This window comes from Bifidobacterium sp. W8103, from assembly GCF_016100775.1.
Classification (GTDB): Bacteria; Actinomycetota; Actinomycetes; order Actinomycetales; family Bifidobacteriaceae; genus Bombiscardovia; species Bombiscardovia choladohabitans.
On sequence record NZ_JACFRV010000001.1, the window covers coordinates 563,677 to 679,019 of the forward strand.

Genomic DNA, 115,343 nt, shown 5'->3' on the forward strand with positions numbered 1-115,343 from the left:
TCAGCGCATCCCCGACTGTGACCACACCCAGAGCCTTGAGAGCGCTCACCCTACGCCTATTGGCCACCAGCGAGGCCACGGTGCTGTGCAGACCAACACGAGCCACTGCCGACATACCCGATCACCTCCCGCAAGCGCCGACCATCATCCCCCGGGATGACAAGAACCCCCGGAGCTTTGCCCCCGGGGGTCCCAATACGACCGACGAACCGCACTCAGGCGGCGACGCGCTGCACCTTGCCGGCCTTGAGGCACTTGACACAGACGCGCAGACGCACGTTCTGGCCATCAACGGTGGTGTGCACCGACTGCAGGTTGGGGCGGAAGATGCGCTTGTTCCGGATATGCGAATGAGAAACACTGTAACCGGTCTGCGGGCCCTTGCCGCACACCGCGCAACGAGCTGCCATGATGACTTCCTTTACGTTGTTTTCCAAGTCGTCCCAGGTGTTCCGGCCCGCAGCACAAGGCCACGGATGAACACACAACTTTGTTAGACTACTACATTCCACCAGGGAAGGCAAATCAACAGTCTCAGGCACGAGGAGGCTTGCGGAAGATGCCGATCAGAGACTGGAGCACCCCGCAGAACACCCCGCCGATGATCCAGATGGCCCAGAATGGGATGCGCCAACCGAAGAGGTTGTCGTAATTGCCCGAGAAGAGCATGGTCAGGGCCACCAGCGTGCAAAGGCCCATGATGGTTCCGCTGATGGCATTGCTTACCCGGTGCTCGTAACGATAGGTATCCCAGCGACCGTCATCGACGGAATCAACCTGCCTGTTGTAGGCACGGAGGTTCATCATCCTATGGCTTGTTCCAGCGTGGACCAGTAGGAAGACCCCCAGAGCCAGAAGAAGGAAGAAGACAAACCCTCTGACCTGATCGGACCAGCCCCAGATCAGGTATCCGGCAGAGTTGATACCCACATCCAGGAGCACGACAGCCAGACCGCAGACCAACTCCCAGGTAGTCTGCCGATAAACTCGCGAGCGCTCCTCATCGGTATAGAAATCCGCCACATAGGGATGCCTGCGGCGAAAGTCCTTCCTGGTGGAAATCGCCGGTATGAGACAGGCCAGGCCCAGGACGATGCCGATCATCAGAGCAAGGAAGGCCAGACCATTCTGTGCGTCGGTCGGCTGGCTGACTGCGGCGAAGAGACCACCGAAAGCCAGTCCCAGCATGATAAGGGCGATGCCGAAAGCCATCCGCAGGCTGTAGGCATTGCTGAAGGAGGCGTAGCCGGTAACGTCTTCCATAGCAGACGGGACAGGCGGCATAGTCGCATGGATTGACGGAGTCGCCTGGGTGGTTTCCTGATGGTCCGGCCTGGATGCACGCTGCCCGGAACCCGGGTGCCGAACATCACCCAGGACCAGGTCATCAAGGGTGCAGCCGAAAAGGTCACAGATGGCCAGAAGCTTGTCCATCTCAGGATAGGCCTTGTCCGACTCCCACTTGGACACCGCCTGACGGGATACCCCCACCAGCATGGCCAGCTGCTCCTGAGTCATGTTGCGCTGCGAACGCAGATATTGCACATTGGTTCTGAAACTCATAATGTTCTTTCTCCAGATCGGCAGATTGCCGATTCAACCAGCAACGAGACCATGATGAAACGTGCAGGGCTCCGACCGCCACCAGCTTTGGGTTGCGCCCGGCAAAGACACCGATATTTTCCGTCAACCGACGGTTGCATCCTTGCTATTCCAAGGAAGCAACCAGCCACTTCACCCCAGCCAGCCTGATGACGGCCCACCATCGATCCCCCTTCCGACAAGAAATACACCCTCTATCCGTTCACGATACATACCCTTCGGGTAGGAATACGATCCTGCTCCCCCACCCTGAATCATCCCCGATTCGACCCTGAAAACACCCTGACAGGAGCTCTTGCCATGGTCTCATGGAGGTAAAGACCAGGCAGGCGACGACCGAAAGGAAGGCAAGGATGCGGCATCAGGCGGCAAAGGATCCATACGCGCAGACCCCACTCATTCTGGACAAGATCTACTACGACTACGGAAGGCGACAGAAGCAGGGCGCCCGAGTGCTAGACGAGATCAGCCTGGAATGCCAGGCGGGGACCTGGACGGCCATCATGGGTCCTTCAGGCGCCGGCAAATCGACCCTCCTCTATTGCGCCGCGGGCCTGCTCCAGGTCAGACAGGGCAGAGTGGCCATCGCCGGGGAGGACCTGACGCGAATGAAAGAGAAGGAGCTGACCCGACTCCGGCGCGACCATATCGGCTTCGTCTTCCAGGACTACAACCTGGTCAACGCCTTCACCTGTTTGCAGAACACCATGCTGTCCAGCCTCTTCGGCGGCAGGAAAATCTCCACCCAAGCGGCCCTGTCTGCCCTGTCCAACGTTGGATTGGAGGGATATGCCAACACCTATCCGGCAGACATGAGCGGTGGCCAGCAGCAGCGCGTGGCCATCGCCCGGTCCCTGGCCGCCAGCCCGGAGATCATCATGGCCGACGAGCCCACCGGCGCCTTGGACACCCATAGCTCGCGGGAGGTCATGGACCTCTTCGACCTGGCCGTCCGCAGCGGTCAGACCATCCTCATGGTGACCCACGACCCCAACGTCGCCGCCCGCGCCCACCGGGTCATCTTCCTCCAGGACGGGCGCATTCAGGCTGCTTGCCCGGGCGGAGACCCACAGACCATAGCCCAGCAGCTGGCCAGCATGGATGCTGCGCCAAACCAGGAGGCCTTCAGCCCACCTCTGGCAGTTCCATCCGATCAGCCTCGGTGATGGTACGAATTACCCGGCAGGGCACACCCACGGCCAGGGAGTCAGGTGCGATGTCATGGGTGACCACGGATCCGGCCCCGATGACCGCACCATCGCCGATGGTCACTCCCCCGGCCACAGTCACGTTTGATGCCAGCCAGCAGTTGGAGCCTATGGTGATCGGAGCGCCCAACTCGAAATCGTAAAGGGAGCCATCCTTATGGCGCCTCAGATTCCGCTCCTGCCACCGCAGGGGATGCAGAGGGGTGGCCAGTGTGACATTGGGGCCGATCATCACATCATCGCCGATCAGTACAGGGCAGGTATCCAGAACAGTGAAGTTGAAATTGGCGAAAATGCGCGAGCCCAGCTTGGTAAAGCATCCGTAGTCGAAGTAGATGGGCCCCATACAGTCGACATCCTGACCGTGTTCGGGCACCAGCTCGTCCAGAAGCCGGCTGCGCAGGTCCCGCTCCTGCTCAGAAGATGCGTTGAAAAGACGGCAAAGTTCGTGGGCCTTGACCCGCAGCTGGCTCAATTCAAGATCCGAGGCATCATAGAGCTCGCCAGATAGCATCCGCTCCCGCTGCGAGCGCCGATTCCCTTTAGCGGCTCCGGCAGTCGCACCTGTCAGTTTCGAGTCCTTGTCCATGGCCATCCCATCGTTCCCGCGTCACTTCAGTGTCATTGCTGCAAGCCCGCACTGCTTGCAGAGTCCTCATCCATGTAATCGTCTGGGTCAGACAGCCGACAGTCGCAGGGACCGTTCGTCGTCCGGTTGCGGACATCCGTTCATTCCGAGGGTCAAGCTTGGTAGATTGGAGACAGCGGAGGACCGTGGCGAGGAGGAATCATGCGGTATGAGGTGAGCGAGGCCATTCCCGAGGATGCCAAGGCCATCCGTAAGGCCGTATTCGTGGAAGAGCAGGGCTTTCACAACGAGTTCGACCGAACCGACGATGCCAGCCTCCATATCGTGGCCTATGACGGGGATGAACCCGCCGGGGTATGCCGAGTCTTCCCCGACCAGGGCGAGACTTGGACCCTTGGCCGCTTGGCCGTTCTGAGGCCCTACCGCGGTCAGCATCTGGGCGCCAATTTGGTAACCAAGGCTGAGGAAACCGCCCGGAGCCACGGGGCAGACCAGCTTACGCTTCACGCCCAGGAGCGGGTGGCGGGCTTTTATAAGTCTTTAGGTTATAGGGACATGGGCATTCACGACCAGGACGAGGGATGCCCGCACATGTGGATGGACAAGCCCCTGACGGACAGCACCGGAAACGAGCCGGAGGACCAGGCCTCATGAATCCGACCGTCGATTTTGCCAGCACGAGCATCGCAAGCGTCAATCCGGACAAGGATCCCATGGGAAGGTCCGAACAGGCCATCTCCAGCTTCAGCGATGCCGTCATCTACTGGTTCCGCCAGAATTTCGGAAAGATCGTCCTTCTGATCGTCGTGGCTGTCTGCGCTGCCTTGATCTCCAAGATCGTAGCGGCGGCCATGCGACGTGCCCTGGAGCGGACCAACCTGCCCAGTGCCTCCATCTTCGTCAACATTGTCCGCGCCCTGATCTGGATCTTCGCCGCTGCCACAGTCCTGCAACCCGTCTTCGGGATCAACCCATCCACAGTGGTCGCCGCCCTGGGCGTCAGCGGCCTGGCGCTCTCCTTCGGATTGAAGGATACAATCGCCAATATCGTCGGCGGCTTCGGACTGATGGTCAGCAAGGTGGTCCAGCCCGGCGACATCATCACCATCCAGGGCACCACCGGAACCGTCCGCGATGTGACCTGGCGCCATACCATCGTCATCGACAGGACCGGCAACCAGCTGCTGATCCCCAACTCCATCCTCAATACCACGGCGCTCGAGAAAATCACCGAGGCCGGTGAGGCCGCCACCACGGTTCCCTTCACTCTGCGAGGGGATGCCGATATGGCCAAGTCCTCCCATTCCATTGCACAGGTGGTGGCCCAGGCGACCAGGAATATGGCCATGCCATCCAACCCGCCCATTGTCCAGTTCCAGGGCTTCACCCCTTACGGCATCAAGGGCCAGGTGGTCATGTTCGCCAAGCAGGGCGTCATCGCCGCCGACATGCAGGATGCCGCCACCCGCGCACTGGCCGGCCAGGACTACCTGGTTCAGGAGGCCGAGCTCCAATCGGGGAAAGGTGTAGACCAAGCCAACTGATTGCTGTAGGTTTTCGTCTTGAATGACTAGCGGACGTACTGGCTGACGCTTTTCATCTTGAGCAAAGCGTCAGCCAGCCAACGATAGATATCATCCCATTGGTCTTGTTTGTAATCAGTATGCCTCGTCAGAGTCAGGTGGCGTGACTTCTTGTCTGCATCCTTTTCATCCCAGTCCAAATCACCCTCCTGGCCCGACAGGTCGCTCTCGACCTGAGACTTTTGCTCAAGGAAGTCCGCATATTGCGCAGGATCATGAAAGAGGAATTCAACGGTGGCGTACCCGTCCCTGATGCCGATGAGGCCTGCCAGATTGCAGCCGGACACGGGCGAGCCAAAACTCAGCAGGTACCTCGTATGGTCCGCTCTGGTAAAGGCCGAGCCGAAAGCAGCCATGAAGTCATTCCTGGCTTTGCAGAAGTCAACGAACCCATCCCAGAACATGGCTCTTACCTTCGAGCGGTCCAAAGACTCCATATTACCTTGCGAAACCTGGTAACGAGAACGAAAATCGTCAAGGCTGACGCCCCCATGTCCCCAGAACTTCCAGCCATTGATTGAGCCACTACTAGCCCCAGCCAATTTGAGAACATGCGAAGCCGCTGACGAGGGACTCTCAAATTCACGCCCGTCCGAGACCCTAATCATCATCTCTCCAGTAATGAGGGCACTGGCCTCATACTTGCGGGAAAGACTTTCCAGTCGATCGCCAGGCTTCAGCAGGCCACTGGCACCCAACATATGTAAAGAAACCGTCTTTGTCGGAATCTTCGCCTGCTTATCAGCCTGGTACTTGTCAATAGTCACACGATCAATCTTCGGCATAGACCAGACTTCCAAAGCCTTGTCAGCTAGTCGACGCGTCCTGGCCTCGATGGACTCAGCGTTCCAAGTCTCCGCATCACGCAACTCACGCGAAATAGACAGGTATTCATCCTGATATCCACCGACAATTCGATCCCTCTTCTGCTTAAACAGTCCATCCGAGAGTTCCGAGTTATAAGCGGTCAGAGTTAAATTACCCAGCTTGTTGACATGCTCCGCAAAAACCCGTTCGCAATCAGTACCCAACATTCGCCGCCACTGCTCATGAGCGAGTGCATTCTGGGGGAGAATATGCTCAATGGTGTAATTCCTGGAGGAGAAGTCAATCGGGTTCTTAGGATGGTACGCATTCTCCAGTGTTGTCAACATGTAAGAACAACGCGAAAAGGGATAGAAGTCGCGCGAAAGAAGGGTCTGACGAAATTCATTGTCATCAGGCATCCGATGGCTTGTTCCAGCACCGCCCAGCAGGGCTGCCTCAAAAGCCTGCCTATAGCCGGGTGACCCATCTTCCTTTACCTGTCTGAGACGTGCTATGACCGAAAGCGAAAACCGGTTCAGCCCGTTGTTGGACATCTGGCAGGCAATGCGGCGGAAGAGATAACTCTCCAACAGCTTCAACATGGATACAAAATCACTCCGACTGAAGAGGTCGTCCCCCTCCTGGTAATCATCCAAAAGGATCATGAGCAAGGGGTTGATGACAGACATATTCAAAGCACGAATACGATCAAACAATCGATCTATTTCAGGATCATCCCCCGAGCTCGAAGTAATGCGCGAATAATACCCGGCAAACTTGCTCATCTGATCAAGAAGCCCGACTATTTGACCATGGTTATCGTAGCCATTGCTGGTCACGTAGTCTTTAAAGAACCGGTATACGTCTCGTGTAGGCACTGGTCTGGGTGCATTGATGATGGCAAGCCAATCATAGAGAAAATCATCAAAAACGTCATCATAGACATCCACGCCAAGTGTTATTTCAATTCTTCTCCAATGATCTTCATACAACTGTCCCTGCATCTCCAGGGGCTGCCGCATAAGCACATAATTACGAACCAGATCTGCAGTCGAAAGGTCCTTACCGGTTGAGTTCATGGACTCAAAGATGGCCTGTGGATCATCCTGACCCTGCGTCAAGGAGATCGACACTACCTCCAAGCGCCTGAGCCCAGCCCACACGCTGTTCGGATCCCTCATCTCCTTCAATTGACCACTGAACCATTGGAAGTTATCGATGATTCTATGGGACTCACTTGTAATCGGGGCCCTAGGATCCTCCAAATGGTGAATGACAGACTCGTATTGGTCATGATCACCCTGCGAGAGGCATAAACGATAATGCCCTTCGCCTTCTCGACAGGAATCAATCAGATATTCATCTATGATTTCATTGCGTGAAAACTGCAATTCATCGGCCTGGTTTGGGTGGCTGTCTGCATAGGCAGCAAGTGCTGCTAAGAGAAGATTTACGGTCGTGATTCTCTGCTGACCGTCGATAATGAGAGCCGGTGTTACCCCATCGGCGCCCATGGTGCCCTCTTGAACCCATACCACTGAACCCATGAAATGGGCGCTTTCGTGTAAATGCCCGATGTGAAGCACATCGTCCCAAAGCTGCTCGCATTGTTCCTCATCCCAAGAATAAGGGCGCTGATACACAGGGACGATAAAACGCTTGCCCTTATCGGCAATCAGACTCAGCAGCTTAACGGGACCAGCATCCATAGGGAACCTTGCCTTACCAGCGAGTACAAGAGCGGACGCTTCTATTATAGGAAGCACTCGCTGCCGCAGTCAGGCCGATACACCCTCAATCAGATCGGTGATCAGATCGGTGTAGGTGATCCCCGTGGCTTCCCAAGCCTTGGCATACATGGAGATGGGCGTAAAGCCAGGCATGGTGTTGATCTCGTTGACAATGACCCTGCCCTCGGGTGTCACAAAGCAGTCGACACGGCTCAGACCGGCACCATCCACGGTTCTGAAAGCCTTGGCAGCCAGGTCGCGAACCTTCTGAAGAGTCTCCTCCGGCAGATCCGCGGGAACCTCCACGTGGGAGGCGGAGGAGTCTACATACTTGCTGTCGAAGTCATAGAAGGCCTCGTCCTGATCAGCCTTGTCCAGCACCACCTCGCCAGGCCAGGCAGTACGGGGCTTTCTGTCCTTGTTTGAGGCGAGCACGGCGCACTCAATCTCCCGCCCCTCAATGCCCTCCTCTATCAGGACCCGCCAGTCATGCTTTGCAGCCTCGACGACCGCAGCAGCCAGGGCTTCGGCTTGAGGCTCTTCCACCTTGACCACACCAAAGCTGGATCCTGCGCGGGAGGGCTTGACGAAGAGCGGGTAATGCAGCTCCGCCTTCTCCACAGCGGCCAACAGGTCTACTCCGGATTGCTGTTCACGGGAGTCAATGGTGATGCCGGGAGCCACGGGTATGCCGGCTTGGCTGAGCAGAATCTTGGTATAGTGCTTGTCCATGCACGCGGCAGAGGCGAAGACCCCGCACCCGACGTAGGGCAGGCCCATCATTTCAAGCAGGCCCTGCAGGGTGCCGTCCTCACCGTAAGGGCCGTGGAGCACCGGGAAAACCGCGTCCACATGCCCCAAAGGCTCCAGGGAACCGAAGGCCTTGGAGGGTTCAACTCCAGAGACCAGGTTGTCATGGTCGCCGATCAGAAACCCATCCCTGCCACGGGCCATGTCGAGGATGATCGGACGGCTGCCTTCGGTTATCTGCACGGTTGGCAGACTGGCATCGCCCAGACCCCACTGCCTGGGATCCTGGCCGCCGATGGTCCATCGGCCATCCTTGGTGATGCCGATGGGGATGGGCTCATATCGGTCGGTATCGATGGCATTGAGCACACCGGCCGCCGACACGCAGGATATGGAATGTTCGTCGGCACGTCCGCCATAGAGCACCACAACACGTTTCCTGACCATCATCCCTCGGCTTTCCTCATCCTGGACATGATTTTCAACCTCATGCACCTGCCCGGGCAGATACATCATTCAAGACAGCAGAATATCCCCTTGCCAGGCGGCAAGGCCCGGACACAGTCGCTCATCCACAAGCTTGGCACGAACAGGCATAACAGGGCCGATACAGCAGTCAGACAAGCCAGGCGCACATCCTGATCCGGAAACCATTCATCGCCGATCAAAAGGTTGATGGCGCACGCTTCACAGCCTTCGTACACCCTCCATAACCCTCAGGATTTTCTGATGGACACCATTCTGATGGTCGTCAGACTCATTCTGCGGTGATCTGCCCACCGAACAGCTCGTCGATCATGCCCCGGCAGCTCAGACCCTGATCCAGTACATGGCTCATGGCCGTAGCCAGCGGGGTCGCCACCTGGTAGCGCTTGCCCAGAGCGACGACAGCATCGGTGGTGGGTACGCCTTCGGCGACACCCTTGCTGACTCGGGTGGCTTCCTCAATGCTCTTGCCCTGGCCCAGATTGAAGCCAAAAGTATAGTTCCTACTCAGGGACGACCCGCAGGTGGCCACCAGGTCGCCGACCCCGGCAAGACCGGCGAAGGTCTTGGACTTGGCACCGCAAGCCTCCCCCAAGGCAGTGAGCTCAGCCAGACCCCTGGCCTGGATCATGGCGGCCGTGTTCTCCCCGAACCCAGCCCCCCGTGACATCCCGACGGCCAGCGCAGTGACGTTCTTCAGCGACCCGCACATTTCCAGGCCAATCACATCGTCCGAGACGAAGGCCTTGAAATAGTCGGTCGTGCAGGCACGGGCTACTTTCATGGCGGTATCAGCATCCGCGCTGGCGACCACAGTGGCGCTCGGTTCGCGGGCAGCCACCTCCTTGCTCAGATTGGGGCCGGAAACGGCCGCAAATCTGACAGGGTCCAGATCAAGCGTCTGACAAACCACCTGATCCATCCGCCTGTCGGTGGCCCGTTCAATCCCCTTCATCAGGGAAACTGCGATGGCATCATGACCCAGCAGACCCTTGAATTGCGTCAAGGCCTCACAGGCGTGCTGAGCGGCTATGGCAACGACCACGATTTCCGCCCCCGAGACGGCCCCGGCCCGGTCACCCTCAGCGATGATGGCGTCAGGCAGCCTCTTCACGTTCGGCAGACGGCGAGTATTCGAATGTTGACTGTTGATTTCGTCCACGACATCAGGGTCGATGTCCCACATGACCACCTGATTGCCTGCGTCAGCCAGTACCTGGGCAAAAGCGGTTCCCCATGCGCCTGCTCCCAATACCGCGATCTTCGTCATCATTCTCCTTTGCATAATGCCGTGCGCACGGGAACGCCGACCAGCAGCCTCATTCTTGTCTCTACCATCCTATGACACCACCGCCAGGCAGCAGGAATTAGGGGCGGGTTCCGGCCTTATTGCTCGCTTCTGGGCCGACGGGTCATGGTCACGTAATCGAAATATCCAGCCTTCGGGGGCTCCTCGCCACGAATCTCGGCCATGACCTCTTCCATCCGATTGCGCAGGCGGACGCAGAAGGCATGTACGGATTGCTTGGGAGGTTCCGCACCCCACTGATCCATATCTTCCAGAAGGTCGGAATAGTCAAGGAGCCGGTCATAACACATGACCACGTTCTTGCGAGGCCAGGGCCACTTATGGTTGATCGAAGCAGCCCCCCAGGTGATGCTGGGATAGAGTGGGACCATACGACCCAGCTGCCGCGACGCCTCCAAGGCGATGAAACCGACCCCGGGCTTGAGCGACATGGGCCACTTCAGCGGGTCACGGGTCACGGTCCCCTCGGGCCAGATGGTCAGCGGCCTGCCCGAGGTGATGATGCTGATCGACTCCTCCTCAATCGACCTGGCCTTGCCGGACTTGCGCTCCACCGGCTGCATGCCCACCATGCGGAACCAGCTGCCGATCAGGGGCCAATGGGCCATCTCGGCCTTGGCCATATAGCGGGGCCGACGACCCAGGTGGAAGAGGGCCATCATGGGAATGAAAACGTCGAACTGGGTCACATGGGTGGCTGCGGTGATAAAGGGCCCGGTCTCCGGAACCTGCTCCAACCCCCAGGCATAGACCCGGCAGGAGTCACGCACAACCTGGGAGACCCCGCGCAATAGGCGGGTGGTCCCCACGGGGTGCTGGCCGTCTATCTCGTCCAGGGCCGGTGTGCGATGTCCAGTGGGATAGTAGCGGGTTGGATCCACCAACCTGTGCCGTTGGGCCAGCAGGGCCACCTGCTGGTCGGACAGGGCAGGCACCGCAGACCGGGGGGAGGGTTTGCCTTTGGAAGCCATCTATGTCCGCCGGATCAGTCGATCTGCGCGTCCAGAGCCAGCAGCTTGTCGCGGAAGTCCTCGTAACCGCGGTCGATCAGGGAGATGCCGTGGACGGTGGAGGGGCCGGAAGCTGTCAGTGCGGCAATCAGGTGGCTGAAGCCGCCACGCAGGTCGGGCACATCGATGTCCTGGCCGGTCAGCGGGGTGGGCCCGAAGATGACCGCCGAGTGGTTGAAGTTGCGCTGCTGGAAGCGGCAGGGCAGGGATCCCAGGCACTCCTTGTAGAGCTGGATGGTGGCGCCCATCTGAATAAGCGGCTTGGTGAAGCCGAAGCGATTCTCATAGACGGTCTCGTGAACGATGGAAAGACCCTTGGCCTGGGTGAGGGCCACCACCAGGGGCTGCTGCCAGTCTGTCATGAATCCGGGGTGCACGTCGGTCTCGATGGCCACGGGCCGCAGGTCGCCGCCCGGATGCCAGAAGCGGATGCCGTCGTCGCGCACGTCGAACTGGCCGCCGATCTTGCGGAAGACGTTCAGGTAGGTCATCATGTCGGGTTGGTGGGCGCCCTTGACCATGATGTCGCCATGGGTGGCCAGGGCGGCGGAGGCCCAGGAGGCGGCTTCGATCCGGTCGGGCAGGGAGGTATGGGTGAACCCCTTCAGGGAGGGCACACCCTCGATGCGGATGGTCCTGTCCACGTCCACGGAGATTTGCGCGCCCATCTTCTGCAGAACCGCCACCAGGTCCATGATTTCGGGCTCGGTAGCCGCGCCTGACAGCTCGGTACGCCCCTCGGCCAGGACTGCCGCCAACAGGGTCTGCTCCGTCGCGCCCACCGAGGGGTAGGGCAGGTGGATCTTGGCCCCATGCAGGCCGTCCGGCGCTGTGATGTGGATGCCGGACTCATGCTCCTTGTCGACATTGGCCCCCAGTTTGCGCAGGGTCTCCAGATGGAAATCGATGGGCCTGCTGCCGATGCGGCAGCCACCAAGAACGGGGATGAACGCCTCTCCCATCCGGTGCAGGAGCGGTCCGGAGAAGAGGATGGGTATGCGGGAAGAACCCGACAAGGTATCCACATCGGCCACATCAGCCAGCTCCACATGGCTGGCATCGATGGTGACCACGCCCTCCTGAGGACGAACGTCCACCTTGACACCGTGAAGCCTCAGCAGGTCCGAGACCACCTGGACATCGCGGATTACAGGCACATTCTTGAGTACCGAGACACCCGGAGCCAAAAGGGCGGCCACCATGGCCTTGCTGACGAAGTTCTTGGCCCCACGGACCTGTATGGTGCCATGCAGGGGCCTGCCGCCCACCACATGCAGCACATCATCCTGAGTATTCACCTTGGGCATTTATCGGCTTCTTTCTCGTATCCGCTCAGAGCCGGGCTTTGGCACATCATCGGCCCTTATTGCAAGTCTGCCACAGGGGGTGTGGGGACACCGTGAATTGTCGCCTCAGGCATAGAGCGTCCACCCTGTCAGATACTGGTCAGGCGCCGGCTGAAACGAAGGGGGTCAGCATGGTGAAGCCCATGATCAGCAGCAGCATGATGAAGAATGGGCAGGCCCAGGCGCCATAGACGTTCGTGTAGGTGCGGTTTTCATGCAGAAAAGCGGCAATCCGATGACGGCCCAGGTAAAGCACCAGAACGGCCGCCATCATGCCTGCCAGCATCATGAGCACGTTTATGTAGGAGGACATGTTGTCGCTCATGAACCCGAGAAGGACTTCCAACCCGTCGCTGACGACCAGGTTGTTGAACACGTGCAGGGCCATGGACCAGAAGATGGAGTATTCGCAGGCCAGATAGCCCAGGAGCAGACCCATGATGAAAGCGAAGAACCCCTGGCCAAGGTCGCCATGGAAGAAGCCGAACATAACGGCGGAGGTGACGATGGCGAAGACGTACCCATAGGGCTTCAACGCGTTCAGGATGGCCCCTCTGAAGACCAGCTCCTCGATGACGGGGGCCAGCAGGCTGACGTATATAAACATGGGAATGGTACCCGAGGCCTGCTGGATTTGCTGGGTCGTGGTCCAGGACTGCTGCACTCCCAACCGCGCCGCAGTCCAGTCCATGCCCGACTGATACCAGTCAGCCAGGGTCTGCCCGGTCAGCGTCAGCGCAAAGCATCCCAGCAGAACCTGCCAGGTCATGGGGTGCAGATCCGTATGGAAAATGCCCGAGGGACCGGAGTCGCAGATCTGCCGACGTCGTGTGAAAACCAGGAAGCAGAGGCCTGTGCAGGCGGCGATCAGATTGATGATGCCCCCATACTCCTTGTCGGCATGGCTCATCACATATATAAATCCCGAGTGGGCAGGCACCGGATCGAACACGGCATTCCACTCCATCTGAGCCAGAACACCGAACAGAAGGCCGACGCTGTTGATGATAAGCAGGTAGACCAGCAACAGGGCGGCCTGGCGGTTGAGCATGCCCCTGGCCGCACTCATCCATGCGCGATCCGCCGTGCCTCGTCTGGGCTTCTGAGTCTGCCCAGTCCCTGACGCATCGGCTTCCGTCGCTGTCTGCCCCATGTCACCATGCCCTTTCATGATCCTCTGCAGGTTTGGCCGTTCAGCACCGACCTCCAGCTGGTCCAAGTCTACGCCAACACCGGCGGCACCCATACGTCATGCTCTAGAGCAGGCCGGGCACGAACTTGAAGATTGCCAGCAGCAGGCAGAGCAGCAAATAGAGCAGGAACCAGGGCTGCCTCCAGGACACATAGGTTCCCTTAGGTGCTCGATAGCGCCGCCGGTAATCCAAGAGGCTGGCGCGGTGCAGGAAGAACATGAGCAACCCAGCCAGAACCAAGACCAGAGCCACTGCCAAAACCGACAGACGGGCGGTTCGCGGAGCGTTCATCAGATAGCGGTTGGGCAGGCCGGTGAAGAGCAGATCGCCGACCACACGGGCTCCGATGGCCCAGATCAGACCATACTCCAGGGAGCAGTATCCCAATGCCAACCCCAGCAGGAAAATCCAAAGCCCAGAGACAGGATCACACTGGAGCAGGGCGCAGAGCAGGGATGCGGTCAGGATGGCAAAAACTCGGCCAAACCGACGCAGTCCGTTGAGGATGATGCCACGGAACACCAGCTCCTCAGCCAGGGGAACCGCCAGGAGGGCGTACAGGGCCATCATCGGCGAGGAAGCGCCTGTGACCAGCAGGCTGCGCGAGGCCAGGGAGGGGATGTGCAGAAGCAGGCAGAAGTGGTTGAGGAATTTGTTCAGTTCATGGACCATCCCCTGGCCCAGCAGGAGCACCGCTACAAGGGCCAGCAGAGCCGCCAGCGTCATTCTTCTGTCTGTGCGCCAATGAACGGCGTCCTGTCCTCGCTGATCCTCACCTCGAATAACGCTCCACTCTGAAATGCAGGCATAAGTCAGCGCCAGCAGGACCGACAGGAGGGTAATCCCATCGGATAGGAAGGCGATGGATCTGGGGTCCTTGACCTGCTCCATGATGACAGGCAGGATCATCCCCGAACCGACCATGAGCACCAGAACGGATATGGCCAGGTAGACGAAAGCGAAGGCGGCCTGGCCGTTGACGGCGTGGAGAACCCCCGAACTGGCCGTGTAGGCGATGGACTTTTTGGCAGCGGGCTGGGCCGCAACTGCAACGGCTGGCGTGGCAGTATCAAGTTCACTTGGAACGACAATCGGCTGCGAACTGACGGGTGCCGGTCGGCTTGCTCCCGGGACGGATTCTGCCGAAACATTGGAAACGACCCTGGGGGCTGCCGACTCGACTGAAAGACGGGTGCGGTTACGAGCAGATCGCCGCTTGGACGACCGACGTGCTCCCCCACTCCTTTCATGGCCTCTGGCGGAAAGGCCGAGATGAAGACCCCCGAAACGCTTGCGAAGACCATGCGAAGAGCCGGACGGCTTGGTTGCATCCGTCGCGGTATCCTCGGTTCCGGCGGACTCGGCCTTGGCAGCCACAGCAGCTGCAGCAGCCTCGGCAGCCTTGGCGGCGAGAGCCACCGAAGCACCTGGAGAGGATACGGATGTCGGCGAAGACGCAAACTGAACGACCGACTGCCTGCCTGGAGCTGCATTCCCAGACACGGAAGATTCAGAGGGGGCAGGCTGAACGGCAATGCCTCCTTGGCCGGTCTGCGCGGGCTGACCGGCATAATCCCTGTGCGCGAGCGCCGTCCCCTGTCCGTCGACAGCCTTTGACGAAACGACCCGACCACCGGTGCCGTCACCGGCGACTGCGGCAGGCTGAGCGACTAACCGTGGAGTCGAACAGACCCGACGCCCCTGATGATCGGCTCCGCTGGCCACGGATCGTGCAGCAGCACCGTTCTCCGCTGGAGCCGGGGAACCAGTGACCAGGGAATCCCAGTCCGCAACCGAACGACGGACAACGACCGGTCGGTCGGCGAATACCACGGGTGTCGCAGGCGCACCAGCAGAAGCTGCGGGCGCAGAGACCTCCGAATTCGTTTTCGCGGACATCGGATCCCCAGATCCGGAAGCCGAGGGCGCCCCGGCCGTAGTCATCGACTTGGGTTCGGCTGTTTCGACTGCGGAAGGAACGGGAGCGGAAGCTTTTGATGACTCCTGCTCGACCTTGGAAGGTACCGAGACAGCGGAGTCGACAGCATTGGCAGACGGTGCGGAAGCTGCAGGTTTGCCTGCACGGGTGCTTGTGGACGGCTTTCGACGCTTGGGCATATTCCAGGAGAAGACCGGGCCTTTGTTCGTCTCGGGCTTGGTCCAGGACCAGACGACCTTGACTGCAGGCTTCTCAGGCTGTGCCGAAATCTCTGTGGCCGTCCCGGTGGCCTTGGAAGCCTCCGGCTCTCGGCGCACCACCACACGCCGCGGGGATGGCTCTTGGCCGGAATCCTTTCCACTTTGCCCGTCAACTGGCAGGTCTTCCGGGGGAAATGTGGGAACCTCCGGTTGACTGGCCATGGTGACCGAGTTCAAAAAATCATAGGACCCGGGAAGCACCGAGGGTCGTTCACCGACCGGCATGGCGCCCTTGCGCCCTTTGCCACCAGCTCCGTCATCACCCAGAAGAGCAGTCTTCCTATGGGCTATCCGCCCCGGGTAGGCCAAGCCATCATCCACGGCCTCCCCCGGCAGGCTCAAGGGTGGCAGGCTGATGGACCCTTCCTCATAGTCCCAGTGGCGTGCGTAGTCCTTGCTGGCACTGTGGCTTGCAGTCATGAGGGCAATAGAGGAGCGAGACACCTTCAAGCGCCCCTGATCGCTTTGGGCATCGGCAGACTCACTGCCGCTGTCGCGATCCTCATCATCCCTCATCCGTCGATGATCCTTCCCCTTCATGCACTACCGTACGACCGTCAAGGGCGTCCAGCGACACGAACCTTTCCCCATGTTCATATCAACACTACATACCCGAGTCTAGCCCGACCCCGCCCTTCCCTCGACGGAATCCCGACAATGGGCCAGCGCCATCGACCGTCTGCTCAGGCCAGCCCCGGCACGAATTCGCTCAGGGCCATCAGCAGGCATGCCAGGCAGAAGAGCAGGAACCAAGGCGCCCTCCAGGAAGCGTATATCCCCTTGGGAGCGCGATTGCTCCGGCAGTAATCACGGAGAGTCCTCAGCTTGAACAGCAGTCCGACGACTCCGGTCAGCAGCACCAGGATCATGAGCAGACCCAGGCCGATGCGAACCACCTCGGGTGCCAGTGGCATGTACTTGGCCAGCAGACCCGAAGAGAAGGCATTGTTGAGCATGTGCACCAACAGGGACCAGACCAACCCGTACTCCATGGCCAGGTAGCCCAGAACCAGGCCGGAAATGAAACCGAACAGGCCCTGGACCAGGGAACCATGCATGAAGCCGAAAAGCAGAGAAGAGGTAATAATGGCGAAGACCCGGCCAAAGCGGCGCAAGCCGTTCATGATGACCCCTCGGAAGACCAGCTCCTCGGCAAAGGGCCCCAGAAGAATGCCATAGAAGAGCATGATCGGCGTTTCCATGCCGCCGTCGTCAGATGCGGTCGGCGGATGCAGACCAGTACCGGACAGAATGGCGCTCAGACCAGAGTTGGCCGCACCGGCCACCAGCTGACTGAGGAAGAAGCAGGCCAGGGCGATGATCAACGCCAGCAGGCTGAATCGGCGCGCAGTGACCCAACGCACCTGGTCCTGGCCATGTCGCTCATGGCCTACGATGACCGGCCATTGACTGATCAAGGCAAACAACAGGGCCAGCACCACGGAGATAACCACTGTCCAGTCCGACAAAGGACCGTTGTATTGCTCCTTGGAGGCGTGTGGGAAGAGCGCAGGCAGAACCACCTTGCCTCCCAAAAGACCCGCCAGGGTCTCAATGGCCACATAGATGAAAGCAAAAGCACTTAGGGCATTCACTGCCTGTCGAACGCCCCAGTTGTGCACATCGCCGCTGCTGTGCCTCATGATAATCGCCCCTCTTTGCTTGCCAACCGGTCACAGTCGACCAATGACTGTCACATTCCATGGTAGGCGAAGAAGGGGCGAATGACTTTCATATCAGGGCACACGGCCCGTCGGTCAGATGATGCCGCGGTCAGCCAGGGGCCCAGGCCAGTCGATTTGACCCTCCCTGGCTGAAGTGACCGGCTCTTCGGGCATGTGCCGGGCCGGCAGGGTACGCGGCTTGAAGGGGAAGCGCTCGGCCCTTATGCGCTCATAGGCACGGATGTCATCCTCGTGCTGCAGGGTCAGATCGATGTCGTCGTACCCGTTCATGAGCCGCCATCGCACATAGTCGTCCACCTGGAAGGGCAGGGTCACATCCGCGCAGGTGACCGTGCGAGCGCCCAGGTCCACGGTCATCTCGGTGCCGGGGTCCTCCTCCAGGATCTTCCAGAGCAACTCCACTGATTCCTGGGGCATGATGGCGGCCAGTACCCCGTTCTTGGCTGTGTTCCCATAGAAGATGTCAGCGAAGCGGGGGGCGATGACCACGCGGAAGCCGTAGTCCCGCAGAGCCCAGACCGCATGTTCGCGCGAGGAGCCGATGCCGAAGTCCGGCCCGGCCACCAGGATGCGGGCACCCGAATATTCGGGCCGGTTGAGTACGAAATTCGGATCCCTTCGCCAGGCGTAGAAGAGCGCATCCTCGAAGCCTGTCTTCTTCACCCGCTTCAGGAATACGGCGGGGATGATTTGGTCAGTGTCGACGTTGGAGCGGCGCAAGGGCACCCCGACCCCGGTTACAACGGAAAGTGGCTCCATGATGACCTCCTGCCTGCTGGATGGCGATGATGATGACGAATGATTGATGGGCTTACAGATCGGCAGGGGAGCAGATGGTTCCCTTGATGGCCGTCGCAGCAGCCACCTCTGGCGAGGCCAGATGCGTCCTGCCGCCCTTGCCCTGACGACCCTGGAAGTTGCGGTTGGATGTGGAAATGGAACGCTCCCCCGGCACCAGCTGGTCGGGATTCATCCCCAGGCACATGGAGCAGCCGGCGTTGCGCCATTCGGCTCCGAAGTCCTCGAAGATGCGATCCAGCCCCTCCTTCTCGGCCTGAATACGAACGCGCGAAGAAGCCGGAACCACCAGGACGCGATGCAGGTTCTTGGCCTTGTGATGCCCCTTCATGATGGCCGCTGCCGCGCGCAGATCCTCGATGCGCCCATTGGTGCAGGAGCCGATGAACACGGTGTCCACGGCGATGTCGCGGATGGGCATCCCCGGCTTCAGACCCATATAGTCGATGGCCTCCTGGGCTGCCTGGCGCTTGGCCGGATCGGCGATCTTTTCGGGCACAGGCACATCAGCAGCTATGGGCAGGCCCTGTCCGGGATTGGTGCCCCAGGTCACGTAGGGGGTCAGCTGGTCGGCATCCAGGATGACCTCCTTGTCGAAGACCGCATCCGGATCGGTGGGGAGGGTCCGCCAGTAGTCCAGCGCCTGATCCCACATGGCCCCCTTGGGGGCATGCGGCCGGCCCTCCAGGTAGGCGAAGGTGGTCTCGTCCGGCGCAATCATCCCGGCCCTGGCCCCTGCCTCGATGGACATGTTGCAGATGGTCATGCGTGCGTCCATGGACATCCGCCGAATGGCCTCGCCCCGGTACTCCAGAACGTGCCCTTGGCCGCCGCCCGTGCCGATTTTGGCGATGACAGCCAGGATGACGTCCTTGGCGCCTACGCCCGGCTTGAGCTGCCCGCGGACGGTGATGGCCATGGTCTTGAAAGGCTTCAGGCTCAGAGTCTGGGTGGCCAGGACATGCTCCACCTCGGAGGTGCCGATGCCGAAAGCCAGGGCCCCGAAGGCCCCGTGGGTCGAGGTATGCGAATCGCCGCAGACGATGGTCATGCCGGGCTGGGTCAGCCCCAGGACGGGTGCAAAAGCATGCACGATGCCCTGGTCGGCATTCCCCAATGGAAGCAGACGGACGCCGAACTCACGGCAGTTGCGCTCCAGGGTGGAGATCTGCAGGGCCGAAACCTTGTCGGCGATGGGCCGATCGATGTCGATGGTGGGGGTGTTGTGATCCTCGGTGGCGATGACCTGGTCCACGTGACGAATCTTCCGGCCTGCCAGGCGCAGACCCTCGAAAGCCTGTGGACTGGTCACCTCGTGCATGAGCTGCAGATCGATGTAGATCAGATCGGGCTCGCCGCCTTGGCCCTTTCTGACCAAATGATCGGTCCAGACCTTTTCCGCCATTGTGCGTCCCATATCGCCTCCTGAAAGCCTACGACCGGCCAGGGCACCAATCTCATCGGCACCCCCGCCGGCCTCTTACCACCGAGTATGGAACTGCCCAACCGTTATGAACTTTTGCATTTCATATACTGAGATGGCATAATTCAACCATGGACACACCTTCTATGAACGACGACGACAGATATCCCTCCGTAAACGATCCAAACATGCATCAGGAGGAGATTCATTCGGGCGTCGGCGTTCTGGACAAGACGGTGCGAATTCTGGACACCCTGGAGACCGGACCCATGACCCTGGGCCAGCTGGTCAACGCCACCGGGTTGGCCCGACCCACAGCCCACCGGTTGGCCATCGCCTTGGAGCGCCACCGCTTCGTGCTGCGGGACGCGCATGGCCGCTTCGTCCTGGGTTCCCGCTTCGCCGAACTGGCCGCCGCCGCCGGCGAGGATCGACTGCTGACCGCCTCGGGGCCCATCCTGCATACACTGCTCAACCGTTCGGGCGAGTCGGCCCAGATTTTCCGCCGCCAGGGCGAGGTCCGGGTCTGCATCGCCGCGGTGGAACGCGCCTCGGGCCTGCGTGACTCCATCCCCGTAGGCGCCCTGCTGTCCATGGAGGCCGGGTCAGCGGCACAGATTCTGCTGGCCTGGGAGGAACCTGAGCGCCTCCATCAGGGTCTGCGACACGCCAAGTTCAATGCAGCGACCCTGGCTACGGTCCGCAAGCGCGGCTGGGCCGAGTCCATCAACGAGCGGGAAGAGGGTGTCTGTTCCATCTCGGCCCCCATCCGCAACGGATCCGGGCAGGTCATGGCCGCCATATCCATCTCCGGACCGGTCAACCGCATGTCCACCACGCCGGGAAGGCGCTACGCCCCCCTGGTCATGGCCGCCGGCAAATACCTGACCGAAGCCCTGCTACGAGCCTCTTCTCCCGCCCGTCGTAGGGCCTGAGCGGGAATTCCTAACCCCTTGGTCCTGATTGCCGCTTGGTGGAACCCCAGGAGGCGATCAGCCCTGCCAGGGCCGTCAGGCCGCCCGCCAGAAATCCGGGCCGACGCAAGAGGTTGACAGCGTCCCCGGTAGAGGTGGGCACATGGCTCATGGCGAAGGTGTAGACCTTATGGGATCCCGGCCGCCCCACCAATTGCCCGAACTCCAGGAGCTGGGTACGCGGATGATGCGGATGGCGGATGTCGAACTCGAAGAGCCGTGCCGCCCGCTTGCTGGGCACCGGACCGTAGGAGCCGAATCCGCACGTGGGCGTGGCCCCCAGCGTCAGATCCCCGCTGCGTCCGACGAAGCCATTGCGATGGTCATGCCCGGCGAAGAGGGCGAAGTAGCCCCGGTTCCGGGTCAGCAGATCATACTCGCCGCTGTCCTCGTCAGGACAGGAGACGCCCTCGCCCAGGTATGAGCCCGGGCAGGTGCGCGATTCGTCCAGGATGTAGCAACGGGAATCGAAGCTTCGATAGCCTTGGACCGCATAGGCTGTGGTGGCTGGCACCGGCTTGAGCAGATCATAGAACTGGGGAATGGGCATGTGCTGGAAGATTATGGACCGGTTGCCCAGAAGGTCGGGAGCAGCCGCCAGAAAGTCCAGGGCCTGGTCCGAAGGTGAACCGTAGCCGCCTGCTCGGGCATAGTCGCCAGAGTCCAGCAGGACCAGTCCCATGACCACCCCGTTTCCGTCGCAATCCGCCACAGGCAGGGCGAAGGTACCCGGGGCGCAGACGAAGGCCGTCTGGGAGGGCAAGGCCGACCCGATCAGCGCATGGACCCGATCAGGATGGGCGACCGTAGCCTCCGGGTTCAGACAGCCAGGCACCTCCCGATAGATGGCATCCATCTGATCGGTATCCAGACCGCACTGAAAGTCGTGGTTGCCATAGGTGGCGACGAAAGGAATCCCGCGTTCGACCAACGGGCCGGTGATCAGACCAACGGTTCTGCGGACCAGATCCTCGGTGTGCTTGATGTTCTGCTGACGTACACGCTCGGCATCCCTGCGGTCCGGTTCCCGACGGTCCGCGGCTGCTTGATCCTCCCGGGGCTTGGAGGATCGTTTCAGGGAGGCTCCCCCAAGTCCCAGTGCGCCGCCCATGCTCAGACCAGCCGAATAGATGCCGTCCAGAGGGGTGCTCCAACGTCTCTTACGGAAGGTGCGCTCGTATGCCGTGTCGTAACCGGCCACCTGGTTGCCCGAGAAGACCACCAGATCGGGCTTTGCCGCATCGCAAGCCGCGCCTATCAGCCTGATTGTGTCCGGAGAGACCTTGGGGCCCTCCTGGACGTCGGCCAGCTGCAGAAGTCTGAACTTGCCCGAGTAATGGAACTGAAGTCGCCCCAGCCGGGCCGAAACGGACAGCGGTCGATCGTGCTCTCCCTCGCCGCCTTGTGGGGAGACCTGATCCGCTTGGTAATGCTGACTCATACACCTAGCCTACTTCACCCGGCTTCGCTCCCAGGCCGATCTATGCAGCCCCCTTACGAATCGGGTTCAGGCCTCGGCGTCACAGCAGCAGGCTGGCACGTTGGATGTTAGCTTGACCACAGTGATTACGACGACAGCCAGGACCGGGCCGACAATCTTCAGGGCTGGCCCCGGTCTTGGTATATTGGATACGTTGCGGTTCTTAACGAGATAGAGGGAGCGTACCTCCATGGCAGAAGGACAAGAGCTCCTGTTGCGCAAGGATCTTGAGCGGGTCGTTGACCGCCTGCACCAGGAACGTACCCATGTGGCCCCCTATCAGGAGGATTACCGTCGACTGCTGGACAACCACGGCAAGATGATTCGCGCCGCCATGGTGGTCCTCTTTGCCCGGTCCGGATCAGGGACCGGAGGGCAGCTGAACGACACCGTCATCACCGGCGCCGCCGCCATCGAGATGCTTCATCTGGCTACCTTGGTCCACGACGACGTTCTGGACAACGCCCCCATCCGCCGCAACAAGCCCACGGTCCACATCATGCGGGGCAACAAGGCCGCCATCTATCTGGGAGACCTGATCCTCTCCCGCTACATGGAGATCATGGCCTCCATCGCCCCTGACACAGCCTTTATCCGTGAGCAGGCCGGTACGGTCTGCGAAATTGTCGGCGGTGAGCTCTACCAAGAGTCCGACCGTCACCACACCCAGATCACCATCGACGATTACAACCGAGCCATCTCGGGAAAAACCGCAGCCCTCTTCCGCCTGGCCTGCCTGACCGGGATCCGCCTTGATGGCCAGCCAACTGACCCGGCCTTGGAACGGACCGCCAGAGACTTCGGCGGCAATCTTGGCATGGCCTTCCAGATCATCGACGACATCAACGATTTCGATCTGAATCGTGACACAGGCAAGCCCAAGCTGGAGGACATTCGCGACGGAATCTACACTCTGCCGGTTCTACTGGGATTCCAGGAGGATGAGAACTTCAGAACTTTGGTCCAACAGGATGATCCCGACCTGGTGGTCGACTACCTCAGAGCCCACCCCCAGTTGATGGAGAGCAGTCGGCGAATCGCCAAGGACTATCTGCAACGAGCTGCGGGCGGTCTCGACGATTCCCCCATGTCTGAGGGCGTACGCAACTTGCTGCAGCGAATTGTGGCCAGGCTGTCCGCCCAGGTCTGACCGAATCGACGCGTCGGAACCAGCGCAACTTAACGAGAGCGAGTGATGCCAGCCTGGTATCAGCCACGAACCGAACATCCGTCACATCTGCCACTTCATGCTCGTCATTACTCTCTGTTCTTAAACCTCACCGCCGTTGGCTGCTGCTGGCGGCACCCCCCCCCCCCCATGACAGCAAATCCCCCGTTCCGAACCATGCGGTCCGGAGCGGGGGATCTACCGAAGGGGAAGGAAGGGTTTGAGATCAGCCGACCATCAGGCCAAGGCTACCCGAGCCGGTGCGCCATGAACCTTGGCAGGCTGCGGCCCGTTGCCGTCATCCGGCTTGTAGAAGGGTCCTTGGTGCAGGGTCCTCCTGGTGTAGAAGACCATGACTCCGCCCAGGACCAGGAAGAGCAGGAAGTAGACAATGCAAGTGAAGAGCAGGTTCGGCACTGTACTGGTGGGTGAAACTCCATCGGCGATGGTCTGGAAACCATAGACCAGCCACGGATAGCGCCCAAGCTCAGTCACCAGCCAGCCGCTGGTCGTCGCAGCGAAGGGGGCGAAGGTGAAGATGCCCATGATCCAGAGCTTCCAGCGCGTGGTGAACAGCGTATTCTTCTTCTTGCGTGTGAACCAGAGCACCAATGCCGATATCAGGGCAAAGGCAAACCCGATCCCGACCATCAGGCGGAAGACCCAGAACAGGGTGGTGACCGGCACGTAGTAGTTCATGTCCTTGCCGTACTTGGCATCGTACTTCTCGTGCAGCTCCTTGTTGACGGTGTTCATGCCCTTGACGGCACCAGTTTTCTTGCCGTAAGCCAGCTGCGACATGGCGCCGGGAATCTCGACGGAGCCCTCAAGCTTATGGTCCTTCTCATTGATCAGAGCCACGGCGTTCCAAGGGGCGGGATCGCCGGTATCGTCGTAGATGCCCTCGGTGGCGGCCAGCTTCATAGGCTGATCAGTCACGATGTACTTGCCCTGCAAATCACCGTAGGTGATCACGCAGATGGAGCCGATAAGCCCAAGCAGAGCAGCCAGGCGGATGGACTTGGTGAACAGGTTGACCTTGGCCTGCTTCTCGGAGTCGGCCTCGACAGCGGCCACGGCCTTGTCCTTGTTCCCCATATGCATCCTCAGCAGGCTGAAAGCACTGCAGCCCATGACCACGAAGGCACCTGTGCAGACGGCGGCGAAGAAGACGTGGGGGAACTCGATCCACAGCTGAGGATTGGACATAACGTCGCCAAAGCTGCGCAGTCGCACATGGCCGGTGGCCTGGTTGATCTCGAAGCCGACCGGATGCTGCATGAAGCTGTTGGCAGCCAGAATCCAGATTGCCGACATGGAGGAACCCAGGAAGGTCAGCCAGATGAAGACCGCATGCACGGCCGGCTTGAACCTATTCCAGGTGAACATCCACACACCGATGAAAGTTGATTCCAGGAAGAATGCCAGCAGGGCCTCGATGGCCAGGGGGGCGCCGAAGATGTCACCCATGAACCTGGAGTAGTTGGACCAGTTCATGCCGAACTGGAACTCCTGGATGATGCCCGTGACCACGCCGACCGCGAAGGAGAGCAGGAAGATCTTGGACCAGAACATGGTCATCTTCTTGTAGACATCCTTCTTGGTCACCACATAGGTGGTCTCCATGATGGCGACCGCCAGGGCCAGACCGATGGTCATAGGGACATAGAAGAAGTGGAATATCGTCGTCATGGCGAACTGGAATCTAGACAATCCCAATACAGTGAACATCGTTCCTCCCAATCTCTGCAGGGTTCGTCGGGCGCGGGTACACGGGTCGAATCCGGACGGATTCAGATATGACCAGGCTTGTGCCCACAAGAACCTTTCAGCTCTCCCCGACTTCGCGACCGGGTCGCTTCCACGGGCTCCGGTTTCCTTACCGTCCAGTCCATGAACCGACGGCGCACGGTGACCCGCCGGGAAGCCATCCGCCAGGATCGGCAACCCGACAACCGTGCAAAATTCATTGCTCGGGAAACAGCCTGATGGTCATTCAACAGGGTTCCGTCCATCTGAATCTGACTGCTTCTTTAAGTATATCCCTTGACAGGCACCCTTGTCCACGTCAGAGACATCCATGCGATAAAGTTCACGGAAACGTGCGTTTTCATGGTACAGGTCAACAGGCCGACCCTGCATGGCTATATGACCATCCTGCATGAAAATGACCTGATCGGCCTCCTCCAGCCCTTGCAGGTGGTGGGTCACCCAAAGAAGGGTGCGATCCTGGCTGACCTTGAAGATCATGGCCATGAGCCGCCGCTCGGTTATGGGATCCAGACCGATGGTGGGTTCGTCCAGAAGGATAATCGGAGTGCGCTTGAGCACGATCCTGGCCAGGGCCAGACGCTGACGCTGTCCGCCTGAGAGACGGCCGCCGGCCTCATCCACCGGCGTGTCGATTCCCTGTGGCATGTCATCCACGACCTGATTCAGCTGTACAGCCTTCAAGGCCTGGCGAACCTGATCGTCATCGGCCTGGGGAGCGCCCAGTCGCACGTTGGAGGCGATGGTGGTGTTGAAGAGGAAGGCCTGCTGGTTCAGATAGCCAAAGAGTTGAGGACGCTGATCCTGTAAGGCATCGACCGGTATTCCATTGATCAGGATGCGGCCACTGGTAGGACGCAGGTCGCCCAGGAGCAGCTGAAGGACCGTCGTCTTGCCCTCGCCGCTGGGACCGAGCAGGGCCACCCGCTGCCCGCCTTCGATTCGCAGGCTGAAGTCGTCCAGCAGCAGGGGGTCATCGGGGCCGTAGGAGAAGCTGACATGGTCGAAGACGATTGACTTGATCGGCCCCTCCAACCTGGTCTGTGCACTCGGCTCGATTCGCCGGGACTCGACGCGCTCGGTCAGACCGTTCAGATGGTCCAGCGAGTCCGTGTAGAGGGGGACCTCAGCCACAGCCTGGGAAACCACGATGAAGCAATCGACCAGGGGGAAAACCGCCAGGACCACGGCTGCCGCAAAGTCAGCAATGGAGGTGGAGCTGGTCATACGCAGATCGGCTCCAACGATCAGAGCCACCACCATGAGGGCGAAAATCATCTGGATGCCGCAGTTGCGCCAGCGTTCGAAGCGCTTCTGCTCTCTACGGCCGGAGGCAATGTCGTTGAAATCACGGGACGCCGTGTCGACGAAACGCCGCCGACGGCGGGTGATTACCCAATCCCCCAGGCCCATGTAGCTCTCGGTCACTGCGGTGTACTGGTCCTGCCGCCGTGCCTTCTCCATGTCGTAACGCCCGTCTGAATAAGCCAGCGAGACCAGCGGGACCAGAATCAGGATCAGGGCGAAAAGCAGGAAGAGCAGGAGCGAGGTCAGCCAGGAGAAGACACCCACGGCGATGGTGACCACCACCCACATCATGTAGGCCACGACCGTGGGGAAGATGGTGCGCAGGTAGAAGTTCTCCAAATGGTCCAGGTCGTCCGAGAGCATGCCCAGGACCGTGCCTGTACGCTCATGCTCGTTCAGGAAGGCCGCGTCCTGCGAGAGGGTGCGGTAGAGCTGAACACGTAACTTGGAAACCACTCGGAGCACCCAGTCATGGCTCTTGATGCGCTCCAGGTACTTGAATGTGGGCCGTCCAATACCGAAAGCCCTGGTCAGGACCACTGGCACATAAACGGCGAAGATGTTGAAGGGGTGGCGGGCCGACCTACTGATCAGGAAGCCCGAGGTGAACATCAGCCCGGCCGCGCATACGAAGGTGATGGTCCCCAGGAAGAAGATAAGGGCAAGCAGACCCTTGTCCTGACGCAGATAGGGCCAGAACCAATGGTCGCGGTGCCAGATATGCATATAGCCCGACAGTCCGCGGCCGCGGCGGGAGGCTTTGGACGATCCCATGCCGTCTCTTTCGGCGGTTTCAGTCCTACTGGTAGTCGGCAATCTGGTTCCCTCCCATCTCATCGATCAGCGCATCCAAGGGACCGCCCTGTCCAATCAGCTCATGCGGATCGCCCTGGGCCACAATTCGTCCATGTTCCAACATGATCACCCAGTCCATATTGGCCAGCCAGTGCAGCCGGTGGGTGGCCAGGACGACCAGATGTCCATCCATGATGGGCAGCAGGGTCTGTTTCAGGTCATATTCGGTCTCGATGTCCAGGTGAGCGGTGGGCTCGTCAAAGAACAGAATCTCGCGCGAAGGGTCCAGGATGCCCCTGGCCAGGGCGATTCGTTGGGCCTGACCGCCGCTGATGCCGCGGTTGCCCTCTCCGATTTGGGTGCCCAGACCGTCGGGCAATGTTTTCAGCCAGTCGGTCAGTCCAGCCCGATCGGCTGCACGGGCCACTTGGGCATCGTCTGCATCTTGGTTATAAAAACGGATGTTGTCGGATACGGTGCCATGGAAGATGAAGGGGTTCTGGGGAATGTAGCTGATGTGCCGCTGCCAGGCAGCCACATTGCAGTGCTCCAGCCGATGACCATCCAGGTCGATGGTGCCTGCCCTGGGCTGGTCAAAACCGGCCAGTAGATCCATCAGCGTGGACTTGCCGGCTCCCGAGCGACCGACAATGGCCACCTTGGAAAAACCGTGCAGGTTGAAGTCCAGACCACTCAGAGCCAGAGGCTGCTCCTCCGTAGTACCGTCGGACCCACTGATCTGTGAATCTACAGCAGCACCAACTACAGTCCCTTGCGACGTTTTGGAACCGGACTCAGCCGAAACCGATTTCTCATTGCCGTCATGAGCCTCGGATGCCTTGGACTTGCGGCTCTTCTTGCTGGTCTTTTGGCTCTCGGACTTGGCCATGGCATCCATCTGCGCCCCGGCTGAAGCATTGCTCTCCACCGGCTTGGGGCCAGGATAGGCGAAGTCGATTCCTTCCAGGCGCAGGTGACTGTCTTCCTTCCACCCGGACCAGTCCAGTTCCTCCAAGCGCTTGGGCTCTGGCTGGGCCAGCATGTCCGCGATGTCATCGAGGGCGTTCTTGCCGTTCAGCGTGGCGTGGAAATCATCGCCGAACTGGCGGATGGGCATGAAGTACTCAGGAGCAAGAATCAGGGCCAAGAGGGCTGGGAAGAGCTCCACCTTGGCATTGATCAGATTGTTGCCCAAAAAGACGGCCATGATGGCGATGGCCAAGGTGGCGAAGAAGTCCAAAGCAAAGGTGGAGGTCATGGCCACCCTGATAACGCTCATGGTCCTCTTGCGGAAGCGGTCCGAGACCGAATAGATCTCGTCCTCGTATTCCTTGTCAATGCCCAGCATCTTTAGGGTCGGAAGGCCCAGGACCGTATCCATGAACCTGGTGTTGAGCTTACGGAACTGAGCGTACTGCCGACTGGAGCGATCCCTGGCCGCCAGACCCAGAATGACCATGAAGAAGATGAGCAGGGGCAACATGAGCAGGAGGATGAGCCCGGAACCTGCATCCTGGGTCCAGACCACTACCAGGACAATCAGGGGAATGAAGATGAGGTCCATCATCTTTGGCAGGACCGTCAGCACGTAGGTGCGTACCTGATCAAGTCCATCCACCAACATGGTGACGGCAGAGCCCGTGCCACGTCGAGCCAGAGCCGAGGGCCCCAATGAGAAGACCTTGTCCTGAATACTGGGCCGCAGCTCAGCCACAATGGCATCGGCACGATCGGTGGCAATACGATCCTTGGCCACGTCGCAGAGCTGCCGGCAGGTGTAGGCGGCCAGAAAGATCAGCACCGGCACCACCAGCACCCCGAGGTGCTTAAGGCGCCAGATGCGCACCAGGGCCAGGGTCAACCCATAGGCCTGAACCACCACGCCTATTCCCTGGACCAGGGACAGTGCAGCCAGCAGGCCCAAGGTGGACCGGACTCCGTCGAAACGGAATAGATTTTTGTCAATCAATGCATTATCCTCCGGATGCGCTCCGGTCCTGTCAGCACTGCCCCCCTGCCTCCTTGAATTTTCAGACGGTCTCAGCCACGGTGACCGAAGGTGCCACAGGCGAGGTCAGGTGGGCACCATCGGTGTCCAGCCGCTTACGCTGGATGAAGTAACTCCAGATGAAGTAGGCCAGCATGATGGGCAGGAAGATGCAAAGCACCACGGTCATGATCTTCATGGTCAGCGGTGATGCCGATGCATCCTGGATCAGCAGGTTGTGTGCCGGATCATCAGCGATCATCACCCGCGGGAAGAGCCCGTTGAAGATAAAGGCGATGATAGCCATCAGGGTGATGCCCGAGCAGGTGAAGGCGTAGCCGCCGCGCTTCTTGAAGACGGCAACGTGGCCTCCGATGACCGACGCCAGGATGATTACGGTAATCAGCCAAGTGGACAGCGGACGTGCCTTGTAGAAGTCGGTGTTGAAGATGGCCAGGAGCACGAAGACGATCAGGGCCGGATAGGCGATCCAGTAGGCCTTCTCGCTGACGTTGAGCATCCGACGGGAATCCATGACACCCATTTTCAGGCTCAGGAAGTGCAGGCCATGAACGAAGCTGAAGAAGACGACAGCAATGCCGCCGACCACGGACAGCCAGTTGAACACGTCGAAGAACCCGGGCCAGGCATCGCCGTTCTTATCCATGGGGATGCCCTGGATCAGGCTGGTCAGCATCATGCCCAGGAAGAATGGCGCAAAGAGGGAACCGATGAAGTTGGCCCACTGCCAGACACCGCGCTCACGGCTGGTCAGCGCGTGGGAGGCGAACTCGAATGAGACGCCACGCAGAATCAGGGAAACCAGTACCAGGAAGAGCAGGAGGTAATACCCCGAGAAGAGGGAGGCGTACCAGAGCGGGAAAGCGGCGAACATAGCGCCGCCGGCAGTGATCAGCCAGACCTCGTTGCCATCCCAGTGGGGGCCGATGGCCCTCATGAAAGTGGCGCGCTCATCACCGTCGCGGGCCACGAACCTGGTAGCCATGCCAACGCCGAAGTCGAAGCCTTCAAGCAGAAGGAAGCCCGCGAAAAGCAGGCCGATGACAAAGAACCACAAACCTTGTAGAAAACTCATGCTAATGCCACTCTCCTCTCGCTCCTGCCGATCCGCGAACGGGCACGGGGGCCTCCACCATCCCGGCGGAGGCCGCAGTCAGCCATGGTTTCCGCCGGAATGAGGAGGAGCAGGAGGTAGTCAATGATGTCGATGAACGCAGGGCCGATGGCCACCGTCGCCCAGAACGATCCGATCCGAGGTTGAAAGGAGACGAACATGTGCCGCATCCTCATGGCCTGAATCATGTTCGTCCTCCTCTCCCTCGTCGTCTAGCCCCTTGCGTCCCTTGAGACGCTGGTTCAGTTGCTCTCCAACATGGTACGCACGTCGGCCAATTCCAGGACCGACCGCTCGTTTACGATCCACTTCAGGACCGAGACCGCCTTGCCCTTGAGCTTCAGCGTGCCCATACGGTCGATTTCGGCAACCCCGGCATGAGGACCGAGAGAGCACACGGTCCCTAGGCTTCGGAAGGTGAACCGCTGGGGCTCCTGCCCCCGCATTCTGGCGAGGACATTCGCGGCCGCGGTATCAGCCTGGGCCATCGAAATCTGCGCAGTGGTCGGGTAGAGCCGACCCGATTGGGGGTCGGGAACGGCACTGACATCACCCACCAGGAACTCCTCTGGATGCTGCTCGACCGACAGGTCATCCCTGACCACTACACGGTTACGCTTCTGATTATACCCGGAATCGGCAATAACGTGGCTACCACGCACACCCGTTGTCCAAATGATCGTATGGGCCTTGAACTCCTGATCATTGGAGACCACGGCATCCTGCCTGACCTCGGTAATGGGGGTGGAGGTGTGGAAGTTGACTCCGCGCTTGCGCAGGTAATCCACAGCCCAGTCGACCAGGTCCTTGCTGAACATGGGCAGGATCTTGGGCGAGGCCTCAATGCAATCCACCTTGACCTGATCCATGGGGAAGCCCAGGCGCTTCGAGAGCTGAGGCAGACGGTAGACCAGTTCGCCCAGGTACTCGATGCTGGTGAAGCCGGCGCCGCAGACAACGATGCTCAGATCCAAGGGATCATGGCTGGTCTGGTAGCGGGCCAGCGTCTCTTCCAGCTTCTTGCGTGCCGCCAAGGCGGTGTCCACGTCGACGAGCGGCCATCCATACTCATCGGCACCCTTGATGCCGAAGGTTTCGGACTCGAAGCCAAGGGCGTTGATCAGGTAATCATAGGACAGAGGATCGTGATGCTCCAGGCTGACCCGGCGGTTGTCCTGATCGATGCCGACCACCTTGTCGACAATCAGCTCCACCGAATCGGGCAGAGACTTGCGCAGGTCGAAGACCACGTCCGCCGGCTCCTTGGTTCCCGCCGCCACCTGGTGCAGCTGAGTGGACTCATAGTGGTACTCGTTCTTATTGACCAGGACTATATGGGCATCAGTCTTTGCATGAGCCAGCTTCTTGACCACGCGAAGACCCGCGTAACCAGCTCCCAACACCATGATTGTCGTCATAATCACACACCTTTACCGAAAAAATCGTACAATGATTCATATACCGGGTGATGTTGCCCGATCAGCCGATGATTGGGTTCATCACTCAAGCTTCTATGCTCAACGTATCAGATTCCATCATCGGAAACTCTGACATAACAGTCTGCCGGGCCTCCTCTTTTTGTTTGCTTGCTCACACCGTGAACAACTCTCGTGGACACCTCCGTCCGCCGCTTTGCAGGACAGAAGCATTCCTGTAATCCATGGTAATGCGTAAACAAGAAGAGCGGAACACCGTGTCGGCATTCCGCTCCTTGAGACCTTATGTCCCTACCGCTGGGGTACCTGGACTCGAACCAAGAATGGATGAACCAGAATCACCTGTGTTGCCAATTACACCATACCCCAATTGGCTGTGCGACAACCGCTTGGACAGTTGCCACATGTCGTACCCCCGACCGGATTTGGACCGGTGTTGGCGCCGTGAGAGGGCGTAGTCCTAGACCGCTAGACGACGGGGGCTTCACTTTTCGCCGCGTACGAACCCGGTTCAACAGGTCAGTAGCACAACAAAAAAGAAATATACCCGCTTAGAGGTTTTGGCGCAAGTTGGCCATCCTTCGGAGTGTTGTACCCTTGCCCAGAATCTCCAGGGACTCGAACAGGGGCGGCGAGACGCGCCTTCCCGAGACCGCCACCCTGACCGGACCGAAGGCCAGTCGGGGCTTATAGCCTCCCTCATCCACCAGCGCCTGAGTGAGCAGGTCGTGCAGGTGATCGGTCTTCCAGTCCTGGTCTGACACATCCTGCAGGGCGGCAATAGCCAGGTCCAGGACCTGCCCAGCCGAGTCCTTGAGCTGTTTGCGGGCGTCCGGCTCGGGTTCCAGGTACTCATCCTGGCTGAGCAGACTCCCCACCATGCCGGAGACCTCGCCCAACAGACGCACACGAGGCTGGACCAGGGGGGCGGCAGCGCTCAGAATCCGCTGCTCCCTATCGCTCAGGTCCTGCCAGCGCTCGGCACTCACCAGCCCGTCACGATTGAGGTAGGGCAGGGAGCGATTCAGGAAGTCCTGCGGCTCCAGCATGCGGATGTGCTCGGCGTTGATGGCCACGGCCTTGTCGATATCGAAGTGGGCGGGATTGGCCTTGACATCGCGGATGTCGAAGTGCTCAACCATCTCATCCATGGAGAAGACATCCCGGTCCGGGCCGATGGACCAGCCCAGCAGGGCCAGATAGTTGAGCAGGCCCTCGGGAATAAAGCCGTGCTCCCGGTGCAGGAAGAGGTTGGACTCCGGGTCACGTTTGGACAGCTTCTTCTTGCCCTGGCCCATGACGTAGGGCAGGTGCCCGAACAGGGGCATGGCCCGGGCTATGCCCAGCTTCATCAGGCACCGATAGAGGACGATCTGCCGGGGGGTGGAGCTGAGCAGATCCTCACCGCGCAGGACCACGTTGATGCGCATCAGGGCATCATCCACCGGGTTGGTCAGAGTGTAAAGGGGATCGCCGTTGGGGCGCACGATCACATAGTCGGGCACGGACCCGGCCTTGAACTCGATATGCCCGCGAATCAGGTCGTCAAAGGCGATGTCCTCGTCGGGCATGCGGATGCGCAGGGCTGGACGGCGGCCCTGATCACGGAAGGCCTGACGCTGTTCGTCACTCAGGTCGCGGTCGTAGCCGTCATAGCCGAAAGCGGCAGGACGGCCGGCGGCCAGGTTGCGCTCCTTGATCTCCTCAGCGGTGGAGTAGGACTCATAGGCGTAGCCGGCATCCAGAAGCTGCCGGGCCACATCGCGGTAGATATCGCCGCGCTCGGACTGCCGGTAGGGGCCGTCAGGGCCGCCGACCTCCACACCCTCATCCCAGTCCAGCCCCAGCCACTTGAGGGCCTCCAGAATCTGCTGGTAGCTCTCCTCGCTGTCGCGCTGGGCATCGGTGTCCTCGATGCGGAAGACGAAGGTACCATGCGAGTGCCGGGCCTGGGCCCAGTTGAAGAGTGCGGTTCGAACCATGCCCACATGCGGGGTGCCGGTCGGCGAAGGGCAGAAACGGACCCTCAGGTCCTTAGGCAGGTCGGGTTTGGCGTCGTGATCATGCTCATCAGTCATGACACCCATTGTGCCCCGGCAAGGCGACGTAGACCAATTCAGAGCTGGAGCCGGTATCAGCCCCGCTGCTGCTCCTGCTGACGGTCCTTGCTGTAGGTCTCCGGAATGAACCTGGTCTGGTCGTGCAACTTGGACCAGATGACCACCTGGCCCTGCTCCAGGGAACGCGGCACATCGATGATCCGCTGGTTGTCCGAGCCTCGGAACTGGAGCAGGCTGTTCTTCCGATTCTCCAAGTAGCGTCCGTCCACCAGCACGTCAAGGTAGGAGATCAGCTGGGCCTTGTCCGGGGTCTCCCCCGGCCGGTTCAGCTCCTCCCAGGTGTAGCCGGTCCAGCACCAGATATCCTTCTCGTGGCCGAACTCGCGCCGGATTCGCGCTGAAAGGCCGAGCAACATGGGGGTGTTGAGCAGAGGCTCCCCGCCCAGGTAGGTGATGCCCTGCACGTAGGACAGCGACAGGTCCTTGATGATGCGGTCCTCAAGCTGCTGGGTATAGGGGTGCCCGGCGCCGAAGTCCCATATGGAGGCGTTGTAGCACCCCTGGCAGCGGAAGGGGCAACCGCTGACGTAGAGGGAGCAGCGGATCCCCTCGCCGTCGGTCATGACCAGACGCTTGTAGTCCGCCACGATTCCCCGACTGAGCCGGCGACCGTCCCACTGGCCGGCCTTGGGATTGTTGGTCAGCGCAGAGGGAACCCCCGGACCACGCCCCTGCTCATGAGCAGCGAAGTCACGGTGGCCACCCGTCTTCCTCATGGATCCCTGTTTGTCCGTCATCTGGTCCTCCTCATGACAATGGCGGGCCGCAAACTACCCGGCCCGCCATTAACTGCGTCTTGTCAGAGCCTATTCGGCCTTGTCGTCGAACCACTCCTTGGTGGATCCGTCCTTGAGGACCACGTGGCCGGTCTCACCCTCCATGTGCTTGACACGGTGGGCGATCTCCTCGTGCCTGCCGTGGACCATAGGCCGCTGGACGGGGTTGCCCAGGTAACCGCAGGTGCGCTTGGTCACGTTGCACTTATCAGGATCGTCGTTGCCGCACTCGGGGCACTTGAAGCCCTCCTCGGTGGGCTCGAAGTCACCCTCGTAGCCGCAGACGAAGCAGTGATCGATGGGGGTGTTGGTACCCAGGTAACCGATGCCGATGTCGTAGGCGTAGTCCCATACAGCCTCCAGGGCCTTGGGGTTCTGCTGCATGGAGGGGAACTCGCAGTAGTTGATGAAACCGCCCGAGGCCAGGTAGGGGAAGTCCCGTTCATAGCTGAGCTTCTCCATGGGTGTGGGCCGCAGCCAGACCGGGTAATGGAAGCTGTTGGTGTAGAAGTCATGGTCGGTCACGCCGTCGACTACGCCGAACTTCTCCTTGTCCATCCGGGCGAAGCGGTCAGTCAAGGACTCGGCCGGGGTGGAGTAGACCGAGTAGTGGTATCCCTCAGCCTTCTCCCACTGCTTGCAGAGCTGATTCATCCGACGCACGATGCTCAGGGCGAATTCCTTGCCCTCCGGATCCCAGGAGTGGTCCTTCATCCAGTCCTTGCCGTAGAAGACGCTGGTGGCCTCATAGAGGCCGATGTAACCCAGCGAAACGGTGGCGCGGCTGTTGCGGAAGAGGGTGTCTACACTGTCGGTCGGCTTCAGCCTGCCGAAGGCGCCGTACTGGTAGAGGGTGGGAGCGTTGATGGGCGTGGCCTGCTTGCAGCGCATGATGCGGAACTGCAGGGCGTGGTGGGCCACCTCCATGCGCTGGTCGAATATCTTCCAGAAGCGATCCTTGTCGCCGCGGGACTCAAGAGCGATGCGGGGGATGTTGACGGTGACGACACCCAGGTTCATGCGGCCGTCCTCCTCGTCCTCGCCCGTCTCGGGGTTGGTCCAGGCCTGCAGGAAGGAACGGCAGCCCATGGGGGCCTTGAAGGAGCCGGTGATCTTGATCAGGTTCTCGTAGAAGACCACGTCAGGGTACATACGCTTGGTCGAGCACTCCAGGGCCAGCTGCTTCATGTCGTAGTTGGGATCGCCCTCGTCCGCATTGAGACCATGTTTGATGGTGAAGACCAGCTTGGGGAAGATGGCGGTGTGGCGGTCCTTGCCCAGCCCGCGGATACGAATCAGGAAGATGGCGCGCTGGATCTCCCGGGCGAACCAGGAGGTGCCCAGCCCGAAGCCCACGGTGACAAAGGGGGTCTGGCCGTTGGAGACACGGTTGGAGTTGATCTGGTACTCCATGGTCTGCATGGCATCGTAGATGTTCTTGCGGGTCAGGATCTTGGCATAGACCTGGCGCAGCCGAACAATCTGCGGAGCGTCCAGGTCGAAGGGGGCGTCCTCGCCGATAGGGGCACGATCGTCCAGGTGGAGCCAGTCAGCCTCCCGAGCCTTGAGGCCGCGGACGACATCCTTGGCCACGTCGATGGGCTCTTCGTCCGGCAGGACGGCCTCGGCCATGGAATAGTTCTTCTTGTAGTCCAGACGCGCGTACCTGTCCAGCATCTCGTCGCAACGGTTGACCGTCTGGCCGCCGTACTGAGAGCCGGCGATGTCCTTGATGATCTGGGTTATCTGCGTGGCGGCCGTGCCGATGGACTTGGGCGAGTCCATCATGGCGTTGCCCAGCTCGAAACCGTGGGCCAGCATGTCGCCGAAATCAGGCAGTGAGCAGTTGGTCTCGGCCGTAAAGGGCGAGTAGTCCGCGTCGTGGAAGTGGATGTCACCCTTCATATGGGCATTGGAGACATCCTTGGGCAGCATGGCGAAGGCCGAAGCCTTGGATACCGCGCCGGCCAGCAGGTCGCGCTGAGTGGCGTAGACGTTGGCGTCCTTGTTGGCGTTCTCGCGCACCAGGGTCTCGTCCTTGCTGGTCAGACGGTGAACAGCCTCGTTGACATCCGTGGCCTTGGCCCGCTGAATGTCACGGTCGAGACGGTAGGAGGTATAGGAGCGAGCGATCTCGTAGAGGTGGGCATTGACCAGCGCGTGCTCGACCAGGGTCTGGATGTCCTCGATCTTGACCGGGTTGGTGTAGCGATCGGTAATCTCGGACTGAACGGTCAGGGCCATGCCCCGGATCTGCTGACGATCCTCAGGACTGACCTCGTGCTTGACGTCCTTGAAGGCAGCTTCGATGGCGTTCATGATGTTGACGGGATCAAAATCGACGATCCGGCCGTCGCGCTTCTCGACCAGAATGCCGTCGACAGCATCGCGATCCGAAATGCCACGCTCCTTCACGCTATCGGTCATGACCTCAGTATCCATCGTCACTCCTCATACGGTCGTCATACGGTTGCTCATGTGCAGTTGCTTTGGCGTTCCCGAATTCCATGCCGGGAACGGCGAATCACATGGATGTCATTCTTGATGACAAGACTCACTCTATCACGTTGTGACCACCATATGTAGTGCCTGAGGATGATTCGTTTCCTACATCTAGTTATTACCGTGTTTTGTGAGCTGAGTCACAAATAGTGGGGTATGGACAAGGGCCGCAAATGGCCGAAAGGCCGTTGGAGGTCATTTACAGGGACGATACAGCCGTCCGACACGCACATGACTTGTCGAGCCCCAACCCCTGCATCAAGCAGGAACAGACCTAAGCCAGCAAACCCCTTGGCACGAAGAGGGTTTGGGTGCGCAGACGGCGATCCACGCCCATGCCCTCCGGAGCCTGCCGCCCCGGCTCGATCATGGACAGGAGCATGTCAACGCCCTGGCGGCCCATGCGATCCACCTGTTGGGAGATGACCGACACCTGGGGACTGATCAGCTGAAAGACCTCCAGGTCGTCGAAGGAGACCAGGGGCACACGTGAGCGCAGGTCGCCCTCCCACTCCATGGCGACAGCCTTGATGGCATCGGCCGAGTAGCCGAAGATGACGGCATCCACCCCCTGACCGAGCAGGTGGCGCATGGTCGAGGCCGCGCGGGGACGGTCCTCGAACCCCTGGCGGACCACCAACCCCGTCAACCCCTGACGGGCATCCACGCCGTCCAGGAAAGCCTGTTCGCGCTCGCGGAAGGTGTAGGAACGGCTCTCTGGGCCCGGGACGAAGGCCACTCGTCTGCTCCCCCTGGCTGCCAGAGCGTCCAGGGCCGCCTCCATGCCAGGCACAGGGTCGGAATCCACCAGAGGGACACCGGGCAGGGTCCGGTCCGGACGATCCACGAAGACCACGGGGAATTCCCTTGCCAGCATGGTGCGCAGCATGGGCGAGGTCGGACCGTCAGGCACAACCAAAACGCCGTCCATATGACGAGAAAGAAGGATGCGGTAATAGTCCTCCTGCCTGCTGGCCTGGCAAGAGGACACGCCGATCAGGGGCGCATAGCCTGCCGAGTAGAGCTGGTCCTGAACCGCGTAGACCAGCTCGGAGAAGTAGGGGTTGCGGATGTCGGGGACCAGCAGGCCTACGGCATGCGAGCGCGAGGATCGCATGGAACGGGCCCGGCTGTCTGGGATGTAGCCCAGCTCCATGGCCGCCCTGCGGACCCTGTCCTTGGTGGGCGGGGAGATGCGCCCCTTGTCGTTGAGCGCCTGGGAGACCGTGGATACGGACATGCCCGCCTGCTTGGCCACATCACTGATGGTCACCGACATGGGAACCCTCCGTCGTACCCTACCGAAATCGGATGTCTTGCTCCGGACGAGACCGACAGCGGTCGGCCCGCACAGACCTCTCGTGAGTTTCCAGTATAAGGGCAAATGATGCAACCTTTCATCACGGCGAGGCAGGACCGCCTGGGTTGGACTAGAGTGGTCTTGTTCGCGCGGCTGGTGGCAGCAGCCGTGGCACACATCGCAGAATTCCATCGGTCAAGACCGTATCGGATCGTCGCGCGGGCTCCTCACCTTCCCGTAACGGCCCCAATGCGGATGGGCACCAGGGGTGCCGGAGAGGCAAGGTGACAGTGATGAGCATGTCGGAGAAAAGCGGCTTCAGGAGGATTCCCGGCCACAGACTGATCGTACGGGCGCTTGCCCTGACAGCGGCGCTCTGTATGGCAGCCACGAGCGCAGCCTGCGGGGCCAAGGGGGCAGGGAACAAGGCCGATGACGGCTCCAAGCTCTCCTTCATGCTGGATTGGACGCCCAACACCAATCATGTGGGCATCTACGTGGCCCGGCATCTGGGCTACTTCGACAAGGCCGGCCTGAAGCTGACCATCCTGCCCACGGCCCAGGCAGGAGCCGAGACCTCAGTCCAGAACGGGGTCGCCGACGTAGGTTTCTCCAAGCTGAGCAACCTGGCCACCTTCAACTCCCAGGGGGCCGACCTGCGGCAGGTCTTCAACATAGGCCAGCATTCCGTGGCACGTTGGTGCTCGCTGGCCTCGCGCACCGACATCCAGACCCCCAAGGACTTCGACGGCAAGACCTTCGTCAGCTTCGGCTCGGCCGAACAGACGGCCGTGGTCAAGCAGATGATCCGCCATGCAGGCGGCAAGGGCGACTTCAAGCGGGTGACCAGCGGCACCAACACCTTCGCCACTTTGACCAGCGGCAAGGGTGACTTCGCCGGCTTCTACGCCAACTGGGAGGGCGTAGAGAGCGAGCTCAAGGGCCCGGCACTGCACTGCTTCACCCAGGCCGACTGGGGAGTGCCCGGCAACCCCGACCAGCTGGGCTTCGTGGTCAAGAATTCCTGGCTGCAGCAGGCCGGTCACCGTCGCGCCCTGACGGCTTTCGTCAAGGCCTGCCTGAAGGGATACGACTACGCCCTGAATCATCCCGACCAGGCGGCGGACATCCTGGTCAAGGAGACCAAGGGATCGGCCATCGACCCGACCCTGGCCAAGCGCTCCATGGAGAGCATCGTCAAGGAGGGGTACTGGGTCGACAGTCCAGAGCAAAAGAGCATCAGCGGACTGATCAACGTCAAGGATGCCCAGGACTATCTGGACTTCCAGTTCAAGGCGGGCACATACCGGGACGCCAAGAAGGGAGACCCCAACAAGGCCCCTCAGGCCAAGGACCTGTGGACCGATCGCTACGTTCGGGAAGCAGCCGGTCGATGAGGGTGCGGAAGCAGAGCGGAACCCGGGCGCTGCCTCCGACCATCACCCTGCTGGCGCTCCTGATCATCTGGGAGCTGGCTGCCCGTCTGGGCGGAGTCAGTGAACAGGTTCTGCCGGCGCCCAGCCGAATCCTGGCTGCCACAGTGCAATCCCGGGAGGACCTGCTGCCTGCCACCGCCATCACCGCCCTTGAGGGCCTTCTGGGCTTCCTCCTGGCCTCGGTCCTGGGAATAGTGATCGGCCTGGCCCTCTACAGTTGGCGCACCCTGCACGACGCCCTCTACCCCCTGATCGCAGGTGCACAGATGATACCGCTGATCACGATCGCCCCTCTGTTCGTGATCTGGTTCGGATTCGAGCCCCTGGGCAAGGTGGTCATCGTAGCCGTCTTCGCCCTCTTCCCTATAGTGGTCCAGACCTACCGGGGGCTCAAATCCGTGCCCCGCTTCTACCAGGATGTAGCGCTGAACTGCGGGGCAACCCGAACCTGGACACTCTGGCACGTCAAGCTGCGAGTGGCCGCCGGGCAGATCTTCGGCGGTCTGCGCATCAGCACGGCCTATGTCTTCGCCACCGCGGCCACCTCGGAGTATCTGGGCGCCAGGAACGGTCTGGGCATATGGCTGCAATCGGCCTTCAACTCCTTTAGGACCCCGCTGATCTTCTCGGCCACCCTGGTCATCATCCTGCTGACCGCCCTTCTGCTGGGCCTGATCACCCTGACTGAAAGGCTACTTCTGGGCGATGCCGGCGATGATCATATGGTCAATCCGGACGACGAGTGAAGAGTCCTGCAGCAGCAATCAAATACCGAAACTGACAGACTGATCCGAGTAAGTGTGACGAGTCCCCCCATCCCCTGCACTATCAATGACTAGCAGATAGAAGAACCGGCCTGCCATAATAGGAATATACGGCAAAGTCAGATTCAGGATTATCAACAGAAGATGAGAGGGACGATATCCATGAGCCATCCAGATAATACGAACAACGGGAACCAGATCCCCGATGACCAGGGTTCGGCTGATCAGGGTTCGGCCAACGACTGGTCCCCGAAGGACCCCGGTGACGGAACCGGCTCAGAGACCACAGCCTACCAGAACCAGCCTCAACCAGGGCAATCCGGCTATGCACAGCCGGCTTCGGACCAGAGCGACATTTACCATCCGATCAGCGAAGCCCAAAGCCCTGCCGGCGATTACCACCGGGAACAGCCATACCAAGGGCAGCCATACGGTCAACAGCCACAGGGTCAACAGCCAGGCTACAACCAGCAACAGCCCTATAGTCAACAGCCCAATGAACAGCAGTACTACGGACAGCAGCAGGCGCCTTACGGTCAGGGTCCGAATCCCGGCCAGTCCAACGGCCAGCCCAACGGTACAACCCCGCCGTCTGGCTATGCGTCGGACAACTCTTATCAACCGCCTGAAGGTTGGTCGCAGGCAGGCTACCAATCGGGATATCAGGCAGGCTACCAGCCCGGACCGCAGGTTCCACAGTATCCGGCCTATCCCTATGCGGATGCCGGATTCAACGGCGAGCCGCCACTGAACGCACCCTGGTACGGCATTGACTTCGTAAATGCCTGCAAGCGTTTCTTCGTCAAATACACCGTCTTCTCCGGGAGGGCCTCCCGTGGGGAATTCTGGTGGGCTTTTCTGATGATCTTCCTCATCAACTGTGCGATCTCGATCATCACCTCAGGATCCACCTTTGTGGGACGGATCCTGTCCCTCCTGGTCACCATAGGACTTTTCATACCCAATCTGGCCGTGAGCATACGGCGACTTCATGACACCAATATGTCCGGCTTCTGGATACTCCTGCCCTTCGTAAGCGAACTGGTGGGCAGCATCCCTGTGATTTTCGCCATCGTGGCTATTGCAGACGGACATCCAGGATCCTCGCTCTCCCTGCTTGGCTTGGGCGCATTGATCATGCTCGCCGGAACCGTCGCCGGAATCATTCTGCTGGCCAGGCCCAGCGATCCACGAGGAGCACGCTTCGACCGCTGAGCCCAATCTGCCTTTCGCCTTGACCGATGCCAAGGCGAAAGGCAGAAGGTCTTAAAGCTCCACAGGAGGCTTGTCGGGGTGTTCGGGCACATGGGCGAACTTGGCCTGCAGGGCTTCGCGGCTCTTGCGTTCGTCATCCTCCTTGGCCCTGCGCTTGGCTTCCTCGGGATCCCAGAGCACCTCCTGACGATGGTGGTCCCACTCAGCGCCCACCAGGGGAGCCAACAGGTCGGCGAAAGCCTCAGGATCATCCAGTAATCCCAAGGCATGAACGACATCCGCGTCAGACAGGAAGGCCTGGGGAATGCCCAGCCGTTCGTTGAGCTCATTGACATAGACCAGAATTGGCGCGGCGGCCGCAACATGGTCAGAGTCGGCGCCTGCGCGTTGAAGCAGATCCCGGCAAATCTCCAGAATCGTAGCCAGGGCCTGGGCCACTCCCTCTTTGCTCAGTGGAGATTCGGGGGATTTGTTCTGCTCACCCAGGGACTGCTCGACCTCGGCCACACCGGCAACCACATCCTGTTGCCGGGCCTGGTCCCAGCTGCTGCCCAAGGTTTCGGCCAAATCCGCAGGCGTCCTGGACTGGTCGCCCTGCGCCTGTGCAGCCGCCTCGATGGCATCGTTGGCCGCCATGAGTGCGTCCACCAAATCCTGGGGACGGCCAGGGATGTCCTCAGCACCCTCATAGACGTATTCAGCGTCGGGGATGGTCACATCCTCGCCCGTCATCAGTTGCGCCAGCACCATGCTGATGCGCACCTGCAGGTCCTCCGCATATTTGGCATCGTTGGCCATATGCTCGGCATTCGTCAAGGGCCAAAGGTCTACCAGCCTGGCCCCTTGTTCAGCTGCCTCGGCCACGGCGGGCCGTCCGGCTATCGCCTTCGCGCTTGCCTGTACATCCACCATGATCATCACGCTCCTTCATCGGGTTCTCGGACAGTCATCCACGACAGTATCCTCAGTCATCCTAAGCCGTGCAAGCGGTCTTTACACGCCTGCCGCCGGGTCCGCGTAGGTGATTCCCAGCACTTTGCCGGTTTCACAATCCAAGGTAATGGAGGTCACCGAGGCCAGGGCGGTGGCCCGAAGGAGCATATTGTGCTCGGGGTGGCCGGTCTCTAAGAGATGACGATACGACCAGATGGGCGACTCATGCGAGACGGCCAGGACCTGTGCATCAGGATGGCTGCGAACCACCTGCCGGACGAAATCCCCCACTCGCCGGGCGATCTGCCGATAGGACTCCCCCCAGCTGGGACGGCGCAGGTCCAGAATCAGCCGCAGGTTGGAGGGTCGCCAGAGGGCCCCCTGCCCGTGACCGATGCGCTTACCGCGGAATTCGTTGCCGGCCTCGATCAGACGACGATCGTAAATAGGCTCCAATGGTTTCAAGCCATGATGGACACGAGCGGGGTTGATCTGCTCAAGCAGGATGGCCGTGGTCTCCCGGGTTCTGTCCAGCGGAGAGGAGTAAACGGCTTCCAGATCGCGCATGCCGGGAGCTTCGGCCATAAAGCGGGCCGTGGCCTCGACCATGGCCCGGCCTTTGTCGGACAGATGGAATCCAGGCAATCGCTCATAGAGAATATGATCGGGATTATCAACCTGGCCATGACGGACGAAATGAATGGTCGTCGCAGGCACGACCCACCTCCCAAACTCCCCGACGGGCCCCATAAGTGACCATGGCGGAGGGTAGAATTATCAGTATCCGAATGGCACCCATCGGGTGCCGATATGGTTACCACTGTAGCAGTTCCCCCAGCAGCCCCACATCCCTTCATGCCCCTGGAAGGTCCTGTGGAAAAACATGCCGTCGGGACCGTGAAAACACCCAAGGAAAGCGAGACGAACAGCCCATGCCACGGCAATTGAAGGCGGCTTTGATCGAAGCCGGTCACAGGGTCTTCGGAGGATACTCGGCGCTCCTGCGGCTGCCACACACGGCACGGTTCGCCGTGGGGTCGGTCATTGCCTCCATGCCCTTCCCCATGGTGGGCATGACCATCACCATCTCGGTGCAGCACTACTACGGCAGCTATTCCCTGGCCGGCGCCCTGACCGCCATCCAGGCCGTGGCCCTGGCCCTGGTCAGCCCCATGCTGGGCAAGATGGTCGACAAGTTCGGTCAGAGGCAGGTCTCCATCCCCACGGTTCTGGTCTGGATTGTGGCCGCCACGGTCCTGATTACGGCCATCACCGCCCACGCTCCCACCTGGGTGCTCTACCTGGTCACCCCCTTCATGGCGGCCATTCCCCCCTGGGGAGCCATGAGCCGGAGCCGGTGGACGCATCTGCTGCGCGGTGACCACCGAGCCACCAACCAGGCCCTGTCCCTGTCAGGGGTCTTCGACGAGGCCATGTGGGTGATCGGCAACCCACTGGCTTCCATCCTGGCGGTCATTTCTGGGGTGTTGGCCTTCTCTTTCACCGGAATCTGCGTGGTGGTGGGAGCCTTGATGTTCCTCTCCTGCCGAGAGACCGAGCCGCCCTCGCAGACGGACATGGCCCGCGCCCAGGGCATCACCCGCAAAGAGTACAGGGAGCGTCAGGCTCAGCAGGTGGCACGTCTGCGGGACCAGGAGGGCGGGAACGGCCGTAGCGGCGCCTTCTGGAGTGCCGGCATGATTGCCGTCTGCGCCACTTGGTTCGGCCTGGGAGCCTTCCAGAGCGCGGCGTCCATCTCCATCATCGCCTTCGCCACCGAGCAAGGGATGAAACAGATGACCGGGTTCGTCTTCGCCTGCTTCTCCTTCAGCTCCCTGGTCGGCGCCCTGCTCTACGGGGCCAAGAACTGGACCATTCCACTCTGGAAGCGCTTCTACTTCTGCCTTCTGGTGGTCAACCTGGGCATCGGAACCTTCATGTTCGCCAGGAATCTGTGGACCATCATGGTCATCTACCTGATCATCGGCGTCTGCCAGGCACCCACCTGGATCAACGGCAACCAGCTCATGCTCCACCTGGTGCCGCCCATCCGCTTCACCGAAGGCATGGCCTGGCTGAGCGCCATGAATTCAATCGGGTCTTCGGCCGGTTCGGCTGTGGCCGGTCAGTTCATCGACCGCTACGGATCCCAGGGCGGATTCGGGGTGGTCACTACTCTGGCTCTGGCTTCGCTGGCCATCGCCTTTGTAGGCTTCCGTCAGATCCGCAACAGCACCGAGGAGCCCATTCTGACCGAGCTGTCCGCCTAAGACCGTAACGTAAGGCTTTTGCGCACAAGCGGCTCCCGGTACCCCGACAGTGCAGGAGGAATGGTTGAATGGGCTACCGTGCGTAGATTAATCGGACAGCTGCTCAAGTTCGGCATCGTGGGCATCATCGCCTTCCTGATCGACATCGGCATCATGAACCTGCTGATCATGGGGCCGCACCTGAACAATGTCCTGGCAGGAGCCATCTCCTTCCTGATCTCCCTGGTTTTCAACTATCTGGCCAGCATGCGTTACGTCTTCAAGCATCGGGAGGACATGGCCCGGTGGATGGAGATGGCGGTCTTCCTGGTCTCCTCGGTCATCGGTCTGGGGATCAACGAGGTGATCCTATGGATGGGCACCGCCATGCTGCCCCAGGATGCCATCACCACCATGCACGCCCGCTACCTGCTCTACGCCAACATCGCCAAGATCACAGCCACCGTAGTGGTGGCCATCTGGAACTTCCTGATCCGCAAATGGTTGCTGGACGCGCCAGCCCCCGGCAAGCCGGTCAACCCGCGTTCGGTGGCCCACCGTCTGGGGGCCTGGTCCCTAAGTCATCGGCCCTTCGGCTGGCGCTGAACCAGCCCGTCCGGTCGAGGCTACTATGGGACGGGAATAGTCAGCCATCCGCCGGGCGGACCGAATCATCCTGATCGGTCATGCCGGGCGGACCCGAAAGGAAGCACCATGCCCGTTATCCACACTCACGTAAGCACACCCCTTACCGCCGAACAGCGCGAGCGGATCAAGACCGCCTACGGCAAGGCCATCACCGCTGTCCCCGGCAAGTCCGAGGGCTGGCTCATGTGCCCCTTCGAGTCGGACATGCCCATCTACTTCGGTGGTGATGACAGCAAACCGGCGGCCTATGTTGAGGTCAACGTCTTCGGCAGCGACGTACCCAAATCCGCCTGGGAAAGCCTGACCAAGACCATCATGGACACGCTGGAATCTGAACTGTCCATCCCTAAGGACCGCACCTATATTCGCTACACGGCCACTACTGACTGGGGTTGGAACGGCGGAAACTTCTAAGCGAGCAATCCCCAAGAACACAAAGGAGGCCTTCCCACGCATATATTCGCTGTGGGAAGGCCTCCTGCTTAAGCCCAGATCCTTATTTCAAAGAATCGTCATGGGATAGGTCGCATTTGCTACTCAGCGACGACCTTGACCGTGAAAGCGGCCGAGATCTCGGGGTGCAGAGCTACGGTTGCCGGGAACTCGCCAGTGGTCTTGATGGTCTCCACGGAGATGGCGCGGGGATCCACGTCGGCCAGGGGGCGAAGGGCCTGGGCGATGGCATCGTTGGAGATGCCGCCGAAAAGCTTGCCCGAATCGGACACCTTGGCTGCGATCTCGACGGTCTGCCCATCAATGGCGGTCTTGGCGGCCACGGCATCCTCACGGGTGGCCATGGACTTGGCGCGACGGGCCCGCTGCAGGGACTCGATCTGCGCGGCGGCGCCCTTGGACCAGGCGAAAGCCAGTCCCTGGGGAATCAGGAAGTTGCGCGCATAGCCGGGCTTGACTGCGACGACGTCGCCCTTGTGACCCAGATCGGTCACGGTATCGGTCAGAATAACCTTGGTTTCCTTTGCCATAATCCTGACCTCCCTCAGCGACCGTTGGTGGCGTAGGGCAGCAGGGCCATCTCACGGGCGTTCTTGATCGCCTTGGAGATCTCGCGCTGCTCCTGGACGGTGACGCCGGTGATGCGGCGGGAACGGATCTTGCCGCGGTCAGAGATGAACTTGCGCAGCAGAGCCACGTCCTTGTAATCGATGGTATGAATCTTGGCAGCCCTCAGAGGATTCGGCTTCTTCTTGAAGGGCTTGACCGGCGGTTGCGGCCTTTTACGTGACATTGGTACTCCTTAAATGAATGATGACGCTATGAAACTTCAGAATTCGGGTTCGTCCCCGGAACCACCGAACTCACCGGTGGACCCGAAGGATCCGAAGGAATCGCCGGACCCGGTCGATGACCAGGGATCCTGAGCAGGGGCCTGCTGGCTCTGCGCTGGCTGCTGACGACCCATGGGGGCTGCTGCCGCGCCGGCGCCGCCCTGGTAGGAAGCCCCGCCCTGGTATCCGCCGTTGTTGGAGCCGGCGAAACCACCACGGGATCCTCCGCCACCAGTGTTGGCATTCCTGGTGACCTGGGCGGTGTTCCGTGTCAGTGCGGGCCCAATCTCGTCCAGACGCAGCTCCACGACCGTACGGTTGTTACCCTCACGGTCCTGATAGGAGCGCTGCACCAGACGACCCTGAGCGATAACCCTCATGCCCTTGGTCAGGCTGGCCTGAATGTTGGAGGCCATGGGACTGTAAGTGGAATCCCAGGCCGAGCAACGCATGAAGAGCGAATCGCCGTCCTCCCACTGCCCCGAGTTCCTGTTGAACTGCCTGGGCGTGGACGCGATGGTCAGGTTGGCCACCGTACCTCCGTTGGAGGTCGTACGCACCTCCGGATCCGCAGTGAGATTACCCACCACGGTGATGTATGTATCTCCCGCCATGTCACGACCTTTCCTCGGAATGAGGACTTGGGAATGGGCCTGCTGGGGCGAATGTCAGCCGACGCTCCGACGTCCCTTTGCTGTTTGCTTACTTGTCATCCTTGCGAAGAATCTTGGTGCGGATGACGGACTCGTTCAGATTGAGCACACGATCGAGCTCAGCGCTGGCGGAGGGCTCGCAGGTGTACTCGACCACCACGTAATTGCCTTCCTTGTGCTTGTCGATCTCATAGGCCAGCTTGCGACGGCCCCAGACATCGATGTTGTCGACGGAGCCGCCTTCCTTGGTGACCACCTCGAGATACTGGTCGGTCAGCTTCTTCAGCGAGCGCTCATCCATGGCCGGATCGGCAATGAACATCAATTCATACTTATGCGCAGACATCACCCACCTCCTTTGGACTTACAGGTCACGGACCTTCCGTGACAGGAGGGTGTATTGCATCCCAGTCGCGGCAGAACAATCCTCTGGCCACTACGGGAACCCGACTAGTTTACATCCAAGGGTGGTACAGCCACAAATATCAGTGTCCCTGTTCCCGATAGCGAGCCTCGACTGCCTGCTTATCACCTGCCCACCACTTGCGGTGACGACGATACCAATCGATCGTCTCTGCCAGACCCTGCTCGAAGTCCCGGTGCAGAGGCCGCCAACCGAGGTCCCGGCGTATCTTTCCGGCATCGATGGCATATCTACGATCTCCTCCAGGCCGATCTGCCACCAAGTCGAATTCATCGGGTCCGCGCCCCATGAGGCGCAGGATCATCCTGAGCACCTCCATGTTGCTCAACTCGCCATCCGCGCCGATGAGGTAGGTTGATCCAGGCGCTCCATGAACCAGGATGCTCCAAATGGCCCGGCAGTCATCCTCCACATGGATCCAATCCCGGACCGCACGTCCTTGGCCATAGATTCGTGGACGGATTCCGGACAGGATGTTGGTGATCTGCCGAGGAATGAATTTTTCAATGTGCTGATAGGGACCGTAGTTGTTGGAGCAATTGGAGATGGTCACGCGGGTCCCATAGGTGCGCCACCAGGCTCGCGCTAAATGATCCGCTCCTGCCTTGGTGGCCGAATACGGACTCGAGGGCCGGTAGGGGCTGGCCTCGGTGAAACGGTGCGGATCATCGAAGCCGAGATCGCCGAAAACCTCGTCCGTGGACACCTGATGGAAGCGAAGGCCGTGGCGACGGGCGGCCTCCAGCAGAACATAGGTGCCATAGAGATTGGTTCTGATGAAGGGCGCTGGATCCTGGATGGAGTTGTCGTTGTGCGACTCAGCCGCAAAATGGACGATGGCATCGACATGAAACCGGCGAATGGCCTGTTCCACAGATTCCGCGTCGCAGATATCGGCATGGACCATATCGATCCGATCGGGAATAAGGCCACGGAGGTTATCGATCTTGGCTGCATAGGTGAGCAGATCGTAAACCACGATGTGCATGTCAGGATGGCGGGCCAGCACATAGCGCACAAAATTCGTGCCGATGAAACCGGCACCCCCCGTCACCATCAGGCATGAGAGCCCGGACGACTGAAGGTCCTCAACACTGCCCGAACGAAGCCCGGACGCCTCACTTTCGTTCTTCATCGCCAAGGGCCCGTTCCCCGTTAGTCGACAGCATCCGACGCATGGCTCGTACCGATTCGGGCGAGGCAATGTACTCATCAGCGACATGCTCATGGGAATGCATGTCGCGCGGCAGAGCCATGTAATCGCCATAGGCCTTACTCAGGTACTCACGATAATTCCTGGGCGCTGGAACGGAGATTCCGCGGAAGGGCAGCGTTGTCGAACCGGTCCAATCGCCAGTGAAGTAGGGACCGGATGGACGCACCTCATCGATGTTTTCGATACCCCTGATCAATCCTGTAGCGCCATCAGCTGTGGGCAGGATGGATACGCGAGTCGCCAGATCTGCCAGGTGTGCCTGCAGGTCGGATTCCAGGGCGGGTATCAGAGGATCTGCCCCGGAAATGTAAATATCCCGGCTCCAGGAGGAGCTCGCGTATTGTTTGCGGATTTCCTGGACAAAATGTAAACGTTCCTGCGTGCAGATTTGCCAAGCATCTTCCGGATCGCCAGATACCCAATCCAGGGGGAAAAGATCGACAAAACAGGGGTTGGCCTCATCTATAGACCGGAATCTGATCTGCTTGCAAGGCACATACCAGTCCCAGACGACCGTGACACGGAAACGTCCATCCTCACGCACGGCAGTTTCCAACCGACTCAACTGTTCACGAGTGATGTAGACGTCAATATCGTCATCCCAGGGGATGAAATCCTGCTGACGGAAGGCGCCCAGCACTGTGCCGCCGGTACCCCAATAGGATATCTCATGATCCCGGCAAAACTGATCAAAGAGTTCGAACAGCCTTGCCTCCGCATCCTGGAAGAGCGCATGGATGCCTTCGGCCTTGGGCAGCCCTCTGAAGAATCTGAGTTGAGCCTGCTCAGTGGTCTCATGATCTCCCCGGAACAGCTGCCAGTACATGACACTATTCGAATCATGGACATATTCCAAGGTCTCATTCAGCGCACGGCATTGCCTCTCCAGGCGGTCAAGACTCTCCTGAGCCTTATCCAGGGCCTTCCACTGATCGTCGATCACTTGAAGGAGTTGCGCATATCTGGCATCATCTTGCGCCCGGAAGTCCCGCAAAGACCGGGAGGAGATGGGCAAGCGCCCCTTGATGCCAGCGATCAGACGGCTATTCATTGTCCATGCCTTTCCCTGCGACATTGCCGGTCTGCCATGTTGACGGCCGCATGCCAAAATACCGACCGGTGCGTTCCAGTCCTTGCGCCAGTCCGACCTCTGCCTCAAATCCCAGAGCCCGCATTTTGGAAGTATCAAGAATATTGTCCTCCGGAGGAGAGAAGCGCGCAAGCTCATCCTGATCAGGCTGTTCATACCGCACCAGCCCGCCCGGGCGTCCAAAAAGCTGGGTCAATTTCTGGGCCACCCCGGCAATGGTGACTTCCTCCCCGCCATTGGCGATGTTGTATGTCGAATCCTGGCCGCGCAAAAGAAGCAGCATGATACCATAAACCGCATCTTTGATATAGCAGTAGCTGCGTCGCTGCAGACCAGGACTGTGCATTTCGATGTCCCTGCCCTCTTGCAGCATCCGGAGAAAAAGCGTGACGATCTTGGGATCGTTGAGACGGTCACCTGGCCCATACAGATAGGCCATGCGTGCCACAGTCACAGGAAGGCCCAGTTGCAGACGCGCCCCTGCGCAAAGGTTTTCAGCGGCCAACTTGCTGATTGGATAGCAGTTGCGGACCACTGCCGGATCGAAACTTCCAGTATCATCCTCCTTGAGAATCTCCTCCTGGCTATGACCTCCATAGGCTTCAACGCTGGACAGATAAACCACTCGGAAGGGCTTGGTGTCCAAATCCGCCAGATATTGCAGAATCTGCTCAGTCCCAACCACGTTGGTCATCATGGTCCCCATGGGATCGGATTGGTAGGCCACGGGGTCGGCATTGCTGGCGGCATGGATGCAATACTCTATCGGACCTTCGTTTTGCAGCGAGAGGGGGGCACGAAGATCCTGTTCCACGACCTGCAGCCATGAGTCCTCCCAGTCGTCGCCCAAAACATCTCGCAGACGTTTCCGACTCCTGACCACAGCAAGAACATCGATATGCAGGCCATGGCGACGACGCAAAGCAGCTATCAGATGCAGAATGAAGGAACCCACAAAGCCTGTTCCGCCGGTAATCAATATCCTGCAGCCATCCAGCTCCCGCCACAAGTCCGGATGGGCGTCGGCCAGACCATTCACATCCTGTTGCAGAATGTCTGCATCGACTCGTCCTCTCCCTGTCATCAGGACATTCCCTTGGCATCGAGATAGGCCTCGAAGAGCGCCACATCCTCGGGACTGGTGAGCTTGAAGTTGGAATTGTCACCAGCTACCGCATGAACCACATGACCAGTCTCGATCAGCAGCGTGCAGGTAGCTACCGAATCATGAATACCCATCTCATCTGCCTGGCGATGGATAAGCGAGAGTTCGCGCAGACGCAGGCTCTGCGGGGTCTGGGTGCGCATGACGTGAGAACGCTCAACCACCCTGCTGCTGGACTCGCCGTCATCGGTATGAAGCAAAGCCTCGGTTGCCGGCACTACAGTGACGGCATTGCCGTATTTCTCCACACCTGCGATGTTGGCGTTGATCACTTCTTCAGTCAGCAAGGGGCGAACACCGTCATGGATCAGAATGATGTCCTCAGGCGAATACTGTTTCTCAAGATAACGCAGACCGCAACGAATGGATTCGAAACCGCTGGCACCTCCAGGTAAAACAGCTCGGACCTTGGTCAGCCCACAATCTTTGACATACTGCTCAACGATTCCCGTCCACTCGGGCAGGGATACGACAATGATGTCCTCGACGGCCACTGCTCGTTGAAAAGCCTCCAGGGTATAGACCAGTACCGGCTTGTTCCGAACTACCAGAAACTGCTTGGGCACCGGTCCGCGCATACGGGCGCCAACCCCACCGGCCAATACCAGAGCGACGACCCTGACGGTGGGCTCATCCGGGGAATCCATACTCCTCTTTCCCCAACTCTCGTGACTCATATTCCGATTCTATCGAAAGTGCTGCGGGTACAGACAGGTCAGAGTGATTCCTCGCCCAAAAGACTGATCTGCAGCCCACGGTCGCTCAACAAGGCGTACTCCCTGTTTCGCTTGTCTCTGATGGCAAAGACACAGGAGTTCTCGTCATTGGTGAAGGCAATCATTTTTGTGGGGGCATTTTTGTCCGCTTGCGCGGCATCCCGCACGCGCAGGGATACGACGAGACGAAATTCGCCATTGTTGAAAATGTTCAAGGGCACCGAACAATGCACCACCTGATGCCCACAGGCTTTTAGACGGATGACATCGGAACCTGTGTCATAGGCTATGCCTCCGCGTCGAGTGTCGTGCATGGCGATGGCCATATAGAGATTGTCATACTCAGCGCAGTCGTATTCCACGTCAAAACGGAAGGTATCCGAGCTCTTGCAGACCGAGGATGATACCGGATAGGCGCGCAGGAGGGGTACCTGGGCGCTGAGACCGGTCGGATATTCGTCCCCTTGCTTCTTTCCATCGGATTGCTTGTCGGGGGCCTTGAGATTCTCCAAGGTGTACCGGTTGGCGACATCATCCTTGTCGCCATTAATCACCACATGGCCGTCCTTGATCAGAATCGCCCGGTCGCAGTACTTCTTCACGGCACCCATGTCATGGGTGACGAGGATGACCGTCTTGTTGGGATCCTTCTTGACCTCGGTGAAGTAATCATCGCACTTGCGTTGGAAGGCCTCATCGCCGACAGCCAGTACCTCGTCTAGGATCAGTATGTCGCCTTGGGCCTTGATGGCAACGGAAAAAGCCAGGCGCACCTGCATGCCGCTGGAGTAGTTCTTCAGCTTCTGATCCATGAACTCGCCCAGTTCAGCGAAGTCCACGATGTCATCGTACATGGCATCGACCTCGCTGCGGGTGAATCCCAGCAGGGCTCCGTTCAAGTAGACGTTCTCACGGCCTGTCAGCTCCGGGTTGAAACCCACGCCCAATTCGATAAAAGGCACCAGCTTGCCCGTATAGGAGATGCGACCGCGTTCAGGATAGTAGATGCCCGAAATCAGCTTGAGCAGGGTTGATTTGCCGCTGCCGTTGCGTCCAACGATGCCGAAAAAGTCACCCCGATGCACCTGGAAGGACACATCCTGCAGCACCTGCTGCTCCTTGTATCCCTTGATTCCTCGTGTCCAGTTGATAAAGGCCTGCTTGAGTCCTGTGGCTTGTTCGGTAGGCAGACGAAAGACCTTATCCACATGCTCCACAGACAGGACCACGGGCCGATCGTCTTTGTTCTGACGGATTGGTTCCCCAGCCTTGCTCATCACATCACCTCGGCGAATTTGTGATTGTACTTGCGGAATACGCATACACCCAGCACCACCATGATCACAGTGAGCAGGATAGGGATCATGGTCACGAAGGGATTGCTAATCTGATTCCATACCGTGGGGGTGGTTTCCGGAGCGATGAATGAATGCCGGATATCCTGGATGGACTGCGCTATAGGGTTGAGCAGAAGCAGCTTGGCAACGACGGGACCCCACCAACGATGGATTCCCGACACCGCCGTCAGAGGATAGATGACAGGGATGGAATAGAAAATCACCTGCTGCAACACATCCCAGATATGCGAGACGTCACGGAAGTAGACGTACATGGTAGCCATGATCAGAGTGAAGCCCAAGGCCAGAATATACAGCTGGAATACACTGATTGGCAGCAACAGGACCCTCCAAGTGAAATGCACTCGGCAGAAGATGGCAAAGATGAGAACCACTATCAGGTTGATTCCATAGCTGATCAGCGCCCCCATGGTAGCAGATACAACCACGATGTAATTGGGGAAATGCACCTTACGCAAGAGGTCGCCACGGTCCACAATAGAACGCAGGCCTATGGAAGTTGACTCGTTGAAGAACTGCCAGGAGCTTATACCCAGAAGCAGCACGACGGGATAGGTCGGCGTGCCATCGGTCATCCTGAGGAATTTGGCGAACACCAGATACATAACCACGAAGAGCATCAGCGGCTGCAGAACGGACCAGGCAACCCCAAGGAAGGATCCCTGATACCTGAGCTTGAAATCGGTCTTGACAAGCTCACGCAGGATAACCAATGAATAGTGGTATCGCTGGCGTAATCTATCTACGATGCTTCTCACAAGCGTACAGACTACCAGAGCCCGCCAATGACAAGAGCTCTCCTACTTCCTTTGTTCATTACTAACACAATGGTTTGAGTACTATCAAGGAAGAGTCGCAGCGATCCACGACCTAGTTTGATAAACGTTCTGGAGGCCTTATGCCGAACAAGCAACGAGACTGGAAATTTGAGTTCCTAAGAATCGTAGCGATGCTGCTTATTGTTACGACTCACTTTTTCGCCGATGACAACTGGGCAGTACATACCGATCCGGCCCAAACGGGAACGTGGGCGGGAGCGACTCATAATGCTCTCAGTTTCCTTGGACAGGTAGGCGTCACCCTGTTTGTACTCATATCAGCCTATTTTGTAGCCACCAAAACGACTAGCCCCATCAAACGTCTGTGGAAGTTGTGGATACAGATTTTTCTCTACTCAGCACCTATATTTTTACTGTTTCTTTTCTTGAAATGGAACCATGCCATTCCTGAACACTACCTGGCTGGAGTGACTGTCAAAAGTGGCCTGGTCTCTTTCCTCCCCATCACCGAAATAGCCTATTGGTTCATCAGCGCATATTTCATCATGACCGCTTTCAGCCCGTTCATCAACAAACTTATGGAACATTTAACCTCTGCACAATCATGGATCTTGACTGCCATGATCATATGGGTGACGTTCATATGGCGAATACTCAATGCGCAGAGCCAGTATTATACCGATTGCGGTTATCTGATTTCCATTTACCTTATTGGTGCAAACATCAGGCTTTACCCTGAAAGACTACCACGCATCCATTGGTATTCTGCACTTATTTGCACTGTGATCAGCTTCGGCCTGTGCGTAGTAGGCACACGCGCACTTGGCAGGCAGAACTCAATGACCGCCATCCTAGGCAATCCGCCAACCAACCTTTTGACCGCAGGACCTGGTGCTTCGCCAATACTTGCTGTAATATCCGGCTCCGTCATATTCATCTGGGTAACACAGATTCGTACACTCAACCGTGGCAATACTCTTTGGAGCAGGCTCATCATTGCTCTTGCACCATCCACGCTGGGCATATATTTAATTCATGAAAACTTCCTGATTAAACCACTGTTGTGGGATACAGTTTTCAAAAGCCCCGAGCCTATGGGGCTCCTTGCCAAGCTGATTTTTGCAGCAGCAACTATAGCCCTTGTCTTTCTCGTGCTCATGCTTGTCAGTTATATATATAATTTCCTGATCGTAAATCCCGCTATTAGAGTAGTCTCGCGGATTCATCTCTCTGGCAGGACAACCGGCAGGCATATAGGCATAGATGATCAGACCGCACGCAACAATCCTGCCGAATAGCTTCAGCTAGCATGCGCGACTATCGATTCTGTACAATCGCATAATTCCTTGCTGCAGAACCGGAGTGAAACCAGGTGTGCCATCATGAACGGCGTCGACACCACGCCAATCGCGCTTTTTATAGCTGGCATAGTCGGAGATTACTTTGGCCTTGTCATCGGGGTCTGGCTTATAGTCGGTACGGTCAAGAAGCATCAAATACTGCGCGTGTGATTCCTTGACAGCTCGGCATACATGCTGATCCTCATCCATGTTGGCCAAGCCGTTCATAATCAACTTGCTCTGGACCGTAGGCTTACCTAGCCAGTTGCCTTGCCATGCCTTGTAATAGACGTTCAGATCATCGATTCCCCACGCGTAGACGCTGCCATCATATGGTTGGTTGAGAATCAAGGATCCCGGTGGAACAATCTGACGGACCTTTTCAACAAAACGTCGCTCGTCAGCGGTGTAGCTTTTGGGCTCGTCTCTTGAATTTGTGTACCGCAGATCCCTGGTTACGGCGCCGAAAGGCGTATCGACGCTATGGCTGCCGCGCATGTGGTAATTCGGGAAGAAATTGATAATTTCCACGACGACAAGCACAGCAGCAAACAATACGATCCGCTGGCGTGAATCATGGCCATCGACCATAACACCATCAAACAATTTGACAATCACGTTCATCAGTGACCACAGGCCAATTGCCGCCAATGGTATGCCGGTGAACACCGCCGAAGCCCCTAAACGATAGGCGTCATGGTACCAAAATCCCGTAAGCACAGCCTTGGCTCGGCCATCAGTCGCAGCCGAGAGGAAATAGAGAAAACACATTAATATGTGTGAGCATCCCAGCCATAGGAATTCTCTATGAAGCAACACATACAAGAACCCCAGCATGACCAATATGCCAAGCATAAACTGTGGCTCGGCATCATGAAAGCCCAGAAAGGCAATATCAAATATGGCCTGGGGCTTGGTTTCAAACGATGGCCAACCCCAGCGTACGGTCCGTTGCATAAATGGCACCTTGTAAAGGCCGACCCACACACAGGCGATCAGCAGCAGCACCGCTGCACTCAAGACAGGTACCGTCAAAGCCCGATTGGCTCTTAACTTTGAGGCATCGCAATATCTCGGTATTTGAGTCATCAGATATGGAACGAGAAAAATTCCCATGGTAAATACTGCATTGGGCTGAGTAATTGCTACGCCGATTATATTCGCTACCAGCAATACTCCATCTTGAGCTCTGCGTTTCCAGCTGCTCCTCGCGTCAAGGATATTGAGGAAAAGAACCATAGACAATGGAAGTATCGCGAACGACAACAGATTGGAATACAATGGGCCGAACGCCAAAAATCTCCATGGGAATGCGGTAAACATCAACGTAGTGCACATACAAAGAATCATCGCTGGACGCAAACCGGACAGCACTTTTTTCAGCAAAAGGAACATGGAGCCAGGGAATACAAGAGCAATAATGCATGCATTGACCGCATTCGCCGCAATCAAAGGACTCACACCTGCAGTACCAGCCACCAATGCGACCAGCGAGTGCCAACCTGTTGGGTAGAAAGATGACCCAACCGTTGGAACAATATTTCCGGAAGTCAGAGGCGACATATCCCCGGTAGTCAGGAATTTCCTGACTATACCCATGTGCCATGCGTTATCGAATAGCTGCGAATATGAATCTGGACCATCCAAATTGCGAACCAACACGAAAGTGGTAATAAAGATGCCGACCGTCCAGAAGCCAAACAGCACCAGCCAGTCATGCCATTTCTGCACATTGCCGTCTGAACCAGCAGCATTGGCATCGCGCTTCATTGCATCCACGCTCAGTTTCTGCATTACCACTTTGACCAGCAAGGGGATGATTGATATGCAGAGTGAGACACCCACTACAGTTCCGACAGAACTCTTTATGCCTATCTTCTGTTCAATTATTTCCAAAATCCCATACAGCGCCAATGCTATTGGCGGGGAAAGCAACAGGGAGGTCCGTCTCGAATATCCAAATGCGGAAACGAGTAGAAAACCGGGAATATATAGTAAGCCCGCAGCCAGCAGCATAGATGCTAAGAAGGAAAGCCACATCATCTTTTCTACTGTTTCCTTTCGCGATATCCGTCACGTTTGATTCGAACGCTCGGTTGCAGAGCGCCGAAAAATCATAAATGGTAGATATTTTCCTTCTTGCACGCCAATATCATTGATTCCCAACTTGCGGATAATCAATTGACGGGTTGAACCTTATAGCTTCGATCATCTTGCCATACATTTGTCGACGCAACTTCTTATCCACTCCACCGGACCGCATGGCATACCAAACCTGGGCGCAAAAGAGCAGAAAATGGACCAGGCTCTTGTGATGCAGTCTGTAGGATCCCTGATTACGAATGCCATAGGCGAACTTCCAGGCGTTCTTCTCGTTGATCATCGAGAAATTGACTCCCTTGTTCTCACCCATATCGTGCACCACTACGCTATCGAGAACCTGGACTCCGGGGCAGTCTCTCGTAATACGCAAGGTGTACTCAGCATCGTCAAACCAGATGAAGTACTCCTTGTATGGCAGACCATAGGCTTCCATGACCCAACGTGGGATGAGCACAGATACGAAGGATGCCTGATTGATCAGCACCAGATCCCTGAGCCCCATGGCCCGCAACCGACCCCAGTCCCAGGTAGGTACAGGATTGTTCATTTCTGAAATGGTTCCGTCGATGTATTTGATCAGGGAGCAGGCAAAGGGAATATCCGGGCTCAAAGCCTGGGTGGCTTGTTCGTAGCCTCCGAGCAGTTTTTCCAAGGCATCCGGCTCAGGATATCCGTCATCATCGAAGATCCACACATAGTCGAAACCCATCCGGTAGCCCTCGCGCATGCCAGCAGAGAAACCACCGGCCCCGCCGACATTCTCGGGCAGGGTGACAATGCGAAGCTCCACCTTCCCTTCCAGGGGGAATGCGTCCTGATACTCATGCAGATAATCCGCAGTCCCATCGGTCGAAGCATTGTCGACAATAATCAGGGCCTTGGGCAGAAAGGTCTGGGACTCCAGGGAAGCCAGAACCTTCTTCAGCTTTTCCAGACGGTTGAAGGTGACGACGACAGCGGCCACATTCCTCCGGTTATCTACAGCATTCATCACTGCGCCCATTCTCCCAACATTCGGGTGAAGAAGGAGTCGGCCGATTCCTTCCTTGAAAACTCCTGAAGCCGTTCCAGCTCCGCCGTCCACAACCGCCTGCGATCCTCTTCATGACCATCCATCCTGAGCAAGGAACGGACCGATTGGCGGACCAGCCCCAACGATTGCCGAGGCAACAGCCCCTGAACAGGAACCAGCGTCGATTGGGAACCGACATTAGCGCTCAACACCGGCATGCCCCGACTGATAGCCTCGATGGTCGTAAGAGTAATACCCTCATTGATCGAGGTGATCAGCAGAGCATCCGCCCAATCATATGTTGCAGAAACAGGCTGAGAGACATCACGACGTTCCACTACATGATCCAGGCCATATTTCGCAAGGAGTTTGCGTACCTCCAAATCCATATCGCCGCTGCCATGCATAATGAACCGAAAACGACCCGGGAAACGATGCTCCATTTCCTTGGCGACATTGATAAATGCCTCCGGGCGCTTCTGCCTGGTCATCCTCCCTACAAAGGCGACGTGGAACACATCCTGCTGTACCCGGTCCTTGTACTGTGGATTCATCTGATTGGCAGTCAGACCAACCAAGGGCGCCATAACCACCTTTTTTGCCGCTATACCATGACGATTTACCAGCCAATCCTGCAGTTGGGGTGAAATGACATGGTGTAGATCAATGTAAGGGTCGCGACTCACGCTCTGGTTGGGATAGCCACCACGGTCGTGGTATTCAAGAATGTGCAGGGAGTCGATAATGAACGTATGCGGGTAATATCGCTTGATCCACCAGAGCCGGTCGTACATCCACTGATTGTGATGAATCATGACACCACGAATGTTGTACTGCTCAAATAGAGCCCTGAGCAGGGGCACGTCGCCGATGCCCTCCTGCGCAGGAAAGGTCAGATTGATGACGAGGGCATCATCCAAGTCCTTGCTGACAATCCATGGCTGATGACTGTCATTGTTGGTGATGACGATGGGCAATAGCCCCGCTTTTCGAGCCAGAGCGACTGTTTCCATGGCCCAACGCTCGGCTCCCCCGGGCTGCAGCCAATGCATGGCGATAATGACAGCCTTGGAAGCCGAAGAGTCCGGTTGCCCAGGTTCGATTGAACTGCCTGGATGATGCACAGCCCCACGAGCAAACAGGTCGCTGGTCGAATCGGGACGATAAGTCTCAATAGCCTGGTATCCCGCTTTCTCGCGCTTACGCCTGAGCAATTCACGAACCTGATCGAACAGAAGTGGAAAATGCAGCTCACAGTAGTTATAAATTTGGTTGCGCATGGGCAATCGGGCAGACAGACTCCGGGCCTTGACCGTCATATCAGTGGCATCGTCCGGAGTCAATAGCACATAGCGTTCATTCCAATCAACCAATTGATGATGCGGATCAAAATAGTGCGGGGTAAAGGCAGTCTTAGGCTTGGACGTTGACCTGGCTTTGAATTCGACTACGGGTTTAAGTCCGGCTCCCTTGGTTAGAGAACCATTCAGAGTCGAAGTGTCTGTCAAGCGGGGATACTGCCAGTCTCCACCCATATAGATCTTGTAGAGCAGTTCTCGACCAGGCTGCATCAACGAATGGTAGTTGACTGCTGAAATAACCAACCGGCGTTGCCGTTTGCTCAAGCCATCAAGTTGCTTCCAGACATCAGGTCCAGTTTCAAATAGCTGCTGCATGTGGTCTATGCTAACCTGAGCGCGGTACGCGCAATGGGTATACCTCTGCTATTGCCCACAAATTTCATAATCCCATATCGACCTCAATCTGAGAATCCCTATATGTATAGTGTTAAGCATGAAGCCTGCCTTGGAAGAAGCAACCATTGCCGTTCTCTTGCCCTGCTATAACGAGGAGCAGACGATAGGAAAAGTCGTTGACGATTTCCATAAAGCACTCCCAACGGCGACCATTTACGTTTATGACAATAACTCTACAGATAAAACAGCTTCCATAGCACAATCAAAGGGTGCAGTGGTCCGACCGGAACCGCGCCAAGGTAAGGGCAACGTCATACGAGCTATGTTCGAAGACATCGATGCCGACGTATATGTCATGGCCGATGGCGACGACACCTATCCTGCGGAAAGTGCTCCCGCTATGGTGGATAAAATCCTCGAGGGCTATGACATGGTGATAGGCGACAGACTGAGCTCCACCTACTTCCAAGAAAACAAAAGACCCTTTCACAACGTCGGCAACAGATTGGTTCGCTCGGCAATCAACTGCATCTTCGGTGCGCAAGTCAAGGATATTATGACGGGCTACCGGGCTTTTTCGTTTACCTATGTCAAATGCTACCCGATCCTGTCCCATGGATTTGAAGTGGAAACGGAAATGACCATACACAGCCTGGACAGGAATCTACGGCTGTACGAAATGCCCGTTCAGTACCGCGATCGCCCTAAGGGCTCTCACAGCAAACTTAACACTGTGGGCGATGGGATCCGCGTACTTTCCACCATTTTCAGAATGATCAGGGAGTACAAACCCCTTCCCTTCTTTGGAGGATGCGGACTGCTGATAGACCTGGTCGGTTTCGGTTTTCTCTTGTCGGTAATGATCGAGTTCTGGCACACAGGATCGGTCCCGCGTATTCCTACCCTTATCGGATCAGTCTTGTTGATTCTTGTCGGTCTGCTATCCATCATCGCCGGTATCGTTCTCGATGTTCTAGCGAAAAACGACCGAAGAGCCTACATTCATACCTCAAACTTATTCGCGTATCTTCACCGTCGTCAGCGAGAGCATGAGGCCAACCGCAGCGAACAGTAACGCTGTTCAGTACGACAAATCAGATAAGACTGACCTGAATCAATGCCGCCTGTTCTTTAGACAGCACAAGAAGGTCGTCCGAAGCGGCGTCGGAGCTGGAATGCATATCCGTCAGGCTTACGGCTAATTCATCATCAGCCTGCCTACTTTCCACCTGCACCAGACAGCCAGGCCATATGCGGTAACTGCTGAGCGCACGAAGTATTTGTGAATCCTCGTCGCTGACTCGTTGCACCCTTACCGTCGTCCCTGCAGATACTTCCGAGAGAGGCCTTGTGGTGGTAGGTATTGGCGGAAGGTCCCCCTCAGGTGAGGGTATGGCATCACCATGCGGATCAGCTGTGGGGTGCCCGAGATATTCGTCGATGCGATCCACCATCTTGTCGGAGACGGCGTGCTCGAGGCTGTCCGCCTCCTCATGCACCTCATCCCAGCCGTAACCAAGGACCTGCACCAGGAAGGTCTCCAGCAGTCTGTGGCGCCGAACCATGGTCACCGCGTAGCGACGACCGGTTTCAGTCAGCTCGACCTTGCCGTAAGGCCTGTGGGTGACCAGACCGGCATCGACCAGACGGCCCAGTGCACCCGAGACCGTCGACTGTTTCATACCCGTCCTGTCGGCCACCGCAGTGGGCTGGACAGGGCCCTTGTCCCATTCCTGAAGATCCCAGATGACCTTGAGATAATCCTGGGCGCTGGAGGACAGTTCGGCAATTCCCATGTTCCACAGTCTATAGCACAGATCCATGGCGCGACCCGCGAGCAACCCCTGCAGGCATATTTTGAGATTGTCACAGATCACCTCTGGTATTCTTCATCGAGCGCCACTAGACTTCGAAGGGTCGAAGTCTATAGCCAGCCACACGACCACCACGGTCCAGAATCAAGGAAGGCGACATGCCGAACACTAAGACCCGACCCGCTTCAGGGCCCGCCAGTCCAGCCGGATCCGAAGTCAGGAATCCGCCATCCAGTCGGCAGCACCAATCCCATCCCATCATCGAGACGGCCAACGGACGCTCCCTGGAGGAGATCAACGCCACGGTTTCCGTGCCCAACTCGACCAGCTCCTTCTGGAAGAACCTGGCAGCCTTCTCCGGCCCGGGCGCTCTGGTGGCAGTCGGTTACATGGATCCCGGCAACTGGATCACCTCCATCGGCGGCGGCGCCCAGTATGGCTACCTGCTCATGAGCGTCATCCTCATCTCCAGCCTGATCGCCATGATGCTGCAGTACATGTCGGCCAAGCTGGGAATCGTGACCGGTCTGGACCTCGCCCAGGCCACACGCCAGCACACCAGCCGCCGGCTCAGCTTCGCCCTCTGGATCTGCACGGAGCTGGCTGTGATGGCCACCGACATCGCCGAGGTGATCGGCGGAGCGATCGCCCTGAAGCTGCTCTTCGGCATTCCACTGATCCTGGGCGTGACGCTGACCGTGCTGGACGTGCTCATCCTCCTGCTGCTGACCAAGATCGGCTTCCGACGCATCGAGGCCATCGTGGCCACCCTGATTCTGGTCATCATGGCGGTATTCCTCTACGAGGTCTTCCTTGCCAGGCCCGACATGCCCGCGGTCTTCCGCGGCTTCATCCCTGACAAGGCCATCCTGGGCAACGGCCAGCTGACCATGGCTCTGGGCATCGTGGGCGCCACGGTCATGCCTCATAACCTCTACCTGCACTCATCCATCGTCCAGACCCGCGACTTCGACCGGAGCGACGACCGTCAGGTTGCCAACGCTGTCCGCTTCGCCACCTGGGATTCCAACATCCAGCTGTCCGCCGCCTTCGTGGTCAACTGCCTGCTGCTGATGCTGGGTGCGGCCATGTTCTTCGGACACGGCGAAGGGCTGGATACCTTCACCGCCCTCTACAACGCCCTCGGCGACAAGACCATCGCCGGTCCGGTCGCCTCCGGTCTGCTCTCCACCCTCTTCGCTGTGGCCCTGCTGGCCTCCGGTCAGAACTCGACCATCACCGGCACTCTGACTGGGCAGATCGTCATGGAGGGCTTCATCCGCATGAGGATTCCTCTCTGGCTGCGCAGGCTCGTCACCCGTGTGATCTCCATCATCCCCGTGCTGATCTGCACCATCGCCTTCGGCGGCAAGGAGTCCGCCCTGGATAGCCTGCTGGTCTACTCCCAGGTCTTCCTGTGCGTGGCCCTGCCCATATCCATGATCCCCCTGGTCTGGTACACCTCCTCCAAGAAGATCATGGGCAAGTATGCCAACCCTCGATGGATGGCCTTCCTGGCCTGGATTGTCGTGGCTGTCCTGACCGGGCTTAACCTCCAGCTGGTCATCCAGGATGTGGGCGAACTGATACAGATGCTCTGAGCACCAGTGCTCTGATGAGAGCCGTCGCCGTTTGCCGATTGAATGAGGCATCGTCGGCGGCTCTCTTGAAATTCCGCCCGCAACAGACACATCACTCTTCGTCGTCATGAGCATCTTGCTCAATTAGTGAGATATCTGACTCTCGCTCAGCGCGCATATCCACCAACTCCATCCCCTGTCAGATACGGTGGAGAATAGCAGGATTTTGTCAAGAGTCCTGCCATCAGCGATCGAGTGGTCAACCAGGAGCTGGGTCGCAGACCTGGCCAGCTTGGGACTGTCAATCGCGAAAAACATAGAGGTCAGAGGAATCGAGCAGACATGAACGACAAACTTACTACCAACGAAGGGCAGCCCTGGGCAGACAACAACCATAGTCAGACGGCGGGCACCCGGGGGCCCATCCTCATGCAGGACTACCAGCTCCTCGAAAAGCTGGCCCACTTCAACCGCGAGCGCATACCAGAGCGCGTAGTCCACGCCAAGGGAGCCGGAGCCAAGGGAACCTTCACCTTGACCAAGGACATGAGCGCCTACACCAAGGCCGACGTATTCAACGGAGCAGGCAAGACCACGCCCATCCTGCTGCGCTTCTCCCAGGTGGCCGGCGAATCCGGCTATCCCGACACCCTGCGCGACGTCCGCGGCTTCGCCCTGCGCTTCTACACGCAGGAAGGCAACTACGACGTGGTGGGCAATAACACCCCCGTATTCTTCGTCAACGACCCCCTGAAGTTCCCCGACTTCATCCACTCGCAGAAGCGCGACCCGGCCACCCACCTGCGCAGCCAGGAGATGCAGTGGGACTTCTGGTCGCACTCCCCTGAGTCTGTCCACCAGGTCACCTATCTGATGGGTGACAGGGGCAACCCTGCCAGCTACCGGAACATGAACGGCTACGGAAGCCACACCTTCAAGTGGGTCAACGCGAAAGGCGAGCAGTTCTGGGTCAAGTACCACTTCCTGAGCGAGCAGGGCGTGAAGAACATGACCGACGAGACTGCTGCCAAGGTCGCCTCCGAGGACACGGACTTCCTTCTGCACGATCTTTACGATGCCATCGACCGGGGCGACTACCCCAAGTGGAAGGTCTGCGTGCAGATCCTGCCTTACCAGGAGGGCCTGGACTACAAGGACGATATCTTCGACGTGACCAAGGTTGTCTCCAAGAAGGACTATCCGCGCATTGAGATAGGCGAGTTCGTGCTGGATACCAACCCGACCAACTACTTTGATGATGTGGAGGAAGCCGCCTTCTCCCCCGCCAACTTCGTTCCAGGCATCGAGCCCTCGCCCGACAAGCTGCTGCAGGGCCGCCTCTTTGGATACAAGGACGCCGAACGTTACCGTCTGGGCGCCAACTACGAACAGCTGCCCATCAACCGCCCGGTCAGCGAGGTCCACAACTACGAGCGGGACGGTTTCATGTCCCAGGGTCAGGATGGATCGGTCAACTACGAGCCCAACAGCAAGGGCGGCCCCGTGGAAGACAACGATGCCAAAATGCACAGCGATGCCGTCCAAGGGCAGACCGAGTACTCCCGCCCCTATAACAAGGACTACTATTCCGCGGCCGGCCGTCTCTACAGGCTGATGAGCCCGGAAGAGAAGGACCGCCTGATCCAGACCATCAAGAACACCCTGGGATCCGTCGATGACCAGGAGATCCAGGTTCTCGAGACCAAGCAGTTCTACCAGGCTGACCCCGACTACGGCCAGCGCGTGGCTGATGCTCTTGGCCTTTCCATGGATCAGATCAAGTAATACAGAAATAGGGCGGGAATTGTCGGCGACACGTCTGGACTGGCCTGCAATCCCCGCCCTGTGTTACTATTTCCTAGTTGCCTTGATTAGGGTCACGTAGGCTACGACCCCGTTCATTGCAGCCTTGGAGGATTCGCCTAGTGGTCTATGGCGCACGCTTGGAAAGCGTGTTGGGTTCACGCCCTCACGAGTTCGAATCTCGTATCCTCCGCCAAAAAGGGGTTTTGGGGTTCCAAAACCCCTTTTTGTTACTCACCTCCACGACCCCAAGAGGATTGGTAATAGTAAGTCGGCAAAGGCTGGTCGCATCCCTATCGACTGATACGACAAGGCACAGAATCCGATGCACACTCATCTCGGGTGATTCCCATCCCAACGCCGTCATTAATCAGGCCGACCCAACATGGCCTTTCGAAACTGTCACAGTCTCCTTTGAACGACTTTTCTGATTAATAAGCTTCACCAATTCCTTTTCGCAGTTACGCATGTACCCCAAGCTCTTCTTAAGACCGGAGAGCTCTTTCTTGGTTTCCTTCTTCTCAGCCTTGTCTAAATCCTTATCTTCAGAACGCCTAGAGAGAACCTCCTGCTGAATTTCCATTCGTTCAATCTGATCGAGCAAACCCTGTCGGATCCGTTCAATCGTCTCTGGCTTCATATCAGCTTGAGCGAAGTCGGATTGGCAAAATGTTAGGAGCTTCGAACATTCGTCGAGGGCAAACGCTCCTTTGGAATCAGTGAGAAGCGAAGCAACAGCAGTTACCCCACTACCACCAACCAAACCCAAGACTGCACCGCCACCAGCGATTATGGCTGTGCCGCCTGCCATACCGAAGCCTCCAGCAGCCAATGCACCACCGCCAACCGCTGCAAGGCTCGCACTGGTAAGAGCAGCACCAGACAGGCCGGCAACAGCCGATCCGGCAAACAACGGCGCTATGACTGGCGCTAATGTAAACGCTGCACCTCCCGTAGCAACCGCAATCGCGGCAGTCCCCGCAGCACCGACAATTTTTTTGGTTCGGCTACCATTCAATACGCCGACATTCCTATTCAGCGCCTTGGCGGTCTGCTGCACAGGGGATTTATCCGAATCGCCGCTTACGTCACGCCATAATTCTTCGAGAATCTTTGAATCAAATTTTGGTCGTTTAGTTCTCTTGATCGAGGAGTCCGGCCCTCCCTCAGGATTCTCTGACTCCGTTTCAAAACGGTATAGGTCATACGGAGTGAACCGTGCAAGTTCAATCAGAACCAAGGCTTTCCATGTGTTCCCGTCCCGCGCAACAAGTTCTTCAATTCTCTCTTTCACTTGCCCGCGATTAAGGAGATCACAGTCATCAGGCAGGTTTTCAGACCACCTGTCAAACCATTCTTCCTTTTCTCTTCGATCCACTGCCCTACTTCGATCTATGTCCTCATAAAGCGCGAGTCGCTCTATCGAGAACAATACAGACAGATGCTCCGGCTTCAACGAGAGCATTTCCATTGTCACCCGACCGGCCGAATCGTCGTTTTGCCGCCGCTGCCTGTGGCTTGCTCTTCGTTCCCATACCGTTTTGACATCCACACCTATTGCGAAAACCAGACGAGTCACACCTACATAGTTGATTTTCAGCAGGAAGAGCTTGCCATCGAATCCCCCTACTAGAATCCCGACCAAGGCGGCCCGAATAGCAGCATCCGCTAGATCCACTGCAGTAAAGGTAGCCGAAGCAATGGATACCATGCGGACTACTCTGGAATTATTGAATGGAAGGACCACACCCATATCCAGCTGTGACAGGTCGTCCAAAGAGTCGACTTCATTGTTTTTCATCTCCAGATAAAGATGATGAAGAAAATAGCAGCCCCGTGTCAGGCACTCATTCAGCAACACTGGGAGCGCCTGACGCCCCAGTACATGCACAATTCCGATTTCGGTTCGCAGGTTAAACCTACGAAGGACTTTACGACCTTCATCGTCAACTTGAGCGAATAAGGTCCCATTGAACATCTTGGAAAGAAGTTTCCGTAACCCCATGCCAGAATCCATGGCATTTTTAAACACGGGCAAGGCGGACAATTCCTTAATAATAGAAAGAAAAGGCCCAGGTATCCCCGTGCCCTCACCGGGATTCGAACTTGATCCCGGCGCGTCTGACGCCATGTGAAAGAACCATCGCACCGTGCCTAGGAACAGCTTTTCGCAGACGGTATCGCCGATCAAACCTTCCTTAAACCATCGTTCTTCCACCGGGACTGCAATGAAATCTCCGTTTTGATTGGTGCCGTATACCTTTCCCGTAAATTGAGTGAGTATCGAGAACACCAATCCTTCAAGGGAGAAGTGGTGAGAAAAGTCTCTGAGATGATGTTGCAAACCGCCGCCAAATTCGGCCGTGTACTTGTCGCCAACAAAAGGATATTGATCTTCTAGGAAATGAATGGCATCACGCAGGGACTCCCCTTTAAAACCAGAATGCTGCTTTGCCACCCAAACCACGAATTCATTGACTTTCTCCGAACCCCACTCGTTCGCCTTGTCCAGAGAGAACTTGCCAACAAAAATCGAATCACATAAACCCGCGACCACTCCACAAGCCGCAGCGATCTTGTAATCAAGCTGCGCGTCATCTTGCACCTGGCCACTTGCAGCATCTTCTTCAATGGATTCCACAAAGATTCCATCACCAAAATCTCCGGTCGTTTTATCAGCGCTGAATCCAGCCTCTATACCTTTGTCATTAGCAAGCTCCAGCGAATACTCAACAGAGACCAAATCACCACCGTGCCGTGGCGAAAGCTCCAACTCCCTTGTCATCCGTCCCTCTCCCTCCACAGTGCGCATAGGAACAAAGCAATATAGTCAGAATAAAACAGCAGTTGGAATGACTGCAAACAGTCAACAGGGTGCTTGAGCCCAGAGAGTGTGACGACAATGGGCTGGACGTACAGCGTCTGGCGTCATTCCTGCATCGCACTCCGGACTCTGTTGCCTTGAAAATCTGGAACATCGCAGCCCATGACGTCAATCGGAGGGCCCAAGGCAAGGCGGGCATGAAGCATGGCAGTAAGCTGGATTCCCAAGTCTGGCAGTGGTACGCGGAGAATCCCGATGCCTTCATGGCAGAATGCCTCGATTTGCTCCAACACGCACTCCTGCAAGCCAACAAACAACACTTCCGCCCAGCACCGTTGGCCTCTGACCGATATTCCCCGCTCGAAACCGCAACAAAGCTCCTGCTTGACAAGCCCAATCCCGAAGGCGGCGAGCGCGAAGCGACCACGATTCAGCGGATCAACCAGTCCTACTTCCGCAATTCGCTGCTCTTGAACTACCAGTGCACATGCTGCATCACCGGCATGCAGATACCTTCAATGCTGATTGCCAGCCATATCAAACCCTGGAAAGCCTCAACCCCGACCGAGAAAACTGCCGCATCGAACGGCCTGCTGCTCAATGCCTTCCACGACCGAGCCTTTGACCAAGGGCTCATCTCCATCGACGACGATTACCACATCATGGTCAACCACGACGAGGTAAGGCACTCACCGATCAACGATCGATGGCTCTCAGCCTTCGAAAACCGAAGAATCACGTTGTCACCGATCAGCAACCCTCGTATGAATTTATCGAGTACCGCCACAAACACATATTGTTCACCGACACCGAAGGCTTCCTGCTCCCCGTATTTGGAAGCGCTTTTCCCTTCCCTATCGAATTCATGGCCTCACCCTGGGCAATAGTCGTTTTACGTCCGCAGCATTTCCCGCTTGCTAGTCAACCGAACAGCATCTGAAAGAGACTATCCAGTAAATGCACAAAATTTTTCCTCTTACTCAGTCGCAGTTCTATTCGGTTTAAGGAAGAAAGAGCTGCATAGACCGATTAGGGCTACGAGCATAAGGAAGATGAAGGCCCATTGGTAGCCCTGGTCGAGTGCCTGGGCTGACGTGGCTCCGCTGAGACTGCCGCGCTGAGTGCCGATGGTCACAATCATCATGGCTACGGCCGTACCCAGTGAACCGCCGACCTGGCGGACAGTCGAGGCAGCCGCGTTGCCATGGGCCGTGAGTTCTGTAGGCAGTGCGTTGATGCCCTCGGTGAAAGTAGTCATCATGACCAGCGCCACTCCTGCCAAGCGCAGAGCATAACAGGAGGCGATCACGATAAGACTGGTAGTGGTGCCGAACCATATCATCGGCAAGGTTCCGGTCAGCAGCACCGCGTATCCCAAAAGGGCGATTCTCCTCGCCCCGATTCTTTGGTAGATCAGACCAGAAAGTGGGTTGAATACGCCCATGACAATGGCTCCCGGCAGCATGACCAGACCAGAGGTGAGCGCGCTTGACCCGCGCGTATTCTGCAAGTACAGGGGAAGCACCAGCTCCACCCCGACCATGGCAATGTTGCTCAGGGTGCTCAGCAGACTGGTCAGGTTGAAGGTGGCATTCATGAAAACACGCAAATTCACCAGCGGAGACTTCAGATGCAGCTGACGCCGACAGAACAGGATTACTACCAGCACACCAGCCAGTAGCAATCCCAGGTCAAGCACTGACGCACCGCCCGCGTCCCCAATGGCCGACAGGGCGTACAGAATGAGCCCGAAGCCCAGGCAGGAATAAACTACGGAAGGCACGTCCAGCCGAGTTCTCACCTGGTGGTTGACCGTATAGACCAGGAAGAACGAGGCCACCAGAATCGCGGCGCTCAAGACAGCAAGCAGCACAAACAAGGCCCTCCAGGACCAGTGCTCCAAAACAAACCCCGAGAGCGTGGGGCCAACCGTCGGACCCAAGGCCACCACCAGGCCCACCATGCCCAGGGCCACACCGCGCCTATCCGGCGGGAAAAGCAGCAGCACCACATTCTGAATGAAAGGCATCAGCGATCCGGCGGCTATGGCCTGGATGATTCTGCCCGCCAACAGCAGCGGGAAATGCCCTTCGGAGAAGACACAGACCAGGGAGCCGGTCAGGAAAATAGCCATCATGGCCATGAAGGTGTGCTTGGATCGGAAGTTGGAAAACACCCAAGCCGATACGGGTATCATCAGCCCCACCACCAGCAGATAGGAGGTGCTCAGCCACTGAGCAGTGGATTGGGACACATGGAATTCCGCCATAATGGTGGGCAGAGCATTGTTAAGGAAGGTCTCCGCCATCAAGGCCAGGAAAGCCCCTGCCAAAAGCGTGCCCATCATCGCGGTGCGACTTCCCTCAGCCCCGCCTTGGCTGCCTTCCCTCTTGCGGCCATCCTTATTCATACCGCATCCTCTCCGTCCTTCACCGGCTCGGGCCGAAGCCTGCGTGATCCAACTAAAAGCAGATCAGGATTCCATGTTTCTAATGATTCGTTCCAGGTAGCCCACCAGCTGTCTACTCTCCTGCTCATCGAACCCTTTCAAGGCAAGCTTGCCCGTGGTCTCTAATACATGCCGGATCTCGACCTGGTGGGCGTTAAGCTCGCTCCGCGCCTGCCCGGTGAGCTTAAGAACCATCTGACGTCGGTCATCACTCTGCGGCTTTGCCGTCAGCCATCCTGCCTTGACCAGCCGTTTGACAACTCCCCGAACCGTAGGATGGCTCAAACGGAACCTGTCGCCCACCGTCTTCTGCGTCACCTCCAGGCCCTCATGCTCATACAGGTAATAGACCATGACAAATTGGGGACCAGTCAGATTGGGAAAGATGCTCCGCACACACTCATTCATGTGCTTTTCCAGCAGGGTGTTGGCTATTTTGACCAGTCCCTCTGGCCGCTTCTCCGAGAGCTCCAAAAGATACCGCCTCCCTAAAATGTAGCATGCTACATTATTGACAAAGAAGGCCCAGCTGTCAAATCAAAGAAATACAGAAACCCATCCAACAACTTCTTTAATACGAGGAGAGGAGGGCTCGAGCAAAAGAAGAGCCATAGCTCAGACTCTCCGACCGGTGGACATGCTGGCTTACCTGGCATTGGGATGTCAGCATCGTCGTTCTGCATAACAGAAAGGTCCAATTAAGCGTTCCATGAAACATCCTGTGCCATTTCAACAAAACACGGCGAATATCGAACCTCCTGAGACCTGACTTCATCGGTCCGATACAGTCAGACAATACCGAAGCCAGAGCATAACCAACTATCAGGGAGATAGATAGTTTTTAATATGATTTAGTTTCTATTATGAAACTAAATAAGCCGTCCTCCCTCCACGATGCTCTCATGTATCTGCAGTGCGAATTCGTAGCAGAGCGCAACAGGGTCAACCCGGGGAACATCACCTGGCTGCAGTTCGACATCCTCACCGTTCTGCGCACAGGGGCGTCCACGCCCTCACAGATTGGCCAACGGCTCGGCATGAGCCGGTCCAAGATCTCCAAGAACCTGAGCAGGTTGCGCGATCTCGGATATATCAGACAGACACCCGATACTCGTGACCGGCGCGAGCTGGAAACCAGCCTGACCCCGGATGGTCGGGGCATGCTCGGCATCATCGATCAGCAGCACAAGACCCTTGAGGAGGATGCCCGACAGGTCTGGTCCGAAGACGAGCAGGAAGAGTTCACAGCTCTTGCCAACAGGCTTATCGCCAAGCTGCGCCAGGAGCGAGTCGACCGATGAAGACCGAGTACATTGTTATTGATCGGGCCTCCACACACAACCTCAAGCAAGTCTCGCTGGCCATACCAAAGCGGGCCATCACCGTGGTCACCGGCCTGTCGGGCTCGGGAAAGTCGTCTCTGGTCTTTTCCACCCTGGCAGCCGAGTCGCAGCGCATGATCAACATGGATCTTTCGCTGAATCAGGGCGCCATCAACTTTCCAACCTTCCAGCCGTGCGGTTGGAGACTGACCAGGTACACGGATTCAGGCTATTTCGACAACGATCTGCCCCTACGGGAGTGGGCCAGCGGCGACCTTGACTTTCTGCTCTACGGCAAGAAGCAAAAACCGGCACACCCTGGCCCCGCCTGGCATAAGACGGCCATATATGAAGGATTGGTGCCCCGGATCACCAAGACCTTCATGAATCAGAGCAACGACAAATACCAGCATGAGCTCGAGCAAGTTACACGAATCGCCCAGTGTCCCGACTGCCAAGGGGCCAGGGTCAACGCCAAAGTCCGCTCAGCAAAGATCGGCGGACTGAACATAGCCGATTGCTCAGCCATGAGCGTGTCTGACCTGCAGGACTGGCTGGAGCAGATCCATAACGATCAGGCTGATACCATTCTGCAGGACCTGGAGCGCAAGATAGCCAATCTGATAACGGTTGGGCTGGGCTACTTGAGCCTGGAGCGCGGCACCTCTACGCTTTCCGGAGGAGAGGGGCAGCGCCTGAAAATCGCCAACTGTCTGAACAGCCCTTTGAATGACGTTCTCTACATCTTCGACGAACCAAGCGTGGGCTTGCACCCCCGGGACCTGACCGGGATCACGAAAATCTTCAAGGGCTTGCGAGACAAGGGCAATACGGTGGTGATCGTGGACCATGACCCCGAGCTCATCGCCATCGCCGACCATATCGTCGACATGGGGCCAGGAGCAGGCAAGGAAGGCGGACGGATCGTCTTTGAAGGGAGCTATCAGTCTCTGCTGGAAAGCGGCACAGCCACTGGCAGAGCTCTGTCAGATCCAGGCACTGTAAACGAACCGGCGGTGCCTTCGCAAGGCTTCTATGCAATAGACAAGGTCACTGCCCACAACGTCAGAGAAGCCCATGCCAAGATACCCAGGCATATGTTGACTGTGGTGACCGGAGTGGCCGGCTCGGGTAAGAGTACCCTGATCAAAGAAGGCTTCATGGCTCAGCATGATGCCATACTCCTGGATCAGAAGCCGATCAGAACCAGCGAACGTTCCAACCTGTTGACCTACCTGGGCGTCTTCGACCCGCTGCGCAAAGCCTTCGCCAAGGCCACAGGCAGGTCCCCCTCACTCTTCTCATACAACGCTGTCGGAGCCTGTCCAGTCTGCAGGGGCAAGGGGTTCGTCACCCTGGATATTGCCTACATGGGAGACACCAGCACTGTCTGTGAAAGCTGCCGTGGAACCAGATATTCAGTACAAGCCCTTTCTGCCAGATATCATGGTCTCAGCATCGCCCAGGTGTTGAAACTGACTGCCGACGAGGCCATGCACCTATATCGTGAGGTGCTGGGGCCAGCCATGAAGGCCCTGAAGGATGTAGGTCTGTCTTACCTATCCGTTGGGCAGGCCCTCGATACGCTCTCAGGCGGTGAGTTGCAACGCCTCAAGCTGGCCAAGCTGCTCAAGGAGGGGATTCGCGAAACCCTGATTTTGGATGAGCCCACCAGTGGCCTGCACGAATCCGATATTCTGCAGCAGATTGCGCTCTTGCGCAAACTCATCGCAAGCGAAGGACTCACTATCATCGCCATTGAACATAACCTGCGCTTCATCGTTCAGGCCGACTGGGTAATCGATATGGGCCCAGGAGCCGGAAGCGCGGGCGGCAAGGTGTTGTTCGAAGGGGCTCCACTGGCACTGATGCACCGCAATGACACTCCCACAGCCCGAGCCTTGAATGCCTATTTCGGCTTTATCAAGGATGCCGCGGTGCAACCATAAGCGGCTGTATTCGGATCAGCGCTAGCTCAGCAATCTTGCAGACGGCGCCTCTGCCTGCCATCCTGATCGAAATTGTCATCATCCAGCCAGGTCTCCAACCGCTCTTTCACTGCCGGCCATTCACTATCCAATGTGGAAAACCAATCCGTGTCCCGAGTGCGGCCCTTGTAGACCATATCGTTTCTGAACCGGCCTTCAGCCTTGAATCCCAGCCTCAGCGCAGCCGCCCGGGAGGGCGCGTTGAGGCTGTCGCACTTCCACTCGTATCGGCGATAGCCCAAGTCCTCGAAGACATGCCGAGCCATCAGATACTGGGCTTCGGTAGCCTGCCTGCTTCTCTGCAACTCCCGGGTGTAGATAACGTGGCCCATCTCGACGCTTCCCATATCCGCCCGAATGCGCATCAAGGCATACATGCCCAACAGGTCCGACAAATCATGAAGCTGCACATGCTTGCGTATATCCGCGTCCTTCAGGCCTGCAGACCGACCGACACCAAACTCGGGTGCAGACGGCTTGCGGAGAATAGCAAAGAAGAGAGGATCCCGACTGTCAGTCATGGATGCGAACCCTGAGTCGAATGATGGCCTGTCAGGGAAAAGATCGTGAGTGCTATAGGTCATGATGGATTCGTCGCAATCCGGACCAAAAATCCGCTCATAGAAAGCATCGCCTTGGTTGTCGTTTAAGGGCACTACCAGAACGGTCCTGCCAGTCAAGTTGACAGGCTCCGGCATCATGGCCCCGGCAAACGAAATCACGTCCCCTATAGGTTGCCCAAACTCATTGACTCCCATACCCGCGTCTCCTCCCTCGGAACGATGCTCGCTCCGTCATCGTACGGAAGGAGGCAGCCCTGGCAACACCTGCTATAACCCCGTACAATCCTGGCAATTAGGATACCAGGCAAGCACCCCCCAAAAGTCCGTATGAAACCGCCTCACGCAATCACACGTGTACTCTCCCTTTCCACCTCCTTTGTCATCCTGTCCACAGGATGCTGATTTGCCACAATATTTGTCCACATGCAACAAAATGGAAGGACTGACGCTTCTGCGAGAATTAGACTGATACCTAAGAGGAATGCTCGAGGAACATCAACTGGTCTTTTCTCTGCCTAACGTCAGCATCGACCAAGGGAGTAATCACCATGTCCAAGGCTTTGATCGTCGTGGATGTTCAACCGACTTTCTGCGAAGGAGGTGAGCTGGGAGTCGAGGGAGGCAACGCTACAGCCAGTAAAATCGCCGACTATGTCCACGGCCATGCTGGCGACTACGCCTACATGGCCACCACTCAGGATTGGCATATCGAACCCGGATCCCATTGGTCCGATCACCCGGATTTTGTGGACACCTGGCCCAAGCACGGCGTAGCCGGCTCACCCGGGGCGGAGCTGCACCCCAGGATTCGAGGGCTGGGCATCGCCCATCACTTCAAAAAAGGTCAGTATTCTGCCGCCTACTCCGGATTCGAAGGCATCGAAGACAACACCGATCGGATCCAGAGCAGGGACGAGTTCGCTGCAGCCAGATTATCCAGTGTCACCTTGGCCGACGCCCTGGCACAAGCTGGCGTCGACCAGGTGGACGTTGTCGGCATCGCCGAATCCCACTGCGTCAAAGAGACAGCCCTGGATGCCGCGAAACTCGGTTACCAGGTCACGGTCTTCGAGGATCTGACTGTCCCGGTCAGCGAGGATCAGGGCGTTGAGGCCCGAAAGGCCATGGCCCAAGCTGGCATTCGTCTGCTTTCCTCCAACGACGACTAAGGGCAGCGGCAGCGGAATTCACCAAGGCTGAATGGTGGGGCCTACGGTGAATTCCGATACATTGGTGTCCTCGGGCTGATCAATGGCGAAGGCGACCACCTGTGCCACCCGTTCGGGATCGATCTGGTAGCTGTCGTAGGTCTTGTTCATATCAGCCAGGGTCTGCTTGTCTGTGATGGTCCCCAGCAGTTCAGTCTTAATGGCCGCAGGGTAAATAGTAGAGGTACGGATGTGTGTTCCCTCCTGGGCGGACTCCATCCTGAGCACCTCCATCAGATCCCGCAGGCCCCACTTGGTTGCTCCGTAAACCGCTCCTTCCGGGTAGGCCTTGAGCCCAGCCACCGAAGAAGTGGCAATGAACTGCCCGTGACGCTGCCCGATGAACTCCGGCAGGGCCGCAGCAATGCCGTACAGTGCGCCTTTGAGGTTGACGTCAATGGTCCGATCCCACTCGTCCACATGGAGGGCCGACAAGGGCGAGTTAGGCATGAGCCCGGCATTGAGGAATACCACGTCCACTCCGCCGAACTGCTTCTTGGCGAAAGCCACGAAGTCCTCATTGGCCTGCCGATCGGTCACATCCAAAGCCATGGAGGCCGCCTGGCCACCAGCCTGAACGATGTCGTCGACAATTGTGTCCAGCCGATCCTTACGGCGAGCGCCCAGCACCACCTTGGCCCCTCGCTGTGCCAACAGCCTCGCCGTGGCCTCCCCTATGCCGGAAGAAGCTCCGGTGATAAGCACTGTCTTGTTCTCAACAGTCATAACAGTCCCACCTTTCCTTGATCTTCAATCGGCCTGATGGTACAACTTCGAGTCGCTGGAAGTGCAAGTCTTGCTACAGCCAAGTCCAAACCAACAATCGTGACCAAATGCGTGGCATGGGGCTGAAACTATTGAGAAGGACAGATCAGTCAGGACTGCACTGGCCGGGCACATGTAGAATCGACGCAGTAATCCACGAAGAAAGGCGGCCGCACTGCCATGAGCGCAAGGAACAAGAGTCGCACTCCTTTTTCCCTCCTGATGGCGGTCTATGCCGGGGACACACCCTCCTTCGTTGCCCGTGCATTGAAATCCGACACTATAGAACAAACCCTCATGCCCAATCAGGTCGTCATTGTGGGCGACGGTCCATTGGGTAAGGAACTAGGCCAACTGGTTGATCGGTATCCGGCTGAGCTGAAGAGACAGTTGCTTCAGGCCGACAGGGCCGAGGAAATGCCCGAGTTTACAATCGTGCGTCTGCCGACAAACAGAGGACTCGCCCACGCACTGAATCTCGGGTTGAAGTCCTGCAAGTACGAACTGGTGGCCCGGGCGGACAGTGACGACATCTCCCTCCCATCGAGATTCAGCATTCTCATCCCCCTGTTGGCCTCCTCGGGTTTAGACGCCCTGGGCAGCGCCATCCAAGAGTTTTCGGATGACGAACGCACTCCCGGACGGATCCGCTATCTGCCAAGCGGAGGATCCGAACTTCGGGCATATGCCACCCTGCATTCCCCGCTGCATCACCCCAGTGTGGCCTTTCGCAAGACAAGCGTGTGCAAGGTTGGCGGTTATCCTGAAGAATCCGGGCGCTTCGAAGATTATCGTCTTTGGGAAACCATGCTGGTCGCCGGAGAGCATATCGGCAACATCAAGGAACCTCTTGTTCTCTACCGATCCGATACGGCTATGTATCACCGCAGAGGCGGCATACGCATGTTTCGGGACGAGCTGCGCCTGCAAGCCGACTTTCTGCACGACCGCTTCATCAACCCCATACAATATGCAAGAAACATCCTCATTCGCGCCTGCTACCGTCTGCTGCCCGACCAAGCGCGCAGCTGTCTGTATGCCATCATGACCACCCTGCTCAACCGGTTCCATGGGAAGTCGGTGAGTGACAGCCGAAAGAGGTGAATCATGCAATCAACCCTGATGACCTGGCAACAATCCTTGCCGCTCTTGCTGTTCATCATCGCAGCCCTGTATCTACCCGGCTGCCTGCTGGTGGCAGCACTGGGCAACCGTAAACCCATCTTCGTGGCGGCGCTTGGCCCTGTGGCCTCCATCGCACTGGCCGGCATTGATGGCGTGCTCTTCCAGCCGCTCGGCATATCCTGGAGCTGGCGCTCCTACGGACTTTCGGCCGTAATGCTCATTGCCGTCATTCTTCTGACACACCGGCTTTCCAATCATTTTCTTATTTCTAATGGAGTTGGCCAAGAATCCTTGGCACTGACTACCCATGGCGGAAAACCCAAACCTCGATTGAGGCACTTCCTTCCGGCACTTCCGGCAATCATCGGCACAGCATTGGCTGCTTGCAACATCGGCATCAGACTGATACACGCCGCACCTTCGCCTGATCAGGTCACGCAAAATTACGACTCGGTCTTCCACTACAACGTAGTGGCACGAATTGTGCTCACCGGCCAGGCTTCATCACTGCATGCTCTTCCGCCCATCAGGGAAATATACCCAATCGCATTTCAGCAGTTCGCCGCCATGGGCGCGATGGCCTACAGACCTGCCACCTCAGTCAGCGCCGTCACCTGCACCTGGCTGGTCTTTGCTGCTCTGATATGGCCGGTCTCCATGCTCTTCCTGATCAGAATCCTGCTGGGCAGACATGCCTGGAGCGATCTGCTCACACCGGTACTCGCCTCATGCTGCGCGGGTTTCCCCTTCCTCTTGCTGGATTGGGGCACCTTGTATTCCATGTTCGCCGGCCAGGTCATACTGCCCGTCTTCGTCGCGCTTACCTGGTCCTGGTGTACAGACGGGTGGCGGGAAGGCCGCCGATCCCTAGCCGGCCTTGCCTGGATTTTTCTCAGCGTCGTTGCCGTTTCCTTCTGCCATTTCAGGGTCATGATGACCGGCGCTCTTCTTGTACTGCCAGTGATTCTCATCTGGCTGATCAGGTCAGGAAGGCAACTGGCCCAAACCAACAAGCACCGTTTCCGTCTAGTCGCCGGGCTGTTGGCTGCCGGATTCCTGATCCTACTGGCTACAGGCCTCAAAATCTTTCACAACCTGTACCTGCGTGGTCCTGCCCGGAAAATATCGGATCATCTCAACGGCGGCCCGGCACAACCCACGGAAGACCTGCCATCCGCCATAGTGCGCTTTCTGCTGGGACAGCCCATTGATTCAGGCAGCCGTCGGCTGCCGGTCTACTGGCCCCTGGCCCTGGCCCTGATCCTGGCCCTGATTGTCCTCTGTCTGCACCACAGCCGAAAGGACATGCTCCTAGTGTCCTCCTTCCTGCTGCTGGGCCTGGTCTTCGTCGCCTGTGCAGGCACCCACGCCGATTGGGCCAAGATCCTTACAGCCCTGTGGTACAAGGATCAACGCCGACTGTTCTCTGCCTGGCCTGTAGTAGCCATACCCATCATGGGCATGGCCTTGGAGCATGGCATAGGAGCCTTGAAAAGGTATACGCCTCAGGCTGAGAAAATGATATCAATGCCAATTATGATGTTGACAGCCACGGTAGCTGTTCTGATCTGCGCCGTGAATCCGCAATTGGACTCCATGGAGAAGACCTTGGGCTCAACATATGCCTTCGCAGCCAACAACGCCGATGCTCCGATGCTGTCAACTGACGAATTCCTGCTGATGAAGAGAATGGGCCGCCATGTTTCGGCCAGCGAACAAGTCCTGTCCGATCCATGGAACGGCAGCGGATACATGTTGGCTGTCGGTGGCACCACACCCTTCTACGCTCATCTGAATATGAACTGGGATCATGACCATGCCTACCTGGCCACAAACTTTGAGCGCATAGGCTCCGATCCACAGGTATGCAAGATCCTGACCGATCATCACATCGACTGGTATGCAGACATGGGCGGACCATACGTTGCCAACGACCCCCAGCATCAGATCTTCAATGGCCTTCATCCCGTTCCGCAAGCCCTACAACTGGTCGACAGCCAGGGTCGGGCGAAGCTCTACCGGATTACCGCCTGCCATCCCTGATCGACACGGTCTATCAGTGCCTGAATCTCGGGCTCCTGGGCAAACAGGTCGTGGTTGCTGCCAGGGTGTGTAGACATGCCGGCTTTGAATCCTCGAGACAAACAATGCTGGATCTGCCGCCGATCATGTGCCCTAATAAAGGTAAGAAGCCACCGTCTGCCAGTAGCAAGGAGCAGTGCCAGAAATTCAACCGTTGTGAAATTGCCCCTGCTGAATCGGAACATCCATATCTTGTTGCGCACCTCGTAAAAGAAGCGAGAACCCGGGTCGGCATCACTGGAGCCAAAGACCTTGGTCTTATGCCATACCCGACTGGCGGGAACGTAATAGCCGATACCCGTTTTCAGCAGTCTGGTGGTGTATTCGAAGTCGTCATTCCAAAGGAAGAAGGCGGCCCGTGGCAGGGTTCCTGCAGCTTGGATGGCCTTGACGTTCACCAGGCAAGAGACAAAGGACAAGGAGCGGACCTGGTAGGCATGGGCGCTGGCCTGCAACTGTGGTCTGCCTCTTCTGATCGGCAGACGCCGACGGGGCTTGTTCATCCCATGCACCCTGCCGTCAACCCACACAGCCTCAGAGCCTAAAACGGCCGGCCAGGAGCCGTTATCGGCTCGAGCCTCGGAGGCAGCATCAAGCAAACCGGACAGGGCATTGGGCTGGGGCACCACATCGTCATCCATCAGCCACAGGTAGGCTTCAGACTGAGGAGGAATCTTCGCCAGGGCCGCTGCCATGCCAGCCACGAATCCTCCTGCACCGCCCATATTGTGATGCAAAGGGATCAAGTCAGGCTTCAAGGGGTGTGACAAGACCACATCCACCGATCCGTCCACACTTGCGTTATCTACGACAAGGACTCGATCCGGCTTGCGGGACTGGCCACTTATGCCATCCAGGCACTCCTGAAGGAGTTTGGAGCGGTTGTAGGAGACAACAACAGCGACGACAAAAAACCTCATAGTCTGCATTGTAACGATAGGTGAAGGTCAAATATTGAACTACAATTAGTTCTTAAATTTCCCATAGTGGACATTCAGAACAGACGAGCCTCAGATCAATGGGAGCATACAAACCAAGCACTAATTGGCTAGTCCCGATTCCGCGAGAGGAAGGCCCCAGTCATGTCGACGACACCGACACAGCCCTCATCACGAAAACAGGCTGTTTATCCCTACCTGATTGTGCTGTCGGGCATCGTCTTCACGGCCATCCCGGTATCGCTGGTCTGCAGTTGTGCAGGCATCTTCTTCACTCCTGTCAGCAGCTACTTCCATGTTCCCAAGGCCGCATTCACCGGATATTTCAGCATATTCAGCATCACCATGGTCATCTTCCTGCCCGTAGCCGGATGGCTGATGCACCGCTACGATCTGCGCATCGTCCTGACGGCGAGCACCATCCTGGCCGGACTGGGTTGCCTGGGCATGTCCCGATCATCCGCCATGTGGCAGTTCTATCTATGCGGAGTGGTTCTGGGGATCGGTATGCCGCCCATCCTCTATCTGTCAGTACCCACACTCATCAACGCCTGGTTCCGCAAACGGGTCGGATTCTTCATCGGTCTGTGCATGGCCTTCACCGGCATAGGCGGGGTGATCTTCAACCAGATAGGCACCATGATCATCAGGTCCGCCCCTGATGGATGGCGGCGGGGATACCTGGTCTTTGCCATCCTGATTCTGGTGGTCACCCTGCCCTTCACCATTTTCGTCATTCGCGGCACGCCCGAACAGATGGGTCTGCATCCCTACGGCGCCACCGACCAGGAGCCTGCTGCAGCTGAGGCTGTCTCCAACAGCACAGCCACCGGAAGCAAGGACAAAAGAAGTCCAGAATCTGCCACGTCGACCGTGGGCATGACTGCTTCCCAGGCCTTGCGCTCCCCCGCTTTCTGGGCGCTGGCGCTCTTCTGCGGCCTGATAACCATGAATCAGACCATCTACCAATTCCTGCCCTCCTATGCGGCATCCCTGCCATCCATGGCGGCCTACACGGGCCTGATCGCCTCCTCCTGCATGGCCGGCCAGGCTATCGGCAAGGTCATCCTGGGCATGGTCAACGACGGCAGCATCGTGGGCGGGCTATGCCTCGGCATCGGCGGCGGCATTCTCGGCGTCTGCCTCATGGTCGCCTTCCCCGGATTGCCCGCACTCCTCCTGCTGGGGGCCTTCGCCTTCGGCCTGGTCTACGCCTGCACTACAGTGCAGACGCCAATCCTGGTCACTGCGGTCTTCGGCTCGCGTGACTACACCAACATTTATGCCCGGATCCAGATGGTGGGGTCCCTGGCCTCGGCCTTCGCCGCTCTCTTCTGGGGCGCCATCGCTGACCAGCCCCATGGCTACCTCATCATGTTCGGCCTGAGCATCCTGATTATGGTTGCGGCCTTGTTCCTGGGCATTATCCCCCTGAAAGGTATGCGAAAGTCGGCCACTCAAACCGCCTGACCGAGTCCTGCAACTGGCGGCCTCCGCAACATTCCGCTTTCGTCATGCATCAAAAGAAGGCGGAAGACCGCCGCTACTACCATCTGAGCCCCGTCACCGCTATAAGGCCATCGCGAGCCGAGGAGAAACCAGGACCGGACGGCAAGGGCCGAGTGTCTGCCACTATCACCAACCTCGGTCTTGACAGACCCGTGAATCATGAACTCTGCCGCCATCTACTGAGAATCCGAGTGCAGCCACGGCAATAATCCACAAGAGAAGAATTATTCATTCATCGGCCCTTCAGCCACATGCATAGACGACCGCAACATCTGCAAATGCAGCTTCGAAGAACCTGTCGGCCACAATATGACAAGTACATATACAAATAACCAGGCCCGCTTTTGGAACCTGTCTCTACTTGTACAATAACATTATCTTTACTACACTTACATTTGACATTGACGTGACGTTCTGGCCAAAACAACGACGTAGTAGGTTCCGGGCGGCCTCTTCCTCGGTTCATGGTTCAGTCGTCCATCATCACATAGACGGCAAGGAGGCTTGTCTAGAATATGAAACGCATCATATCCATGGCCCTGGCGACTGTATTCGCCTTGGCCACCGCAGGGGCCGCGGATCCGGCCTTCGCAACCACGGGGAGTCAGCCCTACCAAGCCAATGCTCCGTCAACCCTGGCAACAGGATCAGGGACAAAAACCAGAGCTGCTGGCACCAATCCACGGATCACTCCCGTCAATCCTGCAGACCACAAATGGACTCTGGACTCCTCCACCACCAAAGGCGGCGAGGTGCTGGAAAAGTCCAATGGCTGGCTGCACTTCAAGGCCTCAGCCGCCAATGGCAATTCCACGACAGCCAGCGAGCAGTACCCGGCCATCGCCCTGGACGCCACCACCTACGACTTCACCAGCCCAGGAGCTCTGACCTTGACCATGAGCTCACCCCAGCCTGGCACTGAGAACAGGTTCGGGTTCTACCTCGGGTATGCCAATCCCAACTCCGGTCTCTTCATCGGCTATGACTCGGGCGGCTGGTTCTGGCAGCGCTACGGCGGGGACGGCCAGTGGTACACGGGAACCAGACTTCCGGCACCGGCCCAGGATACCCCGACCACGATAGGAATCACTTGGACTGGTCAGCGCGCAGGACTCACCGTGGACGGACGTGCTGCTTTCGAGGATGTCGACTACGGCCCAATGGCTGGCGCGCTAACCGGAAGGTTGGCCATGAAGGCTGGTGTTTACCAAAACCAGATCACTGACGTCACGCTCAAGCTCAAAGAAGACCCGGCTGATCTGCATTCGGTCGTCGGGCGAATCGTTGATGCAGACGGCGGAGCCATCGCCGGAGCCAAGGTCCATCTGACGGGAGCTTCGACATTGACAGACGCCGAAGGCGCCTTCACCCTGGGGCAGATCAAATCAGGCAAATATACCCTGCAAATCGGCAAGCAGGGCTACGAGGACATCACTAAGGACATACAGGTGGACCGTGCCGACCTGGACCTGGGATCCTTGCAACTGAACAAAGCCACCCCAGAGGCCAAGGTCACCCTGAGCACCCCAGAGATGAGCGTACAGGTCAGAAAGCACTTCCCCTCAGTGGTTCAGTACACCATGACCAAGCTGGACAACAGGGTCATGTACGGCCGACACGAGGATCTGCGTCGTCTGAACATCAATGGCATAGACATGGATCTGAATGATTCGGACGTGACTTTCACCCAGCAGGGAACAGACAAGGCCACCTACCAGCTTCGCGCCCAAAAGCCCGACCAGAATATCGATGCCACAGTGACAGCGGTCCTCTGGCTCAAGGCCAACACCCTGCACCTGGACATCACCAAGATCGAAAACGCTGCCGGAAAAGACCACCCCATCCAGACCATAGCCCTGCCCGGGCAGGATCTGGTATCCGTCAGCAGCGATCAGGACGGAGCTCAATTCACTGGTGCACGCATGTCCTCGAACACCCAGGTACCCGGCGACACCACCTTCCCCGTCACTGACGACACCACAGTCAATCCCAACAGGTCTGATTACGCCTATGGATTCGTCTCAGGAGGATCACTGAGCGCCGGACTATGGAGCAACAGCGAACATGACGGCACTACGGCGGGCAGCTCAATGTCCGGAGGCGCTCGGAACACCCGCGTGCTCACAGACGTCAGCAGCGTTCATGGATCGACATCCCTCGGACTGTCCAGCCCTGCCTGGTACTACCATCGTCAGGTTCGGGACTCCAAGAACCGCGCGTTCACTGTTGAGCAGACCGAAATGCCCAAGATGGCCGTGGCCATCACAGGCGACGAAAATCAGGACGGCAGTGTCGACTGGCAGGACGGGGCCATCGCTTATCGAGCCATCATGAACAACCCCTACGGGGCCCAGGAGGTGCCTGATCTGGTTTCCTGGCGTATTGCCATGAACTTCGGAAGTCAGGCCCAGAATCCCTTCCTCAGCACCTTGGACAATGTGAAGAAGGTGGCTCTCAACACCGATGGACTGGGTCAGTCCGTCCTGCTCAAGGGCTACGCCAACGAGGGTCATGATTCCGGCCACCCGGACTATGGAGACATCGGCACCCGGATGGGCGGGGCCAAGGACATGAACACCCTGATGAAGGAGGGAGCCAAGTATGGCGCCCGCTTCGGCGTGCATGTCAACGCCGACGAGATGTACCCGGAGGCCAAGGCCTTCAATGAGGATCTGGTCCGCCGCCGGACCGACGGCAGCCTCCAATACGGCTGGAACTGGCTTGATCAGGCGGTCGGCATCGATGGTATCCATGACCTGGCATCAGGCTCCCGCCAAAGCAGGTTCGGCGAGCTTAAGAAGAAGGTCGGCGACAATCTGGACTTCGTCTATGTGGATGTCTGGGGCAATCAGACCTCCGGCAGCGAGGATTCCTGGGAAACCCGCAAGCTCTCGAAGATGATTACCGACAACGGCTGGAGAGTAGCCACCGAATTCGGCGCAGCCAACGAATATGACGCATCCTTCCAGCACTGGGCGGCTGATCTGACCTACGGGGGCTACACCAGCAAGGGGCAGAACTCCCAGGTCATGCGTTTCCTTCGCAACCACCAGAAGGACAGCTGGGACGGCGACTACCCCTCTTACGGGGGCGCAGCCAACGCCCCACTTCTAGGCGGCTACAGCATGAAGGACTTCGAAGGCTGGCAGGGCCGCAACGATTACGATGCCTACATAGCCAACCTTTACACCCACGATCTGTCCACCAAGTTCATCCAGCACTTCAAGGTCACTCGCTGGGTCAACAATCCCTTGGACCAGCAGTCCCCCAAGGATTCTTCAGCCAACAACGGCCAGGAGCGGATAATCCTGAAGGACGACCTGGGCCACCAAGTGATCATTGACCGTGGATCCAACGACCAGTCGTCGTCCGCCTACCGCGAGCGCACCATCACCCTGGACGGCCGAACCATCCTGCAGGGAGCGGTCTCGCCCGGAGACGGCAGTGGCCAAGGAACCGAGTCCTACCTGCTGCCATGGCTCTGGGATGCCAAGACAGGCAAGCCCCTATCAGTGAGTGACCAGAAGCTCTATCACTGGAACACCCGGGGCGGCACGACCACCTGGACGCTGCCCGACTCCTGGCACGATCTGTCCGCAGTCAAGGTTTATCAACTGAGCGACCAGGGCAAGACCGACCCGTTGGATATACCCGTAGTCAACGGACAGATCACTCTGAACGCCAAAGCGGGGACCCCCTACGTGGTTCATCGCGGGGCCTCGGCCAATCCGGACGTCGCCTGGAGCACAGGTTCCCATTTGGTCGACACAGGCTTCAACGGCGGCAAGAAAAGCCTTGAGGACAACTGGCAGACCAAGGGTTCCGGAAGCGCCACCATCGTCAAAAGCGCTTCCAGCAATCCTATGCTCAAGCTGGATGGCCGAGTCGAATCAGCACAGACCATAAAGGATCTGGAGCCTGGTGCACGTTATGCCCTCTATGTGGGCGTGGATAACCGCAGCGACGGCCAGGCGCGCCTGGAGGTCCGCAACGGTGACCAGGTGCTGGCCACCAACTCCACTGGACGCAGCATAGCCAGGAACTTCGTACAGGCCGATCCCCACAACACCAACTGCGCCACGATAGACGGCAGCAGCCTCTTCCAGAACATGTACGTCTTCTTCACAGCGCCGGATCAGGGCAAGACGATTCTGACCCTTTCACATCAAGGTGATGGATCCGCCTACTTCGACAATTTGCGCCTGGTGAAGAACGGGTACAAGGGTCTGGAAACCGACGCAGATGGCGGCGTGAAGACCTTGACCAATGACTTCGAGCACAACGCCCAAGGCATATGGCCCTTTGTGGTCTCGGGCGCAGAGGGCGTGGAGGACAACCGCGTCCATCTTTCCGAACTCCACGCCCCCTACACTCAGGCGGGCTGGGACGTCAAGAAGATGGACGATGTGCTGCAAGGAGATTGGTCGATCAAGATCAACGGGCTTACCGAACGCAACACCTTGGTCTACCAAACCATTCCCCAGAATGCCCGGTTCCTGACCGGAGCCACCTATCGAATCTCCTTCGACTACCAGGCCGGCTCCACCGGCTCCTACGCTCTGGCCATAGGGCAAGGCGAGTTCGACCCGGCCCGCACCCAGCTGAAACCCTTGGAGAAGGCCCTGGGCACCACGGCACACTACCAATTCGAGCTGACTGGCGGACCTCGGGACGCCTCCTGGTTCGGCATCTACTCGACCGACAAGGCACCCGACCGCCAGGGAACATCCGGCGATGCGGCCAACTTCGGTGGGTATCAGGACTTCGTCCTGGACAACCTGCGCATCGAGCGGTTGCCAGACAAGTCCAAGACCCAGGAAGAGGCCCGAGCCAAACTCCAGCAGGTGCGTGATCGCTTCGACGACAGCCGCGCAAAGTACAGCGACCAGGCTTGGCTGACCTACCTGCATACGGTGGATCAGGCCCGTCTGCTGATCGAAAAGGACGGCTCGGGACCGCAGGACTGGTCACATGCCTACGGAATCCTGACGGCCCTTGAGGACTACATGGCCACGGCACCTGGGTCGCAAGCAAGCGATGGCTGCGACATAGCCAAGGATAAGTATGCAGTCAGCGCAGGCAGTGAACAGCCCGATGCAGGCGGCGTCGAGGGACCCAAGGAGTACGCCCAGGATGGCAAGCCCTCAACTTACTGGCACACCAAGTGGGGTGCAAACGCCCTCGAGGACGGCTCAGCCTGGTATCAATTCGACCTGCAAGAGCCCACCACTGTCAATGGACTGCGTTACCTCCCCCGGCCGGGCGGCGATTCGGTCAATGGCAAGATCAAAGGTTACAAGATCACTCTGACCCGTAGCGGGCAGTCGGAGCCGGTAGAGATAACCGGCACCTTCGACACGCAGACTACCTGGCAGAAGATCTCCTTCACCCCGGTATCCGATGTGATCAGAGTCAGATTGACCGCACTCGAGACCACGGGCCAAAGCAGCTCGGAAACCAACCATTATGTATCGGCAGCCGAGCTCCGTCTGACCACGGATTGCACCCTGCCGACCTTGGCAGAACCTGTAGACAAGGGCGAGCTGCAGGATCTGTTGAATCAGGCTACCGGACTCAAGGAGGCCGATTACACCCCAGACAGCTGGAAGACCTTGCAGGACAAGCTGGCTGCAGCCAAGCAGGTGTTGGCCGACGAGCAGGCCACGGCCTATCAGGTGGCCTTGGCTGCAGCCAATCTGCAGACGGCCATCGGCAAGCTTCAGCCGGCAACACCCGGAACCGGCATAGGCGGTATCGGCACCGGGTCAGATACCGGAAAGAATCCGATCACCGGCACAGGCAATGGTTCTGGCCTCGATGGCGGCAAGGGGAATATACAGCAGAAGCCGGCCCATCCCAACGCTGACGGGCAGGACGGATGGCTATCAGCGACAGGCGTCGCGGTGACCTCCCTGCTGGTCGTAGTCATGCTTGGGCTGACGACTGGTCTCCTCCTGACCAGGCGCAGTCAGGGGAAACGAAGTTAACTAATAAAAAATAGCCCTGACTGAAAGGGGCGGCGAGGTCTTGTACCCCGCCGCCCCTTTCAATATCTCTAGACTGCAATTAACGCTGATACCAATTTCTCAACAAGTCGGCACGGTCAAGCTTGACCAATATGGGGGCGGCAGAACCAAGAGCATTCCCGGAAAATCGATTTCACCGTCAAGGCAGGAAGGCCGACTTATGAATTGTAAATAGTGTTGACAATTAGGTCTGATGTGTTAATCTGAAACTGGTCGTCTGGTGACGACGACGGCCATTTACCGTAAAGGAGCGGGAAATGATATTCGAAGGAAAACGACTACTTGCCGCGGTGACGTCGCTGGCGGCCCTGAGCATAGCCCTGTCGGGCTGCGGCTCATCGGGAACGTCTAAGTCCTCGTCTGAAAGCGCGTCTTCCAAGTCGGGCGAAAAGGTGCAGATCACCTACCTGCACCGGCTGCCGGACAAGCCGAACATGACCCCCGTCAATGATATCGTCGCGCGGTGGAACAAGTCCCACCCCAACATTCAGGTCAAGGCAACCAAGTTCAACGGCAAGTCGGCCGAGATGATCAAGAAGCTGGAGACCGATGTCAAGGCTGGCAACGCACCGGATCTGGCCCAGGTGGGCTATGCCGAGCTGCCGGAAGTCTACACCAAGAGCATGCTGGAGGACGTCAGTGCCCAGGCCTCCAAATACAAGGACAATTTCTCCCCCGGCGCCTACAAGCTTATGGGTATTGACGGCAAGATGTTCGGCCTGCCGCAGGACACCGGCCCGCTGGTCTACTTCTACAACAAGGCCGAATTCGACAAGCTGGGCATTTCAGTGCCCACCTCCAAGGACGAACTGATCGAAACCGCCAAGAAGGCGGCTGCACAGGGCAAATACATCATGTCCTACCAGCCCGACGAGGCCGGCAACATGATGCCAGGCCTGGCCGGCGCCACCAAGCCCTGGTACACCGTGAAAAACGATGCCTGGGTGGTGGACACCCAGACCGACGGCTCCAAGCAGGTGGCCGACGTTTACCAGCAGCTGCTGGATGCCAAAGCTGCCCCCACCAATCCGCGCTGGGACCCCTCTTTCGATGCTTCACTCAAGAACGGCCAGCTCATCGGCACCGTGGGCTCCGCCTGGGAAGCACCTCTTATCGTTGACACCATGGGTGATACCGGCAAGGGTGATTGGCGCGTAGCCCAGCTGGGCGACTGGTTCGGCAACTCCGGCAAATCCAGCCCCGACGGCGGATCCGGTGTCGCTGTGCTCAAGGGCAGCAAGCATCCTGAACAGGCCATGGAGTTCCTCAACTGGTTCAACACCCAGGTCAAGGACCTGACCTCCCAGGGCCTGGTACTGGCCGCCACCACCGAGGACGCTAAGACCCCCGAAAGCTGGTCATCCTTCTTCGGCGATCAGGACCTCATGAAGGAGTTCGCCACTGCCAACAAGAACATGGGCGATTTCACCTACATGCCGGGCTTCTCCTCAGTAGCTGCGGCCATGACCGAAACCGCCGCCAAGGCTGCCACCGGGCAGGCCAAGGTTGCCGACATCTTCTCGCAGGCTCAGACCACATCTGTAGCCACCCTCAAGGACTACGGCCTGGCCGTCGCCAAGTAATCGACACGATCAGGGCCGAGCGGGACCATCCCTGCTATTTGGGGCCCGAAGACGTTGAACGCGTTTCGGGCCCCAAACATGCTCGGCCATAATCCCATTTTCTCTTCAAGACAAGGACAGGTGTACCCAGAATGAGTGCTACACGGCGGTCGTCAGCTGCCCGACCGGGCAGGACGGGACGCTCGGATGCGGTGAAACGGGCCGAACGCACGGGTTGGGCTTTCATGGCCCCCTTCGGCATCCTGTTCATCGTGGTCTTCATCATCCCCATCATCTATGCCATTTATTCCAGCTTCTTCCAGGATGTCGCATCAGGCGGCGGCGCCTATGGGGGCGGAACCATGGTCAATAAATTCGTAGGTCTGACCAACTTCAAGTACGTGGTGACCTCGGCCGCCTTCTGGTCGGGAATCGGGCGAGTGCTGATTTATACCCTGATTCAGGTGCCGATCATGATCATCGCCGCCCTGGCGCTGGCCATGGTACTGGATTCCTACATGGTCAAGCACGTGACCCCCTTCCGGCTGGGATACTTCCTGCCCTATGCCATCCCCGGGGTGGTCGCATCCATCATCTGGGTCTTCCTTTACAACCCGCAGATCTCACCCATCGTCAAGGGCCTGTCCTCCTTGGGCATCACTGTGGATTTCTTCGCCGGCAAGGTCGTGTTGGCATCCATGGCCAACATCACCACCTGGACCTTCACCGGATACAATATGCTTATTTTCCTGGCGGCCCTGCAAGCCATCCCTCATGATTTGTACGAGGCGGCCCGCATCGACGGGGCCACAGGCCTGCAGATCGCCCTGCACATCAAGCTGCCCAACGTGCGCGGCGCCGCCCTGCTGGCCATGCTGCTCTCCATCATCGGCACCATTCAGCTCTTCAATGAGCCGCAGGTCATGCAGACAGCCGATCCAGGCATCTCCAACTCCTTCACGCCCATGATGATGGCCATGAACACCTCCCGTGGGACTTTGACCCCCAAAGGCAATGGTCCTGCATCGGCCATCGCCATCGTCATGGCCCTGATTGCCGGCGTGCTGGCCTTCCTCTACGCCTGGATCGAAAGGAAGGTGAACGAATAATGCGCATCTTTCACACAAGAAGCGGGTCCACCCAGGAACTGCCACGTTCCATGCGCCCCTCCCACCTGGCCAAGATCATCACCGTGGCCGTCCTGATCATCACCTTGATCTACTTCCTCTTCCCCATCTACTGGGCTGTCATCGCCTCTACCAAGTCGCCTTCCCAGCTGATCGGCAGCAATGGCATCTGGTTCGCATCGAGCCTCAAAGACCTGCCCGGCGCCATAGCCACCAATTACAGCAAGCTGCTGGGCTGGACACATGCCAGATTCTGGCAGTGGGTTGCCAATTCGTTGATCTACTCAGGCGTATCCGCGGTGATCGGAACCATCGTCTCGGTCATGGCAGGCTATGGAACAGCTAAATTCAACTTCCGCGGGAAGGGCATAGCAATGGCCGTCGTCATGGCATCCCTGCTCATGCCTGCCGCGCTGATGACCATTCCCCAGTACTCCATCTTCCAGGCCCTTCATTTGGACAACACCATGCTGTCCATCATCATTCCCTGCTCGGTCTCGCCCTTCGGATTCTTCCTAGGAAGGGTATATGCGCAGAGTTCGGTGCCCACGGAACTGCTGGAAGCAGCCAGAATCGACGGAGCCGGCGAGGCGCGCATCTTCTTCACCATTGTCCTCAGGCTGCTGGCGCCGGCCATGGTGACCATTTTCCTCTTCCTGTTCGTGGCCACCTGGAACAACTTCCTGCTGCCACTGATGATGCTCTCCGGCGAAGGGCTCTACCCGGTGACCCTGGGTCTGTATGGCATGGTCTCCCTGCCCACATTCAACGACAGAGGCGCCCTGATGATGGGGGCCCTGCTGGGCGTGCTGCCGGTCATCATCCTCTTCCTATGCCTGCAGCGGTTCTGGCAGGCCGGTCTCGCCGCCGGAGCCGTCAAGGGCTGAAGCTCATCCACCGACCAACCCATACATCTGCGAAGGAGCATGCTGACATATGAGCACCACAGGCCGATTCACGTTGCCTGGCGAGGAGCATTTCGTCAAGCAAACCGAGGAGCTTTGCCGACGGTGGGGGGCGGATGCCATCCGCAACTCCGACGGCACCAGCCTGGACAGGGAGCTGCTGGGACTGGGGAAGAAAGTCTATAGCGCCTATTTCCCAGCCAGAGGCTACAACGAGTGGATCCGCGAGCATATGGACGAGACGCCACAGGTCTTCCTGCTGACCGATCGGGTCCTGGCCCAGAACGGGCGGGTCGACATAGATTTGATGGCCGGCTTCTTCGACCAGCAATTCACCCCCAACCGCGATGACGACCCCCACCGATACTGGGAGGTGATAGACCGGACCACCGGCGCGGTGCTGCCCGACGAATCCTGGAATCTGGATCCTGACCTGGACCGTGTCCACATCGAGGGGGCCATGCCGATGCATGAATATACGGTCACCTTCCTGGCCCGCATCATCTGGGATCCGGTGGAGATGTACAACCACCTGACCAACGACTGGGGCGACCGGGAGCACCAGATTCCCCTGGATATCTACCACCCCGCCACCCGCGACTTCGCCATGAAGGCCTTCGCCCGATGGCTGAAGGACAACCCCTCCACCGACGTGGTCCGCTTTACTACCTTCTTCTACCAGTTCACGCTGCTCTACGACCAGCATCAGCAGGAAAAGATCGTCGACTGGCTGGGCTACGCCTGTACGGTCAGCCCTAGGGCCATCGAGGATTTTTCAAAGGAATACGGATACCGCCCACGGGCCGAGGACTTCGTTCGGGACGGCTCCTACAATTCCTCCTTCCTGGTCCCCACCCGAACACAGCGCGACTGGATGGACTTCATCAGTCATTTCGTAAGGGCCAATGTGGCCACCATGGTCGACATGACCCACGCAGCCGGCAAGGAAGCCATGATGTTCCTAGGCGACCAGTGGATCGGCACCGAACCTTATCGGCCCGGGTTCTCCGATCTCAAACTGGATGCCGTGGTCGGATCCGTCGGCGACGGAACCACCCTGCGCATGATCGCCGACATTCCCGGTGTCCGATACACCGAGGGACGATTCCTGCCATATTTCTTCCCCGATACCTTCCACGAAGGCAACGACCCCAGCATCGAAGGCTTGGACAACTGGAGGAAGGCCCGACGGGCCATCCTGCGCAGCCCCATATCGCGTATGGGCTACGGCGGCTACCCCTCACTGGCGATAAAATTCCCCAAGTTCGTGGACACCGTGGCGGCCATCGCCGAGGAGTTCCGCGACCTGCACCGGCACACTGGAAGCCGTCCAGCCGCCACACAGCTGACCGTGGCGGTGCTCAACTCCTGGGGGGCCATGCGCTCGTGGATGGCCTATACCGTGGCCCACGCCCTGCCCAACCAGCAGACCGCCTCCTACTACGGCATCCTGGAGGCCCTCTCGGGCATGCGAGTCTCCGTCCGTTTCATCAGCTTTGACGACCTGCTGAATCAGGGCGTGGACCCGGACATCGACGTCATCATCTGCGGCGGGCCGGAAGGCACCGCTTTCAGCGGCGGAGCGGTTTGGAAGAACCCCGAACTGATCAGGATCCTGCGCACTTGGACGGACAACGGCGGCGGCCTGATCGGAGTCGGCCAGCCTACGGCTCTGGACTGGCAGGGACGCTTCTTCCAGCTGGCTGACATCTTCGGCGTGGATCAGGAGCGTTACCGGACGCTTTCCGTGGACAAGCACTTCTCCCCACCTGTCCAAGACCACTTCATCACGCATGACCTGCCGAGGGATGCCCGTGCTGACTTCGGCCATCCGATTCTCGACACCTACCCCATCGATGGACGTACGGACCTGCTCAAAGCCGAGGGCGGCCAGGTCCAGCTGGCCGTGCGAGACTATGGCAGCGGACGCGGAGTATACCTGTCCGGCCTGCCCTATTCGGCAGTCAACGCCCGCCTGCTGGAGCGAGCCCTGTTCTGGGCGGCCCGCAAGGAGGAGCAATACCGGAAGTGGAGCAGCGACAATCCCGAATGCGAGGTGGCCGTCTTTCCGCAGGCCGGAACCTTCTGCGTAATCAACAACAGCGAAATGGAGCAGAGGACCGAAATCCGTCTTCCTGATGGAACAAGCCGAGTTCTTGACCTGGAACCCTCCGCCATAGTCTGGCAGCCGCTGCCTTCGGAAAAGAGGGATCATGAGGATCGATGAGAGCACACCGCGTCAGGTGGCGGAACACTTCGCCGTGGAGGGCAACCTGGAGGACGTCACCCCCTACGGCAACGGGCATATCAATGTCACCTACCTGGCCAGGACCGACCGACATCGGTACATTCTGCAGCAGATGAACACGACGGTTTTCCCCGACACTGCGGCCCTGATGCACAACATCGAGCTGGTCACCGACTTCCTGCGCTCGCAGGGGCAGGAGACCCTGGACATCGTGCCCACCGATCAGGGCGCCTCCTGGTACCAAAGCGACCAAGGAGCCTGGCGGGTCTACAAATTCATCGAGCACACGCGATCCTATGAGATGGTGCCCAACCCCCAGGTCTTTCGCAATGCCGGAGACGCTTTCGGACGTTTCCAGAATTATCTTGCCGGCTTCGATGCCTCCCAACTGAACGTGACCATCCCCCATTTTCATGACACACCCAAACGCTTTCGTGATCTGATGACCGCTGTCGAGGCCGACCGTCTAGGCCGGGTCAGGGAATGCCTGGAGGAGATTGATTTCTTCCGACAACGCGCGGATCGTTACGGCACCGTGATGGGGGGCCTGGCAGATGGAACCATCCCCCTGAGAGTGACCCACAACGATACCAAGCTCAACAACATTCTCATGGACGAGACCACCGGCCAAGCCAGGGCAATCATCGATCTGGACACGATCATGCCCGGCTCCATGCTCTTCGACTTCGGGGATTCCATCCGCTTCGGGGCCTCCACTGCGCTGGAGGACGAACAGGACTTGGCAAAGGTGCACTTTGACACCAATCTCTTCCAGGCCTACGCCCAAGGGTTCATCGGAGCAGTCCGCTCAAGCATCACCGATCGGGAGGCCCGGCTGCTTCCCCTGAGCGCCCTGCTGATGACCGAGGAATGCGGCATGCGATTCCTGACCGACTACCTGCAAGGGGACACCTACTTCGCCGTCGCCTATCCTGAGCACAATCTGGTGCGTTGTCGTACGCAGGTGACCCTGGCCCGTCAGATGGAAAAATCCACAGATCAGACTTCCAGCATGGTCAGGCAAATCATGGAGGACACCAGATGATCCCACGGACCGATCCACAGGAATCCGAAAAACAACCTACCCTGGATGCAGACCTGGATGCCCTTCTGGACTTTGCCCGCCGACATCTGGAATTGGACGAACGCGACACGGACTGGACGCGCAATCGCCTGCTGGCACTGCTGGATTTGGACTCCTACGTTCCCAGCGACCGGGCTTCCGCCCGTCAATCGACAGGCCAAGGCTCCACAGCCGAAGAGATCACCGACTTGCTGGCGGCTTTTTGCCGGGATGCCCACGCCGCAGGTGTGTTCACCGCTGATCAGGACGCGGCAGTCACTGATCGCCTCATGGGCCAGATCACACGTTCCCCATCCCAGGTGGCCGACAGGTTCGCCGCCGTCGAGGCAGAAAAGGGATCCATGGCCGCCATGCGCTGGCTTTATGACTACGGGATCGCATCGACCTACATCAAAAAAACCGACCTGGATCGCAACCCCAGGTTCGAATCCCAGGGCCTGATCATCACCATCAACCAGGCCAAACCCGAGTTCCGCACCATGGCCAAGGCCGCAGCCGGCAATCGGGTCGGCAGCGGTTACCCGGCATGCACCATATGCAGAACCAACGAAGGCTTCGCCGGACGAGGCAGAAGCACCCTGCGCACTCTGGGCATGACCCTTGGCGGTCATCCCTGGTTCTGGCAGTTCTCCCCCTACGGCTACTTCGACCAGCACGGCATCTGCGTCAACGCCGAACACAGACCCATGCGTGTGGACCGGGAGACTTTTGGCAATCTTCTGGACTTCGTGGATCGTTTCCCAGGCTACTTCCTGGGATGCAATGCCGCCCTGCCGGGAATCGGCGGGTCGGTGCTGGCCCACGACCACTACCAGGGCGGAGGGGAAATCCTGCCCCTGCATAAGGCGCCAGCCAGAATGGCCATGTCCCTGCCGGGCACGTCTGGCATGCTGATCGAGATTCCGGACTGGCCAGGCACAGCCATCCGCCTGATAGATCATGATCGGGAAGCCATCATCGAGGTAAGCGACCTGATCCGGCGTGGCTGGATCGATTACTCAGACGAAGCTCTCAACATCCGCCCACAGGGTCCCCGGGGCCGTCAATCAGCGCTCTCACCCAGTGCGCTCATCACTGAGCGGGGATACGAGATGAACCTGATTCTGCGCAATAACGGGGTCAGCGAGCAGTATCCGGACGGCATCTTCCACGTTCATCCTGAGTTCTACGCCATCAAGCAGGAGCCCATCGGATTAATCGAAGCCCAGGGTCTCTTCGTTCTGCCAGGTCGCTTGGTGCCGCAGCTGACGAGACTTGCCCGGGCCCTGGAAGATGGCGAGGATCTTCCAGGGTCCTTGAAAGAATTCCGCAATCAGTGGGATGAGCTGACGGCCATGCTGGGGGGATCACGCGATCCTCAACAGATTCGTTCGGCCATACGCCGGGAATTGGGCGATGTCTGCAAACGGATCCTAGGCAACACCGCAGTATTCAAGGATCCCATGCAGACCAGGGCCTTCCTGCTCGGACTGGGATTCATCGATCGATAGCGTGGGCATGCCATCCCATAGGATGGAATACGGCAGCACATCTCTATAAAGGAGTGGATATGACTGATCGTCTACAAGGCAAGGTAGCCATCATCACCGGAGGAACCGGCGGTATGGGCGTGGGCATAGCCGAATGCTTCGTCCGTGAGGGAGCCAAGGTGGCCCTTACCGACATCAAGGAGAGCGATGCCTCCCGCAGCTTTATGCAGGAGCACCCCGGGCAGGTCGTCTTCCACACCCTGGACGTGACCGATGAGGATCAGTGGGTCTCCACCATCGACACCGTTGAGAAGGAGCTGGGCCAGCTGACCACCGTGGTCAACAATGCCGGTGTCGGCGACAAAGGCGTCACCATGGACGAGGAAAGCTACGATGACTGGAAGAAGATCATCGCCATCAACCTGAACGGGACCTTCCTGGGCACCAAGCATGGCATGCGGGTCATGAAGGGCCGTGGCGGATCAATCATCAACATCTCCTCCATCGAGGGCTTCGTGGGCCTGAGCCGGGCCGGAGCCTACAACGCCAGCAAGGGCGGCACCAGGCTGCTGACCAAGTCCGCCGCCCTGGATTCCGCCAACAACGGTTACGGCGTTCGCGTCAACTCGGTCCATCCTGGATTCATCAAGACCCCTCTGATCAGCCAGAGCCTTGAAGACAGGATGAGCAAGCTGACGCCCCTGGGCCATATCGGCGAGCCCCGGGACATCGGCGAGATCTGCATCTATCTGGCCAGCGACGAATCCAAGTTCGCGCTGGGTGCCGAATTCGTTGTGGACGGTGGATTCATCGCCCAGTAAGTAATTGCAGTAGGGAACTGCCCCAACCCCTTCTTCCGCCAGTCCGCTTCACAGTGGTGCAAGCAGCTAGTCTGAAGGAGGGGTTCACTTATGGCCACAACGAGGGGGCATCATGCGACTGTGGCATCAGGATCTGATCCGGCTGCTTCCCAGACAGCAGCTGCTGGGCCAGCATCGGGAGATCACCGCACTGCGGGGCCTGGGCTGGGGTCGGCGGCATGCCACCGTTGACTATGTCTTCCGCCACTGCCCATACAAGCTCTTTCAATTTCATCTGCTGGTCATGGCAACGATGCGCGAGCGCGGCTACCATCCTGATCCTGCCTGGTATGATCCGCTTTACCGCGGCAGGCACTGCCCGCCATACAAGGATTTGACTGCCGTGCCGTTGACGAACCCCATCTATCCCGAGCACGATGCCGCCTATCTGCAGGAGTGCTTGGAGAACCTGGCAGGGAAAGGCATCCATCTGACCTAAGGCGATACTCAGGACCGCTGTCGGCTGACTACTGTGGCCACACAATTCACTGACGTGTACGGCAATATTTGGGAACGGCTGTTTGAATCCGAGTATCTGCCCAAAGACCGTACTTCACCCGACAACCGGTTGAAGGAGATTTGCCAACCGAAGAGCATCATTGCCGAGTGAGTCTGGACACCGTGGGCACCAGGAGGGTGACCGCCGCCAGCAAGAACGCCAAGGGCAACAGCGCCGGCCTGACACCGGTATGGTCGGCCAGAAACCCGATGGCCGGAGGAATGATCCAGGAGACTCCGTAGTAGGCAGTGGAGATGACCGAAGCACGCTGGGCCGCCACGGCTGGATCCTTGGTTGCCAAAGTAGTGACAATGGGCACGCCCAGAGCAGCTCCGACACCCCAGATTCCAGCGCCCACAAGACTCAACACAAAAGAGGGCGAAAGAGCATAGACCAGGATGCCCAGAGCCGAGACCAGGAGGGTCAGGACCAGCGAGCGCATGTTCCCCAACCGCTCGATCAGATGCGTCCCCAGCAACCTTGAGACGATCATGGCTGCAGCGAAGATGGTGGGAGCAAGACCGGCTTGAGACTCAGGGACACCGAAGGCATCGACCAGGCCAATGCCGCTCCAATCATTGACGGCACCCTCGCTGGCCTCCAGGGCCACATTGATCAGGGCAAGCATGAGAACCAGGGCATCGCCCCAGGCCGCCAACTGCTTGCCGAAGGCGGACGATTGCCCTGCCCCCGCCTGCCGATCCGAACGTTCCTCGTCAGCGCCGCCCTTGTAATCCCCTAGAGGCTGAGCCGGGCAGAGCAGGACGCAGGCGACCACCAGTGCCAGGCTGACCAACGCATTGACCGCCAGGTGCGCACCTATGGCTACACCCAGATGGGACAGGAGCGAGCCCAGTCCCAAGGCAAGAAACATGCCCAGGCTATATGAGGCATGGAAGCGCGGCATTATGGACCGAGAGGAGAAGCGCTCCACCGCACCGGCCTCGACGGTGTTGACCGTTCCCCAAAGGCTGATTCCCGCCGAATTGAAGAGCAGCCCTAAAACCACTCCAGGCACCGAACGCAGAGTGACGGCCAGTGCCGCGATTACCATGCCCAGGCACCAGGTGGACGCTGCCAGCAGCATGGCCCGCCGCACGCCTAGCCGATCGGTCAGAACCCCTGAGACCAGCATCCCGACAAGAGCACCGCAGCCGCCCAGGATGGTCATCAGAGCCAGGCCCGAAGGTTGCAGACCGAGGCTGGCCTTGACTGTCGGCAGTCGAGAAATCCAGGCCGAAGTGCCGATGCCCATGACGATGAAGAACCCGTAGACAGCCGACCGCTCGCGCATTCCGTGACCCGGAAAATCGGCCACCGAGAGGTCACGATGATTCCGTTGGCTCATGCGGGCCTCCCTGCTGTATGCATAGTTGACCCTTTTCTCCGGAGGTGCACAGCAATGGCGCAATCATAGCCAATGACTTTGTATACTGTTCCATATCATTAACATCGAATGACTCGAGAACCATCGTAGACAGTCGACCGGATGACCTGAAGGGGATGCCCGGTGCCGACGCCCCAAGCGGTCGTCGGCGCTCAAAAGGAGAAACGTGGCAAAGGGTAATTTGAGCGGAAAAATCCTGGCCGGCCTGATGGCTATGGCCATGTTGATACCCACTATGGCCATAGCCGACAGTGGACAGACTGCTGATGCCCAGACCGCCGTATCCACATCTGCAACGACACATGCACGGCAAGCTACTGCGACAAACCAGGCATCGTCCACGTCGACCCGAACCTCGGCTCGGCACTTAGACGCTGCCACGTCCGGGACGGCTCGAACCACTCAGGAGTCGAAGTCGACCAGCCCGAACCAGGCCGCGCCCATACAACCCGGCAGAAGGCCGACCGCCAAATCGGCAATCAAGGACATGCTGGACACCGACGACGCCGTGGTCACCACACTGTCCCAGGCCTCCCGCTCCACCGGCACGGCTCCTTTCGACAACGACAACAACCCCGGCAATGACCACGATGCAGACAATGACATAGTGCGCACCTTCGATAAGTTGTCCTACACCTACTCTTTCGCCGTAAATACCCGCAACGAGACGACCAGTTACCGCCGGGGCCGAATAGGCTTCCAATTCAAACTGAGCCAGCCTGAGGATCGGGTCACCTTTGATGTGGATCCCATGGGCTGGGTGGACAATACGCCGGGATACCAGCCAAAGCAAATTACAGAGACCATCGACGGTCAACCGACACAGGTGCTAACCGTTTACCGGCTACTCACCGCCACAGAGAATTTGTCCACCGTTATTCCGGGATCCTCCAGCGTCACTCTGGTCCTCCGGGTCCGAAGCATGCCCAATGGCAGCAAATTCGCCCCCGAGATCCAGGCCTGGGGCGCTCCGGATGCCACCACCAAGACCGATCCTGCTTCGGCCACGTCCGATTCGGTCACTGTATCGGCCAAGCTCAATCTGAACCTGCGGATCACTGGCGGAACCAATGAAGGCTCCGGCAACCAGACCTTCGACTTCAACACCCCAGCCGCCGGCAATTACCCCAACCATGAGCTGGGCAAGCGCAAGGGGATCATCAGCAAGTTCAACTGGGCCGTTGACATGCGTTGGCCCGATCGGACCAAGGGTCTCAAGGGTCTGGAGGCTCCCATTGGCCCCATAACCTTTTCCCTGTCGCTGAGCAATTTATGGCAGACCGCTGGCGGAGATGCCTATCCGAAAATAGAGGATCTGCAACCCTACTTCTGGGACATCGGCACCATCGACGGCGACTTCAACAACAGCGGGCGCAACACCGGCGATCAGGGCTGGAGACCCACTCTCAGCAACTATGGCTATGCCCGATCCACGGGTGGCACGGCTGGGATGGACCGGGTCCAAGGCAATGGTCAATACACCGTGGCTGAACAGCGCAGCAGCCAGGGCCTCAGGCTGGACCTGACTTTGAAGGACTATGAAACCAATGATCCCTTCCCCTACCTGGGACACACTTATGCACGAGACACCAAGTGCACGCCTGCCCTGGCCTCGACTGACTGCACGCGACAGGAAGTGGCCGAAATCTCCACTGGTTACCTATATGTCTTCAACCCCTCCACCGTCGGCGGCAAGGACGTGGCCAACTACTATGGACAGACCGGTCTGAGCCTGCAGAGCAAGGTCGACGACGGCAACCTGGGTGCGAAATCGCTATCAAACCAGTCTTTGCCCCCTGCCTCTGGCCCCACGGACACGTCAAACCAAACCGACCAATCCGATGACATGTGGCACAACGTCATCTTCACGCAAGGCTCCAGCACATTGAAGGCAGACATCAGCAACATCATCCAGTACAGTTGCATGACGGCGTCTAACTATTTCGATAACGGCGTGGATTGCGGATGGTGGACTGCTCCTGACAATCTACGGGGGACCGACTCAGCAGTCGCAGGGACCAAAGTGCGGGTAACGGCCGGCTTTAACTTCAAAACCAGCAAGGCCGATCTGCCACTGCTGGGAATGTCCTTGGTCAAGATCGATCCAAAGGTAGTTGGGCTGCCGGACTCCGACGGCCTGGATCTTCCCTGGGGCAATGGCATCTGGCAGAACGGCAAATACAATGATACAACGAGCGATAAAAACCCATTGCTGGACCTGGTCATGTACGCCACCAAACCCGACGGGAAGGACTGGGAAAACGACACTGAGCAGGCCAATGCCAACATAGAGGATCTGAACTTCTATAGCACACAGGAGGAAGCAAAGAAGCATGGCACGGTTATAGGCATACTGCTGGGCGGGCGCACCGCCGCGCCCTCCAGGTTTGCCGAAGAGAATTCCCGATTCGGCTTCGGCGGATTTGTAATCAACGTCCTCCCCGACGCCAAGGTAGGTTCGGTAGCCCAGCTGACATCGGTTTCGCGCACCTTCACCCGCAGCCAATTAGCAGCTATGGCCGGGCTGAACCCTGAGAACTCAAGCGATCAGGAATGGGAGGACTGGGCCAGGAAACAGAACCCCTATGATCTGGCCAAAATCAAATCTCCCGACTTGGCCACGTCGGTCGGCGGCTATACCAAGGCCCGCTATGATCAAATGAACGGTTACCTGGGCGGGGACACCGGCGGCAATGAACACGGGGACAGCCTCTATGTAGCCGGCGAAACCAACACCATCTCCAACGCCGTAGCACAAACAAGCACCAATTCCAGACCCAAAGAATACTTTGACATAGACAGCGATCAACGGTTCGTTGACTGGCGGCTAACCATCAACACCGGCAGTTCAGCTTCCCAAGCCAACAAGGGCGCCCAAACCGAACTCTACATCACCGACAAACTACCAGCAAAGCTCCACTACATCCCCGGTAGCGCCCGATTGGGCGGCACATATACGGAAGCCACGCCTGAAATGGGCCACATAGAGGGCGGAACCGCATGTGAGCCATCAGTGAGCACGGACTCCGCAACCGGAATCACCACTCTGTCCTGGACACTAACCAACATCCCTGTGGACGGCAACAGCCGGGTCATCCACTTCTCCACCTCCCTAGGCGACCTGACTGACCCTGGCAAAGACATCGGTCCCAACGAGGACCTGACGACCTCTGCCACAGTCCAGTCAAAATACAATATGTCCCAGCCCAACACATACTTGAAGACTGCCGACTCCTTCACCATCCACGCCTGGCGGACCAACACCACCAGCCTTTCCACTTCGGCCGTACAGGATACCAATGAAGCCGGTGCACCAATCGGCTTCACCAACATGCTGAGCAGCACCCCAGGCAGTGGCAAGCAGCATCACTATGCCATCGACATCATGCCGTACAAGCAGACAAGCGGCAAACCCGACTTCCACGGGGAACCTACTTTTGCTGATATGAGCATAAAAGCCTCGGCGGGGGCTGGTCTGAGCGGAGTCACCATCCGCTACACCACAGATTCTCGATGGCGGGTGAATGACACGAGTTCCATACAATCCCAGGATTACCTCTCTTGGGACGCGGCTGACTTGAACCCAACAAGTGGCGAAGTGAAAATGCCTGAAAACGTGGTCGCCTGGGCCTTCATCATCGATGGGCAGCCCAACCAATTCCGCTATGACATCACCTTCCATATAAACCCTGGAAACAACTCCTCCGGTGACCGCTATCGGAATCGCTGGGGCAATGCATTGAACCAAATGCCTGCCCAGGCCATGGTTGTCCAGCGTTCCATCAGTGGCATCGTATGGTACGACGTCAATGGGGACGGCATCCGCTCCTCGGAAGATATTCTGCTTAAGGATGTCAAAGTGACTCTGCTCAACGATACTGACGACAAGCCCGCCAAGTCGGTCGTCACCCCACATGATGATCTGAGCACAAAATCTGATTCCCAGGGCAAGTACGAACTGACCAATATACCGGCAGGGAAATTCCACCTGCGCTTCGACCCCGCTCCGAACACGAACTGGACCCACCTGACTACAACAATCCAAAAGGCCGACACAGCCACCCAGAGCGAAAACTCCTCAGCCAGCGACTTTCTGGAGGACGGAACCATGAAAGGCGCCGTCATCAACGATATTGAGTTCCAGAAGGCCGAGGATATGGTGGACGCGGCCAGCCAATCCCTGGATTTCAACAACTGTGGCCTGACAGGAATGATGGACACCGATGAAGTGTCTGCCGGAGTCGAAGTACGGATCCAAGGCAGGAACTGGCTCGGTACAGACTCCTTCGCATTGAATGTCAAGCCCCTGGATGGCGCACCGTCCGCAGCGTTGCCCAGCCAAATCACCATCAACGCCGACAACCAAAATACCCAGGTGCCCGTCAACGTGTATGATTTGCCCGGCGATGGCAGCTACAGGTATCGTATCCACCAGGAAACCGGCTCCATTCCTGGCCTGACGTATGATCAGAACGCTGCAATCCTGACCATCACTTTGACAACCGATGCAGCTCGGTTACACCGTACCGCCAAGGCGCAGTGGACCGGCAGCAAGGGCAGCAAGATAGACACGGCGGTCTTCACCAACACCTACCAGGCCAAGCCGGCCACGGTCAAGCTCACCGCCTTCAAGCACCTGGAAGGCCGGGGCCTGAAAGCCGGGGAGTTCGACTTCCTACTGCAGGACAAGAAAGGCGGGAAGCCGGCCCAAGCATCCAACAAGGCCAACGGGACCGTCGAATTCCCCGACCAGACCCTGTCCGAGGCCGGCGACTACACATACTCCGTGAGCGAGGCCCAGGGCAGCCTGCCCGGCGTCACCTACGACCAGAACACGCACCAGATCGCCGTCCACGTCACCGACGACCAGCAAGGCCAGCTCCAAGCCACCGTCACCGACAACAACCCCACCTTCACCAACACCTACCAGGCCAAGCCTGATAAGCCGGATCAACCAGATAACCCCGCCGACCCTGGCAACTCCGGCAACTCCGGAGAGCATGACAAGCCGAATCCGCCGGTAGAACCGAGCAAGCCGAGCGAGTCCGATCATGCACCCAGCAAACCGGATCAAACCGGTTCCAATAGCCAAAAGACGGCACCGGGAAGCCAATCTTCTGATGGCCAGGCGAAGTCCTCTACGGATTCCCAAGCCCTGGCCGCCTCAGGCTCAGACCCAGTCATGCCTGCAGCGCTGACTTTCGGCACTGCCATCCTCGGCCTGGCGCTGATGTGCCTGCTTCGGCATCGCAGGGATCGAGAGGCCGACCTGGGCTGATAGTTTACCGCATGCGAACACAGTCGGACACGTTTCTCACTAATGACAGCCACCTATGGCGAACCTCACGGTTCCCTGCCCCTATCCGCAGACGAAATTTGGTATTCTTGCAAGTGGAAGGAATCTTGCATCCAGAGGTCACCGTCGACGATGGACGGTCACCTGAACGGTCATGGCCCTGCACGGTCATGATGTCGATTGTCACACGTGCAGGCCGTCATACAGAAAGGTCAGTCATGGCAGACGATACAGTCATTGTTGTTGATACTTCCATGTTCGGAAAAGATGCCGCCGCGAAGACGGCCAAGGCCAACGAGGTCGCACGCAAGTACGGCATCAGCGACGAAGCCCTCAAGAAGGTCGAGGATTACAAAAATCAGTTGAGCTACCACCAGGCATGGGACCTGCCTTTCCTGGGCTACGTGGACGAGGACGGCTATGGATACGCCTACGTACCCAACAAGGCTGTCGCGGCCGACGGCTGGGATGCCCATAAGGCTTTCCTGGACCTGCCCGATGATGCCCAGACGGCATTCGCCATCCGCATGCTCTTCACCCATCGCGACGTCGACCGCCACGGTGCAGAGATGTTCCTTCACCACGGTCGCGGGCTGACAGTCCGCTTCCAGGAGCCCACCTCAGCCAGCTACTGAGCTCGAGCTCCCTTGACCAACTCGCCCCCGGTCCTGTCGCAATAACCCCCTGACAGGGCCAGGGGCTTTTCCATGCCGACGATCAAGGCAGAAGCCCCATCCAGGCAGGCGCTAACACCCCGATGCAGGCTCCGACGATCGGCCCGACAAAGGGTATCCAGGCGTAGCTCCAGTCCGCATCCTTCTCGCCGGACATGGGCAGAAGGCAGTAAGCCAATCGAGCGGAAAAGTCACGTGCAGGATTCATGGCCGCACCAGAAACCCCGCCCAGGGCCATGACCAGAACCGTGATGACCAGGGCCACGCCCAGGGGCCCGACCTGGGTAGGTGTCCCTCCATTGAGGAAAACCCAGGTAACGAGGATGGCCGTACCGATGGCCTCCGATGCCAGATTCCAGAAATTCGAACGTATGGCCGGTTTGGTGCAGAAAACCATGAGTTTGGTATCTGTATCGGTCGGAAGTTCGAAATGCTTGCGAGTGCCCAGGTAGCCCAGGCAGGTGCCGAAGAAAGCCCCCAGGAACTGGGCGGAAACGAAGATGGCCACATTGGCCAAGGTGACCGGAATGCCGCCCTTGCCCATGGCCAGACCGTTCAAGGTCGCCTGTGGATCAATCCAGTGACCGACCACCCTGGCCAGGGTCACGGCCGGATTGAGATGGCCGCCCGTTCTCCACCCCGCATATACGCCTACATAGACAGCAAGACCCCAACCCAGCGAAGCGTTGATCCAGTCGGCTCGATAGGCCCCTGTCCTGGGGAGCGACCTGCTGGCTGCAACCATGAAGGCGATGGCCATCATAAGGGCCGTTCCCATGAACTCTGACCAGAACATCTGCACGCCGCTGATCATGCTCTCTCCTCCAGCTTCCCATCATCAAAGGAGCTGAAAATGGCCAGGCTCCCATAACCCGATAATCGACCGCCGCCGAACCGACAAAACACCGAAGGGGCAGCCGTCAATCTGCTCATGCACATAGTCTTTCGATTTGACTACCGCACCAAGAATAACCGGACCATGGCCCAAGGGTCTCGCCATCGATGATGCCACCGCATTCAAGAGCACCGACCATGAGATTCGAGTGGATTCACATCCTGACGCGATCACAATCAACCCAACAGGGCCAGGAGGTCTTTTCTGCTCAGTCTTGCCACGCTGGAAGCGCCGGTGGAAGCGGCGGAATCGACAAAGCGCGATGCCAGGTCGCTCTTGCTGTGCTGCAGGTTGAGGATGCGTTCCTCTATGGTGTCCTTGGCTACGACCTGATAGACGTTGACGTCCTGGGTCTGACCGATCCGGTGGGCGCGGTCGTTGGCCTGCTCCTGGGCTGCGGCGTTCCACCAGGGGTCCGCATGGACCACCACGCAGGCTCCGGTCAGGTTGAGCCCGGTATTGCCGGCCTTCAGAGAGATCAGGAAAACCGGCGTGGCATCCCTATTGAACTGTTCCACCAGCTCCAGCCGCCGCTTCTTGGATGTGGCGCCGGTGATCAGGTCGTAGGACACGTCCAGCCGACGTAGGCGTTGGGCTATCAGGTCCAGGTAGGAGGTGAACTGGGAGAAGATCAGCATCTTGCGTCCGGCATCCTGGCAGGAGACCACCAGATCCTCGATGGCATCCAGCTTGGCCGAATCGCCACGCCGGTCCCGGCCCTGATCCTGGTAGACCAGACGCGGATCGCAACAGACCTCCCGCAACCTGGTCAGCTGGGCCAGGACCTGGATTTTGCCGACCTCGTACTCCTGGTCCCTTTCCTTGTTGAGGGTAGCCCTCAGCTCCTGCTCAAGGGCCGCATAGAGCTTGCGCTGACGACCTTGTAGGGGCACGCTGATCACGTTTTCGATCTTCTCGGGCAGATCCGTCAGCACCTGTGACTTGAGCCGGCGCAGAATGAAGGGCCCCACCAGGGCCTGGAGCCGGGACTGGGCATCCTGATCGCCGCTGAGTATGGGCATTTCGAAGCGGTCCCTGAACCGGGAGTAGGGACCCAACATCCCCGGCATCAGGAAGTCGAAGATGCCCCAAAGCTCGGAAAGCCGGTTCTCGATGGGTGTACCGGTCAGGGCGAACCGGTGGAGGCTGTCCAGAGCGCGCACAGCCCGGGCGGCCTTGGTGGCATGGTTCTTGATGTACTGGGCCTCGTCCAAGACCAAGGCATACCAGGGCAGGCTCCGATACCGGTCCAGGTCCCTCCTGAGCAGATCATATGAAGTAATCAGCAGGTCGTAGGACCTGGCGTGATCCAGCAGATCCTGACGCTGGCTGCGCCCTCCGGCCAGGACCGCCACCCGCAGATCCGGCGTAAAACGGCGGCACTCAGCCTCCCAGTTGTAGACCAAGGAGGCCGGACAGACAATCAGCGAAGGCCCCCGATCCCTGGCCTGATCCCGACGGGAGAGCAGGTAGGCCAGCATCTGTATGGTCTTGCCCAGACCCATCTCGTCGGCCAGAATACCGCCGAATCCGCGGTCGCTCAGGGTGCATAGCCAACGCAGCCCTTCGACCTGGTAGGGCCTGAGCCTCCCGCGCAGCCCGTCGGGGACACTGAACCCCTGAGGGTCAGGCTTGCGATCCTTCAGGTAATCGCGGAAGCTGGAATCACGGTCCTGCTCGGGCACCAACGCATCCAGGTATCCGAGCTGAAATTCAGGCACACGGACCGGCCCCTTGGCCAGATCAGCCGGGTCGATACCCAGGTCTTCGGCCAGGGTGTCCACAGCTTCGGTATTCAGATCAGCCAACTCGACGAAGGCCCCGTTGCGCAGGCGATGGAAGCGCCGACGACGGCGATGATCGGCCAGAATGGCAGCGGCCTCCTCGGGCCGTACCTCATCGGCGATGGGCGAAATCTCGACCAGACCGGAGCGCACCCTCACACCCACGCGGATCTGAGGATGGGAGACGACGCTCAACCCGTCGAAGGCCGGGGTGGAGAAGACCCGTCCCAGGCCCTTGAGCACGGGCAGGCCCCGGGTCAGCAGGGTGTGGATGGCCTCCTCATTCTCCTCGGGGATGCGGGCCAATCCCTCCTCCATCAGGGGGAAATAGCGGCGGACCGTCTGCCGGGCCAAAGACTCGCTCTCCCGGTCCCTGCCGGGTTCATCCTCCGAGGCAGGGTCAGCGCCGACGGACAGAAGACGGTCCCCATAGCGGGCCTTGAGATCGCAGCTGACCCCCTGCCGATCCCTGTCCAAATAAAGCTCGATCCTGCAGGGTGGCCGTCGCCGGGCATCCAGCTCCTCGGGCAGACTGGCGGAGAGCCCTGATCCTTCCTGGGCGCCCTGATCCAAGTCGGGAAGGACGGTCCGGGCGAACAGGTCCAGGTCGTCTGCATCCAGATGCAGGTCCCGATCCTCGCCAGGACGGCAGAGGGTCTCCAACAGGTCCCGATGACGCATGAAACGCGCGCTGCAACGGTGGATGACCGGCCCCGGATCCAGCCCTAAGCCCGGCTGCGAGGGGCGCACGATAACGAAAGAAGAGGCCTGGCCTAGGATGAAGCGCTCCACGACCAGGGCATGGGTGATTCGATAGCCGTCCGCCTCCTTGCTGACCGCGATACCCGGGTCCGGGTCTCCGGCGACCACGGGGGCAGGCATAGTTTGCAGGAAGGAATCCTCGGGAGGCGTGTAGTCCAGGGTGAGCCCGGAATCCACGAACAGGTCGAGGATCTGCGCCACCTCGTCGTCGCTGAGCCGGATCCCCGCCAACCCTGCGCGTGTAAGACGGCGGCGCATGCCCCCCTCCTGTTCGGCCAGGCTACGGCGGATGGCGCCGGCCCTTTCCAGAATGGTCAGCAGAGCCTGGGCCCGGTCGTCAAAAGTGTCACGGGAGTGGATGAAGGCCAGCCGCCGACCGTAAGACATGAATTCGCCTTGATCCACGGCGCGCAGCAGGGCCCGGAGGTCCTTGACCAGGTAGGCGACCCCATGTGAGGACAGGGTGATGTGCAGACGGACCAGCCAACCACCGCGTTCACTGGTCAGGTCGGGAATCAGCCCGACCGATCCGATGGGCAGGTGACGGCCGCCGACCGGACCGTTCTCCTGCTTGAGCAGGTTCAGCTGGCGGTCACGGAAGGCCTGCCGCCGCCGACCCTCCTGCCGGTGCATGTAGGCCGCCAGGGGTCCCGAGGTCGATCGGGTGGACCGGGACCTACCCTGGTCGCCGGTCCAGTCATCCGATCCCGAAAAGGCCTGACTGGACTCGTTGTAGGCCATGATCAGGGCGACTACATGCTTGCAAGCAGGACCCTGACGCCCAAAGGCCCGGCAGGTGCAGGAGGAGTCGATGACCCGATGGGCCTGCTCGTCCAGCCGAGCCTGAACCATGCAGTCGCCATCCGGCTGATAGGTGGCGGGCACACGCCCCTTGAGAACGGTCAAAGCCCCCAGGTGCCGCAGGCGCAGGTCTGTAAAGCGGCGGTCATCCAGCAGCTGATGGGCACGGAAGTAGGCCTTGCCGCCCAACCGGCGCAGAGCGGCGTCAGAGATGGTGTCCGTGTCGCCAAAGGTCCGTCCCTCCTCCTCGTCGCCCGGATCATAGAAGCCATGTCCTCCTGAACCACCCGCTCTTGACCCGTAGACCGCTGCATGCCAATCCACACACACCCTCCTTATGGTCTCTGACGACCATTCCCGAGCATAACCTTTTCCGTCCAGATGTGGCACGCCTTCGGCGAAGCGAGTAGACATGCCGACTTACGAAAAAATGACCGCCTCCCTAAGATGGCGTGCTGTTTGTCTGAAGAAGGAGATCATTATCTTGCAAAACACGTCCACCTCTGCCTCCGTTCACCGGTCACGCCCGGCCGTCCCCCATCCCTGGCCGGCCATCGCCGCGCTGATGATCGGGGCCTTCGTGGGCATGCTGAGCGAGACCTCGCTCAATATCGCCCTGCCCAACCTGATGGAAAGCTTCCGGATCCCCGCTGCCACCGTGCAGTGGCTGGTCACGGGATACATGCTGGTCATCGGCATCGTCCTGCCCTTCTCCAGTCTGATCTCCAAGTGGTTCACCACCAGGCAGACCGTGATCTTCGGCCTGGTCGCCTTCCTGGCCGGCTCGGTTGTTTCGGCCATGGCCCCCACCTTCCCCGTCCTTCTGACAGGACGGGTGATCCAGGGCATCGGCACCGGCCTGATCCTGCCGCTCATGTTCACCGTGGCCATGCTGATCTTCCCGCCGGCGCGACTGGGCACGGTCATGGGCATGTGCGCCCTGGTCATCATGTTCGCCCCCGCCATCGGCCCGACCCTGACCGGGATCATCCTGGGCAAGCTGACCTGGCACTGGATCTTCTGGTTCTTCACCCCATTCCTGGTTGTGGCCCTGATCTTCGCCGTCGGCTTCCTGAAGAATGTAGGGACCATCACCCACCAGCGGCCCGACCTGGCATCTATTCTGGAGTCCATTGTCGGCTTCGGCGGACTGGTGGCAGGAGTCAGCCTGGCCAGCCGGTACGGATGGCTCTCCCCGGTCACCCTGACCATCCTGGTTGTAGCCCTCGTAGCCCTGGTCCTTTATATTCGTCGTCAGCTGGGCCTGGAACACCCGGTGCTCAATCTGCGCATCTTCTCCATCCCGGCCTTCCGCTACGGCGCCACCCTGGTCATGCTGGACTTCGCAGTCATCCTCTCCTCCATGTATCTACTGCCCCAGTTCCTGCAGCGGGGACTGCTCCTGCCCGTGGCGATGACCGGCATCCTCATGCTGCCCGGCGGCGCCATCAACGCCCTGGTCTCGGCCTTCGCGGGCCGGCTCTATGACGGCTTCGGGGCTCGTGTGCCCGTCCGCTGCGGATTCCTTATCGCACTGGTGGGTACGGTCATCCTCCTGTTCACCGGCCCGCACACGCCTGTGGCCCTGGTGGTGGCGGCCCACATCATTTTGATGATCGGCTGCCCCCTGGCCATGTCACCGGCCCAGACCTACGCGCTCAACTCCCTGAGCGGCCCGCAGTCCGGCGACGGAAGCACGATCATCAACACCATGCAGCAGATTGTGGGAGCCGTGGCCACGGCCATCACCACCTCCCTGCTGGCCATGGGCGAAGGGCAGGCAGCCGGAGTTGATAAAGCCCAGGCCTTCACCAGGGGCACCCACTACGGATTGGTCTTCACCCTGGTGCTGATTCTGGCCGCCTTGGCCGTCTCCCTGAAGGTGCGCAACTTCTCCCACGCCGAGCAGCCAGAGGCCGAGCAGGACATTCAGCAAGCTCCAAGTTCGCACCGCTAGCTTGGGAGCGTCCCTGGCTAGACTGGAGGACGACGACCGGACTTAAGGCCCGTCATAGAGGGCCGCCCGGTCATCCCTGGAACGCTATCAGGAAGGGTGTCATGTTCGTTCTCAAGAACGCCTGGTTCACCATCAGGCGGCATGCGGCGCGGAGCCTGGTCATGGTTCTGGCCTGCCTGGTCGTGACGGCGCTGGCTACGACGGCGGCCACCGTGCTCCAGGCTGACACCAAGGCACGTACCACCGACTACGAATCCCAACAGGTGGATGCCGTCATCAGCCCGCGCAAGGGGACCAAGGCCTCCCCCCTGGGCTGGAACGAGTATTCCAAGTACGCCCAGCGCCTGCAGATGGATGGCATGCAGTACAAGGCCTACTTCCATGAGACCGCGAACATCGACCCGGAGGGATTGCCCCAGTCAGGCAGCTACTCCCTGGTGGGCGTCTCCGACAAGGCGGCCGAGCCCACCCTGCCTCACGGCCCCTTCGTGCTGGACCAGGGCAAGGGACTGGACTACGCCTCGCAGAATGTCTCAGGCACCCAGACCGTGCTGATCTCCAAGCAGATGGCACGGGCCAACAAGCTCAAGGTGGGCGACACCCTGACCATCAAGGATCCCCGTCAGCAGGATCAGCAGGTCAAGCTGACCGTCTCGGGCATCTATCACTACCGCAAGGCCGCCGGCCAGGCAGCCGACCGGGCCATTTACACGGCCTATCCCACCTTTGCCATGCTGGGGCTGGATACGGCCAGCAAGCCGGGAGACCCTGGCCATGAACTACTGGTGGCCTTCGTCCTGGATTCGCCGAGCACCTACCAGAAGTTCATCAAGGAGCTGCGTAAGGACGGGCTCAAGGCCTCGCAGTACGACATCGACTCTCCCAGTCTGAAGGACTACCAGCGCCGGATGGAGCCGGTCCACCAGGCTGCCGGCCAGGCACGAACCACCATCATCCTGGTCTGCCTGCTGGGCGGGCTGATTCTGCTGGGTTGCCTGATCCTCATGCTGCGCGGCCGTACCAACGAAATCGGCATGGCTGTCACCATCGGAGTCCACAAGGCCCGGCTGGGCTGGCAGTTCGCCCTGGAGACCCTCTTGCTCACCCTGCCCGGTCTGGCCCTGGGCCTGGCGCTGGGTGCCGCAATCAGCCGACCGCTGGGCCGGTCGCTCTTCCGGCTGGGCAGCCTGGCCAGCATGCCTAATGCTGGTCTGATCTGGAAAATGATCCTGATTGGCCTGGCCGTCTGTCTGGTTCTCGCTCTGGCAGCAGCCGCCAGGGTAGCGGCCTTCAGAACCGCCCAGCTATACACCAACGACCTGGAGGACGAGGCATGAGCGAAAAGACATCGGACCAGCAGCCGGACGAAGAGTCCCAGGCAAAGGCCGATCAGACAACGGCCGACGCTGAGCAAAAGACCGACGAGAACACCAGCGCCGAACCGCTGCCCGAATCCGGGGAAGAAGCAACCACTGAGACGGATGAAAAGTCCGAGGTGGATGATTCTTCGGAAGAAAATGCCTCACCGGCTGCCTTCAACGTGGTCATCGAGCATGAAGATGCCGAAGATCTCGACGGCGATCAGGAGGACCCGCTGTTGGAGACCGATGACCAACGGGTGCTGGTTCCTGGCGGCTACCCCGTGCTTTCCCTGAAGCATGTGGATTACACGCGCAAGGTCCAGGGCCGCCCCGAACAGATCCTGGACGATGTCGATCTGGATTTCCAGCGCCGCCGCATCTACTCGGTCGAGACCACCTCGCCTTCCGGACGGGCCGCTCTGATGGCCCTGATGACAGGCCTGCGCGCCCCCACACAGGGCAGCGTGCTCTTCCGGGGCACGGATCTACGCCAGTTGCTGGCCTCCGACTACCGCGGCCACCAGATCGGGGCCATCTTTGGCACCGATGCCCTGAGGCGCGACCTGACCCCCGTACAGAATCTTGTCTACACCATGGATGCCAGCGGGCGCACCTTCCTGGGCCCCAAGGACAATCTGGCCCGTCAACTGCTGGACGAGGTGGGCTTCCCGGAGCGTCTGCAGGACACGCTGACCGCTGATCTGGGACACCTGGACTTCCGTCTGGCCTCCGTGGCCCGCGCACTGTGCTGCGAGTGCGACGTGCTCATCGCCGACGAACCCACCGAGGGGCTGGAGCCTGGCGACTGGGACACCCTGCTGGCCACACTGAAGCGGGTCTCCCGCCGTCATGACTGCACCGTGATCATCCTGACCTCGGGCGGTTCGGACACCGTAGACGAGGGTACCTACGACGACCGATTCATCGTGGATTGAGCCCCGACCTTCCGGGCCGGGGATGGACGGCACTGCACTGGTCTGTTCGGTCATCACCCATGAGGAGTGGATATCCCGGGTCATGGCCGAACAAAGCGATTCATGCAACAAGGGCACGCTTCGGCAACGGAGCATTATCCTGCATCACCACCATGGATTCGGACCCGTTCGGGGGGTCGGCGCCAAGGAAGCCATATGGATCACCCCGGGGCTCCTGATCGCCCAGAACGCCTGGCTGGCCTCCCAAGGCCGTCCCTCATGGGCCCTGTCAGCACCACCGACCATGTGGCTGGACGGGCTGGACCAGTCCCTGACCGGACGCAGGATTCTGACCGTGACGGCCGCAACCATCCTGGCCTGGCACCTACTGCCATCGGGCCTGGGGCAGCGCCCCTGGTCGCAGCTGGCCGCCGGCCGGGTATCAGGCCTGCCTGCAGCCCGACGAACCCTTGAAGACCTGCAGCGCAATCTACGGACAGCCCCTCCGCAATCGTTGATTCGCATCCAGACCCACCTGCCCAACATCCATGAGGAATGGCGGGTCATCATCGACAGGGATCGAATTGCGGCCTCCAGCGGATACTGCCTGCATGAGGGCGAGGACTCCAGGGTCATCACCACGGTCTTTGACGGTGCCGTCTTCGATCCCAGGCATCGAACAATCGCCGAAGACTGCGCCCTCCAGGCAGCCAAGGGTCGATCTTCTGCCCCAATCAGCGTGGATCTGGCCTTCCTCCGTGGATCGGATCGGCCTCTCGTCCTGGAGGGAAACCCGGTCTGGTGCGCAGCCCCTTACGCTTACGGACCACAGGGCATGGCCTCTTTCCTGAAAGCCGTTGCGGCCTGCCGGACCGATCCAGTCGACCCCTATCGACCAGACCCGTGGATGCTGCGCGAATTCGGCGGTCGCTTCCGCAGTTCCTGGGGTCCGGTCCGGCAGGATCAGACGATGGTCATGCCGTAGTGCTTAGCCAGGGGCTGCAGATCCGGCACCCCGTACCGGGCCACCAGTTGCCTCCAGCGGGCCAGATTGTCGGGACCATACTTGGCCGTGCGCTTGGCTGCGGTGGGCTCGGAGACGAAGATGGGCGGCTGGTGCTTGCTGTGGAACTTGTCCGCGTACATGACCACCTCCTGCTCAGGGTTGACCGGCAGGTAGTCGTCCGGCGGCAGGTTCAGATGCTCCTC

General features: G+C 58.7%; 88 protein-coding genes and 3 tRNA genes (2 of these 91 only partly in view). 38 read left to right on the forward strand and 53 right to left on the reverse strand.

Going from position 1 to position 115,343, the window contains the following annotated elements; translation table 11 throughout:
• The 3 genes from H3U90_RS02130 to H3U90_RS02140 all read right to left on the reverse strand — a co-directional run.
• Positions 1-115 carry the beginning of an ATP-dependent DNA helicase RecG gene (locus H3U90_RS02130; protein ID WP_198176853.1) on the reverse strand. The gene continues 2,363 nt to the left of window position 1, outside the view, so 115 of the gene's 2,478 nt are visible here — the first part of the coding sequence; its start codon is at positions 113-115; the stop codon falls past the left edge of the window.
• A 100-nt stretch (positions 116-215) separates the two neighbouring features.
• Positions 216-410, reverse strand: a complete 195-nt coding sequence (rpmB, locus tag H3U90_RS02135) for a 50S ribosomal protein L28 (RefSeq protein ID WP_029677698.1) — start codon at positions 408-410, stop codon at positions 216-218.
• Between the two features lie 124 nt (positions 411-534).
• Positions 535-1,563, reverse strand: coding sequence for a helix-turn-helix transcriptional regulator (locus H3U90_RS02140; protein WP_198176854.1), 1,029 nt, complete (start codon positions 1,561-1,563; stop codon positions 535-537).
• Between the two features lie 392 nt (positions 1,564-1,955).
• Here H3U90_RS02140 and H3U90_RS02145 point away from each other — a divergent pair, with 392 nt between their 5' ends.
• Positions 1,956-2,768, forward strand: a complete 813-nt coding sequence (locus H3U90_RS02145) for an ABC transporter ATP-binding protein (RefSeq protein WP_198176855.1) — start codon at positions 1,956-1,958, stop codon at positions 2,766-2,768.
• Here H3U90_RS02145 and H3U90_RS02150 read toward each other — a convergent pair.
• The gene (locus tag H3U90_RS02150) at positions 2,728-3,399 is read right to left on the reverse strand and encodes a sugar O-acetyltransferase (protein WP_269748677.1); all 672 of its coding nucleotides are present in this window, start codon (positions 3,397-3,399) and stop codon (positions 2,728-2,730) included. The two genes, H3U90_RS02145 and H3U90_RS02150, sit on opposite strands and share 41 nt — an antisense overlap.
• Before the next feature lie 201 nt (positions 3,400-3,600).
• Here H3U90_RS02150 and H3U90_RS02155 point away from each other — a divergent pair, with 201 nt between their 5' ends.
• Together H3U90_RS02155 and H3U90_RS02160 are read left to right on the forward strand one after the other, a co-directional pair.
• Positions 3,601-4,053 (forward strand): GNAT family N-acetyltransferase, encoded by a 453-nt coding sequence (locus H3U90_RS02155; protein ID WP_198176857.1) that lies wholly within the window; start codon positions 3,601-3,603, stop codon positions 4,051-4,053.
• Complete coding sequence (locus H3U90_RS02160; RefSeq protein WP_232340515.1) at positions 4,050-4,943, forward strand: mechanosensitive ion channel family protein; 894 nt, start codon at positions 4,050-4,052, stop codon at positions 4,941-4,943. The genes H3U90_RS02155 and H3U90_RS02160 overlap by 4 nt, the downstream gene beginning before the upstream one ends.
• 26 nt (positions 4,944-4,969) lie before the next feature.
• Here H3U90_RS02160 and H3U90_RS02165 read toward each other — a convergent pair whose 3' ends face one another.
• The 10 genes from H3U90_RS02165 to leuC form a co-directional block, all read right to left on the reverse strand.
• Positions 4,970-7,498, reverse strand: a complete 2,529-nt coding sequence (locus H3U90_RS02165) for a DUF4268 domain-containing protein (protein WP_198176858.1) — start codon at positions 7,496-7,498, stop codon at positions 4,970-4,972.
• 69 nt (positions 7,499-7,567) lie between these two features.
• Positions 7,568-8,716, reverse strand: a complete 1,149-nt coding sequence (locus H3U90_RS02170) for a D-alanine--D-alanine ligase family protein (protein WP_198177580.1) — start codon at positions 8,714-8,716, stop codon at positions 7,568-7,570.
• Between the two features lie 310 nt (positions 8,717-9,026).
• Positions 9,027-10,025 carry an NAD(P)H-dependent glycerol-3-phosphate dehydrogenase gene (locus H3U90_RS02175; RefSeq protein ID WP_198176859.1) on the reverse strand — a complete coding sequence of 333 codons (999 nt, stop codon included), beginning with the start codon at positions 10,023-10,025 and terminating at the stop codon, positions 9,027-9,029.
• A 116-nt stretch (positions 10,026-10,141) separates the two neighbouring features.
• Positions 10,142-11,035: a lysophospholipid acyltransferase family protein gene (locus tag H3U90_RS02180; protein ID WP_198176860.1), complete on the reverse strand. Its 894-nt coding sequence runs from the start codon at positions 11,033-11,035 to the stop codon at positions 10,142-10,144.
• A 14-nt stretch (positions 11,036-11,049) separates the two neighbouring features.
• On the reverse strand, positions 11,050-12,381 hold the full coding sequence (gene murA / locus H3U90_RS02185) for a UDP-N-acetylglucosamine 1-carboxyvinyltransferase (protein ID WP_045935015.1): 1,332 nt from the start codon (positions 12,379-12,381) through the stop codon (positions 11,050-11,052).
• Between the two features lie 139 nt (positions 12,382-12,520).
• On the reverse strand, positions 12,521-13,573 hold the full coding sequence (locus H3U90_RS02190) for a CPBP family intramembrane glutamic endopeptidase (RefSeq protein ID WP_198176861.1): 1,053 nt from the start codon (positions 13,571-13,573) through the stop codon (positions 12,521-12,523).
• A 103-nt stretch (positions 13,574-13,676) separates the two neighbouring features.
• The gene (locus H3U90_RS02195; protein WP_198176862.1) at positions 13,677-16,328 is read right to left on the reverse strand and encodes a CPBP family intramembrane glutamic endopeptidase; all 2,652 of its coding nucleotides are present in this window, start codon (positions 16,326-16,328) and stop codon (positions 13,677-13,679) included.
• Between the two features lie 167 nt (positions 16,329-16,495).
• The gene (locus tag H3U90_RS02200; protein ID WP_198176863.1) at positions 16,496-17,455 is read right to left on the reverse strand and encodes a CPBP family intramembrane glutamic endopeptidase; all 960 of its coding nucleotides are present in this window, start codon (positions 17,453-17,455) and stop codon (positions 16,496-16,498) included.
• Positions 17,456-17,569: 114 nt separating this feature from the next.
• Positions 17,570-18,256 (reverse strand): 3-isopropylmalate dehydratase small subunit, encoded by a 687-nt coding sequence (gene leuD, locus H3U90_RS02205; protein WP_154313207.1) that lies wholly within the window; start codon positions 18,254-18,256, stop codon positions 17,570-17,572.
• Between the two features lie 52 nt (positions 18,257-18,308).
• Positions 18,309-19,712, reverse strand: a complete 1,404-nt coding sequence (gene leuC / locus H3U90_RS02210; protein ID WP_154313208.1) for a 3-isopropylmalate dehydratase large subunit — start codon at positions 19,710-19,712, stop codon at positions 18,309-18,311.
• Positions 19,713-19,864: 152 nt separating this feature from the next.
• Here leuC and H3U90_RS02215 point away from each other — a divergent pair, with 152 nt between their 5' ends.
• A complete protein-coding gene (locus H3U90_RS02215) occupies positions 19,865-20,653 on the forward strand; it encodes an IclR family transcriptional regulator (RefSeq protein ID WP_269748688.1) in 789 nt (262 codons plus the stop codon).
• A gap of 10 nt (positions 20,654-20,663) precedes the next feature.
• Here the strand turns inward: H3U90_RS02215 and H3U90_RS02220 are convergent, their stop codons facing one another.
• Positions 20,664-22,133: a serine/threonine protein phosphatase gene (locus tag H3U90_RS02220; RefSeq protein ID WP_198176864.1), complete on the reverse strand. Its 1,470-nt coding sequence runs from the start codon at positions 22,131-22,133 to the stop codon at positions 20,664-20,666.
• 229 nt (positions 22,134-22,362) lie between these two features.
• Between H3U90_RS02220 and H3U90_RS02225 the strand changes: the two genes are divergently transcribed.
• Entirely contained in the window at positions 22,363-23,322 is a 960-nt protein-coding gene (locus H3U90_RS02225) for a polyprenyl synthetase family protein (RefSeq protein ID WP_198176865.1), read from the forward strand.
• Between the two features lie 255 nt (positions 23,323-23,577).
• On the opposite strand, the gene H3U90_RS02230 is transcribed toward H3U90_RS02225, so the two are convergent.
• The 12 genes from H3U90_RS02230 to H3U90_RS02285 all read right to left on the reverse strand — a co-directional run bounded on the left by H3U90_RS02230 (position 23,578) and on the right by H3U90_RS02285 (position 38,448).
• Positions 23,578-25,071, reverse strand: coding sequence for a cytochrome ubiquinol oxidase subunit I (locus tag H3U90_RS02230; protein ID WP_198176866.1), 1,494 nt, complete (start codon positions 25,069-25,071; stop codon positions 23,578-23,580).
• Between the two features lie 261 nt (positions 25,072-25,332).
• Positions 25,333-27,192: a thiol reductant ABC exporter subunit CydC gene (gene cydC, locus H3U90_RS02235; protein WP_198176867.1), complete on the reverse strand. Its 1,860-nt coding sequence runs from the start codon at positions 27,190-27,192 to the stop codon at positions 25,333-25,335.
• 25 nt (positions 27,193-27,217) lie between these two features.
• A complete protein-coding gene (locus tag H3U90_RS02240) occupies positions 27,218-29,182 on the reverse strand; it encodes an ABC transporter ATP-binding protein/permease (RefSeq protein WP_232340513.1) in 1,965 nt (654 codons plus the stop codon).
• 61 nt (positions 29,183-29,243) lie between these two features.
• The gene (gene cydB, locus H3U90_RS02245) at positions 29,244-30,296 is read right to left on the reverse strand and encodes a cytochrome d ubiquinol oxidase subunit II (protein WP_198176868.1); all 1,053 of its coding nucleotides are present in this window, start codon (positions 30,294-30,296) and stop codon (positions 29,244-29,246) included.
• Positions 30,293-30,523, reverse strand: coding sequence for a hypothetical protein (locus H3U90_RS02250; protein WP_198176869.1), 231 nt, complete (start codon positions 30,521-30,523; stop codon positions 30,293-30,295). The genes cydB and H3U90_RS02250 overlap by 4 nt, the downstream gene beginning before the upstream one ends.
• A 54-nt stretch (positions 30,524-30,577) precedes the next feature.
• Positions 30,578-31,753, reverse strand: a complete 1,176-nt coding sequence (locus H3U90_RS02255; protein ID WP_198176870.1) for an NAD(P)/FAD-dependent oxidoreductase — start codon at positions 31,751-31,753, stop codon at positions 30,578-30,580.
• A 315-nt stretch (positions 31,754-32,068) separates the two neighbouring features.
• Positions 32,069-32,140: transfer RNA gene (locus H3U90_RS02260), tRNA-Gln, on the reverse strand.
• A gap of 41 nt (positions 32,141-32,181) precedes the next feature.
• Positions 32,182-32,254 (reverse strand) — tRNA-Glu (locus tag H3U90_RS02265).
• Positions 32,255-32,322: 68 nt separating this feature from the next.
• Positions 32,323-33,849 carry a glutamate--tRNA ligase gene (gltX, locus tag H3U90_RS02270; RefSeq protein ID WP_198176871.1) on the reverse strand — a complete coding sequence of 509 codons (1,527 nt, stop codon included), beginning with the start codon at positions 33,847-33,849 and terminating at the stop codon, positions 32,323-32,325.
• Positions 33,850-33,905: 56 nt separating this feature from the next.
• Complete coding sequence (gene nrdG / locus H3U90_RS02275) at positions 33,906-34,628, reverse strand: anaerobic ribonucleoside-triphosphate reductase activating protein (RefSeq protein ID WP_198176872.1); 723 nt, start codon at positions 34,626-34,628, stop codon at positions 33,906-33,908.
• 69 nt (positions 34,629-34,697) lie between these two features.
• Complete coding sequence (nrdD, locus tag H3U90_RS02280; protein WP_154313218.1) at positions 34,698-37,094, reverse strand: anaerobic ribonucleoside-triphosphate reductase; 2,397 nt, start codon at positions 37,092-37,094, stop codon at positions 34,698-34,700.
• Between the two features lie 349 nt (positions 37,095-37,443).
• Positions 37,444-38,448, reverse strand: coding sequence for a LacI family DNA-binding transcriptional regulator (locus H3U90_RS02285; protein WP_198176873.1), 1,005 nt, complete (start codon positions 38,446-38,448; stop codon positions 37,444-37,446).
• Between the two features lie 314 nt (positions 38,449-38,762).
• Between H3U90_RS02285 and H3U90_RS02290 the strand changes: the two genes are divergently transcribed.
• The 3 genes from H3U90_RS02290 (at position 38,763) to H3U90_RS02300 (ending at position 41,884) form a co-directional block, all read left to right on the forward strand.
• The gene (locus H3U90_RS02290; protein WP_415873740.1) at positions 38,763-39,866 is read left to right on the forward strand and encodes an ABC transporter substrate-binding protein; all 1,104 of its coding nucleotides are present in this window, start codon (positions 38,763-38,765) and stop codon (positions 39,864-39,866) included.
• Entirely contained in the window at positions 39,863-40,651 is a 789-nt protein-coding gene (locus H3U90_RS02295) for an ABC transporter permease (protein ID WP_198176874.1), read from the forward strand. The genes H3U90_RS02290 and H3U90_RS02295 overlap by 4 nt, the downstream gene beginning before the upstream one ends.
• Before the next feature lie 180 nt (positions 40,652-40,831).
• Complete coding sequence (locus tag H3U90_RS02300) at positions 40,832-41,884, forward strand: DUF805 domain-containing protein (RefSeq protein ID WP_198176875.1); 1,053 nt, start codon at positions 40,832-40,834, stop codon at positions 41,882-41,884.
• Between the two features lie 51 nt (positions 41,885-41,935).
• Here H3U90_RS02300 and H3U90_RS02305 read toward each other — a convergent pair whose 3' ends face one another.
• Both H3U90_RS02305 and H3U90_RS02310 read right to left on the reverse strand, forming a co-directional pair.
• Positions 41,936-42,796: a hypothetical protein gene (locus tag H3U90_RS02305; RefSeq protein ID WP_232340512.1), complete on the reverse strand. Its 861-nt coding sequence runs from the start codon at positions 42,794-42,796 to the stop codon at positions 41,936-41,938.
• A gap of 81 nt (positions 42,797-42,877) precedes the next feature.
• Positions 42,878-43,534 (reverse strand): histidine phosphatase family protein, encoded by a 657-nt coding sequence (locus H3U90_RS02310; protein ID WP_198176876.1) that lies wholly within the window; start codon positions 43,532-43,534, stop codon positions 42,878-42,880.
• 215 nt (positions 43,535-43,749) lie between these two features.
• On the opposite strand from H3U90_RS02310, the gene H3U90_RS02315 reads away from it, so the two are divergent.
• The 3 genes from H3U90_RS02315 to H3U90_RS02325 all read left to right on the forward strand — a co-directional run bounded on the left by H3U90_RS02315 (position 43,750) and on the right by H3U90_RS02325 (position 46,128).
• On the forward strand, positions 43,750-45,087 hold the full coding sequence (locus H3U90_RS02315; RefSeq protein ID WP_198176877.1) for an MFS transporter: 1,338 nt from the start codon (positions 43,750-43,752) through the stop codon (positions 45,085-45,087).
• A gap of 78 nt (positions 45,088-45,165) precedes the next feature.
• Positions 45,166-45,672, forward strand: coding sequence for a GtrA family protein (locus H3U90_RS02320; protein WP_198177584.1), 507 nt, complete (start codon positions 45,166-45,168; stop codon positions 45,670-45,672).
• Positions 45,673-45,780: 108 nt separating this feature from the next.
• Positions 45,781-46,128: a phenylpyruvate tautomerase MIF-related protein gene (locus H3U90_RS02325; RefSeq protein ID WP_045934997.1), complete on the forward strand. Its 348-nt coding sequence runs from the start codon at positions 45,781-45,783 to the stop codon at positions 46,126-46,128.
• 119 nt (positions 46,129-46,247) lie between these two features.
• Here H3U90_RS02325 and rplI read toward each other — a convergent pair whose 3' ends face one another.
• The 10 genes from rplI to H3U90_RS02375 form a co-directional block, all read right to left on the reverse strand.
• A complete protein-coding gene (gene rplI, locus H3U90_RS02330) occupies positions 46,248-46,697 on the reverse strand; it encodes a 50S ribosomal protein L9 (RefSeq protein WP_045934996.1) in 450 nt (149 codons plus the stop codon).
• A gap of 14 nt (positions 46,698-46,711) precedes the next feature.
• On the reverse strand, positions 46,712-46,960 hold the full coding sequence (rpsR, locus tag H3U90_RS02335; protein WP_015021310.1) for a 30S ribosomal protein S18: 249 nt from the start codon (positions 46,958-46,960) through the stop codon (positions 46,712-46,714).
• A 36-nt stretch (positions 46,961-46,996) separates the two neighbouring features.
• A complete protein-coding gene (locus tag H3U90_RS02340) occupies positions 46,997-47,614 on the reverse strand; it encodes a single-stranded DNA-binding protein (RefSeq protein WP_198176878.1) in 618 nt (205 codons plus the stop codon).
• 88 nt (positions 47,615-47,702) lie between these two features.
• Positions 47,703-47,999 (reverse strand): 30S ribosomal protein S6, encoded by a 297-nt coding sequence (gene rpsF / locus H3U90_RS02345; protein WP_015021308.1) that lies wholly within the window; start codon positions 47,997-47,999, stop codon positions 47,703-47,705.
• A 139-nt stretch (positions 48,000-48,138) separates the two neighbouring features.
• Positions 48,139-49,134: a dTDP-glucose 4,6-dehydratase gene (gene rfbB, locus H3U90_RS02350; protein ID WP_198177585.1), complete on the reverse strand. Its 996-nt coding sequence runs from the start codon at positions 49,132-49,134 to the stop codon at positions 48,139-48,141.
• Positions 49,135-49,195: 61 nt separating this feature from the next.
• A complete protein-coding gene (locus H3U90_RS02355) occupies positions 49,196-50,344 on the reverse strand; it encodes a LicD family protein (protein ID WP_198176879.1) in 1,149 nt (382 codons plus the stop codon).
• Entirely contained in the window at positions 50,337-51,422 is a 1,086-nt protein-coding gene (locus tag H3U90_RS02360; protein ID WP_198176880.1) for an NAD-dependent epimerase/dehydratase family protein, read from the reverse strand. The genes H3U90_RS02355 and H3U90_RS02360 overlap by 8 nt, the downstream gene beginning before the upstream one ends.
• Before the next feature lie 44 nt (positions 51,423-51,466).
• Positions 51,467-52,225: an IspD/TarI family cytidylyltransferase gene (locus H3U90_RS02365; RefSeq protein WP_198176881.1), complete on the reverse strand. Its 759-nt coding sequence runs from the start codon at positions 52,223-52,225 to the stop codon at positions 51,467-51,469.
• 38 nt (positions 52,226-52,263) lie between these two features.
• Positions 52,264-53,541 (reverse strand): ABC transporter ATP-binding protein, encoded by a 1,278-nt coding sequence (locus H3U90_RS02370; RefSeq protein WP_198176882.1) that lies wholly within the window; start codon positions 53,539-53,541, stop codon positions 52,264-52,266.
• Complete coding sequence (locus H3U90_RS02375) at positions 53,541-54,380, reverse strand: ABC transporter permease (protein WP_198176883.1); 840 nt, start codon at positions 54,378-54,380, stop codon at positions 53,541-53,543. The genes H3U90_RS02370 and H3U90_RS02375 overlap by 1 nt, the downstream gene beginning before the upstream one ends.
• A gap of 140 nt (positions 54,381-54,520) precedes the next feature.
• Between H3U90_RS02375 and H3U90_RS02380 the strand changes: the two genes are divergently transcribed.
• Positions 54,521-55,699, forward strand: coding sequence for an acyltransferase family protein (locus tag H3U90_RS02380; protein ID WP_052690661.1), 1,179 nt, complete (start codon positions 54,521-54,523; stop codon positions 55,697-55,699).
• 6 nt (positions 55,700-55,705) lie between these two features.
• Here the strand turns inward: H3U90_RS02380 and H3U90_RS02385 are convergent, their stop codons facing one another.
• The 3 genes from H3U90_RS02385 to H3U90_RS02395 form a co-directional block, all read right to left on the reverse strand.
• On the reverse strand, positions 55,706-57,784 hold the full coding sequence (locus tag H3U90_RS02385) for a DUF6541 family protein (protein WP_198176884.1): 2,079 nt from the start codon (positions 57,782-57,784) through the stop codon (positions 55,706-55,708).
• Positions 57,785-57,893: 109 nt separating this feature from the next.
• Complete coding sequence (locus H3U90_RS02390; RefSeq protein ID WP_232340509.1) at positions 57,894-58,835, reverse strand: glycosyltransferase family 2 protein; 942 nt, start codon at positions 58,833-58,835, stop codon at positions 57,894-57,896.
• Complete coding sequence (locus H3U90_RS02395) at positions 58,835-60,532, reverse strand: glycosyltransferase (RefSeq protein WP_198176886.1); 1,698 nt, start codon at positions 60,530-60,532, stop codon at positions 58,835-58,837. Before H3U90_RS02395 ends, H3U90_RS02390 begins: the two co-directional genes overlap by 1 nt.
• Before the next feature lie 118 nt (positions 60,533-60,650).
• Between H3U90_RS02395 and H3U90_RS02400 the strand changes: the two genes are divergently transcribed.
• Positions 60,651-61,628 carry a glycosyltransferase family 2 protein gene (locus H3U90_RS02400; protein ID WP_198176887.1) on the forward strand — a complete coding sequence of 326 codons (978 nt, stop codon included), beginning with the start codon at positions 60,651-60,653 and terminating at the stop codon, positions 61,626-61,628.
• A 19-nt stretch (positions 61,629-61,647) separates the two neighbouring features.
• Here H3U90_RS02400 and H3U90_RS02405 read toward each other — a convergent pair whose 3' ends face one another.
• A complete protein-coding gene (locus H3U90_RS02405; protein ID WP_198176888.1) occupies positions 61,648-62,349 on the reverse strand; it encodes a metal-dependent transcriptional regulator in 702 nt (233 codons plus the stop codon).
• A 176-nt stretch (positions 62,350-62,525) separates the two neighbouring features.
• Between H3U90_RS02405 and H3U90_RS02410 the strand changes: the two genes are divergently transcribed.
• The 3 genes from H3U90_RS02410 to H3U90_RS02420 all read left to right on the forward strand — a co-directional run bounded on the left by H3U90_RS02410 (position 62,526) and on the right by H3U90_RS02420 (position 65,946).
• Positions 62,526-63,968 (forward strand): Nramp family divalent metal transporter, encoded by a 1,443-nt coding sequence (locus H3U90_RS02410; RefSeq protein ID WP_232340508.1) that lies wholly within the window; start codon positions 62,526-62,528, stop codon positions 63,966-63,968.
• A 321-nt stretch (positions 63,969-64,289) separates the two neighbouring features.
• Entirely contained in the window at positions 64,290-65,732 is a 1,443-nt protein-coding gene (locus tag H3U90_RS02415) for a catalase (RefSeq protein WP_198176889.1), read from the forward strand.
• A gap of 126 nt (positions 65,733-65,858) precedes the next feature.
• Positions 65,859-65,946: transfer RNA gene (locus H3U90_RS02420), tRNA-Ser, on the forward strand.
• 174 nt (positions 65,947-66,120) lie between these two features.
• On the opposite strand, the gene H3U90_RS02425 is transcribed toward H3U90_RS02420, so the two are convergent.
• Positions 66,121-68,562, reverse strand: a complete 2,442-nt coding sequence (locus H3U90_RS02425; RefSeq protein ID WP_198176890.1) for a hypothetical protein — start codon at positions 68,560-68,562, stop codon at positions 66,121-66,123.
• Between the two features lie 209 nt (positions 68,563-68,771).
• Here H3U90_RS02425 and H3U90_RS02430 point away from each other — a divergent pair, with 209 nt between their 5' ends.
• Entirely contained in the window at positions 68,772-69,461 is a 690-nt protein-coding gene (locus H3U90_RS02430; RefSeq protein ID WP_232340507.1) for an HNH endonuclease, read from the forward strand.
• A gap of 89 nt (positions 69,462-69,550) precedes the next feature.
• Here the strand turns inward: H3U90_RS02430 and H3U90_RS02435 are convergent, their stop codons facing one another.
• Together H3U90_RS02435 and H3U90_RS02440 are read right to left on the reverse strand one after the other, a co-directional pair.
• Positions 69,551-70,984, reverse strand: a complete 1,434-nt coding sequence (locus H3U90_RS02435) for an MDR family MFS transporter (protein ID WP_198176891.1) — start codon at positions 70,982-70,984, stop codon at positions 69,551-69,553.
• 63 nt (positions 70,985-71,047) lie between these two features.
• On the reverse strand, positions 71,048-71,497 hold the full coding sequence (locus H3U90_RS02440; RefSeq protein WP_198176892.1) for a MarR family winged helix-turn-helix transcriptional regulator: 450 nt from the start codon (positions 71,495-71,497) through the stop codon (positions 71,048-71,050).
• A gap of 389 nt (positions 71,498-71,886) precedes the next feature.
• Between H3U90_RS02440 and H3U90_RS02445 the strand changes: the two genes are divergently transcribed.
• Positions 71,887-72,324, forward strand: a complete 438-nt coding sequence (locus H3U90_RS02445) for a MarR family winged helix-turn-helix transcriptional regulator (protein WP_198176893.1) — start codon at positions 71,887-71,889, stop codon at positions 72,322-72,324.
• Positions 72,321-74,294: an ATP-binding cassette domain-containing protein gene (locus H3U90_RS02450; RefSeq protein ID WP_198176894.1), complete on the forward strand. Its 1,974-nt coding sequence runs from the start codon at positions 72,321-72,323 to the stop codon at positions 74,292-74,294. The genes H3U90_RS02445 and H3U90_RS02450 overlap by 4 nt, the downstream gene beginning before the upstream one ends.
• A 26-nt stretch (positions 74,295-74,320) precedes the next feature.
• On the opposite strand, the gene H3U90_RS02455 is transcribed toward H3U90_RS02450, so the two are convergent.
• Positions 74,321-74,854, reverse strand: coding sequence for a GNAT family N-acetyltransferase (locus H3U90_RS02455; RefSeq protein ID WP_198176895.1), 534 nt, complete (start codon positions 74,852-74,854; stop codon positions 74,321-74,323).
• 590 nt (positions 74,855-75,444) lie between these two features.
• Between H3U90_RS02455 and H3U90_RS02460 the strand changes: the two genes are divergently transcribed.
• Entirely contained in the window at positions 75,445-76,065 is a 621-nt protein-coding gene (locus H3U90_RS02460) for an isochorismatase family protein (protein ID WP_198176896.1), read from the forward strand.
• 18 nt (positions 76,066-76,083) lie between these two features.
• On the opposite strand, the gene H3U90_RS02465 is transcribed toward H3U90_RS02460, so the two are convergent.
• Positions 76,084-76,830 carry an SDR family oxidoreductase gene (locus H3U90_RS02465; protein ID WP_198176897.1) on the reverse strand — a complete coding sequence of 249 codons (747 nt, stop codon included), beginning with the start codon at positions 76,828-76,830 and terminating at the stop codon, positions 76,084-76,086.
• Between the two features lie 219 nt (positions 76,831-77,049).
• On the opposite strand from H3U90_RS02465, the gene H3U90_RS02470 reads away from it, so the two are divergent.
• Positions 77,050-77,973, forward strand: coding sequence for a glycosyltransferase (locus tag H3U90_RS02470; RefSeq protein ID WP_198176898.1), 924 nt, complete (start codon positions 77,050-77,052; stop codon positions 77,971-77,973).
• An 18-nt stretch (positions 77,974-77,991) separates the two neighbouring features.
• Positions 77,992-80,037 carry a DUF6541 family protein gene (locus tag H3U90_RS02475; protein WP_198176899.1) on the forward strand — a complete coding sequence of 682 codons (2,046 nt, stop codon included), beginning with the start codon at positions 77,992-77,994 and terminating at the stop codon, positions 80,035-80,037.
• Here H3U90_RS02475 and H3U90_RS02480 read toward each other — a convergent pair.
• Positions 80,010-81,005, reverse strand: a complete 996-nt coding sequence (locus tag H3U90_RS02480) for a glycosyltransferase (protein ID WP_198176900.1) — start codon at positions 81,003-81,005, stop codon at positions 80,010-80,012. The two genes, H3U90_RS02475 and H3U90_RS02480, sit on opposite strands and share 28 nt — an antisense overlap.
• A gap of 153 nt (positions 81,006-81,158) precedes the next feature.
• On the opposite strand from H3U90_RS02480, the gene H3U90_RS02485 reads away from it, so the two are divergent.
• From H3U90_RS02485 to H3U90_RS02530, 10 genes are all read left to right on the forward strand, one after another.
• A complete protein-coding gene (locus H3U90_RS02485) occupies positions 81,159-82,484 on the forward strand; it encodes an MFS transporter (RefSeq protein ID WP_198176901.1) in 1,326 nt (441 codons plus the stop codon).
• A gap of 554 nt (positions 82,485-83,038) precedes the next feature.
• Positions 83,039-88,510, forward strand: coding sequence for an endo-alpha-N-acetylgalactosaminidase family protein (locus H3U90_RS02490; RefSeq protein ID WP_198176902.1), 5,472 nt, complete (start codon positions 83,039-83,041; stop codon positions 88,508-88,510).
• A gap of 296 nt (positions 88,511-88,806) precedes the next feature.
• Positions 88,807-90,132 (forward strand): ABC transporter substrate-binding protein, encoded by a 1,326-nt coding sequence (locus H3U90_RS02495; protein WP_198176903.1) that lies wholly within the window; start codon positions 88,807-88,809, stop codon positions 90,130-90,132.
• A 131-nt stretch (positions 90,133-90,263) separates the two neighbouring features.
• Positions 90,264-91,220 carry a carbohydrate ABC transporter permease gene (locus H3U90_RS02500; protein ID WP_198176904.1) on the forward strand — a complete coding sequence of 319 codons (957 nt, stop codon included), beginning with the start codon at positions 90,264-90,266 and terminating at the stop codon, positions 91,218-91,220.
• Entirely contained in the window at positions 91,220-92,125 is a 906-nt protein-coding gene (locus H3U90_RS02505) for a carbohydrate ABC transporter permease (protein WP_198176905.1), read from the forward strand. Before H3U90_RS02500 ends, H3U90_RS02505 begins: the two co-directional genes overlap by 1 nt.
• 49 nt (positions 92,126-92,174) lie before the next feature.
• Complete coding sequence (gene gnpA, locus H3U90_RS02510; RefSeq protein ID WP_198176906.1) at positions 92,175-94,370, forward strand: 1,3-beta-galactosyl-N-acetylhexosamine phosphorylase; 2,196 nt, start codon at positions 92,175-92,177, stop codon at positions 94,368-94,370.
• Entirely contained in the window at positions 94,357-95,436 is a 1,080-nt protein-coding gene (locus tag H3U90_RS02515) for a phosphotransferase enzyme family protein (protein ID WP_198176907.1), read from the forward strand. Before gnpA ends, H3U90_RS02515 begins: the two co-directional genes overlap by 14 nt.
• On the forward strand, positions 95,433-96,965 hold the full coding sequence (locus H3U90_RS02520) for a galactose-1-phosphate uridylyltransferase (protein ID WP_198176908.1): 1,533 nt from the start codon (positions 95,433-95,435) through the stop codon (positions 96,963-96,965). The genes H3U90_RS02515 and H3U90_RS02520 overlap by 4 nt, the downstream gene beginning before the upstream one ends.
• A 59-nt stretch (positions 96,966-97,024) precedes the next feature.
• The gene (locus H3U90_RS02525) at positions 97,025-97,765 is read left to right on the forward strand and encodes an SDR family oxidoreductase (RefSeq protein ID WP_198176909.1); all 741 of its coding nucleotides are present in this window, start codon (positions 97,025-97,027) and stop codon (positions 97,763-97,765) included.
• A 112-nt stretch (positions 97,766-97,877) separates the two neighbouring features.
• Positions 97,878-98,243 (forward strand): TIGR02328 family protein, encoded by a 366-nt coding sequence (locus H3U90_RS02530; protein WP_198176910.1) that lies wholly within the window; start codon positions 97,878-97,880, stop codon positions 98,241-98,243.
• 157 nt (positions 98,244-98,400) lie between these two features.
• Here H3U90_RS02530 and H3U90_RS02535 read toward each other — a convergent pair whose 3' ends face one another.
• Entirely contained in the window at positions 98,401-99,651 is a 1,251-nt protein-coding gene (locus tag H3U90_RS02535; protein ID WP_198176911.1) for an MFS transporter, read from the reverse strand.
• A gap of 526 nt (positions 99,652-100,177) precedes the next feature.
• Here H3U90_RS02535 and H3U90_RS02540 point away from each other — a divergent pair.
• Together H3U90_RS02540 and H3U90_RS02545 are read left to right on the forward strand one after the other, a co-directional pair.
• The gene (locus tag H3U90_RS02540; protein ID WP_198176912.1) at positions 100,178-104,968 is read left to right on the forward strand and encodes a Spy0128 family protein; all 4,791 of its coding nucleotides are present in this window, start codon (positions 100,178-100,180) and stop codon (positions 104,966-104,968) included.
• A gap of 236 nt (positions 104,969-105,204) precedes the next feature.
• Positions 105,205-105,621: a hypothetical protein gene (locus H3U90_RS02545; RefSeq protein WP_045934962.1), complete on the forward strand. Its 417-nt coding sequence runs from the start codon at positions 105,205-105,207 to the stop codon at positions 105,619-105,621.
• Positions 105,622-105,703: 82 nt separating this feature from the next.
• On the opposite strand, the gene H3U90_RS02550 is transcribed toward H3U90_RS02545, so the two are convergent.
• Both H3U90_RS02550 and H3U90_RS02555 read right to left on the reverse strand, forming a co-directional pair.
• A complete protein-coding gene (locus tag H3U90_RS02550; RefSeq protein ID WP_198176913.1) occupies positions 105,704-106,474 on the reverse strand; it encodes an MIP/aquaporin family protein in 771 nt (256 codons plus the stop codon).
• A gap of 257 nt (positions 106,475-106,731) precedes the next feature.
• Entirely contained in the window at positions 106,732-110,226 is a 3,495-nt protein-coding gene (locus H3U90_RS02555) for an SNF2-related protein (RefSeq protein ID WP_198176914.1), read from the reverse strand.
• A 160-nt stretch (positions 110,227-110,386) separates the two neighbouring features.
• Here H3U90_RS02555 and H3U90_RS02560 point away from each other — a divergent pair, with 160 nt between their 5' ends.
• The 4 genes from H3U90_RS02560 (at position 110,387) to H3U90_RS02575 (ending at position 115,119) form a co-directional block, all read left to right on the forward strand.
• Positions 110,387-111,859 (forward strand): DHA2 family efflux MFS transporter permease subunit, encoded by a 1,473-nt coding sequence (locus H3U90_RS02560; RefSeq protein WP_198176915.1) that lies wholly within the window; start codon positions 110,387-110,389, stop codon positions 111,857-111,859.
• A 101-nt stretch (positions 111,860-111,960) separates the two neighbouring features.
• Entirely contained in the window at positions 111,961-113,196 is a 1,236-nt protein-coding gene (locus H3U90_RS02565; RefSeq protein WP_198176916.1) for an FtsX-like permease family protein, read from the forward strand.
• Positions 113,193-114,155: an ATP-binding cassette domain-containing protein gene (locus tag H3U90_RS02570; protein ID WP_198176917.1), complete on the forward strand. Its 963-nt coding sequence runs from the start codon at positions 113,193-113,195 to the stop codon at positions 114,153-114,155. The genes H3U90_RS02565 and H3U90_RS02570 overlap by 4 nt, the downstream gene beginning before the upstream one ends.
• Before the next feature lie 22 nt (positions 114,156-114,177).
• Positions 114,178-115,119, forward strand: a complete 942-nt coding sequence (locus H3U90_RS02575) for a hypothetical protein (RefSeq protein ID WP_198176918.1) — start codon at positions 114,178-114,180, stop codon at positions 115,117-115,119.
• Here the strand turns inward: H3U90_RS02575 and H3U90_RS02580 are convergent.
• Positions 115,098-115,343 carry the 3' portion of an HD domain-containing protein gene (locus tag H3U90_RS02580; protein ID WP_198176919.1) on the reverse strand. Its footprint extends 420 nt past the window's final position, so the window shows 246 of its 666 coding nt (coding positions 421-666); its start codon lies off the right edge, out of view; it ends in the stop codon at positions 115,098-115,100. The genes H3U90_RS02575 and H3U90_RS02580 overlap by 22 nt on opposite strands.

Coding starts and splice junctions, on each gene's coding strand:
- rpmB (WP_029677698.1), bottom strand. CDS start 410: ATGGCAGCTCGTTGCGCGGTGTGCGGCAAGGGCCCGCAGACCGGTTAC.
- H3U90_RS02140 (WP_198176854.1), bottom strand. CDS start 1,563: ATGAGTTTCAGAACCAATGTGCAATATCTGCGTTCGCAGCGCAACATG.
- H3U90_RS02145 (WP_198176855.1), top strand. CDS start 1,956: ATGCGGCATCAGGCGGCAAAGGATCCATACGCGCAGACCCCACTCATT.
- H3U90_RS02150 (WP_269748677.1), bottom strand. CDS start 3,399: ATGGACAAGGACTCGAAACTGACAGGTGCGACTGCCGGAGCCGCTAAA.
- H3U90_RS02155 (WP_198176857.1), top strand. CDS start 3,601: ATGCGGTATGAGGTGAGCGAGGCCATTCCCGAGGATGCCAAGGCCATC.
- H3U90_RS02160 (WP_232340515.1), top strand. CDS start 4,050: ATGAATCCGACCGTCGATTTTGCCAGCACGAGCATCGCAAGCGTCAAT.
- H3U90_RS02165 (WP_198176858.1), bottom strand. CDS start 7,498: ATGGATGCTGGTCCCGTTAAGCTGCTGAGTCTGATTGCCGATAAGGGC.
- H3U90_RS02170 (WP_198177580.1), bottom strand. CDS start 8,716: ATGGTCAGGAAACGTGTTGTGGTGCTCTATGGCGGACGTGCCGACGAA.
- H3U90_RS02175 (WP_198176859.1), bottom strand. CDS start 10,025: ATGACGAAGATCGCGGTATTGGGAGCAGGCGCATGGGGAACCGCTTTT.
- H3U90_RS02180 (WP_198176860.1), bottom strand. CDS start 11,035: ATGGCTTCCAAAGGCAAACCCTCCCCCCGGTCTGCGGTGCCTGCCCTG.
- murA (WP_045935015.1), bottom strand. CDS start 12,381: ATGCCCAAGGTGAATACTCAGGATGATGTGCTGCATGTGGTGGGCGGC.
- H3U90_RS02190 (WP_198176861.1), bottom strand. CDS start 13,573: ATGGGGCAGACAGCGACGGAAGCCGATGCGTCAGGGACTGGGCAGACT.
- H3U90_RS02195 (WP_198176862.1), bottom strand. CDS start 16,328: ATGAGGGATGATGAGGATCGCGACAGCGGCAGTGAGTCTGCCGATGCC.
- H3U90_RS02200 (WP_198176863.1), bottom strand. CDS start 17,455: ATGAGGCACAGCAGCGGCGATGTGCACAACTGGGGCGTTCGACAGGCA.
- leuD (WP_154313207.1), bottom strand. CDS start 18,256: ATGGAGCCACTTTCCGTTGTAACCGGGGTCGGGGTGCCCTTGCGCCGC.
- leuC (WP_154313208.1), bottom strand. CDS start 19,712: ATGGGACGCACAATGGCGGAAAAGGTCTGGACCGATCATTTGGTCAGA.
- H3U90_RS02215 (WP_269748688.1), top strand. CDS start 19,865: ATGAACGACGACGACAGATATCCCTCCGTAAACGATCCAAACATGCAT.
- H3U90_RS02220 (WP_198176864.1), bottom strand. CDS start 22,133: ATGAGTCAGCATTACCAAGCGGATCAGGTCTCCCCACAAGGCGGCGAG.
- H3U90_RS02225 (WP_198176865.1), top strand. CDS start 22,363: ATGGCAGAAGGACAAGAGCTCCTGTTGCGCAAGGATCTTGAGCGGGTC.
- H3U90_RS02230 (WP_198176866.1), bottom strand. CDS start 25,071: ATGTTCACTGTATTGGGATTGTCTAGATTCCAGTTCGCCATGACGACG.
- cydC (WP_198176867.1), bottom strand. CDS start 27,192: ATGGGATCGTCCAAAGCCTCCCGCCGCGGCCGCGGACTGTCGGGCTAT.
- cydB (WP_198176868.1), bottom strand. CDS start 30,296: ATGAGTTTTCTACAAGGTTTGTGGTTCTTTGTCATCGGCCTGCTTTTC.
- H3U90_RS02250 (WP_198176869.1), bottom strand. CDS start 30,523: ATGATTCAGGCCATGAGGATGCGGCACATGTTCGTCTCCTTTCAACCT.
- H3U90_RS02255 (WP_198176870.1), bottom strand. CDS start 31,753: ATGACGACAATCATGGTGTTGGGAGCTGGTTACGCGGGTCTTCGCGTG.
- gltX (WP_198176871.1), bottom strand. CDS start 33,849: ATGACTGATGAGCATGATCACGACGCCAAACCCGACCTGCCTAAGGAC.
- nrdG (WP_198176872.1), bottom strand. CDS start 34,628: ATGACGGACAAACAGGGATCCATGAGGAAGACGGGTGGCCACCGTGAC.
- nrdD (WP_154313218.1), bottom strand. CDS start 37,094: ATGACCGATAGCGTGAAGGAGCGTGGCATTTCGGATCGCGATGCTGTC.
- H3U90_RS02285 (WP_198176873.1), bottom strand. CDS start 38,448: ATGTCGGTGACCATCAGTGATGTGGCCAAGCAGGCGGGCATGTCCGTA.
- H3U90_RS02290 (WP_415873740.1), top strand. CDS start 38,763: ATGAGCATGTCGGAGAAAAGCGGCTTCAGGAGGATTCCCGGCCACAGA.
- H3U90_RS02295 (WP_198176874.1), top strand. CDS start 39,863: ATGAGGGTGCGGAAGCAGAGCGGAACCCGGGCGCTGCCTCCGACCATC.
- H3U90_RS02300 (WP_198176875.1), top strand. CDS start 40,832: ATGAGCCATCCAGATAATACGAACAACGGGAACCAGATCCCCGATGAC.
- H3U90_RS02305 (WP_232340512.1), bottom strand. CDS start 42,796: ATGGTGGATGTACAGGCAAGCGCGAAGGCGATAGCCGGACGGCCCGCC.
- H3U90_RS02315 (WP_198176877.1), top strand. CDS start 43,750: ATGCCACGGCAATTGAAGGCGGCTTTGATCGAAGCCGGTCACAGGGTC.
- H3U90_RS02325 (WP_045934997.1), top strand. CDS start 45,781: ATGCCCGTTATCCACACTCACGTAAGCACACCCCTTACCGCCGAACAG.
- rplI (WP_045934996.1), bottom strand. CDS start 46,697: ATGGCAAAGGAAACCAAGGTTATTCTGACCGATACCGTGACCGATCTG.
- rpsR (WP_015021310.1), bottom strand. CDS start 46,960: ATGTCACGTAAAAGGCCGCAACCGCCGGTCAAGCCCTTCAAGAAGAAG.
- H3U90_RS02340 (WP_198176878.1), bottom strand. CDS start 47,614: ATGGCGGGAGATACATACATCACCGTGGTGGGTAATCTCACTGCGGAT.
- rpsF (WP_015021308.1), bottom strand. CDS start 47,999: ATGTCTGCGCATAAGTATGAATTGATGTTCATTGCCGATCCGGCCATG.
- rfbB (WP_198177585.1), bottom strand. CDS start 49,134: ATGGTGACGGGGGGTGCCGGTTTCATCGGCACGAATTTTGTGCGCTAT.
- H3U90_RS02355 (WP_198176879.1), bottom strand. CDS start 50,344: ATGAATAGCCGTCTGATCGCTGGCATCAAGGGGCGCTTGCCCATCTCC.
- H3U90_RS02365 (WP_198176881.1), bottom strand. CDS start 52,225: ATGAGTCACGAGAGTTGGGGAAAGAGGAGTATGGATTCCCCGGATGAG.
- H3U90_RS02370 (WP_198176882.1), bottom strand. CDS start 53,541: ATGAGCAAGGCTGGGGAACCAATCCGTCAGAACAAAGACGATCGGCCC.
- H3U90_RS02380 (WP_052690661.1), top strand. CDS start 54,521: ATGCCGAACAAGCAACGAGACTGGAAATTTGAGTTCCTAAGAATCGTA.
- H3U90_RS02385 (WP_198176884.1), bottom strand. CDS start 57,784: ATGATGTGGCTTTCCTTCTTAGCATCTATGCTGCTGGCTGCGGGCTTA.
- H3U90_RS02390 (WP_232340509.1), bottom strand. CDS start 58,835: ATGAATGCTGTAGATAACCGGAGGAATGTGGCCGCTGTCGTCGTCACC.
- H3U90_RS02395 (WP_198176886.1), bottom strand. CDS start 60,532: ATGCAGCAGCTATTTGAAACTGGACCTGATGTCTGGAAGCAACTTGAT.
- H3U90_RS02400 (WP_198176887.1), top strand. CDS start 60,651: ATGAAGCCTGCCTTGGAAGAAGCAACCATTGCCGTTCTCTTGCCCTGC.
- H3U90_RS02405 (WP_198176888.1), bottom strand. CDS start 62,349: ATGGGAATTGCCGAACTGTCCTCCAGCGCCCAGGATTATCTCAAGGTC.
- H3U90_RS02410 (WP_232340508.1), top strand. CDS start 62,526: ATGCCGAACACTAAGACCCGACCCGCTTCAGGGCCCGCCAGTCCAGCC.
- H3U90_RS02415 (WP_198176889.1), top strand. CDS start 64,290: ATGAACGACAAACTTACTACCAACGAAGGGCAGCCCTGGGCAGACAAC.
- H3U90_RS02425 (WP_198176890.1), bottom strand. CDS start 68,562: ATGCGCACTGTGGAGGGAGAGGGACGGATGACAAGGGAGTTGGAGCTT.
- H3U90_RS02430 (WP_232340507.1), top strand. CDS start 68,772: ATGAAGCATGGCAGTAAGCTGGATTCCCAAGTCTGGCAGTGGTACGCG.
- H3U90_RS02435 (WP_198176891.1), bottom strand. CDS start 70,984: ATGAATAAGGATGGCCGCAAGAGGGAAGGCAGCCAAGGCGGGGCTGAG.
- H3U90_RS02445 (WP_198176893.1), top strand. CDS start 71,887: ATGAAACTAAATAAGCCGTCCTCCCTCCACGATGCTCTCATGTATCTG.
- H3U90_RS02450 (WP_198176894.1), top strand. CDS start 72,321: ATGAAGACCGAGTACATTGTTATTGATCGGGCCTCCACACACAACCTC.
- H3U90_RS02455 (WP_198176895.1), bottom strand. CDS start 74,854: ATGACTGACAGTCGGGATCCTCTCTTCTTTGCTATTCTCCGCAAGCCG.
- H3U90_RS02460 (WP_198176896.1), top strand. CDS start 75,445: ATGTCCAAGGCTTTGATCGTCGTGGATGTTCAACCGACTTTCTGCGAA.
- H3U90_RS02465 (WP_198176897.1), bottom strand. CDS start 76,830: ATGACTGTTGAGAACAAGACAGTGCTTATCACCGGAGCTTCTTCCGGC.
- H3U90_RS02470 (WP_198176898.1), top strand. CDS start 77,050: ATGAGCGCAAGGAACAAGAGTCGCACTCCTTTTTCCCTCCTGATGGCG.
- H3U90_RS02475 (WP_198176899.1), top strand. CDS start 77,992: ATGACCTGGCAACAATCCTTGCCGCTCTTGCTGTTCATCATCGCAGCC.
- H3U90_RS02480 (WP_198176900.1), bottom strand. CDS start 81,005: ATGCAGACTATGAGGTTTTTTGTCGTCGCTGTTGTTGTCTCCTACAAC.
- H3U90_RS02485 (WP_198176901.1), top strand. CDS start 81,159: ATGTCGACGACACCGACACAGCCCTCATCACGAAAACAGGCTGTTTAT.
- H3U90_RS02490 (WP_198176902.1), top strand. CDS start 83,039: ATGAAACGCATCATATCCATGGCCCTGGCGACTGTATTCGCCTTGGCC.
- H3U90_RS02495 (WP_198176903.1), top strand. CDS start 88,807: ATGATATTCGAAGGAAAACGACTACTTGCCGCGGTGACGTCGCTGGCG.
- H3U90_RS02500 (WP_198176904.1), top strand. CDS start 90,264: ATGAGTGCTACACGGCGGTCGTCAGCTGCCCGACCGGGCAGGACGGGA.
- H3U90_RS02505 (WP_198176905.1), top strand. CDS start 91,220: ATGCGCATCTTTCACACAAGAAGCGGGTCCACCCAGGAACTGCCACGT.
- gnpA (WP_198176906.1), top strand. CDS start 92,175: ATGAGCACCACAGGCCGATTCACGTTGCCTGGCGAGGAGCATTTCGTC.
- H3U90_RS02515 (WP_198176907.1), top strand. CDS start 94,357: ATGAGGATCGATGAGAGCACACCGCGTCAGGTGGCGGAACACTTCGCC.
- H3U90_RS02520 (WP_198176908.1), top strand. CDS start 95,433: ATGATCCCACGGACCGATCCACAGGAATCCGAAAAACAACCTACCCTG.
- H3U90_RS02525 (WP_198176909.1), top strand. CDS start 97,025: ATGACTGATCGTCTACAAGGCAAGGTAGCCATCATCACCGGAGGAACC.
- H3U90_RS02530 (WP_198176910.1), top strand. CDS start 97,878: ATGCGACTGTGGCATCAGGATCTGATCCGGCTGCTTCCCAGACAGCAG.
- H3U90_RS02535 (WP_198176911.1), bottom strand. CDS start 99,651: ATGAGCCAACGGAATCATCGTGACCTCTCGGTGGCCGATTTTCCGGGT.
- H3U90_RS02540 (WP_198176912.1), top strand. CDS start 100,178: ATGCTGGACACCGACGACGCCGTGGTCACCACACTGTCCCAGGCCTCC.
- H3U90_RS02545 (WP_045934962.1), top strand. CDS start 105,205: ATGGCAGACGATACAGTCATTGTTGTTGATACTTCCATGTTCGGAAAA.
- H3U90_RS02550 (WP_198176913.1), bottom strand. CDS start 106,474: ATGATCAGCGGCGTGCAGATGTTCTGGTCAGAGTTCATGGGAACGGCC.
- H3U90_RS02565 (WP_198176916.1), top strand. CDS start 111,961: ATGTTCGTTCTCAAGAACGCCTGGTTCACCATCAGGCGGCATGCGGCG.
- H3U90_RS02570 (WP_198176917.1), top strand. CDS start 113,193: ATGAGCGAAAAGACATCGGACCAGCAGCCGGACGAAGAGTCCCAGGCA.
- H3U90_RS02575 (WP_198176918.1), top strand. CDS start 114,178: ATGGACGGCACTGCACTGGTCTGTTCGGTCATCACCCATGAGGAGTGG.